This is a genomic window from Williamsia sp. D3, assembly GCF_000506245.1.
GTDB classification, from domain to species: domain Bacteria; phylum Actinomycetota; class Actinomycetes; order Mycobacteriales; family Mycobacteriaceae; genus Williamsia; species Williamsia muralis.
On sequence record NZ_AYTE01000031.1, the window covers coordinates 1 to 115,343 of the forward strand.

Annotated in this window: 103 protein-coding genes, 5 tRNA genes and 5 pseudogenes (1 of these 113 running past the window's edge); 30 read left to right on the top strand and 83 right to left on the bottom strand. The window is 64.7% G+C overall.

The window, feature by feature from the left end; genetic code table 11:
• Positions 1-765: 765 nt before the first annotated feature.
• Both W823_RS48125 and W823_RS48130 read left to right on the top strand, forming a co-directional pair.
• Positions 766-1,965, top strand: a complete 1,200-nt coding sequence (locus tag W823_RS48125; RefSeq protein ID WP_235189605.1) for a condensation domain-containing protein — start codon at positions 766-768, stop codon at positions 1,963-1,965.
• Positions 1,962-3,746: an MFS transporter gene (locus W823_RS48130; protein ID WP_369792640.1), complete on the top strand. Its 1,785-nt coding sequence runs from the start codon at positions 1,962-1,964 to the stop codon at positions 3,744-3,746. Before W823_RS48125 ends, W823_RS48130 begins: the two co-directional genes overlap by 4 nt.
• Here the strand turns inward: W823_RS48130 and W823_RS48135 are convergent.
• A complete protein-coding gene (locus W823_RS48135) occupies positions 3,724-4,713 on the bottom strand; it encodes an alpha/beta hydrolase (protein WP_369792651.1) in 990 nt (329 codons plus the stop codon). The genes W823_RS48130 and W823_RS48135 overlap by 23 nt on opposite strands.
• A 504-nt stretch (positions 4,714-5,217) precedes the next feature.
• Here W823_RS48135 and W823_RS48140 point away from each other — a divergent pair.
• Together W823_RS48140 and W823_RS48145 are read left to right on the top strand one after the other, a co-directional pair.
• Positions 5,218-6,642, top strand: a complete 1,425-nt coding sequence (locus W823_RS48140; RefSeq protein ID WP_023960291.1) for a condensation domain-containing protein — start codon at positions 5,218-5,220, stop codon at positions 6,640-6,642.
• Positions 6,643-6,644: 2 nt separating this feature from the next.
• On the top strand, positions 6,645-8,351 hold the full coding sequence (locus W823_RS48145; protein ID WP_023960293.1) for a DHA2 family efflux MFS transporter permease subunit: 1,707 nt from the start codon (positions 6,645-6,647) through the stop codon (positions 8,349-8,351).
• Here the strand turns inward: W823_RS48145 and W823_RS48150 are convergent.
• The 15 genes from W823_RS48150 to W823_RS48220 form a co-directional block, all read right to left on the bottom strand.
• A complete protein-coding gene (locus W823_RS48150; protein WP_023960295.1) occupies positions 8,348-8,671 on the bottom strand; it encodes a DUF2469 domain-containing protein in 324 nt (107 codons plus the stop codon). The two genes, W823_RS48145 and W823_RS48150, sit on opposite strands and share 4 nt — an antisense overlap.
• A 9-nt stretch (positions 8,672-8,680) precedes the next feature.
• A complete protein-coding gene (locus W823_RS48155) occupies positions 8,681-9,355 on the bottom strand; it encodes a ribonuclease HII (RefSeq protein WP_023960297.1) in 675 nt (224 codons plus the stop codon).
• A gap of 7 nt (positions 9,356-9,362) precedes the next feature.
• Complete coding sequence (gene lepB / locus W823_RS48160; protein WP_023960299.1) at positions 9,363-10,247, bottom strand: signal peptidase I; 885 nt, start codon at positions 10,245-10,247, stop codon at positions 9,363-9,365.
• A 17-nt stretch (positions 10,248-10,264) separates the two neighbouring features.
• Entirely contained in the window at positions 10,265-10,606 is a 342-nt protein-coding gene (rplS, locus tag W823_RS48165) for a 50S ribosomal protein L19 (protein ID WP_023960301.1), read from the bottom strand.
• Between the two features lie 65 nt (positions 10,607-10,671).
• Positions 10,672-11,649 (bottom strand): hypothetical protein, encoded by a 978-nt coding sequence (locus W823_RS48170; RefSeq protein ID WP_023960303.1) that lies wholly within the window; start codon positions 11,647-11,649, stop codon positions 10,672-10,674.
• Between the two features lie 9 nt (positions 11,650-11,658).
• Positions 11,659-12,093 (bottom strand): hypothetical protein, encoded by a 435-nt coding sequence (locus W823_RS48175; protein ID WP_023960305.1) that lies wholly within the window; start codon positions 12,091-12,093, stop codon positions 11,659-11,661.
• Entirely contained in the window at positions 12,090-12,335 is a 246-nt protein-coding gene (locus tag W823_RS48180) for a hypothetical protein (RefSeq protein WP_023960307.1), read from the bottom strand. Before W823_RS48180 ends, W823_RS48175 begins: the two co-directional genes overlap by 4 nt.
• Positions 12,322-13,107 carry a hypothetical protein gene (locus tag W823_RS48185; RefSeq protein WP_023960309.1) on the bottom strand — a complete coding sequence of 262 codons (786 nt, stop codon included), beginning with the start codon at positions 13,105-13,107 and terminating at the stop codon, positions 12,322-12,324. Before W823_RS48185 ends, W823_RS48180 begins: the two co-directional genes overlap by 14 nt.
• On the bottom strand, positions 13,101-13,427 hold the full coding sequence (locus W823_RS48190) for a hypothetical protein (protein ID WP_023960311.1): 327 nt from the start codon (positions 13,425-13,427) through the stop codon (positions 13,101-13,103). The genes W823_RS48185 and W823_RS48190 overlap by 7 nt, the downstream gene beginning before the upstream one ends.
• Before the next feature lie 43 nt (positions 13,428-13,470).
• Positions 13,471-13,821, bottom strand: coding sequence for a YbaB/EbfC family nucleoid-associated protein (locus W823_RS48195; RefSeq protein WP_023960313.1), 351 nt, complete (start codon positions 13,819-13,821; stop codon positions 13,471-13,473).
• 77 nt (positions 13,822-13,898) lie between these two features.
• On the bottom strand, positions 13,899-14,585 hold the full coding sequence (trmD, locus tag W823_RS48200) for a tRNA (guanosine(37)-N1)-methyltransferase TrmD (protein ID WP_031332796.1): 687 nt from the start codon (positions 14,583-14,585) through the stop codon (positions 13,899-13,901).
• A 20-nt stretch (positions 14,586-14,605) separates the two neighbouring features.
• Positions 14,606-15,130 (bottom strand): ribosome maturation factor RimM, encoded by a 525-nt coding sequence (rimM, locus tag W823_RS48205; RefSeq protein ID WP_031332797.1) that lies wholly within the window; start codon positions 15,128-15,130, stop codon positions 14,606-14,608.
• A gap of 25 nt (positions 15,131-15,155) precedes the next feature.
• Positions 15,156-15,398: an RNA-binding protein gene (locus tag W823_RS48210; protein ID WP_020107279.1), complete on the bottom strand. Its 243-nt coding sequence runs from the start codon at positions 15,396-15,398 to the stop codon at positions 15,156-15,158.
• A complete protein-coding gene (gene rpsP, locus W823_RS48215) occupies positions 15,395-15,871 on the bottom strand; it encodes a 30S ribosomal protein S16 (protein ID WP_023960319.1) in 477 nt (158 codons plus the stop codon). Before rpsP ends, W823_RS48210 begins: the two co-directional genes overlap by 4 nt.
• 188 nt (positions 15,872-16,059) lie before the next feature.
• Positions 16,060-17,019: an NAD(P)/FAD-dependent oxidoreductase gene (locus W823_RS48220; protein ID WP_023960321.1), complete on the bottom strand. Its 960-nt coding sequence runs from the start codon at positions 17,017-17,019 to the stop codon at positions 16,060-16,062.
• A 73-nt stretch (positions 17,020-17,092) separates the two neighbouring features.
• Between W823_RS48220 and W823_RS48225 the strand changes: the two genes are divergently transcribed.
• Positions 17,093-17,668, top strand: a complete 576-nt coding sequence (locus W823_RS48225; protein ID WP_023960322.1) for a helix-turn-helix domain-containing protein — start codon at positions 17,093-17,095, stop codon at positions 17,666-17,668.
• Positions 17,669-17,688: 20 nt separating this feature from the next.
• Here the strand turns inward: W823_RS48225 and W823_RS48230 are convergent, their stop codons facing one another.
• From W823_RS48230 to ftsY, 6 genes and pseudogenes are all read right to left on the bottom strand, one after another.
• Positions 17,689-18,765 carry an amidohydrolase family protein gene (locus W823_RS48230; protein WP_023960324.1) on the bottom strand — a complete coding sequence of 359 codons (1,077 nt, stop codon included), beginning with the start codon at positions 18,763-18,765 and terminating at the stop codon, positions 17,689-17,691.
• Between the two features lie 14 nt (positions 18,766-18,779).
• Positions 18,780-20,361 (bottom strand): annotated as a pseudogene (gene ffh / locus W823_RS48235) (signal recognition particle protein).
• 4 nt (positions 20,362-20,365) lie between these two features.
• A complete protein-coding gene (locus tag W823_RS48240; RefSeq protein ID WP_023960326.1) occupies positions 20,366-22,903 on the bottom strand; it encodes a [protein-PII] uridylyltransferase in 2,538 nt (845 codons plus the stop codon).
• Between the two features lie 6 nt (positions 22,904-22,909).
• A complete protein-coding gene (locus W823_RS48245; RefSeq protein ID WP_023960328.1) occupies positions 22,910-23,248 on the bottom strand; it encodes a P-II family nitrogen regulator in 339 nt (112 codons plus the stop codon).
• Positions 23,249-23,253: 5 nt separating this feature from the next.
• Positions 23,254-24,636 (bottom strand): ammonium transporter, encoded by a 1,383-nt coding sequence (locus W823_RS48250; RefSeq protein WP_023960330.1) that lies wholly within the window; start codon positions 24,634-24,636, stop codon positions 23,254-23,256.
• Positions 24,637-24,900: 264 nt separating this feature from the next.
• Complete coding sequence (gene ftsY / locus W823_RS48255) at positions 24,901-26,421, bottom strand: signal recognition particle-docking protein FtsY (protein WP_031332801.1); 1,521 nt, start codon at positions 26,419-26,421, stop codon at positions 24,901-24,903.
• Positions 26,422-26,669: 248 nt separating this feature from the next.
• On the opposite strand from ftsY, the gene egtB reads away from it, so the two are divergent.
• Complete coding sequence (gene egtB / locus W823_RS48260) at positions 26,670-27,905, top strand: ergothioneine biosynthesis protein EgtB (RefSeq protein ID WP_023960334.1); 1,236 nt, start codon at positions 26,670-26,672, stop codon at positions 27,903-27,905.
• Positions 27,902-28,881: pseudogene (egtD, locus tag W823_RS48265) on the top strand (L-histidine N(alpha)-methyltransferase). The gene egtB and the pseudogene egtD overlap by 4 nt, the downstream one beginning before the upstream one ends.
• 18 nt (positions 28,882-28,899) lie before the next feature.
• On the opposite strand, the gene smc reads toward egtD, so the two are convergent.
• The 16 genes from smc to rsmD form a co-directional block, all read right to left on the bottom strand.
• Positions 28,900-32,517 carry a chromosome segregation protein SMC gene (gene smc / locus W823_RS48270; RefSeq protein WP_023960336.1) on the bottom strand — a complete coding sequence of 1,206 codons (3,618 nt, stop codon included), beginning with the start codon at positions 32,515-32,517 and terminating at the stop codon, positions 28,900-28,902.
• Positions 32,518-32,576: 59 nt separating this feature from the next.
• Complete coding sequence (locus tag W823_RS48275; protein WP_023960338.1) at positions 32,577-32,879, bottom strand: acylphosphatase; 303 nt, start codon at positions 32,877-32,879, stop codon at positions 32,577-32,579.
• 3 nt (positions 32,880-32,882) lie between these two features.
• Positions 32,883-33,326, bottom strand: a complete 444-nt coding sequence (locus tag W823_RS48280; RefSeq protein ID WP_031332803.1) for an OsmC family protein — start codon at positions 33,324-33,326, stop codon at positions 32,883-32,885.
• A 55-nt stretch (positions 33,327-33,381) separates the two neighbouring features.
• The gene (locus W823_RS48285) at positions 33,382-34,074 is read right to left on the bottom strand and encodes a response regulator (protein ID WP_023960342.1); all 693 of its coding nucleotides are present in this window, start codon (positions 34,072-34,074) and stop codon (positions 33,382-33,384) included.
• Positions 34,071-36,602: a DUF4118 domain-containing protein gene (locus W823_RS48290; RefSeq protein ID WP_031332804.1), complete on the bottom strand. Its 2,532-nt coding sequence runs from the start codon at positions 36,600-36,602 to the stop codon at positions 34,071-34,073. The genes W823_RS48285 and W823_RS48290 overlap by 4 nt, the downstream gene beginning before the upstream one ends.
• Before the next feature lie 6 nt (positions 36,603-36,608).
• Complete coding sequence (locus W823_RS48295; protein WP_023960349.1) at positions 36,609-37,235, bottom strand: potassium-transporting ATPase subunit C; 627 nt, start codon at positions 37,233-37,235, stop codon at positions 36,609-36,611.
• 5 nt (positions 37,236-37,240) lie between these two features.
• Positions 37,241-39,349 carry a potassium-transporting ATPase subunit KdpB gene (gene kdpB, locus W823_RS48300; RefSeq protein WP_023960351.1) on the bottom strand — a complete coding sequence of 703 codons (2,109 nt, stop codon included), beginning with the start codon at positions 39,347-39,349 and terminating at the stop codon, positions 37,241-37,243.
• On the bottom strand, positions 39,346-41,073 hold the full coding sequence (gene kdpA, locus W823_RS48305; RefSeq protein ID WP_031332806.1) for a potassium-transporting ATPase subunit KdpA: 1,728 nt from the start codon (positions 41,071-41,073) through the stop codon (positions 39,346-39,348). The genes kdpB and kdpA overlap by 4 nt, the downstream gene beginning before the upstream one ends.
• A gap of 3 nt (positions 41,074-41,076) precedes the next feature.
• Positions 41,077-41,175 (bottom strand): potassium-transporting ATPase subunit F, encoded by a 99-nt coding sequence (locus tag W823_RS57400; RefSeq protein ID WP_023960355.1) that lies wholly within the window; start codon positions 41,173-41,175, stop codon positions 41,077-41,079.
• Positions 41,176-41,450: 275 nt separating this feature from the next.
• Positions 41,451-42,095 carry a nitroreductase family protein gene (locus W823_RS48310; protein WP_023960357.1) on the bottom strand — a complete coding sequence of 215 codons (645 nt, stop codon included), beginning with the start codon at positions 42,093-42,095 and terminating at the stop codon, positions 41,451-41,453.
• Positions 42,096-42,123: 28 nt separating this feature from the next.
• Positions 42,124-43,011, bottom strand: coding sequence for a bifunctional DNA-formamidopyrimidine glycosylase/DNA-(apurinic or apyrimidinic site) lyase (gene mutM, locus W823_RS48315; RefSeq protein ID WP_023960359.1), 888 nt, complete (start codon positions 43,009-43,011; stop codon positions 42,124-42,126).
• Positions 43,004-43,738 carry a ribonuclease III gene (gene rnc / locus W823_RS48320; RefSeq protein ID WP_023960362.1) on the bottom strand — a complete coding sequence of 245 codons (735 nt, stop codon included), beginning with the start codon at positions 43,736-43,738 and terminating at the stop codon, positions 43,004-43,006. Before rnc ends, mutM begins: the two co-directional genes overlap by 8 nt.
• A complete protein-coding gene (locus W823_RS48325) occupies positions 43,735-44,226 on the bottom strand; it encodes a DUF177 domain-containing protein (RefSeq protein ID WP_033335028.1) in 492 nt (163 codons plus the stop codon). Before W823_RS48325 ends, rnc begins: the two co-directional genes overlap by 4 nt.
• Before the next feature lie 174 nt (positions 44,227-44,400).
• A complete protein-coding gene (locus W823_RS48330; protein ID WP_023960366.1) occupies positions 44,401-45,174 on the bottom strand; it encodes a DivIVA domain-containing protein in 774 nt (257 codons plus the stop codon).
• Positions 45,175-45,363: 189 nt separating this feature from the next.
• Complete coding sequence (gene coaD / locus W823_RS48335; RefSeq protein WP_023960367.1) at positions 45,364-45,843, bottom strand: pantetheine-phosphate adenylyltransferase; 480 nt, start codon at positions 45,841-45,843, stop codon at positions 45,364-45,366.
• A 33-nt stretch (positions 45,844-45,876) separates the two neighbouring features.
• Positions 45,877-46,437 carry a 16S rRNA (guanine(966)-N(2))-methyltransferase RsmD gene (gene rsmD / locus W823_RS48340; RefSeq protein ID WP_023960369.1) on the bottom strand — a complete coding sequence of 187 codons (561 nt, stop codon included), beginning with the start codon at positions 46,435-46,437 and terminating at the stop codon, positions 45,877-45,879.
• Positions 46,438-46,626: 189 nt separating this feature from the next.
• On the opposite strand from rsmD, the gene ectA reads away from it, so the two are divergent.
• From ectA to W823_RS48360, 4 genes are all read left to right on the top strand, one after another.
• Complete coding sequence (gene ectA / locus W823_RS48345) at positions 46,627-47,154, top strand: diaminobutyrate acetyltransferase (protein WP_030163700.1); 528 nt, start codon at positions 46,627-46,629, stop codon at positions 47,152-47,154.
• 159 nt (positions 47,155-47,313) lie between these two features.
• Positions 47,314-48,591, top strand: coding sequence for a diaminobutyrate--2-oxoglutarate transaminase (gene ectB, locus W823_RS48350; RefSeq protein ID WP_023960373.1), 1,278 nt, complete (start codon positions 47,314-47,316; stop codon positions 48,589-48,591).
• 45 nt (positions 48,592-48,636) lie between these two features.
• Entirely contained in the window at positions 48,637-49,035 is a 399-nt protein-coding gene (locus W823_RS48355; RefSeq protein ID WP_023960375.1) for an ectoine synthase, read from the top strand.
• Positions 49,036-49,228: 193 nt separating this feature from the next.
• Entirely contained in the window at positions 49,229-50,143 is a 915-nt protein-coding gene (locus W823_RS48360; protein ID WP_023960377.1) for a Sir2 family NAD-dependent protein deacetylase, read from the top strand.
• On the opposite strand, the pseudogene proB reads toward W823_RS48360, so the two are convergent.
• The 11 genes and pseudogenes from proB to W823_RS48415 all read right to left on the bottom strand — a co-directional run bounded on the left by proB (position 50,099) and on the right by W823_RS48415 (position 63,494).
• A pseudogene (gene proB / locus W823_RS48365) lies at positions 50,099-51,222 on the bottom strand (glutamate 5-kinase). The gene W823_RS48360 and the pseudogene proB sit on opposite strands and share 45 nt — an antisense overlap.
• Entirely contained in the window at positions 51,194-52,663 is a 1,470-nt protein-coding gene (gene obgE / locus W823_RS48370) for a GTPase ObgE (protein WP_030163716.1), read from the bottom strand. Before obgE ends, proB begins: the two are co-directional and overlap by 29 nt.
• A gap of 95 nt (positions 52,664-52,758) precedes the next feature.
• Positions 52,759-53,022, bottom strand: coding sequence for a 50S ribosomal protein L27 (gene rpmA, locus W823_RS48375; protein ID WP_023960381.1), 264 nt, complete (start codon positions 53,020-53,022; stop codon positions 52,759-52,761).
• 31 nt (positions 53,023-53,053) lie between these two features.
• The gene (rplU, locus tag W823_RS48380) at positions 53,054-53,365 is read right to left on the bottom strand and encodes a 50S ribosomal protein L21 (RefSeq protein WP_023960383.1); all 312 of its coding nucleotides are present in this window, start codon (positions 53,363-53,365) and stop codon (positions 53,054-53,056) included.
• A 173-nt stretch (positions 53,366-53,538) separates the two neighbouring features.
• Positions 53,539-56,997, bottom strand: coding sequence for an Rne/Rng family ribonuclease (locus W823_RS48385; RefSeq protein WP_023960385.1), 3,459 nt, complete (start codon positions 56,995-56,997; stop codon positions 53,539-53,541).
• Between the two features lie 343 nt (positions 56,998-57,340).
• Positions 57,341-57,754 carry a nucleoside-diphosphate kinase gene (ndk, locus tag W823_RS48390; protein WP_023960387.1) on the bottom strand — a complete coding sequence of 138 codons (414 nt, stop codon included), beginning with the start codon at positions 57,752-57,754 and terminating at the stop codon, positions 57,341-57,343.
• A gap of 35 nt (positions 57,755-57,789) precedes the next feature.
• The gene (locus tag W823_RS48395; RefSeq protein ID WP_023960389.1) at positions 57,790-58,176 is read right to left on the bottom strand and encodes a hypothetical protein; all 387 of its coding nucleotides are present in this window, start codon (positions 58,174-58,176) and stop codon (positions 57,790-57,792) included.
• A gap of 139 nt (positions 58,177-58,315) precedes the next feature.
• The gene (locus W823_RS48400; RefSeq protein ID WP_051406613.1) at positions 58,316-58,654 is read right to left on the bottom strand and encodes a DUF4233 domain-containing protein; all 339 of its coding nucleotides are present in this window, start codon (positions 58,652-58,654) and stop codon (positions 58,316-58,318) included.
• A gap of 73 nt (positions 58,655-58,727) precedes the next feature.
• The gene (locus W823_RS48405) at positions 58,728-60,140 is read right to left on the bottom strand and encodes a folylpolyglutamate synthase/dihydrofolate synthase family protein (protein WP_023960393.1); all 1,413 of its coding nucleotides are present in this window, start codon (positions 60,138-60,140) and stop codon (positions 58,728-58,730) included.
• The gene (locus W823_RS48410) at positions 60,137-62,812 is read right to left on the bottom strand and encodes a valine--tRNA ligase (RefSeq protein ID WP_023960395.1); all 2,676 of its coding nucleotides are present in this window, start codon (positions 62,810-62,812) and stop codon (positions 60,137-60,139) included. The genes W823_RS48405 and W823_RS48410 overlap by 4 nt, the downstream gene beginning before the upstream one ends.
• Before the next feature lie 52 nt (positions 62,813-62,864).
• Positions 62,865-63,494 (bottom strand): molybdenum cofactor guanylyltransferase, encoded by a 630-nt coding sequence (locus W823_RS48415; protein WP_031332812.1) that lies wholly within the window; start codon positions 63,492-63,494, stop codon positions 62,865-62,867.
• Between the two features lie 67 nt (positions 63,495-63,561).
• Between W823_RS48415 and fdhD the strand changes: the two genes are divergently transcribed.
• Positions 63,562-64,383 carry a formate dehydrogenase accessory sulfurtransferase FdhD gene (gene fdhD / locus W823_RS48420; RefSeq protein ID WP_023960399.1) on the top strand — a complete coding sequence of 274 codons (822 nt, stop codon included), beginning with the start codon at positions 63,562-63,564 and terminating at the stop codon, positions 64,381-64,383.
• A 9-nt stretch (positions 64,384-64,392) separates the two neighbouring features.
• Here fdhD and clpX read toward each other — a convergent pair whose 3' ends face one another.
• From clpX to W823_RS48445, 5 genes are all read right to left on the bottom strand, one after another.
• The gene (gene clpX, locus W823_RS48425; RefSeq protein WP_023960401.1) at positions 64,393-65,670 is read right to left on the bottom strand and encodes an ATP-dependent Clp protease ATP-binding subunit ClpX; all 1,278 of its coding nucleotides are present in this window, start codon (positions 65,668-65,670) and stop codon (positions 64,393-64,395) included.
• 204 nt (positions 65,671-65,874) lie between these two features.
• Positions 65,875-66,504 (bottom strand): ATP-dependent Clp protease proteolytic subunit, encoded by a 630-nt coding sequence (locus tag W823_RS48430; RefSeq protein WP_023960403.1) that lies wholly within the window; start codon positions 66,502-66,504, stop codon positions 65,875-65,877.
• A gap of 73 nt (positions 66,505-66,577) precedes the next feature.
• A complete protein-coding gene (locus W823_RS48435; protein WP_023960405.1) occupies positions 66,578-67,186 on the bottom strand; it encodes an ATP-dependent Clp protease proteolytic subunit in 609 nt (202 codons plus the stop codon).
• Positions 67,187-67,347: 161 nt separating this feature from the next.
• Positions 67,348-68,712, bottom strand: coding sequence for a trigger factor (tig, locus tag W823_RS48440; RefSeq protein WP_023960407.1), 1,365 nt, complete (start codon positions 68,710-68,712; stop codon positions 67,348-67,350).
• Between the two features lie 31 nt (positions 68,713-68,743).
• Positions 68,744-68,817, bottom strand: a tRNA-Pro gene (locus W823_RS48445).
• 180 nt (positions 68,818-68,997) lie between these two features.
• On the opposite strand from W823_RS48445, the gene W823_RS48450 reads away from it, so the two are divergent.
• Both W823_RS48450 and W823_RS48455 read left to right on the top strand, forming a co-directional pair.
• A tRNA-Gly gene (locus tag W823_RS48450) sits at positions 68,998-69,071 on the top strand.
• Positions 69,072-69,401: 330 nt separating this feature from the next.
• Positions 69,402-70,006 (top strand): annotated as a pseudogene (locus W823_RS48455) (L,D-transpeptidase).
• 66 nt (positions 70,007-70,072) lie between these two features.
• Here W823_RS48455 and sthA read toward each other — a convergent pair.
• From sthA to W823_RS48475, 4 genes are all read right to left on the bottom strand, one after another.
• Positions 70,073-71,509 carry a Si-specific NAD(P)(+) transhydrogenase gene (gene sthA / locus W823_RS48460; RefSeq protein WP_023960409.1) on the bottom strand — a complete coding sequence of 479 codons (1,437 nt, stop codon included), beginning with the start codon at positions 71,507-71,509 and terminating at the stop codon, positions 70,073-70,075.
• 105 nt (positions 71,510-71,614) lie between these two features.
• Complete coding sequence (locus W823_RS48465; RefSeq protein ID WP_023960411.1) at positions 71,615-72,463, bottom strand: PE-PPE domain-containing protein; 849 nt, start codon at positions 72,461-72,463, stop codon at positions 71,615-71,617.
• Positions 72,464-72,527: 64 nt separating this feature from the next.
• Positions 72,528-73,325: an Fpg/Nei family DNA glycosylase gene (locus tag W823_RS48470; RefSeq protein ID WP_023960413.1), complete on the bottom strand. Its 798-nt coding sequence runs from the start codon at positions 73,323-73,325 to the stop codon at positions 72,528-72,530.
• Positions 73,326-73,340: 15 nt separating this feature from the next.
• A complete protein-coding gene (locus W823_RS48475) occupies positions 73,341-73,814 on the bottom strand; it encodes a ribose-5-phosphate isomerase (RefSeq protein ID WP_030163741.1) in 474 nt (157 codons plus the stop codon).
• Positions 73,815-73,902: 88 nt separating this feature from the next.
• Between W823_RS48475 and W823_RS0130025 the strand changes: the two genes are divergently transcribed.
• Positions 73,903-74,949: a M48 family metallopeptidase gene (locus W823_RS0130025; RefSeq protein ID WP_081729846.1), complete on the top strand. Its 1,047-nt coding sequence runs from the start codon at positions 73,903-73,905 to the stop codon at positions 74,947-74,949.
• Here W823_RS0130025 and W823_RS48480 read toward each other — a convergent pair.
• Positions 74,937-75,548, bottom strand: coding sequence for a DsbA family protein (locus tag W823_RS48480; protein ID WP_023960419.1), 612 nt, complete (start codon positions 75,546-75,548; stop codon positions 74,937-74,939). The genes W823_RS0130025 and W823_RS48480 overlap by 13 nt on opposite strands.
• Positions 75,549-75,718: 170 nt before the next feature.
• On the opposite strand from W823_RS48480, the gene pepN reads away from it, so the two are divergent.
• A complete protein-coding gene (gene pepN, locus W823_RS48485) occupies positions 75,719-78,286 on the top strand; it encodes an aminopeptidase N (RefSeq protein ID WP_023960421.1) in 2,568 nt (855 codons plus the stop codon).
• A 96-nt stretch (positions 78,287-78,382) separates the two neighbouring features.
• Here the strand turns inward: pepN and W823_RS48490 are convergent, their stop codons facing one another.
• The 3 genes from W823_RS48490 to W823_RS48500 all read right to left on the bottom strand — a co-directional run bounded on the left by W823_RS48490 (position 78,383) and on the right by W823_RS48500 (position 79,859).
• Entirely contained in the window at positions 78,383-78,856 is a 474-nt protein-coding gene (locus W823_RS48490) for a DUF5130 family protein (protein ID WP_030163749.1), read from the bottom strand.
• The gene (locus W823_RS48495; RefSeq protein ID WP_023960425.1) at positions 78,843-79,094 is read right to left on the bottom strand and encodes a hypothetical protein; all 252 of its coding nucleotides are present in this window, start codon (positions 79,092-79,094) and stop codon (positions 78,843-78,845) included. The genes W823_RS48490 and W823_RS48495 overlap by 14 nt, the downstream gene beginning before the upstream one ends.
• A 93-nt stretch (positions 79,095-79,187) precedes the next feature.
• Positions 79,188-79,859, bottom strand: a complete 672-nt coding sequence (locus W823_RS48500) for an HNH endonuclease (RefSeq protein ID WP_031332817.1) — start codon at positions 79,857-79,859, stop codon at positions 79,188-79,190.
• A gap of 154 nt (positions 79,860-80,013) precedes the next feature.
• Between W823_RS48500 and W823_RS48505 the strand changes: the two genes are divergently transcribed.
• Both W823_RS48505 and W823_RS48510 read left to right on the top strand, forming a co-directional pair.
• A complete protein-coding gene (locus W823_RS48505) occupies positions 80,014-80,466 on the top strand; it encodes a globin (protein WP_023960429.1) in 453 nt (150 codons plus the stop codon).
• Between the two features lie 57 nt (positions 80,467-80,523).
• Positions 80,524-82,179 (top strand): glycoside hydrolase family 13 protein, encoded by a 1,656-nt coding sequence (locus W823_RS48510; RefSeq protein WP_152538131.1) that lies wholly within the window; start codon positions 80,524-80,526, stop codon positions 82,177-82,179.
• 15 nt (positions 82,180-82,194) lie between these two features.
• Here W823_RS48510 and W823_RS48515 read toward each other — a convergent pair whose 3' ends face one another.
• The 5 genes from W823_RS48515 to W823_RS48535 all read right to left on the bottom strand — a co-directional run bounded on the left by W823_RS48515 (position 82,195) and on the right by W823_RS48535 (position 92,320).
• On the bottom strand, positions 82,195-82,887 hold the full coding sequence (locus W823_RS48515) for a hypothetical protein (RefSeq protein ID WP_023960432.1): 693 nt from the start codon (positions 82,885-82,887) through the stop codon (positions 82,195-82,197).
• Positions 82,887-87,725 (bottom strand): NAD-glutamate dehydrogenase, encoded by a 4,839-nt coding sequence (locus W823_RS48520; protein WP_023960434.1) that lies wholly within the window; start codon positions 87,723-87,725, stop codon positions 82,887-82,889. The genes W823_RS48515 and W823_RS48520 overlap by 1 nt, the downstream gene beginning before the upstream one ends.
• Positions 87,726-87,777: 52 nt before the next feature.
• Entirely contained in the window at positions 87,778-89,451 is a 1,674-nt protein-coding gene (gene ettA, locus W823_RS48525; RefSeq protein WP_030163760.1) for an energy-dependent translational throttle protein EttA, read from the bottom strand.
• Between the two features lie 157 nt (positions 89,452-89,608).
• A complete protein-coding gene (locus tag W823_RS48530; protein WP_031332823.1) occupies positions 89,609-90,052 on the bottom strand; it encodes a single-stranded DNA-binding protein in 444 nt (147 codons plus the stop codon).
• 141 nt (positions 90,053-90,193) lie between these two features.
• Positions 90,194-92,320, bottom strand: a complete 2,127-nt coding sequence (locus tag W823_RS48535; protein ID WP_023960440.1) for a cytochrome c oxidase assembly protein — start codon at positions 92,318-92,320, stop codon at positions 90,194-90,196.
• Positions 92,321-92,409: 89 nt separating this feature from the next.
• Here W823_RS48535 and W823_RS48540 point away from each other — a divergent pair.
• A tRNA-Arg gene (locus W823_RS48540) sits at positions 92,410-92,483 on the top strand.
• A gap of 600 nt (positions 92,484-93,083) precedes the next feature.
• Here the strand turns inward: W823_RS48540 and W823_RS0130030 are convergent.
• The 12 genes from W823_RS0130030 to W823_RS48570 all read right to left on the bottom strand — a co-directional run bounded on the left by W823_RS0130030 (position 93,084) and on the right by W823_RS48570 (position 103,182).
• Positions 93,084-94,316 carry a phage major capsid protein gene (locus W823_RS0130030; protein ID WP_023960442.1) on the bottom strand — a complete coding sequence of 411 codons (1,233 nt, stop codon included), beginning with the start codon at positions 94,314-94,316 and terminating at the stop codon, positions 93,084-93,086.
• 264 nt (positions 94,317-94,580) lie between these two features.
• Positions 94,581-95,153, bottom strand: a complete 573-nt coding sequence (locus W823_RS0130035; RefSeq protein WP_081729847.1) for an HK97 family phage prohead protease — start codon at positions 95,151-95,153, stop codon at positions 94,581-94,583.
• Positions 95,154-95,156: 3 nt separating this feature from the next.
• Positions 95,157-95,291 carry a hypothetical protein gene (locus W823_RS59345; RefSeq protein ID WP_255326263.1) on the bottom strand — a complete coding sequence of 45 codons (135 nt, stop codon included), beginning with the start codon at positions 95,289-95,291 and terminating at the stop codon, positions 95,157-95,159.
• 270 nt (positions 95,292-95,561) lie between these two features.
• Complete coding sequence (locus tag W823_RS58185) at positions 95,562-95,711, bottom strand: hypothetical protein (RefSeq protein WP_023960451.1); 150 nt, start codon at positions 95,709-95,711, stop codon at positions 95,562-95,564.
• Between the two features lie 5 nt (positions 95,712-95,716).
• Positions 95,717-96,244, bottom strand: coding sequence for a P27 family phage terminase small subunit (locus tag W823_RS56755; protein WP_023960455.1), 528 nt, complete (start codon positions 96,242-96,244; stop codon positions 95,717-95,719).
• A gap of 780 nt (positions 96,245-97,024) precedes the next feature.
• Entirely contained in the window at positions 97,025-97,276 is a 252-nt protein-coding gene (locus tag W823_RS48550) for a hypothetical protein (protein WP_023960457.1), read from the bottom strand.
• A gap of 4 nt (positions 97,277-97,280) precedes the next feature.
• Positions 97,281-97,541 carry a hypothetical protein gene (locus W823_RS48555; RefSeq protein WP_023960459.1) on the bottom strand — a complete coding sequence of 87 codons (261 nt, stop codon included), beginning with the start codon at positions 97,539-97,541 and terminating at the stop codon, positions 97,281-97,283.
• On the bottom strand, positions 97,534-97,914 hold the full coding sequence (locus tag W823_RS59690) for a WhiB family transcriptional regulator (protein WP_369792652.1): 381 nt from the start codon (positions 97,912-97,914) through the stop codon (positions 97,534-97,536). The genes W823_RS48555 and W823_RS59690 overlap by 8 nt, the downstream gene beginning before the upstream one ends.
• Before the next feature lie 304 nt (positions 97,915-98,218).
• Positions 98,219-99,619, bottom strand: a complete 1,401-nt coding sequence (locus W823_RS48560) for an AAA family ATPase (RefSeq protein ID WP_023960461.1) — start codon at positions 99,617-99,619, stop codon at positions 98,219-98,221.
• A gap of 548 nt (positions 99,620-100,167) precedes the next feature.
• A complete protein-coding gene (locus W823_RS57405; protein WP_081729848.1) occupies positions 100,168-100,329 on the bottom strand; it encodes a helix-turn-helix domain-containing protein in 162 nt (53 codons plus the stop codon).
• A 235-nt stretch (positions 100,330-100,564) separates the two neighbouring features.
• On the bottom strand, positions 100,565-101,764 hold the full coding sequence (locus tag W823_RS48565; protein WP_235189608.1) for a site-specific integrase: 1,200 nt from the start codon (positions 101,762-101,764) through the stop codon (positions 100,565-100,567).
• Positions 101,765-101,817: 53 nt separating this feature from the next.
• A complete protein-coding gene (locus tag W823_RS48570; protein ID WP_023960467.1) occupies positions 101,818-103,182 on the bottom strand; it encodes a phenylacetate--CoA ligase family protein in 1,365 nt (454 codons plus the stop codon).
• Between the two features lie 101 nt (positions 103,183-103,283).
• On the opposite strand from W823_RS48570, the gene W823_RS48575 reads away from it, so the two are divergent.
• From W823_RS48575 to W823_RS48605, 7 genes are all read left to right on the top strand, one after another.
• The gene (locus W823_RS48575) at positions 103,284-103,682 is read left to right on the top strand and encodes a DUF6188 family protein (RefSeq protein ID WP_023960469.1); all 399 of its coding nucleotides are present in this window, start codon (positions 103,284-103,286) and stop codon (positions 103,680-103,682) included.
• Between the two features lie 95 nt (positions 103,683-103,777).
• Complete coding sequence (locus W823_RS48580) at positions 103,778-104,335, top strand: PadR family transcriptional regulator (protein WP_030163788.1); 558 nt, start codon at positions 103,778-103,780, stop codon at positions 104,333-104,335.
• 41 nt (positions 104,336-104,376) lie between these two features.
• Entirely contained in the window at positions 104,377-106,422 is a 2,046-nt protein-coding gene (locus tag W823_RS48585; protein WP_023960473.1) for an NADPH-dependent 2,4-dienoyl-CoA reductase, read from the top strand.
• Between the two features lie 24 nt (positions 106,423-106,446).
• Complete coding sequence (locus tag W823_RS48590) at positions 106,447-106,953, top strand: nitroreductase family deazaflavin-dependent oxidoreductase (protein ID WP_023960475.1); 507 nt, start codon at positions 106,447-106,449, stop codon at positions 106,951-106,953.
• Between the two features lie 27 nt (positions 106,954-106,980).
• Positions 106,981-107,784 carry a mycolate reductase gene (gene cmrA, locus W823_RS48595; protein WP_023960477.1) on the top strand — a complete coding sequence of 268 codons (804 nt, stop codon included), beginning with the start codon at positions 106,981-106,983 and terminating at the stop codon, positions 107,782-107,784.
• A gap of 63 nt (positions 107,785-107,847) precedes the next feature.
• Positions 107,848-108,447: an oligoribonuclease gene (gene orn, locus W823_RS48600; protein ID WP_023960479.1), complete on the top strand. Its 600-nt coding sequence runs from the start codon at positions 107,848-107,850 to the stop codon at positions 108,445-108,447.
• Between the two features lie 85 nt (positions 108,448-108,532).
• A tRNA-His gene (locus W823_RS48605) sits at positions 108,533-108,608 on the top strand.
• 463 nt (positions 108,609-109,071) lie between these two features.
• Here the strand turns inward: W823_RS48605 and W823_RS48610 are convergent.
• Complete coding sequence (locus tag W823_RS48610) at positions 109,072-110,250, bottom strand: Ig-like domain-containing protein (RefSeq protein WP_023960481.1); 1,179 nt, start codon at positions 110,248-110,250, stop codon at positions 109,072-109,074.
• A gap of 235 nt (positions 110,251-110,485) precedes the next feature.
• Here W823_RS48610 and W823_RS48615 point away from each other — a divergent pair.
• Together W823_RS48615 and W823_RS48620 are read left to right on the top strand one after the other, a co-directional pair.
• Positions 110,486-110,558, top strand: a tRNA-Lys gene (locus tag W823_RS48615).
• 148 nt (positions 110,559-110,706) lie between these two features.
• Complete coding sequence (locus tag W823_RS48620; protein ID WP_023960483.1) at positions 110,707-112,116, top strand: chloride channel protein; 1,410 nt, start codon at positions 110,707-110,709, stop codon at positions 112,114-112,116.
• Between the two features lie 22 nt (positions 112,117-112,138).
• Here the strand turns inward: W823_RS48620 and W823_RS48625 are convergent, their stop codons facing one another.
• Positions 112,139-112,360, bottom strand: coding sequence for a DUF3618 domain-containing protein (locus W823_RS48625; RefSeq protein WP_099385042.1), 222 nt, complete (start codon positions 112,358-112,360; stop codon positions 112,139-112,141).
• A gap of 144 nt (positions 112,361-112,504) precedes the next feature.
• On the opposite strand from W823_RS48625, the gene bcp reads away from it, so the two are divergent.
• Together bcp and W823_RS48635 are read left to right on the top strand one after the other, a co-directional pair.
• Positions 112,505-112,978: a thioredoxin-dependent thiol peroxidase gene (gene bcp, locus W823_RS48630; RefSeq protein WP_023960487.1), complete on the top strand. Its 474-nt coding sequence runs from the start codon at positions 112,505-112,507 to the stop codon at positions 112,976-112,978.
• 18 nt (positions 112,979-112,996) lie between these two features.
• Positions 112,997-113,695, top strand: a complete 699-nt coding sequence (locus W823_RS48635; RefSeq protein ID WP_081729851.1) for a TetR/AcrR family transcriptional regulator — start codon at positions 112,997-112,999, stop codon at positions 113,693-113,695.
• A gap of 16 nt (positions 113,696-113,711) precedes the next feature.
• On the opposite strand, the gene W823_RS48640 is transcribed toward W823_RS48635, so the two are convergent.
• Positions 113,712-114,122 (bottom strand): holo-ACP synthase, encoded by a 411-nt coding sequence (locus W823_RS48640; RefSeq protein WP_023960491.1) that lies wholly within the window; start codon positions 114,120-114,122, stop codon positions 113,712-113,714.
• A pseudogene (locus W823_RS48645) lies at positions 114,119-115,343 on the bottom strand (fatty acid synthase subunit beta domain-containing protein) (it continues 7,996 nt past the right edge of the window). Before W823_RS48645 ends, W823_RS48640 begins: the two are co-directional and overlap by 4 nt.

Here is a 115,343-nt window from a genome sequence, read left to right on the forward strand (position 1 = left end):
GGCGTCCTCTCCCAACTGACCCACCTCACGCCGCGAACGACGCACACCCCCACCTGACTGATCCATACCGAGAACATCCCAAACCGGCACCCACCCACAGACCCCACAACACGCCGACCACCACCACCCTGTGCACAAACCACACACTGTGGACAAACCATGAATGGAATCGGCAATTACGCATCGCAAATAACCGACCGAATGGCAGCGGGACCCGACATTCCCAACGGGTTCAATTGCGAACAGATCCGCACTTTTGGAAAATGCATTCGCATGAAAAGGATCGTTCACACGCAATCGTTTCTGCGCATTCCGGTTGCCCGACCACCAGGGAATCTGTACCGTCATCGACGAGAGCCGCGTCGTTGTTGGGCACTCAGAGCACAATGACATCGAATTGTCTTCGGGGGCGTAGACATTACGGACAATACGACGCCTCGGGCCAAAAACGCAGCACTACAGTCGGCAAGATTTGTCGGCGCCTTTTGATTGCCTCCGCGTTTTCGGCCCAGGACGTCCAGGAGATGACATGGTCAATTTCGGTCTCATCGATGATTGGAAGCCACCCACTGGCAGAGTGACCATTTGGTCGGCGTCACTGGCATCGATCACACAGGCACAGCAGGCGCCCATCCACCCCACGCCACCCTCCCACCAACAGGAAGAGTATCTGCGCACTGCAGCTCGTCGGCAGACTCGCAGATCAGGTCGTCGCGGCTGTATGTCGGCACCTTCGATCAAGATCACACGCTTGATCACGCCGCCATGACCACCGCCGTCAACGCTTTTCTCCGACGGCACGACACTCACCTCAGTTGGTTCTCCATCGAACCCGATGACTCCGTCGCCCGTAGGGTCATCGATCCCACGACAATCGATTTCATCCCGCATCACCACGATGTCATCGGGGACCCTGACGAGATAAGGGAACTGGTACAACGTGAGACGCCGGGCCCATTCGAGTGGGATTGCTTCACATTCGGCACCATCGAACACGACTGCGGGTTCACCATGTATGCCGCCATCGACCACCTGCACTCCGACCCGATTTCACAGGCGATTTCACTTGTCGACGCCATTGCGCTCTATGACAATGTGCGACTCGGCCGCGACAACGATCTCGCTCCGCCCGGCAGCTACATCGATTACTGCCATCGGGAACGAACAGCATCGGCTCAGCTGTCGCTGGACTCCCCGCCTGTGCAGCGATGGATCGAACTCGTCCAGGCCAATGGTGGCCGCCTCCCGACCTTTCCGCTGGACCTCGGCCGGGAAAGTACAGAAAACGCGCGGAGCGCACACCTGACGGTCCCATTGTTCGACGAACAGGACGCGAAGACACTGGTCCGGATCTGCCGGGACAGCCGCGCAGGGTTCATCGCGGCGATACTCACCGTCGCCGGCCTCGCTGCGCACGAGTTCACAGGCGATCGTCGTTATCTGGCGATCACGCCCAAGAGCACACGGACGACTCCCGCGGAGTTCAGCGCGGTCGGCTGGTTCACCAGTTTGATTCCCGTGCCGATCGACATCGAAAAGTCGTCGACGTTCAAAACCCTGGTTCGCCAAGCACAGGTTGCCTACCTGGCCGGACGCAAACTGTCCGACGTCTCGTTCCACCGAGTGCTCGAACTCGTCTGCGATGAACCCGACCTCGGCATCAGGACCGAACCCGGATGGTCGGTGTCGATGGTCTCGATCATGGACGCACGTCGACTACCGGGCGTCTCCGAGTTCGAGTCCATCAACGCGAGGTTCTACGGTAATCGCGGTACATCGGACGAGGTGTACACGTGGGTCAATCGGTTCGCCGATGAGACATCCATGAGCCTGCTGTTCCCTGACACCGCGCAGGCCCGGGCATCGGTGGACATCTATGTGGACCGGGTACGGCAGATCTTCAAGACGATCATCTCCGAGGGCGACTACGCACCCAGCCCAGGTGTTCGTCAGGTGACAGGTTGAGACCACGAGCTCCGCTTCCTGCTCCCGTCAACACTCCTTGTTGCACGAAGGATCCACAGGGGGCATCTTCGCGGAGAGCATCGTGGCCTGCTCTGGCCTGTTGTCTCATCGCAGTGTCCATGCAGATGGTCGACATGACGATCGTGAACATTGCCCTGCCTAGTCTCGGGTCCGGACTCCACGCCTCGTCTGGCGAGCAATTGCTTGTACTCAGCGCGTACACACTGACTTTCGCGTGCTTTCTTCTGACCGCTTCTCGCCTGGGCGAACGGTGGGGCCGTCGACGACTGTTCATCGGCGCTCTCGCAGGGTTCACGGTGGTATCCGTGCTGTGCGGGACCGCAACCGGCGCAACAGAACTCATCGTGTTGAGAGCTGTTCAGGGCGCTTGCGCGGCACTGGCATCGGCCCAGACCATCGCAATCATCTCGGCCTCGTTCCCCAAGTCCCGGCATCCAGCGGTGTTCGGCATCTATGGCGCGACGGCCGGAGTCGCCGCCATGCTCGGACCGACGCTCGGGGGCCTCCTGATCTCAGCAGACGTGTGGGGTCTTGGCTGGCGCATGATCTTCCTCGTCAACCTCCCCCTCGGCCTGATCGCCTGCCTCGTCGGCCATCGATGCCTTCCGGCCCTTCATGCCACCACCCGTCCGGGCCTCGATCTCCCGGGAGTCGCGCTGTCGACGACCGGATTGTTCCTGCTCGTTCTCCCACTGGCCATGGGGCGCGAGAGGGGTTGGCCGACCTGGCATTTGTGGATGCTGGTGGGGTCGGTGGTGGTGCTGTGCCTCTTCATCGTTCACCAGCACCGCCTCGGCAGACGGGGCGGCTATCCCCTGCTGGACCTCCAGCTGTTCACCAGTGCGTCGTTCGCCGTCGGATCGGTCCTATCGCTGCTGTTCTTCGGTGTGTTCGCCGCATTCTTCTTCACCGTCTCGGTGACCGCACAATTCGGCCTCGGATTCTCACCGTTGCGGACCGGCCTGCTCACCCTCCCTTTTGCGGTCGGCGCCGCGGTCGGTTCGGTTGTCTCGGCGCTGCTCGTCAGAAGGATCGGGGCACTGACGCTGACGACGGGAGCCGTCTTGTTCAGCGGGTCACTCGTCTACACGGCCGTGATCATCGACCCCGCCACCGGTATCGAGGTGTCGTCGATCATCCTCCCGTTGGCCGTCGGCGGCGTGGCGATGGGACTGTTTGTCGCGCCGTTGCAGGCGACGATGCTCTCGGACACCTCAGAGCGGACTCTCGGCTCCGCCTCGGGGACCATCCCCACCGTCCAGCAGATCGGAGCATCCGTGGGGATGGCGGTGATCAGCCTGCTTTTCTTCGCAGCGGTTACCGCGCAATCGGAACAGGCTGTGCAGGAGGCGCAGACCAGTCTGTCGCACAGTCTCGGCACGTCCGAGGTTGCTCCACTCGCGCGGCCGTTTGTCGTTCGCGAGTTCGGTCGCTGCGCCACCGCCCAGTTGGGTTCAGCACACCCGGACACACCCGGACCGGGGTGTCCCGGTACAGGCGATGCCATCAAGCCGTCCGGCGGCGAGACTCGTTCCGCGGTCGCAGCCCAAGCCGAACCGGACGTCAGCGCAGCGGCCCGCCAGGCCGCCTCGCACACCTTCCTGGCGGCCTTCACGGCCGTCCTGTGGACCCTGGCGGCGATCTCGACGGCACTCGCCGGTCTGACCCTTGCTCTGCGCAACCACGGACGACGTCAGATCAACCGTCAGCCGGCCGCACAGTCAGTCCCGAAGCCGGCTATCGGGTCAGGGCCGCGTTGATCATCGGCCAGGACTTGTGAAGATCGTCCTGCCAGTAACCCCAGCTGTGGGTACCGGTTGATCGCAGATCGACTGTGGCGGGAATCCCCAACTGCTGCAATCGGTCACGCATCTTGAGTGTGCATCGGTTGGTAGCCGTCTCGATGACCGCGCCGACCGCGATCTGCTCGGCGAGCTTGGATCCGTTTCCGTTGATGCCGGGCCCGTCGATCACGTCGTACTGGCCGGGCAGACCCGTACCGTTCGAGATGTAGATGGCTTTGCCGCGCAACTGCTCGGCATTCACATACGGGTCGTTGCGAACCCACTCGGGATCGGTCGGTGGGCCCCACATGTTCACCGTGTTCCCGCCGCCACGGATCTCGACAGTCAGTCGGACGTAGGCCTGGCCTTCGGGGTCGCTGGTCATTGCGCAACCGCTGTACGATCCGACGGCACGGTACAGATCAGGGGACTTCAGGGCCAGCTGGAACACCGACGTCCCGGCCATCGAGATACCCGCGATCGCGTTGCGCCCGTTGCCGTTCAGGAGCGCATCCATCAGCGGCGGTAGCTCCTGGGTCAGATAGGTGGCCCACTTCTGGCGACCGAGTTTCGGGTCGTCATTGCGCCAGTCCGCGAAGTAACTCGCCGCCCCGCCCATCGGTACCACCACATTCACGTTGCGGCCCTTGAAGAAGGATGCGATGTCGGTCTGATCGAACCAGCTGCTTCCACCGTCGCCACCAGCTGCTCCGTTGAGCAGGTACATCGTGGGCGCAGGACTCGACCGGTCCTGTGCCGGCAGCACCTTGACCATCAGGTCCGCCCCCATCGCGGCCGACCTCACGGTCACGTCCACGACCCCGTCGACCTGTTCGACCGTGTTCACCACCCGAGAACCGTCGGCCGAGGTCGTGTCGCCGACAATTGGTTGGCCGTCAGGTTCGGCAATTGCCGATCCCGAGCCGAATACTGTCAGGACCAATACGGTCGCCACAAATGTGACAACAGCGGTTTCTACATTTCGATTTGCGAGACGAGGTGTATCACCGATGTGCCACTTCACGAGAATCCTCTCTGGTGCGGCACACAGGGTTCACCCGACAGTTGGCACGTCAGAACCCATGGCGCCGCCACGACTTTGGCACATCCAACCACGGCGCCACTGCGCCACGGGACGCAGACGGTACAACCCGCCTAAAACTTAAGGAAGATTTTTTGTTGTGTTAGATCTTTATTTCTCAACAGCTGTTGTCATCCGCTAATCTTCGCTGTAGTTTCACGGGTGCACGACAACGCGACAAAGGGTCGGGCCGAGGCGTCTTTCAGACGTCGTAGCGCGGATGTCGAACAATTACTTGAAATGCATTTGGCATTTTGTGTTGCGAATTGCCGCACACAGAAAGCCGCCTGCTCGCAGTCAGTGCAGCGTTTCACCATTCGCCCCGGCCACCAGTGCGCTTTTGCGCTACTTCGACAGGAGCTGAACATGGTCAATTTCGGTCTGATCAACGAGTGGGAACCAGCCACGGGCCGGCTCACGAGCTGGGTTGCGTCCCCGGCCGCGCTGGATGAGGCGAAGGGCGCTCCGGTGCATCCCACCCCGGCCTCACATCAGCAAGAAGAGTATCTTCTGACCGCCGCCCGGAACGAGACAGTCGGCTTCCGGTTCTCCCGATTGTGCCTGGTGGCGTTCGACTTTCAGACTCCGCTCGACGTCGATGCCATGACCCGGACGATCAACACGTTCCTCCGGCGCCACGACACCTTCCACAGCTGGTTCTCATGCGAAACCGACGGATCGATCGTTCGGCATGTGGTGGACCCCAGCATCATCGAGTTCCGACCCACCCCACACGGCGAGTTCGACTCCCCCGACGCAATTCGCGCGCACGTCGAGACCGAGACTCCCGGACCGTTCAACTGGGATTGCTTCACATTCGGCACCATCGAACACGAGACCGGCTTCACTTTGTACGCGGCTTTCGACCACTTGGTGACCGACGGCATCTCGTCCGCACTCACCGTTGTCGAACTCCTGCAGCTGTATTCGAGTGAGAGCCAGGGAACACCGAGCGGCTTGGCCGAGGTCGGCAGTTATGTCGAATATTGCGCCAGAGAACGCGCGGGCTCCGCTTCGTTGACGTTGGAGTCGCCTCACGTCCAGCGCTGGATCGATCTGGTCCACTCGAACGCGGGCCGGCTCCCGACCTTCCCTCTCGACCTGGGCGTCGCCAGTGCCGGCTATGCGCGCACCGCCCACCTGTCGACGACGTTGTTCAGCGAAGCCGACGCCGAGAAGTTCGCGACGGTGTGCCGTGACCAGGGCGCCGCATTCACCCCCGGAGTGCTCGCAGTTGCCGCTCTGGCCAGCTATGAGTTCACCGGAGCGGGGAACTACTTCGGCCTGACCCCCAAGAGCACACGGTCTACCCCCGCCGAGTTCAGCTCGATCGGCTGGTTCACCAGTCTCATCCCCGTGCCGGTCACCGTGGACGAATCCTCGACCTTCACGTCCATCGTCGGAGCCGCTCAGGCCTCGTACGACTCGGGCAAAGAGCTGACCGACGTCTCGTTCCACCGCGTGCTGCAACTTGCCGGACCAGACCACGGGGTCAATGTCGACCCTGGATGGTCGGTGCCGATGGTCTCGTACATCGACGTCCGAAAGCTGCCGGGCGTCGATCTGTTCGACGCCATCAACACCGGGCTGTTCGGTAACCGGGGAAGCTCGGAAGAAGTCTTCCTCTGGATCAACCGCTTCAACGACGCGACGACGATCAGTCTTCTCTTCCCGGACACCGATGAGGCACACGCTTCGATCAAGTTGTACGTCGACCGGCTGTCGGAGATCTTCACCACCATTGCTGCGCACGGCGACTACAGCCCGTCGGTGGCGGCCCTGGCGACATAGCAGTGTCTCTACCGGAATCTGTTGCGCTACAGCCACAACAGGCCGAGATCGCCCCGCGGCAGGCCTGGCTGGCATTTGCAGCCTGCCTGATCGCGGTGTTCATGCAGATGGTGGACACCACCATCGTCAACATCGCGCTGCCGAGTCTGGCCACCGACCTGGACGCGTCCTATTCGGCGCAGCTCCTCGTCGCCACGGTGTACACGCTTGCGTTCGCCTGCACCCTGATGACGAGTTCGCGTCTGGGTGAGATGTTCGGCAGGCGCCGGGTGTTCCTGATTGCACTCGCCGGCTTCACCGTGACGTCGGTACTGTGCGGAACCGCCACCGGGGCAACCGAGTTGATTGCGCTACGTGGCGCACAAGGCGTCAGCGCCGCGGCGGCGTCGGCACAGACGATCGCGATCATCTCCGTGTTGTTCCCGCGGGTCAAACACGGCGTGGTGTTCGGGATGTACGGCGCCACCGCGGGGGTGGCAGCGATGCTGGGCCCCATGCTCGGGGGCGGTCTCATCGCCGCCGACATCTTCGACCTGGGCTGGCGAACTATTTTCCTCGTCAACCTGCCGCTAGGAATGATCGCCTGCGTCCTCGCCTTTCGCTATCTGCCGGACGTCAAACCCGGCGAACGGGAGCCGCTGGACGTGACGGGGATGGTGCTCTCGAGCGCGGGACTCTTCCTGCTCATCTATCCCTTGGCGCTCGGGCGCGAGAAAGACTGGCCGATATGGCTTCTCGTGATGCTTGTCGTCTCGATCGTGCTCCTGACGGCATTCGTGTTCTACGAGCGCCGACTCCAGCGCCGCGGTGGCAGCCCCCTGCTGCGACTCGATCTGTTCCACAACCGGAACTTCACGGTCGGCGCCGTGTTGTCGCTGGCGTTCTTCAGCGTCTTCGCCGCGTTCTTTTTCACCGTGTCCATCGCAGCCCAATTCGGTCTCGGCTACTCGGCGCTACGAACAGGCGTATTGACCTTCCCTTTCGCGGTCGGTGCCGCCGTGGGTTCGTTGATCTCCCCCATCTTGGTCGGCCGCATCGGTGCCCGCACCCTGGCGCTGGGAATGGTCGCGTTCGCAGTGTGTCTCGGCTGGACCGCCATGATCATCGATCCTGCGAGTGGCTCACTGGACATCGCGGTGCTCGTGACGCCACTGCTGATCGGCGGTGTGGGCACCGGTATGTTCGTCGCGCCACTGCAGGCGACCATCTTGTCCGGGACCACCGAATCCAATGTGGGCTCGGCATCCGGTTCCATTCCCACCATCCAGCAGATAGGGTGCTCGATCGGGCTAGCCGTGATCAGCATCGCGTTCTTCAATCAAGTTGCCGCACAGTCGCAGTCGGCGGTGGATCAGGCCGCCTCCTCCCTGTCGCGGGGCTTGGAGACCACCTCGGTGGCTCCCCCGTTCCGGCCAGTGGTGGTCGATGAGTTCTCTCGGTGCGCGAATCTGCAGCTGTCGTCGGCACATCCGGAACAGACCCCGCCTGGGTGCGGTGCAACCGACACTCAGAAGCCGGCGACACCGGGCGACGTGCGAGCAACGGTGGCCGCTGCTGCCGCACCAGAACTCAAGACCGCCGCACGGGAAGCCGCCGCGCATTCATTTCTCGCTGCACTGTCGATCATCTTGTGGGCGATCGCGGCAACCGCTCTTGCCCTCGCGATGATCAGCCTCCTGCTGCGACGAACCGAAGACGTACCCCGCTAGTCGCCGAGCACACCGTCCTCTGGCAGACGCAGATCCTGCTTTTCCAATTCCTCGATGTTGACGTCCTTGAACGTGATCACCCGTACCTGTTTCACGAACCGAGCGGGGCGGTACATGTCCCAGACCCAGGCGTCACTCATCCGGACCTCGAAGTAGACCTCGCCGTCCGCATTTCGGGGCACCATCTCGACCGCGTTGGCCAGATAGAACCGACGTTCTGTCTCGACCACGTAGGTGAATTGACCGACGATGTCCTTGTACTCGCGGTACAGGGACAGTTCCATCTCGGTTTCGTACTTCTCGAGATCTTCGGCGCTCATTCCCTCAGCCTAACGTCCTGCGGTCTCGCCCACGCGCACCCGTAGCCGCACATTGCGATACGACATCCTGTGTTGTGGGGACGGGCCGAGCTCGTCGAGACACTGCATGTGCATCTCGGTGCTGTAGCCCTTGTGGACGGCGAACCCATATCCGGGCAACGACGTGTCCATGTCGACCATGATCCTGTCCCTGGTGACCTTCGCGATGATGCTGGCGGCGGCGATACACGCGGCTGCGCCGTCGCCTCCGATCACCGGCAGGGAGGGCGCGGTGAGCCCTGGAACCCGGAAACCATCCGACAGCACATAGCCCGGTTGGACACCGAGCCCGGCGACGGCTCGCCGCATTCCCTCGATGTTGACGACATGGATACCCAGCCGGTCGACTTCGTCTGCGTCGATGACCACTGCACTCCAGGCAACAGCGTGCCGGGTCACGGACTTGTACAACTTGTCGCGGGTCTTCGCCGTCAGCTTCTTCGAGTCATCGAGATCGGCGAGAGAGATCAGCTGCGTCGGCTTGAGGATGCACGCAGCGACCACCAGTGGTCCGGCACACGCTCCACGCCCTGCCTCGTCCACGCCGGCGACGGGCCCGAGCCCGCTGCGGTACAGCGCTGCTTCAAGGGTGCGCAAGCCGGCGGCTCGCCGTATCACCACACGAGGTGGCCAGGTGGTCGCCACCGGTTGCCTACTTCTGGGGGTCGACGGAGTCGACACCGCCGATGCGCGAGAACGGGTAGATGATGTAGCGGACTTTGCCGCGTATGTCGTCGACGGGCACCATGCCACGCAATTCGTCGTCCTGGTGGTACCGGGAGTCGGCCGAATTACCGCGGTTGTCGCCCATCACCCAGACGAACCCCTCGGGTACGTCGATCGGGCCGAAGTCTGCGCCGAAGCACGAATTGAGCTGACCCGTATCGTCTTTGAGGTCGCCGGGACGCATCTGAGCGTTCTCTTCCTGAAGCTCCAGATCGATGTACGGCTCGTCGAGGGGCTGACCGTTCACCTTGACGCCGGTGCGATCTGCGTTGCGGCACTCCACCCGCTGACCGCCCGTGGCAATGATCCGCTTGACGAGGTTGTTCTCGTCCGGCGGGGCGAACCCGAACCACGACATGGCGTTCTGGGCGCCGCGGATGACCGTGTTGGACGACCGCGGCGATTTCCAGCCCTGGTCCCACGATGACGTGGGTGCTTTGAAGACCACGACGTCGCCGGCCTTTGGGTCGCTCCACCGGTACACCAACTTGTCGATGACGATCCGGTCGTTGGTGCATCCGGTGCAGCCGTGCAGCGTGTTCTCCATCGATTCGGACGGGATCACGTACTGCCGGCCGATGAACGTCTGGAGAACCCACGTCAGCGCGAGCACACAGATCAGGATGATCGCGGTCTCGCGTAGCAGCGACGCCTTCTTCTTCGGTTCGACATCGGCGGTGCCGTCGATCCGGCGCCACGGACGTGCTTGCCGATCGGGGTCGGCCGCACGGTCCAGGTCTGCGTGCCGACTGTCGTACGGCTCGTCGCTGTAAGGGTCTGAACCCTCAGGATTGCGGGGGGTGTTTACCACGCCGCAAGCCTAGTAGGTCAGCGCTTTTCTTTGATCTTGGCTGCCTTGCCGCGCAGGTCGCGCAGGTAGTACAGCTTCGCCCGGCGGACATCGCCGCGGGTGACGACCTCGAGCTTGGCAATGTTCGGGCTGTGCACGGGGAAGGTGCGCTCCACACCGACACCGAACGACACCTTGCGAACGGTGAAGGTCTCACGGATGCCGCCGCCCTGACGACGGATCACGACGCCCTTGAACACCTGGACACGTTCTTTGGAGCCCTCGATGACCTTGACGTGGACGTTGAGGGTGTCTCCGGCGCGGAAGTCGGGGATGTCGTCGCGCAGGGACTTGTTGTCCAAGAAATCCAGAGTGTTCATGATGTCGGTTCCAATCTTGCTGTCGGCGTGAGTAGAGGAACCTGGCGGCTTTCGTCCTGGACAATTCAGGTGTGCGGCTCGACCGGTTCGTGCTCCGATTCGTGTGGTCTCCGCGACGAATCAGCCGACTCGGGCGGACCCGGCGTCTGACCGTCAAACGGCAACTGGTCAATTGTGCCAGAACCACCCCCGACGGACGAAATCGCGGCGGCGAGTACCAGCTCCCCTGATTCTCCCGGGGCGGGTGCCGCGTGCACGGTGGCGTCCAGTTCCGCCTCGGCGCCGGACTTCGCGTGCGCAACGTCGGGTTTGCCTGCCATGAGGTCCTGAAGAAAGATCTTCGCGCGGATCAAGGGCCTGCGCACCCGCCGCTCACGTTTCACGGCGGCGTTCATCTTCTTCGGACGTTTGGTGTAACGCCAACGAGCCCACGGCGACGTCGGGCGTGCGAGTCGAATCGACGCCACCAGAAGAAGGGGGAAGATGAACAATCCGATCAGCCCGGTCCAGATCTTGCCCTTGAGCAGCACGACCCCTGCCAGCAGGAGCACAAACGCGGAATAGGCGACGGCCACCACGATCGACACCACGTCCGCAGTGTCCACACCCGCCCAGTCGAGCGGGTGGAACCCGAGGAGAACCAGCCCCATCACCGCGACTGCCACGAAGACCGCGTCTATCGACGCGCGGCCCTCTTCGGCCCAGTAGACATCCCGCAGATAGAAGATGAGCGCGAATTCGTCGAGCACCAGCGCCGCACCGACACCGAACAGCGCGGCAAAGATGGACAGGGTGGTCTGGGACCCGTTGATGGCGAGCGCGATCAACCCGAGCCCCGACAGCATCGTCAGCACGGTCCCGAAGACGACGTGATGGATGTGCATGCCACCGGGGGTGACGTTGCTGAACCACCAGCTGACCTCGGCGCGGATCAGTCGGACGCTGATCCGGATTCCGAGAAACCCGAGGATGAAGCCGATGTACGCCATGAAGAGCGGTAATCGGCCGTTGTCGATGATCGATTCTTGGAACCAATGGCCCATCCGCTGAGATTAGTCGCCGACGTGGTCGCGCAGGAGGTTTGCGACCAAAGACGTCGACCCCATCGCTGCGGCCGCCTCACACACCACTTCGCGGAGCCCTTCGCGGCCCGTGCCCGCGGTTCCGAACTCCACTGCTGCCAGCGCTCGCGCTCGTGCGAACTCTGTCCGGTACTCGGCTGACCGGCCTGCATGAGACGCTGCAAAAGCTGCCGCATCGAACCGCCCTCGAAGGGATGCGATGGCCAGCTTCTGTGCCGGGCTCAGCGGTCTGCCGTTTCTCCAGCAGCTCAGCGCTTCGGTGACCGGACCCTCGGTACGTACCGACGCAGCGTCGAGGGCCATCACCGCAGCGAGTAGGCCGGTTCGGCTGATGTGCCGGGGGTTCACCCGATCCACGAGTCCGGCAACCCCCGACGGCAGGACATCGATGCGGTGAGCATTCATTGTCCGTCCCCCTGCCCGGTGCCCTCGTCGCCCGATGATGAGGTGACGCCGGCATCTGCGAGCAGTGACCGGACCTCGGGAGTGGGGGGTGTGGTGGCGCAGACCGCCAACGGGACGAGATCCCGGGCGGCGAGATAGTCGACGATCACCAGTTCAGGGGACCTGCCGTCACCGACAACAACCTCGTTCGGTTCGGGCACCGTCCCCGGTCGAAGGTAGCCACCGGGTTCACTGGTACCCACTACGATGATGCGGCGTCCGTCGTGGTCTTGCCCGAGTCCCACGGCGATACGGATCCATGGCGCCACCTCGGGTGGCTGTATTGACGACAGATGCGCTGCCCGGGTCTGCAACATCGAGACGTCTGCGGCCGAGACATCCGTGGCAGAGGGCCGGTCGCCGCCGCGCGTCTTCCCGGCTGCCGCGGCCATTGCCGAGCCTGCCCCCATCAGCGCCCGGCATCATCGGTGCGCCGGCGGCGTTGCCGGCTGTCTGGCCATGTTCGCTGTCACGCTGCTCAGCGGCGTGGACCGCAGCGTTGTCAGCGAGTTCGCGACTACCGGATTCGAAATCGCCGGCGACGGCGGCCAGCACGGTGGCAGCGGCGTGTTCGGCGCCCATGGCCGCGGTGATGTCTCCCGTCGTCACATCCACCACCCGCGCCGCCTGCAGGTCTCGATCCGCCATCGCCGCGGCCACGGTGAGTCGCTCGTGGGTCAGTGCCACCAAGTCAGAGAATCGGGCTGCGAGGTCTGATTCGGCGCCGACCAGATGCGCTGCCGTGGCCGCGTGGTCCGCGAGGGCGGTCGCCTTCGCCGCCAGGGCGCTGCCCGTCAGGCCGTCCGTTGCGCCGGCGACCTGTGCGGTAGCCACCACGATGGCGTGCTGTAGGTCGAGAAGCCGTTGCGCCACAACACGATACCGTTCAACCGACCGACCGATCATGTCTGGGTCGATCGCCGGCCAGGCATCGCGCAGGAGCCGTTCGACCTGCTCACCCGGCGTGGTCAGCACCGCTCGGTTCCAGATCCAGGAAGGGGCACGCCGAGATCGGCGGACTGCAGGTCGGTGCATGCGCGGCCGATGTCGTCGACATGGTCCGCCAGGGACATTCGGAGCTGATCCAGAACCGATGCGGTCGCGCGTGAGAGGTGCGCTGCGCCGACCATGAAGATGGCGCCACCGACGTGGGACGAGCAGCATGCCTTCAGCTCGGCGTCGACGACAGCAACTTCTTCGCGGATCGAGTCGATCTCGCCGATCAGCGAAGCGAACTCATCAGCCCCCGCACGCGCCGCTGCGTCGTCGAGCCGAAACGATCCGTTTCCGTACATTGGCCTGCTCCCCCGCTGCCGCATCCCTCAACCCAGGTCGCCGTCAGTAAAGATCCGAATACCCTGGGCCTTGGTGTTGGACGAGTTCCCCGGCCAACCGGTTCCTGCGTTCGGAGAGCTCGTCGTCAGCGCGCCGCACCAGGAGAGCAATCTCATCGGCGAGCTGGCCAGCGCGGTAACGTCGCATCGCCAGAGGGTCGATCGACAGGCCGGTGAGTAATCCCCGCGCGTTGATCACCACCGTGATGAGGCGGTCCTTCGATGTCGCCTCGACGGTAGTCCCGCGCATCTCCTCGGCCAGCACACGCAGACGGTCGCGCTGCTCATCCACCTCGATCAGCACAGCCGCCAACGCGCTGTTGCCGATATCCACCTGCCCGGGCTCGATCCCCATCAACGTCCCCCCTCGCGTCGCAGATGTTAACCCGAGTCGGGTGGCCGACGCTCGATCGGTGGCAGCGCGGTGCGGTCCTACTCCTCAGGAGGTAGGAGGTCGGGTCGACGCTCCCTTGTGCGGGCGAGGGATTGTTCGCGGCGCCACTGTTGCTGTTTGGCGTGGTCACCGCCGCGGAGGACCTCGGGTACCTCGAGCCCGCGCCACACCGGCGGCCTGGTGTAACTGGGCCCTTCCAGGAGGCCGTCGGAGAACGAGTCCTGCTGATGCGAGGACGCGTTTCCCAGTACGCCGTCGATCAGGCGAACGGTGGCCTCCACCATCGCGATGACAGCCACCTCACCCCCGATGAGGACGAAGTCGCCGATCGAGACCTCCTGCACACGAACGCGTCTGGCGGCATCGTCGATCACCCGCTGATCTATCCCCTCATACCGGCCACAGGCGAAGACGATGTGCTTCTCGCGGCTCCACGCCTGCGCGGTTGCCTGGGTGAAAGGGATGCCTGCGGGAGTGGGCACCACGAGAAGCGCGTCGTCTGGACACACTTCGTCGAGACAGGGCCCCCACACCGTGGGCTTCATGACCATTCCAGGCCCGCCCCCATAGGGGGAATCGTCGACGGCGCGGTGCACGTCGTGCGTCCAGTCGCGCAGATCGTAGGTGTCGAGCGCGACGATCCCCTTGTCGATCGCCTTGCCCAGCAATGCCATTCGCATCGGCTCGAGATAGTCGGGGAAGATCGAGACCACCCCGATACGGATGGCAGGCCCCGCCTCGTCGGTCATTCCGGATCCAGCAGACCGTCGGGTGGGTCGATTTCGATCAGGCTCCGGCTCACCGTCGGCACGATTGCGGTGACAAACGGGATCAGGACCTCGCGGCCTTCGTCAGTGGTCACCGACAACAGGTCACCGGCAGGCAGATGCACCACATCGGCCACCACACCGACGTCGTCGCCATCGACGGTGCGCACCGGAACCCCTTGCAGTTCATGGTCATAGAACTCGTCCGGATCGTCGCCGGACGACACCTCGTCGGCGTCGATCAAGAACAGCAGTCCGCGTAGCGCCATGGCGGAGTCGCGGTCCCCGACCTCGGCAACAGACAGCAACAGCCGCCCGGAGTGGTTCCGGGCGGCTGTCACCGTATAGCTGTTCTCGACGAAGGTGTTCTTACCGGTGGACAGACGGCCTCGCAGCTTCTGCCCGATGGCAAAACGCTCTTCCGGAGCGTCGGTGCGGACGTCGACCACCAGTTCACCGCGCACGCCGTGCGTTTTGGTGACGCGGCCGATTACCAGGTCCATCGTCGTCGCTTTGTCGGTGCCTGCGTCAGCGGTCGGTGTCGACGATGTCGACACGAACGCCCCGACCACCGATTCCGGTGACCAGAGTGCGCAGTGCAGTGGCCGTGCGGCCATTGCGGCCGATGACCTTACCGAGGTCCTCGGGGTTCACGTGAACCTCGACAAAACGTCCTCGCCGTCCGGTGACCAGTTCGACGCGGACGTCGTCAGGGTTGGCAACGATGCCGCGAACGAGGTGTTCGACGGCGTCGGCGACGACAACACTCACTTGTCAGCGGCCTCGGCTGGAGCCTCGTCGGCAGCGGCTGCCTCTGCCTTGGGGGCGTCGGCCTTCGAGGAATCGTCGGCCTTCTTTGCGGCCTTCTTTTTCGGTGTGGTGGCCTCAGCGGACGGTCCGTTGTCAGCGGCGGCGAGTGCGGCGTTGAACAGGTCCTGCTTGCTGGGCTTGGGCTCGGCAACACGCAGCGTGCCCTCGGCGCCCGGCAGTCCCTTGTGCTTCTGCCAGTCACCGGTGATCTTCAGCAGTGCTGCAACGGGCTCGGTCGGCTGTGCGCCGACTCCCAGCCAGTACTGCGCACGCTCGGAGTCGACCTCGATCAGGCTCGGCTCTTCCTTCGGGTGGTAACGACCGATGGTCTCGATCGCCCGGCCGTTGCGACGGGTGCGGGCGTCGGCGACGACGATGCGGTACTGGGGATTGCGGATCTTGCCGAGGCGGGTGAGCTTGATCTTGACAGACACGAGTTACTTCCTTCTGTGGTCACAGTGCAATTCGGCGACGCCCCACCGTTGGGGAGCCCGGTTTTGCTGTTCGGTGGTGTGACCGCCGGTCGGTGTCTAGCCGGGTCCGGCGAACCAGCGTCCCATTCTGCCAGAGGGATGGCCCCGAGAAGAAATCCGTCGGGAACACGACACCGACGATGGGTCTTTCAGCCCGCAGCCGTGACGGCGGCGCGTGCGTCCTCGGTGACCAGTTCCATGTTGATCGCGGACGCCGCAACCGCACCGTCGGCTGCTGCACCACCGACCTGAGCCATCAGGTTCGCCACGTTGCCGGCGACGTACACCCCGGGGACGTTGGTCAGACCGGTCTCGTCCGCCTCGATGTACTGCCCAGCTCCCTTGGGGTGGTCGGTCGGTGTCAGACCCAGGTCGACGAGGAAGTCGGCCCGGGCGACGAACCGGGGCATCACCACGATGACCTCCCGCTCCCAGACCGTCCCGTCCACCATCCGAACCCCGGTCAACCGCCCGTCGGACGACTCGACTGCCGCAACTCCGCCCTCGACGACGCGGACACCCCTGGCCGCGAGCTGTGCCGATTCTTCATCGGTGGGTCGTACGGAGTCGTTGACGAACAAGATGACGTCGGCGCTCCATTGCCGGAACAACAATGCTTGATGCGCGGCCTGCTCGGTGACCGCCAGAATGCCGATCGCCTGGTCACGAACCTCCCAGCCGTGGCAGTAGGGGCAGTGCAGTACACCCCTCCCCCATTGCTCGGACACACCGGGGATGTCGGGCAGTTCGTCGGTGAGGCCCGTGGTGACCAGCACCCGACGGGCTCGTACCTCTCGACCGTCGTCCAGTGCGATCACGAAGCCGTGGTCGACGTCTCCCCTGACTGTCTTCGCCTCCGCATCCGCCACGTGCGCGCCGTAGCTCCGCACCTCTTGTCGCGCGATCGCCACGTACTCCACCGGCGAGATTCCGTCGCGGGTCAGCAACCCGTGCACTCCGGCGGCGGGAGCGTTCCTGGGTTGGCCGGAGTCGAGGACCAGAACCGACCGCCGGGAGCGACTCAGCACCAGCGCAGCACTCAATCCGGCTGCTCCGCCGCCCACGACGACTACCTCGTATTCGTCGACAAGCTGCTCTCCGGTACTCATTCCACGTGACTACCCCGAACTGCTCGGCAATAACCCTTGCCGAATCGGCAAACGAGGACGACGATGTCGAGGCATGGAAGACGAACTCCAACAAGCCCTCACGACGGTCGGCCCACGATTGCGAGCACTGCGCAAGGAACGTGACATCACCCTCGCCGATCTGTCCGAGGCCACCGGCATCTCGGAGAGCACCCTCTCACGGCTCGAATCCGGAGGCCGTAAGCCCACACTCGAATTGCTGCTCCCGCTGGCCAAGGTGCACGGCATTCCGCTGGACGAACTCGTCGGGGCGCCGGCGACCGGTGATCCCCGGATTCATCTGCGTCCGATCAAACGGCATGGTCGCACCTTCATTCCGCTGACCCGGCGGGCCGGCGGTATCCAGGCCTTCAAACAGATCATCCCGCCCGCGCACGGCCCCCAGGTTCCCACTCCGCAAACGCATGAGGGTTACGAGTGGCTCTATGTACTGTCCGGTCGGGTCCGGCTGATCCTCGGAGAGCAGGACCTCGAGCTGAAGGCCGGTGAAGCGGCCGAATTCGACACCCACGTTCCGCACTGGATGGGAGCCGCTGGGACCGAGGCCGCCGAGATGCTGTGCCTCTTCGGCACACAAGGCGAGCGAGCGCACGTCCGCGCCACGTCGTGACACGCTCACGAACCCTGAGATCAGACCACGTGCCCACCGCAGACGATGGCGGCGGGCGCACGCAGCGCGGCGAGATCTTCGAGCGGATCCGCTTCTAGCACAAGGACATCTGCGCGATCACCATCGGCGAGTGCGCCTGCATCGAGCCAGGTGCGCGCCGCCGAGCACGCGGCGTCGACGGCCTGCGCCGGGCTCAAACCCACTGTCGACAGAGCCACGATCTCGTCGACGATGCGGCCGTGCTCGACGAACCCGCCCGCATCGGTGCCGGCGTACACGGCAACCCCGGCCTCGATGGCCTTGGCGAAGGTCGCCGGGGCGTCGGCATACAGCTTTCGCATGTGCTTCTGATAGGCGGGGAAACGATCTGCCCCGTCGGCGATCGACGGGAAGTTCTCCACCTGGATCATGGTCGGCACCAAGGCGATGTTGCGTTCGGCCATGCGTGCGATGAGGTCGTCGTCGAGTCCTGTGCCGTGCTCGATGCAGTCGATCCCGGCATCGATCAGACCGTGCAACGCCTGTGCGCCGAAGACGTGGGCGGTGACCTTCGCGCCGAGGTCGTGAGCAACCGAGACGGCTTCGAGAAGCACGTCATCGGGCCATAGCGGCGCGAGGTCGCCGAGGTCCCGGTCGATCCAGTCGCCGACGAGTTTGACCCACCCATCGCCCGCGCGGGCCTGACGCGCAACCTCCGCCGGCAGGTCTGTCACGTCGTCGAGGTCGACGCCGTAGTCGCGCAGATACCGTTTCGGTCGCGCGATGTGTTTCCCGGCGCGGATGAATCGGGGGCAGGTCGGGTCGTCATCGAGTGGATGGGTGTCGAGCGGCGAGCCGACCTCCCGGATCAGCGTTGCTCCCGCCCGCACATCCTGGTGCGCAAAGGACCGGGCCTGGTCGATGGTGACGCCGAGACCGGGCGCGATCCCCACGTGGTTGTGCGCGTCCACCAGTCCCGGCATGATCCAGCCACCATCGGTGATCGTGGTGGCCCCGGCGACCGGAGACCTCGTGATCACCCCGCCATTTACCCAGAACTCGACGGGCTCACCGGAGCCGACGCTACGTCCACGAAAATGCAACCGCGGCAACGACATCGCGACCGCTACCGCTACTTCTTCTTCGGCCGCTGGAACTGGCTGACGTCGATCCCCTCGAGTCCGGGCGGCAACTGATCAAGACCGGCGGGCATGTTCGACAGGTCCGGGAACCCGGCCGGCATACCCGGCATGCCACCCATCCCGGGCATACCGCCGCGCACCTTGGGAGGCGTCGGGCCCCGTCCGCCCTTCTTGCCTTTCTTGCCCTTCTTCCGGTTGACCTTCCGGTTCCCGCCGGGCATCCCGCCCATCCGGCCCGCCATCTGCGACATCATCTTTCGTGCATCGAAGAAACGGTCGACCAGTTGGTTCACGTCACTGACGGTGACACCCGAACCGTTTGCGATCCGGGCACGCCGGGACCCGTTGATGATCTTGGGGTTCTCGCGCTCGGCGGGCGTCATGCCCCGGATAATGGCCTGCACCTTGTCGAGCTGTTTGTCATCGACCTGCGACAGCACATCTTTCATCTGACCGGCACCGGGCAGCATGCCCAGCAGGTTGCCGATCGGCCCCATCTTCCGGATCATCAGCATCTGCTCGAGGAAGTCCTCGAGGGTGAGCTCGCCCTGAGTGATCTTGGTGGCCGCGGCCTCGGCCTGCTGCGCGTCCCAGTGCTCTTCGGCCTGTTCGATGAGACTGAGCACGTCGCCCATACCCAGGATCCGGCTCGACATGCGGTCGGGATGGAAGACGTCGAAGTCTTCGAGTTTCTCGCCGGACGAGGCGAACATGATGGGACGACCGGTCATCTCCCGGACCGACAGCGCGGCACCGCCGCGCGCATCACCGTCGAGTTTGGTCAACACCACGCCCGTGAAGTCGACACCTTCGGCAAACGCCTCTGCGGTCGCCACCGCGTCCTGACCGATCATCGCGTCGAGGACGAAGAGCACCTCGTCGGGCTGTACGGCGTCCCGGATTCCCTTGGCCTGACGCATCAACTCTTCGTCGATGCCGAGCCGGCCTGCGGTGTCGACGATCACGATGTCGTGAAGCTTGGTCTTGGCCTCGGCGACACCCGCGCGGGCCACCTCGACCGGCTCGGTCAACGAGTCGCCCGAAGAGACGCCCAGCTCGCCGGTGCCGCCGACACTGGTGCCGGGGTGTGGCGCGAACACCGGTACCCCGGCCCGCTCACCGACGACCTGCAGCTGGGTGACAGCGCCGGGACGCTGGAGGTCACACGCCACGAGCATGGGCGTGTGCCCTTGCTTCTTGAGCCAGGACGCCAGTTTGCCCGCGAGCGTCGTCTTACCGGCACCCTGCAGACCTGCGAGCATGATCACCGTCGGCGGCGTCTTGGCGAACCTGATCCGGCGGGTCTCGCCGCCGAGGATGGTCACGAGTTCCTCGTTGACGATCTTGACGACCTGCTGGGCCGGGGTTCAGGGCACCAGAGACCTCGGCGCCCTTCGCCCGTTCCTTGATGCGGCTGATGAATCCGCGGACCACCGGGAGGGAGACGTCTGCTTCGAGCAGGGCGAGACGGATCTCGCGACAAGTACGGTCGATGTCCGCGTCGGACAGCTTGCCCTTGCCGCGCAGATCGGTCAGTACATCGGCCAACCGGCCGGAGAGGGAGTCGAACATCCCCCTAGCCTATCGGCACCCCGGATTTACCGGAGTCCTCCTCTGGTTCGCGTGGCGGCGCCGGCGGCGGTACCACCGCCAGGATCGCCGCCTCGAGTCGATCCCGAGTGGAGGATCCGTCGCCCGGCAGACGTATGCAGAACGAATCGACCACCGAACCGCCGAGGGTGGCGACCTTGGCCCAGGTGATGTTCGCACCGTGGTGTTCGAGCACGGCACTCACCCGCGCCAGCAGACCGAGCCGGTCACTGGCCCTCAGCTCCAGGATCAGGCTGTTGTCGTCGTATCCGTCGAACCAGAGCACCTTCGGAGGGGCCTGGGCGAAGAGCGCGGGCACGGCCGGAACGGACGCGTCCTCGGACCCGCCCACCTGCTCGGGCGGGGTCGGCACGGGTGTCTCACGCTCACGCACATCGAGCCGGGCGATCACGTCGATGCCACCGTCGACCGCCTGGATGAGTTGCTGTCGGAGCAGACCGACCTCGGGAGGCTCACCGAACAGCGGTGACACCAGGAAGGTGTTGACGGCACTGCCCGCATGGGTCTGTACCGAGGCACTGAGCAGACGCAGACCCCGCAACGCCAGCACGCCGGACATCCGCGACAGCAATCCCGGCTGCTCCGGTGCGATCATCGTGACCGAGAACGTGTGCGGATTGTCGGTGGACACGAGTTCGACACTGACACCGCCGGCCTCGGCGAGCTCGGTCAACTCGGCGGTGAGCGGTTCGGGAACCGGCAGCTCACCTCGGTCGAGCAGGCGCAGGCATCGGCGCACGAGTTCCCCGATGAGTGAGGACTTCCAGTCACCCCAGACGCCGGGTCCGGTGGCCAGCGAATCGGCCTCGGCGAGGGCGGCGAGCAATTCCAGCAGCACCTTCGACCCGCCGAGGGTGTCGACCACCCCCTGCACCGTCGCCGGGTCATCAAGATCTCGACGGGTGGCCACCTCCGGTAGCAGCAGGTGATACCGGACCATCTTCGACAGGATCATGACGTCGTCGGGCCACAGGCCGATACGGTTTCCCACCTGGTTCGCCAACTCGGCGCCGACAACGCTGTGGTCGGCGCCGCGCCCCTTGCCGAGGTCGTGGATGAGCGCGCCGAGGACAAGAAGGTCAGGCCGCGACACCCGCGTCGTCATGGAACCCGCGTTGGCGGCGGTCTCGACGAGATGCCGATCCACGGTCCAGGTGTGGATGGGGTCGCGAGGCGGGAGATCTCGCACTGCTCCCCATTCGGGGATCAGCCTGCCCCACAGGCCGGTTCGGTCGAGCGCTTCGATGGGAGCGATCATGTGCGGCCCCGTGCCGAGCAGGACGAGCAGGTCCGAGAGGGCATCGGCGGGCCACGGTTCACGCAGCTCGGGCGCGAAATCGGCAAGCCGGGCGAGCGTGGACGCAGCCATCGGCAGCCCGGTCCGGGCGGATGCTGCGGCAACCCGCAAGATCAGGCCCGGGTCCTTGCTGGGCAGGGCACTGCGCGCGAGGACCACCTCGCCGTTGTGCTCGACCACCCCCTCGTCCAGCGGACGACGGATCGGAGATCGGCGGAGTTTCGAAAGCCCTTTGCGCGGAAGCGAGTTGGACGATGTCCGTAAACCGACGTCCACGGCGTAACTGATGGTGCGCGCGCTGTCGCTGATGGTTCGGGCGAGATCGAACCGGTCCCCGATGCGCAGTGCGGCGCCGATCTCGTCGGCATCTTGGGCCCGGAGCTGTTCACGGGGTCGCCCGGTGATCCGGTGGAGTTCGGTTCGTACGTCCAGCAATCGGGTGTACGCCTGTCGCAGCCCTCCACCTGGTGAGTCCGGGCGCAACGTCGCCATACCGTCGGTGAGCTGGGCGATCGCCAGCGCGTCGAGCATGTGTACATCACGTAGACCGCCGCGACCGTACTTGAGGTCGGGCTCGGCGCGGTGCGCGATGTCGCCACTACGCCGCCACCGTTCTCGTGCCTGGTCGACCAGCGCAGGAAATCGCGAGCGGATGTCGGTGCGCCACTGCTGCCGCACTCCGCCGATCAGCAGCTTCGACAGCTCCTCGTCGCCGGCGATGTGCCGGGCCTCCAGCAGGCCCAGCGCCGCGGTCATGTCACTCGCAGCCACCTGGAGTGCCTGCGGGACGGTGCGCACACTGTGGTCGAGCTTGATGTGGGCGTCCCAGAGCGGATACCAGATCTGATCCGCGGTCTCGGCGACCAGCGCCGGATCCATCTCGTCGTGGAGCAGGATCAGATCCAGATCCGAGTGCGGAAGTAGCTCTTGTCTGCCGAGGCCCCCGACCGCGACGATGGCGAAGCCGCTACCCGGTTTGATCCCGATCTCGGCCGCCTTCGTGGCGAGCCAGAAGTCGTGCAGGTCCACCAGGACCCGGCGTAAAGCCGGGGCGTCGACGCGCTTGTGCCCGTCCACCCGGCTGAGCAGTTGCTTGCGGGCCGTGACCAGATCGGTCGCCGCAGCAGGTGTCAGATGAGACGGCTGCGGTCCTGCACCCGAGGGATCCTCGGAGGCAGGACCGCGACCGCCACGTACGAATGGCACTGTGTCTTACAGCGCGTCGCCGCCGCGTTCTCCGGTACGAACCCGGACAACCGCTTCCACCGGCGACACCCACACCTTGCCGTCACCGATCTTGCCGGTTCGGGCCGCTTCCACGATCACGTCGACCACCTTGTCCACGGCGGCGTCGTCGACGACGACCTCCACGCGGACCTTGGGGACGAAGTCCACCGAGTACTCCGCACCGCGGTACACCTCGGTGTGGCCTTTCTGACGTCCATAACCCTGGACTTCGCTGACCGTCATTCCTACGACACCGGCTTGTTCCAGTCCCGCCTTGACGTCTTCAAGCGTGAATGGCTTCACGATTGCGGTAATGAGCTTCACTTAGATCATCCCTCCTTGGCCGTTGCGGCCACTGGAACGCTGTGACCAAATTGCGTGCTGGACCCGCCCAGTGATGCAAAATCGTACGCGGATTCAGCATGTTCGGATTCGTCGGCACCCTCGGACTCGGCTTCGGGGTCGAGTTTGAGACCGATGGTGAACTTCAAGATGAGCGCGATGATCGCGGTGACAACTGCCGAGTACGCAAGCACTGCGAGCGCACCGACGACCTGGCGCCAGAGCTGGTCGACGCCGCCGCCGAAGAACAGACCGTCCACACCGGAGTAGGTGTCGGCGACTGCGACGAACCCGATCAGGATGGTGCCGACAAGGCCACCGACGAGGTGGACACCGACGACGTCGAGCGAGTCGTCGTAGCCGAGCTTGTACTTGAGACCGACGGCCAGCGCACAGAGGATGCCTGCGACCGCGCCGATGATCAAGGCGCCCCAGGTGTTCACGGCGCTACAGGCCGGGGTGATGGCAACGAGGCCGGCAACGATGCCCGACGCCGCGCCGAGTGTGGTGGCGTGACCGTCACGGATCCGCTCCACGAGCAACCAGCAGAGCATTGCCGCTGCCGTGGCGATGGTCGTGGTCAAGAAGGTGCTCGCCGCAGTTCCGTTGGCGGACACCGCCGAACCGGCGTTGAATCCGTACCAGCCGAACCAGAGCAGGCCGGCGCCGAGCATCACGAACGGGAGGTTGTGCGGGCGCATCGGGGTACCGGGCCAGCCTTGACGCCTGCCGAGGATGACCGCGAGAACCAGGCCGGCGATACCGGCGTTGATGTGGACCGCGGTGCCACCGGCGAAGTCGATCACCTTGAGCTTGTTGGCAATCCAGCCACCGGTCTCACCGGTGTAGCCGTCGAACGCGAACACCCAGTGAGCCACCGGGAAGTACACGAAGGTCGACCACAGCGCGGTGAAAGCGGCCCAAGCACTGAACTTCATGCGGTCGGCGACCGCGCCGGAGACCAAGGCCACGGTGAGGATGGCGAACATCAGCTGGAAGGCGACAAACAGTGCGAGCGGGATCGTGCCGAACATCGGGATGGTGACGGCATCGGCGGCTTCGGTGCCAGTGGCCGGGTCGGCCAGAACTTCGGCGGACGCATTGCCACTGATGACGCCGTCGAGTCCGAAGTACTGCGTCGGGTCACCGATGAAGTTGCCCTTGTCCTCTCCGAATGCGACCGAGAAGCCGTACAACGACCAGAGCACCGTGACGATGCCCATCGAGATCACGCTCATCATGAGCATGTTGAGAACGCTCTTCGCACGGACCATGCCACCGTAGAAGAACGCCAAACCAGGCGTCATCAGCAATACGAGCGCGGAGCTCGCCAACATCCATGCCGTATCACCTGTATCCGGCAAATCCATAACGGGATAATCCGCCACCTTCAGTCCTCCTCGAGCTGTTCCCGCCGCGGCATTCTTGCCGCACCGTTGACCTGTCGAGAAGGTTGCTTGCTCCATGTTTCCGTGGTGGCGATAGCACGTTGCCGCTGTGTTAACGGAGCTGGGAGCCGTGTTTCGTCCAGATGTCGTCGCAGGTGGCTCTCCGAACGATGCGACCGAAATCTACGCAAATCGGAGAAGTCGGCAACCTGTGTCGACGTCTACGAAGCGGGAACCGTTCGGCGATCAGCCCAGCAGGGCGTCCACGAACGCTTCTGGCTCGAACGGCGCGAGATCATCTGCGCCCTCCCCGAGTCCGACGAGCTTGACCGGCACACCCAGTTCACGCTGTACGTGGAAGACGATGCCACCCTTGGCGGTGCCGTCCAGCTTCGTGAGGACCACGCCGGTGATGGACACGACGTCGGCGAACACCTTTGCCTGGGCCAGACCGTTCTGACCTGTGGTGGCGTCGAGGACCAGCAGGACCTCGTCGACCGCGGCCTTCTTCTCCACGACCCGTTTGACCTTGCCGAGCTCATCCATCAAGCCGGTCTTGGTGTGCAGTCGGCCGGCAGTGTCGATCATGACCACGTCGACGCCTTCGGCAACGCCCTTGGCGACGGCATCAAACGCCACCGCAGCTGGATCCGCTCCCTCTTTACCTCTGACGACCTCGGCGCCGACTCGCTCGGCCCAGGTCTGCAGCTGGTCGGCTGCGGCGGCGCGGAACGTATCCGCCGCCCCCAGCAGCACTCGGCGGCCATCCGCGACGAGGACACGCGCGAGTTTGCCGGTTGTGGTGGTCTTACCGGTGCCGTTGACGCCGACGACCAGCAGCACCGACGGGGTGCCCGCGTGGGGAAGCGCACGGATGGACCGGTCGAGGTCGGGCTCGATCTGTCCGATCAGCACTCGGCGGAGCAACGCACGGACCTCGGCCGCGTTGTTGACGGGGTTGGCGGCCAGCGCAGTTCTGAGCTGCTCGACGACGGCCATGGTCACCGACGTCCCGATGTCCGCGAGAAGCAGCGTGTCCTCGATCTCCTCCCAGGAGTCCTCGTCGAGATCACCTGCACCGAGCAGGCCCAGCATGCTCTTGCCGAACGCGTTCTGTGACCGTGAGAGCCGGCCCCGCAGATGACCCAGCCGACCGGCGGTGGGGGCGATGTCATCGAGCACCCGGCCCGGTGGAGCGGGTTCGACGGTCGTGTCCGGGATCGGCTCCGCGGGCGCGAGCGGCTCGCGCAGAGGCGTTTCGACTACCGAATCCTCGACGATGGCCGGCTCCACGACCTCCGGTTCGACGATCGCCGGGTCGACGATGTCGGGCTCGATGACGGTTGGTTCCGCGGCCCCAACCTCTGTCGCGGGCTGTTCATCGACGGCCGGCGACTGTGGTTCGTCGACCTTCGGCTCGGGAAGAGGGACGTTGGTGTAACCCCGCTTGGGCGCGTCACGGGGAATCGCTGCATCGTCGCCGACACCGGGCTGACCGTCGGTGTCGGTTCGCTCGATGGTCGGCGTGTCACCGGCCTTCGGCGGTTCGGCCAGCGCGGTCGCTCCGCCCTGCGTGAAGGAGAAACCTCCCCCGGCCTTGTACCCACCGGACTTGTCGACCTGCCGCGACCCGTCCGACGGGGTGCGATCGGCACTGTCGCGCAGCGAGATTCGCCGTCGCCGAGACAGCACCAAACCGGTCGCCACCAGGGCGAGCAGCAGCACGACTACGACAACGACGATCGCGATAACGGCGGTGGTGTTCACGCGCTCAGTCTGCCAGGCCACCGCGCCGAGTGGTTCGACCAGCACCCCCCAATGCGGGCCACGTTGTCTCACATCCCCTCTGCCACAGAACCCGGCTCCACTCCGCATCGTCTCTGCCCAAGAGTCGAGCTCCGCTCCGCTTCGTCTCTGGGCGAAATTGCGACGGCCACGACACGGTCACCGCGTACCGTGATTGTCAGACACTTCCTCCATACTCATTGCGCCCTGACCCTTCCCAGGAGACGAACATGAGCATCACGGTCGACCAATCCGCCCTCACCTCCCACTTTCTCGACGTCAGAGGCCTCACCGATGCGTTGACCGATCCGTTGTCCCCGGAAGACCAGGTACCGCAGTCGATGACCGACGCGAGCCCGGCGAAATGGCATCGGGCGCACGTCACCTGGTTCTTCGAAGAGTTCATCCTGCGAACCGACCCGGACTACACGGTGTACGACGAGACGTTCCGATATCTGTTCAACAGCTACTACGAGGCCGTCGGAGCGCGGCACCCTCGCCCGCACCGAGGTCTCGTGACCCGCCCCGGTGTGGAGGAAGTGACCAGATACCGGGAGTACGTCGACGCCGCGGTGGTGTCGGCGATGAGGGATGGCCGACTCGATGAGGAAGCCCTCCGCCTGGTGGAACTCGGCTGCAACCACGAACAGCAGCATCAAGAACTTCTGCTGATGGACATCAAGCATCTGTTCTCGACCCATCCGTTTGCGCCGCAATACGTCGAGCGGGCACCCGACGGGCAGCCTGCTGAAGCAACTGCCCTGCAGTGGCGTTCGGTGTCCGGGGGTCTCACCGACATCGGCGCCTCGGGATCCGGCTTCTCCTACGACAACGAAGGTCCACGACACACCGTGTTCCTCCAGGACTTCCAGATCGCCAACCGGCTTGTCACCAACGCCGAATGGCGCGAGTTCATGGCCGACGACGGTTACCGGCGTTCGGAGCTGTGGCTGTCGGACGGATGGGCCAACGTCCAGGCCACCGGACAGAACGCGCCCGGTTACTGGAGTCTCGACGACGGCACGTGGACCACGTTCACATTGTCGGGGCGTAGGCCGGTGGTCGATGCCGAACCGGTTCTGCACGTCTCCTTCTACGAGGCAGACGCGTTTGCGCGGTGGGCCGGAGCACGCCTGCCCACCGAGTTCGAGTGGGAGGCAGCCGCGTTGACGCTCGCTCCTCCGCAGGGCTCGCTGTTGGACCCCGGTCGGTGTCATCCGCGCGCCGCAGGCGCCACGATGATCGGCGACGTCTGGGAATGGACAGCAAGCGCGTATCTCCCCTACCCCGGTTTCGTTCCGGCGAACGGGGCCGTCGGCGAATACAACGGTAAGTTCATGAGCGACCAGCACGTGCTGCGCGGAGCAAGCGCTGTGACACCCGTGGGCCATCAGCGAGCCACCTACCGTAACTTCTTCCCCGCCGCGTCTCGGTGGGCCTTCAGCGGACTGCGATTGGCGAGATGACAGTGTCCGAGTCACGCGAGGCCATCAATCCGCGGCTTGTCGAAGATGCCGTAGCCGGCCTGTGGCAGCAGCCACCAGTGCTGCCGGCGCGCTGGTTGTACGACAAACGGGGCAGCGAGCTGTTCGACGAGATCACTCGCCTACCCGAGTACTACCCGACGCGCCGAGAAACCGAGATCCTCGATCGGCATCGATCGGAGATCGTCTCGACAACCGGCGCCCGCACGATGATCGAACTGGGGTCGGGAACGTCCGAGAAGACGCGGCTACTCCTGCAGTCATTCGCCGGTGCGCATGACGCCGCGTCTCCCGACGACGGTTTCACCTACGTACCCCTTGATGTCAGCGTCGAGATGCTCACGTCGTCGGCACAGCAGATCGCCGCCGAGTTCCCCTCCATCTCGGTGCAGCCACTGCACGGCGACTTCAACGACCCCGACCTGACACTGTCCACGTACCCCGGGCCGCGAATGGCCATCTTCCTCGGCGGGACCATCGGCAATCTGGACGAGACCCAACGGGCGAGCTTCTTCGGTCGGATCGCGCGGTCCCTGAAATCCGGCGACTACTTCCTCCTGGGCGCCGACCTCATCAAGGACACCGGTCGCTCATCGCCGCCTACAACGACCGGGCCGGGGTGACCGCCGACTTCAATCGCAATGTCATCGAGGTGTTGCGCACCGGGTTGGACGCCCAGGGGCTGTACGTGGACGACTTCGAGCACATCGCCCGATGGAATCCCCCCGAACATCGCATCGAGATGTGGTTGCGTGCCCGTCGGAAGGTCGTCGCCCATTTCGGCGCCATCGAACGAACGTGGGAGTTACCGGCAGGGGCCGAGATCCTCACCGAGATCAGCACCAAGTTCGACCTCGATGTGCTGCACCAGGAAATGGCGCGCCAAGGGCTCGAGCACACTCACACCTGGACCGACCATGCGGGCGACTTCTCGGTGGTGCTGGCCAGGGTCGGGTGAACCCGGCCCAACCGGACATCAGCCGGCCGGGGCACCCACATCTTGCCCACGCATGCGTTGCGAGATCACCGTGGTGATGCCGTCTCCCTGCATGCTCACGCCATAGAGGGCATCGGCGACTTCCATCGTGGGCTTCTGGTGCGTGATCACGATGAGCTGCGACTTCTCGCGTAGTTGCTCGAACAACGTGATCAGCCGGCGCAGATTCGTGTCGTCCAATGCGGCTTCGACTTCGTCCATCACGTAGAAGGGCGACGGTCGGGCGCGGAAGATCGCCACCAGCATCGCCACCGCCGTCAGTGACTTCTCCCCACCTGACAGCAAAGACAGACGCTTCACCTTCTTGCCCGGTGGACGTGCCTCCACCTCGATTCCGGTGGTCAGCATGTTGGACGGATCGGTCAGCACGAGTCGCCCGTCGCCGCCGGGGAACAGGGTTTTGAAGACTTCGACGAACTCCCGCTCGACATCGGCGTAGGCCTCGCTGAACACCTGCAAGATGCGGTTGTCGACGTCCTGCACCACATCGAGCAGGTCCTGGCGGGCCTTCTTGACGTCCTCGAGTTGGGTCGAGAGGAAGTTGTAGCGCTCTTCGAGCGCAGCGAACTCTTCGAGTGCCAGCGGGTTGACCTTGCCCAGTGTGTTCAGGTCACGCTGCGCTTTTTTGGCACGGGCCTGCTGGGTGGCGCGGTCGTACGGGAGGGGGGCGGGGGCCACGACGATCTCTCCGCGTTCCTTGGCCTGTTCGTACTCGGCGATCTCGAGATCGGTCGGCGGCAGGGCGACATCGGGACCGTACTCGGCGACCAGGTCGTCGGGACTGATGGCGAAGTCGGACATGATCTGCTCTTCGAGCTGTTCGATTCGCATCGACACCTGGGCCTTGGCCACCTCGTCGCGGTGCACCGCGTCCCGCAGTGCGGCCAGCTGGGTCCCGACCTCTGCCGCAGCCTTTTTGGCGACATCAAGAGCCTGCGTTCGCGACGCTCGCTCGGCTTCCAGCCGGTCGCGATGGGACTGAGCTTGCGCCACGGCGATGTCGAGCCGCGCGGCGATCAGTTTTCCCTGTTCGAGAACCACCTCGGCCACGTCGGCGGCATGGCGCCGGGCACGGTTCTGGCGTTCGGCCCTCGCCCGCGCCTCCCGTTCGGCGCGGGCGGCGCGGCGCAGCGAATCCGCTTTGCCTCGCACCGACGACAGTCGCTCCTCGGCACTGCGCAGTGCCAGTCGAGCTTCCATCTCCACCGAGCGGGCCGCCGCGACCGCAGCCGCAGTGGTGTCGCGGTCGCTGTCAGGAAGGTCGTCCCCCTCGTCGCCGACAGCACTATCGTCGCGCGCGAGCCTCAGCCTCTCCTCCGACTCGGCGAGTGTGGCCATGGCCTCGGCTCGGCCCTGTTCTGCCTTGGCACGCTGACCGACGAGGCGGGTCGTCTCTTCCTGGGCTGCCCGCGCGGTCTGACCGAGCCTGGCGAGTTGCTCGTAGACCGCACCGAGCTGGGCATCGGATTCATGCAGAGCTGCCAACGCCTGTTCAGCCGTTTCACGACGGTCGGTCTGCTGCGTCAGGGCGCCGGCCAGTGCCGCCACCAGTTCCTCGCTGCGCCGCTGGGCGCCTTGGAGTTCGGCGGCGGCAGAATCGATCGCCGACTGCACCTCGATGGTCGACGGTCGATCGCCGGTGCCGCCACTGCGCCAGCCGGCGCCGATGAGGTCGCCGTCGGCGGTGACCACCCGGAGTGAACCGAGATGTGGCACAGCGGGTTTGGCGGCATCGAGCACGAGTTCAGCGGTGTCGATGGTGTCGGCGATGACGGTGTATCCGAGGAGCAGTTCCAGTGCGCCGCGCAGTTCGGCGGGTGCCGAGACCACATCGAGCGCCCAAGTGGCACCTGGCGGCAGCGATCCGGTCCCCCGGCCTGCCGGCTCCAGCCCGCCGATGAGCACCGCGGCTCGGCCACCTTCGTTCTCTCGCAACGCTGACAACGCGGTGCGGGCGGCCGGCAGATCGGCGGTCGCTACCGCGTCGGCGGCCGGACCCATCGCCGCGGCAACCGCAGCTTCGTAGCCGTCGGCGACTTTGAGGAGCGACGACATGGGGCCCAGTAGCGACCCGCCTCGGTTCTCCAGCAGCCAGGCTCCGCCGTCCTTGCGTTCGAGTCCCACAGCGAGGGCATCGATGCGCGCCTTGAGCGAGGTGACCTGCTGTTCTGCTGCCCGCTCTGCGGCCTGTAGTTCTGCCACCCGCTCGTTGGCCTGGTTCAGCGCGGCGACGCTGCGCTCATGATGTTCGTCGAGCCCGAGTTCGGATGCGTCGAGTTCGGCGATGGTGGCCTGGGTGGCCTCGAACTCCTGTTGTGCCGCTTCAGCTCTGGCGGCCGCGTTGTCGATGGCAGCACCGAGGCGTGTGGTCTCGGCATCGATCGACTCGACCTTCGTGCGCAGATTGTCGACCTGGCCCTCCAGCCGGGCCAGCCCTTCGCGTCGGTCGGCGACTGCCCGTACCGCGGCGAGGTGGGCCTGCGTCGCAGCGGCCGCGGCCTGCTCCCGGTCGGTGAGAGTCTCTTTGGCCTCGTCGAGCACCAGTGCCGCGTCGTCGACCGCGTCGGCCAGTGCCGTCTCTTCTTCCGCTGCGACAGCTGCCTGGCGCTCGAGTTCATCGGGGTCGCGACCGGAGTCGGCCTGCACGGGTTCACTGAGGTACCGGCTGCGCTCGTCGGCGATCCGGCACGTGGCGCCGACGCGTTCGGTCAACGCCGACAAGGCAAACCACGCCTGACCGGCCTCGTTCGCCGCGGGCACGATCTGAGCGAGGTGTTCCTCGTTCTCACTCACCTGAGCGTTCAGTTCATCGAGTTGGTGCGCGTACTCGTCCTGCTGACGGCGCAGTTCGGCTTCGCTGGTGCTCTGCTCGGCTAGTTCGGAGCGACGGGTCACGAGATCGTCTGCCGCAAGCCGCAATTGGGCGTCACGCAGGTCTGCCTGAACTGTCTGGGCACGGCGGGCGACCTCGGCCTGGCGACCGAGCGGCTTGAGTTGGCGGCGCAATTCCGCGGTCAGGTCACCGAGCCGTGCCAGGTTGGCCTGCATCGCGTCGAGCTTGCGGACGGCCTTTTCCTTGCGTTTGCGGTGTTTGAGAACGCCGGCAGCTTCTTCGATGAACGCCCGGCGTTCCTCCGGTCGCGACTCCAGGATCGCGGCGAGGCGTCCCTGCCCCACGATCACGTGCATCTCGCGACCGATGCCTGAGTCGCTGAGGAGCTCCTGCACGTCCATCAGACGGCACGAACTGCCATTGATCTCGTACTCACCGGCCCCGTCGCGGAACATCCGGCGGGTCACCGACACCTCGGAGTAGTCGATGGGCAGTGCACCATCGGAGTTGTCGATGGTGAGGGTCACCTCGGCCCGCCCGAGTGGGGCGCGACCGGAGGTGCCGGCGAAGATGACGTCCTCCATCTTGCCACCGCGCAGCGCCTTCGCTCCCTGCTCCCCCATCACCCACGTGAGCGCGTCGACGACGTTCGACTTGCCCGAACCGTTGGGACCGACCACGCAGGTGATCCCCGGTTCGAAACGCAGAGTGGTTGCCGACGCAAAGGACTTGAAGCCCTTCAGGGTCAGGCTCTTGAGGTGCACAGCGCTTCAGCGTACCCAGTACCCGGCGACAACTGGACCAGGCCCGACTGCGAGCCGGCTCACCGTTCGACGAATCCGGACAACCCACCTCGCGGCGCGCTCCGATCCACCACGACGGTGTCGATGCGACCAGGACTGTGACCTGCCTCGATGAGGTCGATCAACTGCCCACAGGCAGCCTCCGGGCCTTCGGCGACGATGAGCACGCGGCCGTCGGCGTGATTGGTCGCCGAACCCACCAGCCCCAGTTCGAGAGCCCGGGCCCGGGTCCACCAACGAAATCCGACACCCTGGACGTGCCCGTGCACCCACGCGGTGAGCCTGATGGTGTCGGCGGTGTCGCCGGGCGAATCGGAAGCCATCGGCTACTCCGTATCGATGCGCAGATCGACCTCGGTGCCGGCCTTGAGGGTGCGCCCCACGGTGCACACCGCATCGACCGCGCGTTGCACCACAACAAGAAGTCGCTCCGCGGCCTCGGGTTCAAGTTCGGACAGGTCCACTTCGAGAACCTCCTCGAGGCGGGGATACACCTCGTTGTCACGATCGGCGTCCCCGGAAACGCGAACGGTCGCGTCGTAGTCGTCGCCGAGGCGACGGGACAGCGGCTTGTCCGAGCTCATCCCCGTGCACGCGGCCAGAGCTACCTTGAGCAATTCGCCGGGGGTGAAGACGCCATCGACATCGGCGGAGCCGATCAGGACCTCGGCCCCGCGACTGCTGCGCCCTGTGTAGCGCCGCGTTCCGGTGCGCTCCACCCACAACTCGGTGGTCTGCTGGTCCGTGGTGACTGGTTCGGTGACGGTCATGTACGAATTAAACACGGAGCGCCCGCGTGCAATTCCGCCCACCGATCAGGCCCGGTCAGCGGACGAAGCGGTAACCCATCCCCGCTTCGGTGAGCAGGTGGCGAGGACGGGTGGGATCAGGCTCGAGTTTTCTTCTCAGCCCCGCCAGATACACCCGCAGGTAGTGCGTCTGGCCTCGGTACGCCGGGCCCCACACCTCGTTGAGGATCTCGGGCTGCCCGACGAGTTTTCCTTCGTTGCGCACCAGCATTTCCAGGATCCCCCACTCGGTCGGGGTCAGGTGCACGGCTTGCCCTGCGCGGGTCACCTGCTTGGTACGCAGGTTCACCGTGAACGATGCCGCTTCCACCACAGGGTGCTCGGCTTCTCGCACCGGTGACGTACCTCGGCGCACCGCGGCCCGAAGCCTGGCCAGGAACTCCTCCATCCCAAAAGGTTTGGTCACGTAATCGTCGGCGCCGGCGTCCAATGCCTGCACCTTCTCCGAGGAATCGCTACGCGCCGACAGCACGATGACCGGGACATCGGTCCATCCGCGTAGGCCGGCGAGCACCTCGAAACCGTCGATGTCCGGTAGGCCCAGATCGAGGATCACCACCTGCGGATTGGTCTGTGCCGCAGCGGTCAACGCACCCGTACCGCTTGCGGCTGTGGTCACGTCGAACCCTCGCGCCTTGAGATTGATGCGCAGTGCGCGCAATATCTGCGGCTCGTCGTCGACCACGAGCACCCGGATCTTGTCACTCATGACCGCACCTGTCCGGGCGGTCCGGTCTGCAGACCGATCACCATCGTGAGACCCCCACCGGGGGTTTCGACTGCTTCTATCGTCCCGTCCATGGCCTGGACGAATCCCTGTGCAACCGAGAGCCCCAGTCCGACTCCACCCCCGGTGTTCCGGTCGCCGAGGCGCCCGAACGCGGTGAACATCTTCTCCCTGTCGTGCGCAGCCACCCCCGGCCCGTGGTCGATCACAGAGATCTCGCACCGCGCCGGATCATCTCCCGTCAGCGCAGCCTTGATGGACACGGGAGCTCTGGGCCCACTGTGGCGTAAGGCGTTGTCCATAACGTTCACGAGTACCCGTTCGAGCAGTCCCGGATCGGCGTGGGCCGCGAGTTCGTTGTCGCTGAACGTGATCCGCTCGGCGCCCACCCGATCCGACCGCGCGATACCGGCAATCGCACGTTCGACGGCCTCGGTCACGTACACCGTCCGCATGTCGGGGCTGACCACACCTGCTGCCAGTCGTGAGGAATCGAGGAGGTTGTCGACCACGTCGGTGAGCTGGTCGGTCGACTCCTCGATGGTGGCCAACAGCTCCGCTGTGTCGTCCGCGCTGAACGCCACGTCGGTGCTCCGGAGACTCGACACCGACGCCTTCACCGCGGCGAGCGGTGTGCGCAGGTCGTGGCTGACCGCCGACAGGAGCGCACGCCGGAGCTGGTCGGTGGCCGAGAGAGCCTTGGCTGCAGCCGCTTCAGTGGCCAGCGCGCGTTGTCTGATCACACCCGCCGCCTGGATGGCGACCGCAGCGAGTACTCGTCGGTCCCCACCACCGAGGGTGGCGCCTCGTAGGAGCAAGGCGAACTCTTCCCCGGGCACAGCGCAGACGGTATCGGCGTCGTCGGGGTGCGCCGGCGGGTCGGCTCCCACGGCGGCCTCCACCACACCTGGCCCGCGGCCATCTGTTCGGACCACACTGACGGCCCGCTGGTCGTAGGTCTCGCGGACGCGTTCGAGGAGTCCGTCTGGCTCTTCACCGCTGAGCACCGCACCGGCGAAGGTGGCGAGCAACTCCGCCTCGCGGCCTGCGCGGCGGGCTTGGGCACGCCGGACGGTGGACGAATCGACAAGAGCGGCAACGGCAACCGCGATCACCAACATGACGACGATGGTGATGAGGTTGTCCGTCTCGTTGATCGTGAAGCTGTATCGCGGTGTCGTGAACAGGAAGTTCAGCAGCAAGCCGCAGACGATGGCCGACAGCGCTGCCGGGCCGATGCCCCCCAGCATCGAGACCGCGAGCACCACCACGAAGAACAGCGCCGAATCACTCGCCAGTCCCAACCACCGGTCGAGCAGCGCGAGCACCCCGGCGGCCATCGCCGGAACCACCACGGCGGCGACCCAGCTCAGCGGGTGGTGGAAGCGGGACTGGCGGATGTCGAGCCGGTTTCGAGTGCCTGCCACCTCATGGGTCACCATGTGCACGTCGATCTTGCCCGACTCGCGGACGACAGTGTTGCCGACGCCCTCGTCGAGCAAGCGCTGCCACCGGGATCTGCGAGAGGTACCCAAGACCAGCTGGGTTGCGTTGACACCGCGGGCGAACTCGAGCAGCGTCTCCGGTACATCGTCTCCGACAACGGTGTGCACCTGCGCGCCGAATCCCTTGGCCAGGTCGGTCAGCCCGGCCAGGTCAACCGATGCCGGATCGGCGAGGCCGTCGCCGCGCACCACGTGCACGACGAGCAGTTCGGCACTGGACCGCGACGCGATCCGACTGGCCCGGCGAAGCAGGGTCGCCGATTCGGGGCCGCCCGTGATGGCCACCACGACCCGCTCGCGGGCCTCCCAGGTGTCGGTGATCGCGTGCGCCGACCGGTACGCGGCCAGCGAGTCGTCGACCTGGTCGGCCAGCCACAGCAACGCGAGTTCACGCAGAGCCGTCAGGTTCCCCTGGCGGAAGTAGCTGGCCAGCGCACCGCCGGCACGATCGCTGGGGTACACCTTGCCGGCCGAAAGTCGTTGTCGCAGAGCCTGTGGCGAGATGTCCACCAGTTCGATCTGGTCGGCGCCGCGAACCACGTCGTCGGGTACGGTCTCGCGCTGGACGACGCCGGTGATCTGTGCGACCACGTCGTTCAGACTCTCCAGATGCTGGATGTTGATGGTGGAGAGCACGTCGATCCCCGCATCGCGCAGAGCCTCGATGTCCTGCCATCGTTTGCGGTTCACCGACCCCGGCGCGTTGGTGTGGGCGAGCTCGTCGACAAGCACCACCTGGGGCCTGCGCTGAAGGACCGCGGACAGATCCATCTCGGACAACGTGGTCTGGCGGTATTCGTACTCCGCGCGCGCGACCACCTCGAGACCGTCGACCATCGCTTCTGTTGCGGTCCGGCCGTGCGATTCGACAACTGCCACAACCACATCGACGCCCTCGTCCGCGAGCGTGTGCGCCTGCGCCAGCATCTCGTACGTCTTGCCCACGCCGGGGGCGCATCCCAGGAACACCTCCAGGGTTCCTCTACGAGTGGTGGACGCCATCATTCGACCCTAGCCGCAGTTGGGTGCGGTCAGCCCCAGCGCGAGGTTGACCTCCAGCACGTTGACCCGCGGTTCCCCGAGGACACCGAGCTGCCTGCCCTCGGTGTGACTGTCGATCACCTCGCGCACTTGTTCGGGGGGCATTCCGTGCACGCGCGCCAGGCGGGGCACCTGGATATCGGCATAGGCCGGGCTGATGTGCGGGTCCAGGCTCGAACCGGAGCCGGTCACCGCGTCGACCGGCACCTGATCGGGACGCACGTCCTCGCGTTCGGCGATGATCGCTCGCCGTGACTCGATCCACCCCGCCAATGTGACGCTGGACGGCCCCTGGTTGCTCGCCGCAGACGCAGCAGGGTCGCCCGGGGCCATGGGATCATCGGCCGCCCCCAGCACCCGCGCATGCAGGTAACCGTCGGGCCGGCCGGGTTCGGCCTGCGGATCGATCCCGATCAGGGCGGAGCCGACCCGGCAGCCGGCGCTGTCGGTCACCACCGACCCCTCGGCGCTCGACCGGTCGATACGCGAGACTCCCCACACCACTGCCGGGTACACCACGCCGAGTATCACCGTCATCATCACCAGTACAGCCACTGCAACCACGCCCTGTCTGATCCATGTCGTACCGAGCTTCATGACAACTACCCCATTCCCGGGAGAAAACGGACGACCAGGTCGACTAGCCAGATGCCGACGAACGGTGTGATGACACCGCCGAGCCCGTAGACCAGCAGATTGCGGCCCAACAATGAGGAGGCCGACGATGGCCGGTACCGAACCCCCTTGAGCGAGAGTGGGATCAGCGCGACGATGATCAGCGCATTGAAGATCACGGCGGATGTGATGGCCGACTGGGCCGAGTGCAATCCCATCACGTTGAGGGTGTCGAGCTGCGGGTAGATGCCACTGAACATTGCGGGCAGGATCGCAAAATACTTGGCGAGATCATTGGCCAGCGAGAACGTGGTCAACGCGCCGCGGGTGATCAGCAACTGCTTGCCGATGGCCACGACGTCGATCAGCTTGGTGGGATCGGAGTCCAGATCCACCATGTTGCCTGCCTCCTTCGCCGCAGACGTCCCGGTGTTCATGGCAAGACCGACATCCGCCTGGGCAAGTGCCGGTGCGTCATTCGTGCCATCACCGGTCATCGCGACCAGTCGGCCACCCGCCTGCTCGCGACGGATCAGTGCGAGTTTGTCTTCCGGGGTCGCCTCGGCCACGAAATCGTCCACACCCGCCTCGTCGGCGATGGCCCGTGCGGTCAACGGGTTGTCACCGGTGACCATGACCGTCCGTATCCCCATCGCCCGGAGTTGCTCGAAGCGCTGGGCCATACCGGGTTTGACGACATCCGACAGAGCGATGACACCGATGACGCGGGCGGGTTGATCGTCTGCGGTGGTTCCGACCACCAGCGGGGTTCCTCCCGCCGATGCGATCTCCTCGACCCCGCGGGTCACCTCGGCCGGTACGGTGCCGCCGTTCTCACCGACCCAGGCGAGGAGTGAATCCGCAGCCCCTTTCCGGATGCTCCGTAGACCCGACGCCTCCGGCACATCGACCCCGGACATCCGGGTGTGCGCGGTGAACGGGACCACCACACGATCGTGCCGGGTCTCGGCGTCGATCGACATCGGGTCGATGCCGAAGTCGTCGCGGCAGAGATCGACGATGCTGCGTCCCTCGGGGGTGTCGTCGGACAGGCTGGATCGGCAGGCCTCTCGCGCCATCTCCTCGTCGCTGATCCCGGGTGCCGGGATCAGCGCGGTGGCCCGGCGGTTGCCGAACGTGATGGTCCCGGTCTTGTCCATCAACAAGGTGTCGATGTCGCCGGCGGCCTCGACGGCGCGGCCCGACATCGCGAGCACATTGCGCTGCACCAACCGGTCCATGCCCGCGATGCCGATGGACGAGAGCAATGCACCGATGGTTGTCGGGATCAGGCACACCAGCAGGGCGATGAGTTTGATCGGGTCCGGAGACTGGCCTGCGTACTGCTGCATCGGCCCGGCTGCCACCACGGCGAGCAAGAAGATGATGGTCAGACTCGACAGCAGGATGTCGAGCGCGATCTCGTTCGGGGTCTTCTTACGCTCGGCACCCTCGACCAGGGCGATCATCCGGTCGACGAAGGACTCCCCCGGCGACGTCGTGATCTGCACGACGATCCGATCCGACAGCACGACGGTGCCACCGGTCACGGCGCAGCGATCACCTCCGGATTCCCTTACCACAGGCGCTGATTCGCCGGTGATGGCCGACTCGTCGACGGTGGCGATACCCTCCACGACGTCGCCGTCACCGGCGATCACCTCGCCTGCAGTCACCAGGATCCGGTCGCCGATGACCAGTGAGCCCCCTGAGATCTCGGTGATCGCTCCGTCGGGCCCGATTCGCCGAGCCATGGTGTCCTGTTTCACCTTTCGCAGGCTCGCCGCCTGCGCCCGGCCGCGTCCCTCGGCAACCGCCTCTGCCAGGCCCGCGAACAGCACCGTGAACCACAGCCAGAAGACCACGCCGAAAGCGAACCAGGACGGCTGCCACACCGCCAGAACAGTGGTGATGATCGCGCCGAGATACACGACGAACATCACCGGATTACGCGCTTGGTCCTTGGGATTCAACTTTCGGATGGCTTGTGGCACCGCGCTGATCAGCTGGCGTGCATCGAACGCTCCGCTGCCGACCAGATCGGCCGTGGTGGTGGATACCGTCTCCGGCACGGGTTCATCAAGGATCGTGCTCATGCCAATGCCTCTGCGATCGGTCCCAGCGCCATCGCTGGGAAGAATGTGAGTCCGGCAACGAGAAGTACCGTGCCGGTGAGTAATCCGCCGAACAGCAGCCCGTGGGTGGGCAGCGTCGCCACCCGATCCCGAGTCCGAACCGCCACTGCGCCCCCGGAAGAGGACTCGGGTGCCGCAGGTCGTCGTTGAGCCGCGAGGCGGCCGGCGAGTGCAAGCACAAAGATCATCGGGAGGAAGCGGCCGAGCAGCATGGCCAGCCCCAAGGAGGTCTGGAACCAGTCGCTGGTGACCGTGAGACCACCGAAGGCGCTGCCATTGTTGTTCGCAGCTGAGGCGTAGGCGTACAGCACCTCGGAGAAGCCGTGCACCGAACCCGGGGTGCCGGGGTCACCTGCATTGCCCTGAAAAGTGCTGGTGGACTCGAGGATCACGGTGATGGACGTTCCGACGAGCACCAGAGCGGGCATCACCAGCACGTACAACGCAGCCATGGTGATCTCGCCCTGGCCGATCTTCTTCCCCAGGAACTCCGGACCGCGGCCCACCAGTAGGCCACCGACGAACACCGCGATGATGGCCAGGATCAGCATGCCGTAGAGCCCGGAGCCGACACCGCCCGGAGCGACCTCGCCGAGCAACATGTTCCAGATCAGTGCGCCGCCACCGGCAGCCGAAAAGCTGTCATGTGCCGAATCGACGGCGCCGGTCGAGGTTCCTGTGGTGGAGACGGCGAACAATGCCGAGCCGGCCACGCCGAACCGCTGCTCCTTGCCTTCCATCATCGCGCCGGCCGCCTGGGCTGCAACGCCGTTGGTCTTCGACTCGAAGAACCACACGAGTGCGAGCATGGATGCCCAGATGACGGACATGACACCCAGGATGGTCACACCCTGCCTGCGGTCGCCGACGAGAGTCGAGTAGGTGCGGGTGAGGCACACGGGGATGATCAGCAACGCGATCACCTCGGCGACATTGCTCAGGGGTGTCGGATTGGAGAACGGATGGGCGGAGTTGGCCGTGAGCGTTCCGCCGCCGTTGGTGCCCAGCATCTTGATGGCTTCCTGGGACGCGAAGGGGCCGATCACGCTGTGGCCGTTCGAGCCGTCCAGGCCCACGAAGTCGAAGCCGCTCCGCAGCGACTGGACCGCTCCCTGGGTCAGCAACACAAGCGCCATCAGCCCGGCCAACGGCAACAAGATCCGTAGTGTGCCGCGCACCAGATCAACCCAGAAGTTGCCCAGTTTGCCGCCGCCCGCGGCGACGATGCCGCGTATCAGCGCGATGGCGACCGCCAGCCCGACTGCGGCCGACAGGAAGTTCTGGACGGCCAGACCGATCATCTGCGTCAGATTGCCCATCACCACTTCAGGCGAATACGACTGCCAGTTGGTGTTGGCGACAAACGAGATGGCTGTGTTGAAGGCCATCGCCGGGCTGACACCCGGACGGCCGTCTCCGAACGGCAGGATCCCCTGGACCCGTTGCAGGACATAGAGGAACACAACGCTGATGAACGAGAAGGCAAGCACGGCGACCGCATAGCCGACCCAGGTCTGCTGACGTGCCGAGTCGATCCGCGCCAGTCGGTAGATGAGTCGTTCAGGAGCGAGGTCGCGGCTGCTCCGGAACACCCGTGCCATGTAGTCACCGAGCGGCACGTACGAGGCGGCCAAGATGAGGATGACGATGCCCACCTGGGCAACTGCGGCCATTGTGGAGTCCACGGGTCAAAACCTCTCGGGACATACGAGAGCGACAGCCAGGTACAGCACCACGGCGATGGCGACGACCACGAGCACCACATTGGTCACGCCCTCGGCGGTCATCGGTCACCTCGCGCCGCGACCACCCGCACCACGACGAGGCACAACGCAAAACTCCCGAAAACCGCTGCCATGAAGGCAAGATCTGCCACGTTCCACTCCTGCACACGTGCCGGACTACTTCGACGAGTCCGGCTGGTGGTGCAAGCATGTATCCGTCGCCCGATCAGATCGACGGCGTTAACGGTCTTTCGACGCTGCGACCTGCGGTCTTCACGAGTTTTTTACGGCGTCCCGGTTCCGGGCGAACGTTCTTCGCCATGGCCCGGACCGCCGGCTCACCACCGGTCGAAGTGGATCACGTTGTCGAGCGGTTCTCGCGGCGCCGGCTTGAAGGTCTCACCCGTGTAGTACGCCGTCGGGATCAATGCCGCCTGATGAAATCCCGCTGGCACGCCCAGCAGGTCGGCCACCTCGGCCTCACGTTGCAGATGCAGTGTGGTCCAGGCTGTTCCGAGGCCGCGAGCGCGCGCCGCCAGGCAGTAGCTCCACGCGGCGGGCAGCACGGAGCCCCACAATCCGGCCTGATTGTCCGGCGGCAAGGTCTTGCCCGCCTTGATGCACGGGATGACAAGAACGGGCACCTCGCCCATGTGCTCACCCAGCCACGCCACGCTGCCGCCGACGCGCTGCTGAACCGGAGCCCGGTTCGGGTCGTCGGCGAACAGGGCAGCGGCCGAATGACGCGAGTTCAGGTACTCCTCGGTCAACTCGCCGTAAATCCGGCCGATTGCCGCGCGCAGTTCCGGGTCGGTGATCACCAGCCACTGCCAAGCCTGGCGGTTGGAAGCCGAGGGCGCCTGCAGTGCGATCTCCAGACACTCGCGGACGAGTTCGATGGGCACCGGCCGCGTCAGGTCCAGGCGTTTACGTACCGTTCGGGTGGTGGTGAGCAATTCATCGGGTGTCAGATCCAGGGTCATGCCCCGATGATGCCCTAGCCGTCACGGTCTAGATGCGTGGGCGCACCTGGCAGCGTGGGCAACTGAACGAGCTGCGGTTCATGAACGCCTCGCGCCGCATCGTCGCGCCGCAACGACGACAGGCCTCCCCTTCACGGCCGTAGGCGTTCAGTGAGCGTTCGAAGTAGCCCGACTGTCCGTTGACGTTGACGTACAAGGCGTCGAATGACGTCCCACCTTGATCGAGTGCTCGCTCCATCACGTCTTTGGCGTTGTCGAGCACCGACCGTAATGCTTTGGCGCTCAACTTGTCGGTGAGCCGCCTGCCGTGGATCTTGGTGAGCCACAATGCCTCGTCGGCATAGATGTTGCCCACACCCGACACCACGGTCTGATCCAGCAGCGCACGTTTGACCTCGGTGTGCTTGGCCTTGAGCAGCCGGACAACGGCATCGGGGTCGTAGTCCGGGTCAAACGGATCGGGCGCAATGTGCGTGATCGACGCCGGCCCTGGCCCTCCGGTGGTCGAACGATGAGACGGCAGCTCGACCAGGTCGTCGACCATCCAGCCGCCGAATGTGCGTTGGTCGACAAACCGGAGTTCCTTGCCATCGTCGAGTGTCGCCCGGATTCGCAGGTGTTTCTCGTCCTCGGCACCGGCGGTCTGCACCAGCATCTGACCGCTCATTCCCAGGTGCACGACAAGAGCCAGTGCGTCGGCGCCACCGGCGGGGTCAGCTTGCAGCCACAGGTATTTGCCGCGACGACGCGCAGCCGTGACGGTCGCACCGGACAGCAGGCCGGTCAAGTCGAGTGGGCCGCCCAGATGCCGCCGGACCGCCCGTGGGTGCAGGACGTCAACGGAGACGATGCGCCTACCGACCACGTGGGCGAGCAGACCGCGCCGAACGACCTCCACCTCGGGCAGTTCAGGCATCGTCTCCGGATCCGGAGATCGCCTTCCAGGCCATCGACGCCGCGAGTTGCTCGGCTTCTTTCTTGGTCCGCCCGACTCCCGATCCCATCGGGTCGCCCGCGACAACCACCGTCGCGGTGAACTCCTTGCAATGATCCGGTCCGGTCGAGGTGATCTGGTAGGCAGGCACCCCCAGTCCCTTCTCGGCGGTCAGTTCCTGCAACGAGGTCTTCCAGTCGAGTCCGGCGCCCAGGGCGGCAGACCGGTTCAGTGCCGGCTCGAAAAGCTTCAGGACGGTCGCGCGAGCGGTTTCGAGACCGTGCTCGAGATGGACCGCGCCGATCAGCGCCTCCATGCCGTCGGCCAGGATGCTGGCCTTGTTCCGGCCACCGGTCATCTCTTCGCCCCGGCCCAGACGTAGGTGAGCTCCCAACCCGCCGGGTCCGAGTCCACGCGCGACATCGGCTAGGGCGTGCATGTTCACCACACTCGCCCGGATCTTGGCCAACTCGCCTTCGGGGCGATCGGGATGGGTGCGGTACAGCTGCTCGGTGATCACCACCCCCAACACCGAATCACCGAGGAACTCCAGCCGTTCGTTGGTCGGCAGGCGACCGTGTTCGTACGCGTAAGAACGATGGGTCAGAGCCAGGGTGAGCATCTCATCAGACAGGGAGATATCCAGTGCGGCAAGAAGATCGGCGTGATCGGAGTGCACTTGCGCGGCACCACGGTCGGTTTCGGTCACTTCTTCGACTCGGGTTCCTCGGCGAACTTCGCGGCAAGACCAGCCCACCGCGGATCGATCTTGTCGTGGTGATGACCGGGGTCCGCAACGGCAAGGCGTACACCGCATTCGGGACACAGCCCGGGGCAATCAGGTGAGCACAGCGGCGCATTGGGGAGGTCGAGCGCCACCGCGTCGACGATGGCCTGCTCGAGATCGATGGTGTCATCGACGATGCGATGGACCTCGTCGGCGTCCGTGGTCTCGTCGGTCACGCTGTCCGGATAGGCGAACAGTTCGGTCAGATAGACGCTCGACGTTCCCGCGATGGGCTCGAGGCAGCGAACACATTGCCCCTCGGTCTCACCACTGACGCACCCGGTGACCAGAACACCCTCGGACACGGCTTCGAGCCGCAAGTCGAGGTCGATGTCACTGCCGGCCGGGATGGCGATCATGTCCAGGCCGATGCGAGGGGCAGAGGTGATGGCACGATGCACCTCCTGCATCGAACCGGCACGTCGTCCGAGACTGCGAATGTCCAGACTGAACGGGCCGGTGGCGGGGCGATCGTGGCGGGTTGAATTACTCTCACGCTGCGACACAGGGAACCACGATACGCCCCTGATCACCGCATGCGACAATCCTGACGCCGCGCCGCGCCGCCGATCAAGACGCGGTGGTCAGACCGCCATTCCGGTGCCGAAATCCCCACGGTGGACATGCTCGGCGTAGTCGTGCACCCCTGCGCCCGTCCGAAGCTGTTGCCGACCACGATTGACCGAGCGGATCGTCCCGGTGAGGAGTTCCTCGAACTCGGCCAATTTGTTGTCCACGTAGATGTCGCATTCGCCGCGCAGACGATCGGACTCGACGTGTGCCGCGTCGATGACCCGCTCGGACTCGGCACGGGCAGCCTGGACCACCTCGGTCTCGGAGACTAGCCGTTGCTGCTCGGCGATGCCCTCTGCCACCGAGCGCTCGTAGTTCGCGTTGCCCGAGGCGATCATGCGTTCGGCCTCGGCGTGCGCACGCCCGGTCACGGACTCGTATTCACGATGGGCTGCCGAGGCCACCCGTTCGGCCTCCGCGGTGGCGTCCGCCAGCAGTTGTCCCGAGTGCGACTGGGCCTCGGCAACCATGCGGTCGGCCTGCGCCTTCGCCTCCGACAGGAGGCGATCGGCCTCTGCACGCGAATGCGCCAGCAACGAATCGGACTCCGCGGTGGCCTCACCGACGAGGGTGTCGGCGCGCATGCGCGCGTCGCCGATCAGCTTGTCGCGCTGATCGAGGACGTCCTGCGCGTCGTCGAGGTCGCCGGGGATGGCGTCCTTGACGTCGTCGAGCAATTCGAGCACGTCGCCTCTGGGGACCACGCAACCCGCAGTCATCGGCACACTGCGCGCTTCTTCGACGATGGCGCCCAATTCGTCCAGCGCTTCGAATACCCGGTACACAGCTACCTCACTCCTCGTCGCGACATCGGCCGGTGACCTACTAGGTCCCCACCCGCGTGCAAACAGTGGTTGGTGTTAATTCTGTGACTATTGTGCCCACTGGTACGCCTGAGACTCGTCAACCTACGGGGCGTGTCGTGGTACCAAACCAGGATCTGACCCGCTCGGCGGCCTGCCCGGACCGACCGGTCAACGAGCGGAGAGTTTGGCGAGCAGTTGTTCGTGGACCACCGGCGGCAGGAACTCGGTGACCGGTCCACCGAGAGTGGCGACTTCCTTCACCAGCGAGCTCGAGACATGGGCCAGACGCGGGTCGGTCAGCATGAAAATGGTCTCTGCCCCGGTGAGATCCCGGTTCATCTGCGCCATCGGCAGCTCGTATTCGAAATCCACGGCGCCGCGCAGGCCCTTCACGATCGTGTTCATCCCCTGCGAACGCACATAGTCCACGAGCAATCCCTGCCAGCTGTCGACCCGAACGTTGGGCAGATGAGAGGTGGTCTCCTGCAGGAGCGCGATGCGTTCGGGGATCGTGAAAAGACCACTCTTCTTCGGATTGACCATCACGGTGATCACCAGCTCATCGAACCGGGCGGCAGCCCGCTCGAAGACGAACAGATGACCTGAGGTCACCGGGTCGAATGAACCCGGACAAACAGCTCCCGACATGGGAGTCAAGTTATCAGCCTGCGGGCAGTCGACTCACCCATGAGGCGGGCGGTACAGGGCAACCTCGACCCGGGTTTCCCCATACCGGCGGATGATGACGTCATCGAACTCGGACGGCCACCGGGTGTCGGCCGCGCGAGCAGCGCGCTCCAGCACGACCAGTCCCCCGTCGGAGACCGCCCCGTCCGCGAGCTGCCGAACCAGGTGCGCAACCTCATCGTCGGGCAGATCGTAGGGCGGATCGGCGAGCACGAGGTCGTAGGCACCGCCGCTGCGCTCGAGATGTTCAGCCGCTCGGCGGCGGATCACCCGCCCGCCCGACAACCCCGACGCCCTGACATTCGCCTCGATGATCTTCACCGCTTTGGCGTCGGCCTCCACGAACATCACCGATTCGGCCCCCCGCGACAACGCCTCGAGCCCCAGCGCGCCGCTTCCGGCGAACAGATCGAGCACGATCAGCCCGGTGAAGTCGATACGGGCCGCCAAGATGTTGAACATCGATTCCCGCACCCGGTCGGTGGTCGGCCGGGTGCCGGCGGCGGGCACCGACAGTCGGCGACCGCGGGCCGAGCCGGCGATGATGCGGGTCATGCGTCCATTGTTTCGGGTGTCCGGCCCGGCCCCGGAACCCGGGTCGGGCGGCCCAACTACTTGCAGCCTGCAAGTTTTTGTGAGCCACCTCACAAACCGGGGTTGAACAGGGCTTATACCGGCGCTTTTGCGGTCAATTTCGACAACCGGGTGACTTTCGTGTGACACGTTGTTAACTTCAAATTCGATATGAGCCCAACTCAGATCAGCGCTACCCTAACCGCCGCGCCGGACGCGGTGGCATTTCGTTCGCCAAAGGTTTCCGACGGAGTCCGGCTCTGGGAAATCGCCCGTGACTCGCAAGTTCTCGATCTCAACTCGAGTTACGCCTACCTGCTGTGGTGCAAGGATTACGCCGAGACATCGGTGGTCGCCGAAGTGGACGGACGCGTCGTCGGCTTTGTCACCGGTTACCTTCGCCCCGAACTCCCCGATGTGGTGATGGTGTGGCAGGTCGCTGTCGACGCCGACCAACGGGGACTCGGGCTGGCTGGAAAAATGCTGTCCCAGTTGATGGATCGACTGGAGCCGCGTGGCATCACCACCCTGCACACAACGATCAGTCCGGACAACGAGGCGTCGGTGGCCCTGTTCACCGCCCTGGCCGAACGTCGTGGCATGAGCATCACCAAGGAGAACTTCTTCTCCCCCGCCGACTTCCCGGACGACCACGAACCAGAAGATCTGTACGCCGTCGCACCGCGACGCCCGAGATGATCTGTCGCGGTTAGGAACACCGCATCCGACCACCGCTACCCGTGGTCACTTCACGGCAGAGCCGGGACCGACCCGGCCGCCACATCGTCACCAGTTGGAATACAGCTGTATTTTTCGCACCCTACTGTGCTTCAGGCACACCCGGAGGACACGACAGACATGACTGCATCCATCCAAGAAACGTTTTCCAGCAACATTTTCGAGACCCGCGAGTCCGAGGTTCGTAGCTACAGTCGCGGCTGGCCGGCAATCTTCACCAAGGCCAAGGGCGCATGGCTCACCGACCGCGACGGCAAGCAATACCTCGACTTCTTCGCCGGCGCCGGTGCATTGAACTACGGGCACAACAACCCGATCCTCAAGTCGGCCCTGCTCGACTACATCGAGAACGACGGCATCACTCACGGTCTGGACATGTCCACCGTCGCGAAAGGCGAGTTCCTGCAGGCATTCCAGGACAAGATCCTGCTGCCGCGCGGACTCGACTACAAGGTCCAGTTCCCCGGACCCACCGGTGCCAACACCGTCGAAAGCGCTCTGAAGCTTGCCCGCAAGGTGACCGGTCGTACATCGATCATCAACTTCACCAACGCATTTCACGGTATGACCCTGGGAGCACTCTCGGTCACCGGCAACTCGATGAAGCGCGCCGGCGCAGGTATTCCCCTGGTGCACGCCACTCCGATGCCGTTCGACAACTACTTCGACGGTGTCGTGGAGGATTTCAGCTGGTTCGAGCGCGTTCTCGACGACTCGGGTAGCGGTCTCAACCGTCCGGCAGCCGTGATCGTCGAGACCGTCCAGGGCGAAGGCGGCGTCAACGTGGCCCGGCCGGAATGGCTCAGGGCCCTCGCCGAACTCTGCAAGCGGCGCGAGATCCTCTTGATCGTCGACGACGTCCAGATGGGCTGTGGCCGGACCGGACCGTTCTTCTCGTTCGAGATCGCCGACATCGAGCCCGACATCGTCACGATGTCGAAGTCGATCAGCGGCTACGGAATGCCCATGGCACTGACACTGTTCAAACCGCACCTCGACGTGTGGGCACCGGGCGAGCACAACGGCACCTTCCGCGGCAACAACCCCGCCTTCGTCACCGCCAAGAAAGCGATCGACACCTACTGGTCGGACGACAAGTTCGAGAACGAGGTCATCGCCAAGGGTGAGCGGATCCGCGACTCGTTCATCTCGCTGTGCAGCGCGCACCAGGGCATCACGACCCGCGGTCGGGGCATGGTCCAGGGACTGGTGTTCGACGACGCCGAAAAGGCAGGCAAGGTGTGCGCACTCGCGTACGACCGTGGGCTGCTCGTCGAGACCTCCGGCCCGTCAGACCAGGTCGTCAAGTTGCTGCCGCCGCTGACCATCACCATCGAAGAGCTCGATCAGGGGCTGGCGATCCTCGGCCAGGCCACGGCCGAGGTGCTCAGCGCCTGAGCCAGCCCGACTCGACGAAAACCCAAGCGCGCGAAAGGACTACACGTGATCGTACGTACCACCAAGGAAATCACCGGCACCGAACGTGATGTCGAGGCGGAGAACGGCAACTGGCGTTCCAAGCGCATCGTCCTCGGCGGCGACAAAGTGGGGTTCTCCTTCCACGAGACGACCATCAAGGCAGGTTCGGTCAACGAGTTCCACTACGCCAACCATGTCGAAGCGGTATGGCTTGTGGAAGGCGCGGGGACCCTCACCGATCGCGAGACCGGCGAGGTGTACCCGCTCGGGCCGGGCACGATGTATCTCCTCAACGGGCACGAACGGCATACGGTCACCGCTGACACCGAGCTGCGCATGCTCTGTGTGTTCAATCCGCCGGTGGTCGGAACCGAAACGCACGACGAGAACGGCGTCTACCCGCTGGTGACCGTCGGCACCTGACCGGTTCGCCGGATGGCGGGCCCTGAACCCGGGCTTCGCTGGGTAGCGTTGTGCTGGCGCTTGTGCGATTGCGTCAGATGCCCGGGCCCTCCGACCGTCACCCGAGGCGAACCAGCAAGAAACTCGGCACCCCGACGGGGGTGCCGAGTTCTCGTCGCCGGGGAGCCGTCGCGGTCGGGGTATTCTGGACGAGGTGCGAACCCGCCCCATTCGCTGGACACCGGCCCAGCCCACCGCACCGGACCCCGATCTGCCCCATCGGATCGACGAGCTGGCACAGCTCCTCGACGGACGTCGTGTGCTCGCGCTGACCGGCGCCGGGATGTCGACCGATTCAGGGATACCGGACTACCGCAGCCCCGGAACTCCCCCACGGACGCCGATGACGATCGAGATGTTCTTGAGCTCGAGCGACTTCCGCCGTCACTACTGGGCACGTAATCACCTCGGCTGGCGTCACATGGACGCAGCGGTTCCCAACGCGGGCCACCGCGCCCTCGCCGCCTTGGAACGCCGGGGCACGGTGAGCGGTGTGATCACGCAGAACGTCGACATGCTCCATCTCAAGGCCGGCAACCGCGCTGTGCTCGAACTCCACGGCAGCTACGGGCGTGTTCGTTGCCTTGATTGCGAACACCGGGTCTCCCGGCACCGGCTTGCCGAACTCCTGGAGCCGGCAAACGCCGAGTTCGTCAGCAGGATTCGTGGCCGCGGCGCCATCGAGGTGGCCCCCGACGCCGATGTGGTTGTGGAGGACACCACCGACTTCGCGATGCTCGACTGTCCGGACTGCGGCGGAATACTCAAACCAGACATCGTCTACTTCGGCGAAAGCGTGCCGAAAACAGTTGTGCAGCAAGGCTATTCGATGGTCGATGATGCCGATGCGGTACTTGTCCTGGGGTCATCCCTGACGGTGATGAGTGGGCTGAGATTTGTTCGGCACGCCAGGCGTACCGGCAAACCGATCGCCATCGTCAACCGGGGACACACTCGCGGCGACGAGTGCGCGACCATGAAGATCGACGGTTCGTGCTCGGAGGTGCTGACCGGGTGGCTGGAGTCAGACCGCGACGAGATCGTCGGCGTGAACCACCGGCCGTCGTAGATCAGGGGGCAGATCGGCCTTCGACTTGCCCACCATCTGGGCCACCTCGGTGGCGTCGTACGCCACGACCCCCCTGGCCATCGTGTGGCCGGACTTATCCGTCAGATCGACCACGTCGCCACCGTAGAACCGGCCCGACACCGCGGTGATACCGGCCGACAGCAGTGAACGGCGCGCGGTGGCAACGGCCTGCACCGCCCCGTCATCGAGCACCAGACGTCCACTGGCTTCTGCGGCGTGCCGCACCCAGAACCTGCGCGCCGAAAGTCGTTGCGGTCGAGGCGCAAACGCAGTACCGACCGAGGCATCGGTCAGCGCTGCGGCGACATCGGCCGCCGCTGCCAGCAGCACCGGCAACCCGGCATCCGCGGCGAGGCGGGCAGCCGACAACTTCGATGCCATGCCACCGGTCCCCAAGGCGCCACCGGTGCCGGCGATCACACCGTCGAGGTCCTCGGGGCCGTCGACTCAGAGATCATGGAGGCGTTGCCCTTGCGGGGATCCCCGTCGTAGAGACCGTCGACATCGGACAGAAGGACCAGCGCATCAGCGCCCGCCAGGTGCGCGACCAGAGCCGCCAGCCGATCGTTGTCGCCGAAGCGGATCTCGTTGGTTGCCACGGTGTCGTTCTCGTTGACGATCGCGACCGCGCCGAGAGACCGCAATCGATCGAGGGTGCGCTGCGCATTGGCGTGGTGTGCACGCAGCGAGATGTCATGGGCCGTCAGCAGAACTTGCCCGACGGTGCGACCGTATCGGGCGAACGACGTGTTCCACGCGTGCGCGAGGGCCAGCTGACCGACGCTGGCCGCTGCCTGCTTGGTGGCCAGATCCTTCGGCCGGCTCTTGAGACCCAACGGCGCGATACCCGCTCCGATTGCGCCGGACGACACCACGATGACATCCGAGCCGGCCTGCATCCGCGCTTCGATCGCATCGGCGAGGGCATCGAGACGGCCTGTGTCCAGGCCGGTCGCCAACTCGGTCAGAGCCGAGGAGCCGATCTTGACCACAACGCTGCGAGCTCCCGAAATCTGTTGCCGGGTAACACTAGCCACGTTCGTCCGGATCCTCGGCATCCACATCGAGGCCGCGCCGCAGCCGTCGTGCGATCTTGCGCTCGGAGGCACCGACACGCTCCGGGCGATCCAGACGGATATCGGTACCGCGACCGCTCATGGGGAAGTCCTCCGCGACAGGCGTCTGCGGTTCCCACTCGAAGGACACGTCTCCGATGGTGACCGGGCAGCCGGGCTCGGCGCCCTGCTTGACCAGTTCCGCCTCGACACCGAGCCGGTTGAGTCGGTCGGCGAGATATCCGACGGCTTCGTCGTTCTCGAACTGCGTCTGCTTGATCCAGCGCTCCGGCCGCGTACCACGCACGATGAAACCACCGGGCTGATCGGGATCGGCGATCACCGAGAAACCGTTGTCGTCGGTGGGGATCGGGCGGATCACCGGGCGCCTGGCAACCGGTTTCGGATGGTCGATGCGGTACTGGCGCACCATGTCGGCCAGTGCGTAGGTGAGTTCCTTGAGGCCCTTGTGGGAGACGGCAGAGATCGCGTACACCGGCCAGCCACGTTCTTGCAGTTCAGGAGTGACCATCTCGGCGAGTTCGGCCGCATCGGGCACGTCGGTCTTGTTCAGGATGACCACGCGAGGCCGGTCGGCGAGATGCCCGAGACCGGTATCTGCCTGCAGAGCGGGCTGATACGCGGCCAACTCGGCCTCCAGCGCGTCGATGTCCGACACCGGGTCTCGACCGGGCTCGAGAGTGGCGCAATCGACCACGTGCGCAAGCACCGCACAGCGTTCGAGGTGACGGAGGAACTCCAACCCCAGCCCGCGGCCGGCAGACGCTCCCGGAATCAGCCCAGGAACGTCCGCGACGGTGAAGACATCTGAACCACTGTTCACCACACCAAGATTCGGCTGAAGCGTGGTGAAAGGGTAATCGGCGATCTTCGGCTTGGCCGCCGAGAGCACCGAGACGAGAGACGATTTGCCTGCGGACGGGAAACCAACGAGGCCGACGTCGGCGACGGATTTGAGTTCGAGGACGAGTTCGCGGACCTCGCCTTCCTCCCCCAGCAGAGCGAAGCCAGGCGCCTTACGCGCCTTGGACGCCAGCGAGGCGTTACCGAGACCACCTCGTCCACCGGACGCCGCAGCGAAAGTGGTTCCCGCACCGACCATGTCGGCCAGGAGCCGACCGTCGCGGTCGAGCACCATGGTGCCGTCAGGGACAGGAAGAACCAGTGGTTCCCCGTTTGCGCCGTCACGGTTGGCACCCGCACCGGGCCGGCCGTTACCGGCCTTCGCGTGCGGATGGAAGTGGAAGTCGAGCAGGGTGTGAACCTGCGGGTCGACCACGAGGGTGACATCGCCACCGTTGCCACCGTTGCCGCCGTCGGGTCCGCCGAGGGGTTTGAACTTCTCGCGGTGCACCGATGAGCAGCCATGACCACCGTTGCCCGCCGTTGCGTGAATCGTCACGCGGTCAACAAATCTGGACATGGAACCACCTGTGAGAGAGTTTGGAATTTTCTAAGGGGCGGGCGGGATCTGGTGATCCTGCCCGCCCCTTAGGAGCTGGATTGCATTGCGCCGGATCAGGCCTGCGCAGGCTCCGGAACGATGTTCACGGTCTTGCGGCCACGCTTGCTGCCGAACTCCACAGCACCGGGAGCCAGGGCGAACAGCGTGTCGTCGCCGCCACGTCCGACATTCACGCCGGGGTGAAAGTGCGTGCCGCGCTGGCGGACCAGGATCTCACCGGCGCTCACCTGCTGGCCGCCGAAGCGCTTCACACCGAGTCGCTGAGCATTCGAGTCGCGCCCGTTGCGCGAGCTGGATGCACCCTTCTTATGTGCCATGACAGTTCTCCTGAAAAGTGTGGGGGCGTGCTTACTTGATGCCGGTGACCTTGAGGACCGTCAACTTCTGACGGTGACCCTGACGCTTGTGGTAGCCGGTCTTGTTCTTGAACTTGTGGATGCGGATCTTCGGACCCTTGACGTGCTCGACGACCTCACCGGTCACCGAGATCTTCGCCAACTTGTCGGCGTCCGTGGTCAGATCGGCACCGTCGACGACAAGCGTCACGGGAAGTGAGACGGTCGCGCCGAGTTCACTGTCGATCTTCTCGACCTTCACCAGATCGCCTTCAGCGACCTTGTACTGCTTACCGCCGGTCTTGACGATCGCGTACGTTGCCATCGGAGAGCTACCTCTTACTGTCTGTCGTGTGTTGTTCGGGCTCTTGCCCGTTGCCGATCCGGCCGGGCGCCGTCTTTCCGAGCACAGCGCAATCCGTCCGCCGAATGGCGACTGATCCAGGTTACGGGAGTGTGGCGGGCCGGGTCAAACTGACCCGGTACGACCCGCAATCCTCACTCCTCCACCGGCGGACCTGCAGGTCGTCCGGCTGCGCGCCGTCGCGGCGTGCGCCGTACCGCCACAGCCGGCTCGGTGGACGTGGAGGTCCCGACCGGCCCCGACGTGGTCACCGGTGAGGCGATGACCTCGGCGATGACAGCGGGATCGGTCGCCGTGGTGGGAGCCGCCGGCTTGCGCCGCACTGCGCGTCGCCGTTTTGGCGGGGCACTCTGCGGCGTTTGTCCGGATTCGTCAGCGGTGCTCTGCTGCGGGTCACCGGCCGCCTGGGTTGCCGGGCTGTGTGCCGTTTCGTCCACGGGGCTCGCGGTCTCGGATGTGCCCGACTTCTCGGGCTTCTGGGATTCCTCGGGCTTCTGCGATTTCTCGGACTTCGCGGACTTCTTGGGGGCAGCCGACGCCGACCGGTCTGCGTCCGATGACGTGATGGCCGGAGCGGGGTCACCGTGAACCTTCGCCGACCCTGCAGCCGTGTCCTCGACGGCCGCAGACGCGGACATCGTGGACGTGGTCTCCTCGGTGCCGGCCGCGGTGCGGGCAGCAGCGATGCCGGACTGCTCCGAACCCGTCTCCGTGACCTCGAAATCGGTCTCCGTTTCGGGTGTCTCGGAATCGGGCGTGTGGCTGGCCATCGCCCGGAACATCGGGTGCTCGGCGGGACTGTGGGCAGCCGGTTTGCTCTCGACAGCTGCAGGCTGATCCGCTTTGCCACCACGACGGTTGCGCCGCGCCCTCTTGGTGTTGTCGCCGCGGCCTGCCTGATCGTCGCCGGACGAGATCTCGACCGGGTTGGCGTGCACGACGATGCCGCGCCCGTTACAGCAGGTGCAGGTGGTCGAGAATGCTTCGAGCAAACCGGTTCCGAGGCGCTTTCGCGTCATCTGCACCAAGCCGAGCGACGTCACCTCCGACACCTGATGGCGGGTGCGATCGCGGCCCAATGCCTCGGTGAGCCTGCGCAGGACCAGGTCTCGGTTCGACTCGAGGACCATGTCGATGAAGTCGACGATGATCATGCCGCCGATGTCGCGCAACCTCATCTGCCGGACGATCTCTTCGGCAGCCTCGAGGTTGTTGCGGGTCACCGTCTCTTCGAGGTTTCCGCCCGAGCCGGTGAACTTGCCTGTGTTCACGTCGACGACGGTCATCGCCTCGGTGTGCTCGATGATCAGCGTTCCACCGGAGGGCAACCACACCTTGCGGTCCAATGCCTTTGCCAACTGCTCGTCGATCCGGTGCACGTCGAACACGTCAGGCGCATCGGCGTGGGCCTTCTCGAAGCGCTCAGTGCGGTCGAGCAGGTCGGGTGCAACGCCTCGGACGTAGTTCTCCACCTGGTTCCAGGCACCGTTGCCCTCGACGATGAGCTTCTTGAAGTCTTCGTTGAAGAGGTCACGGACCACCTTCACGAGAAGGTCCGGCTCTTCGTACAACGTCTGCGGCGCACCGGATTTCGAGCTACCGGCCGCCGAGGTGGCCGCGTTGATGGTTTCCCACTGCTGTTGCAGACGTTCGATGTCGGCCGTCAGCTCTTCGGCCGAGACACCTTCGGACGCGGTGCGGATGATCACACCGGCGTCGTCGGGAACGATCTTGCCGAGGATCTGCTTGAGGCGTTTACGCTCGGTGTCGGGGAGCTTGCGGCTGATCCCGGTGGAACCGCCGCCCGGCACGTACACCAGGTACCGGCCGGCCAGGGAGATCTGCGTGGTCAAACGGGCACCCTTGTGCCCAACCGGGTCCTTGCTGACCTGGACCAGAACCTGGTCACCGGGACGCAGGGCCTGTTCGATCTTGCGTGAACCGCCATCGAGACCGGCTGCGTCCCAGTTCACCTCACCGGCGTAGAGGACGCCGTTGCGTCCCCGTCCGATGTCGACGAAGGCAGCTTCCATGCCGGGCAGGACGTTCTGCACCCGACCGAGGTAGATGTTGCCCACCATCGACGAGGAGTTGGACGTGGTCACGAAGTGCTCGACCAGTACGCCGTCTTCCAGCACCGCAACCTGCGTGTAATCGCGAGTCTGCTGGTTCGAGGAATCGGCGTTGCCGTCGGAGTGCGTGTCCCCATGAGTGACGGTTGCGGCCACACCCGAGCGTTCGCGCACAACCATCACCCGGTCGACCGCTTCGCGGCGGGCCAGGAATTCCGACTCACTCAGGATGGGTGGACGACGCCGTCCCGCGTCGCGGCCATCGCGGCGTCGCTGGCGCTTGGCCTCGAGACGGGTGGACCCGGAGATGCCCTGCACCTCATCGCGGCCGCGCGACTTGTTCCGTGGCTCGCGTTCGTGCACCACCGTGTTGGGCGGGTCGTCGGCAGGCAGCGGTTCGTCGCCCTCTCCGCCTTTGCGGCGGCGCCTGCGACGACGCCGGCGATTTGCCGAGGTGCCGTCGCCCGAGTCGTCCTGATCGTCGGAGTCCGAGGAGTCCGGCTGGTCGGAGTCGTCGTCATCGCCACTGGCCGTCTCGTCGGCGGGGGCGTCGGACGCCGAGCCGTCTGGGCCCTGCTCGTTGTCGCCTTCGGAGTCGGGCCGGGCTTTCTTCGGCCTACTCCGCTTTCGCCTGTTCCCCGATTTCGTCTCGGGCTTGGCGGCTTCGTCGTCGGTGTCGGAGGCGTCGTCAGCGTCTGCCGAGGCGCCGTCCTGGGTCTCTCGCGCCGGCTCTCCGGCCGAATCGGTGGCGTCCGTGTCCGAATCGTCGTCGCCGAAGTCACCGCCAGCCTGGTCACCGCGTCCACGACCGCGACCACGACGACCGCGACGCCGTTTCCGCGAACCCGATTCGCTCTCGTCGTCCGAATCGTCGGTATCGGTGTCGGCGTCCGCGTCGAACGAGTCCTTGGTGCTCTGCGGGATGGGAGCTGATTGTTCTGCCGACAGGAAGAGCGGCGATCCTGCCCCTGCCCCGGCAGAGGCCGTCGGCGTGTGCCGAGGCTGCTCCTCTTCCACCGCGGAGAAGAGACTGGGAATCGACCTCTCGCGTGGTGCTGACTCCGGCGCCTTGTCAGCGGGCTCGGCCTCGGCCGGCGCGTCCTCACTGGGTGCAGTTGCCGCCGCAGCGACCTCGGCATCCTCGGGTGGGGAGACATCCTCTGGTGCCGGCTCGGCGACAGGCGCAGCCGATACCTCCGCCGAGGGCTCGGTCTCGACCGGCACGTCGGCCGGCTGGGGGTCGGCCGGCGGGGCGTCGACATCGGCGGTGATCGCATCGTCGCCCTCCACCGTCTCGTCGGCGGGCGGCGGATTGATCCGGTCGCGTACCGCGATGGCAGTGCTGCGCACGATGCTCGACTGTGGGCTGCGAGCCGCGATGCCCAGCTCGGCGAGGTGCGCGAGCACCTCGCGGCTGCTGAGGCCAAGAATCCTGGCCAGCGCGTGCACTCGTAGTTTGTGCGGGAATTCTTGCGCCGAACCTGTGCTGTTCAGTTCGTCCGGCGACTGCGTGTCGGCCACGTATTCTCCTCAAGCCCCCGGGCGCGGATAAACGCGGCCACGCGAGGGCTGTGCTATTTACCCGGACTGCGCCGGGATTGTAGGTCTCGCTTCGCCCTATGTCGGCGGGGATGACCCCGCGTTCACCGGCGATGCCTGGCGTGATGACTGACTGATGTCGAGCGCCACGATGTCCACACCACGCCATGTGAAAACCACATGAGTGGGGACCGAGCACCCGAGCTGATCATCTGGCAGTCGACGCCCGCGAGGGCTCGACAACCTCTGTCAGTATCCCACACAACTGTGGTCCGGCGGTCCAGACCTCCGACATCGCCGGCACAGAGGCCGACAGCGAGTCCGATCAGCCGAGGTCAGGGAACCAGAGATTGATTTCGCGTTCGGCCGAATCGGGCGAGTCCGACCCGTGGACAAGATTGAACTGGGTGCTGAGCGCATAGTCCCCGCGGATCGTCCCGGGTACGGCCTTCTCCACCGGATCGGTTCCGCCGGCGATCTGCCGAAAGGCAGCCACGGCGCGCGGGCCCTCGAGCACTGCCGCGACCAGAGGGCCCGACGTGATGAATTCGAGCAGCGACGGATAGAAGGGCTTGCCCTCGTGCTCCGCGTAGTGTCCCGCAGCGACGTCGTCGCTGACGGTCTTGAGTTCCAGAGCCACCAGGGTCAAGCCCTTGCGCTCGATGCGGCCGATGATGTCGCCGACCAGGCCGCGCTTCACACCGTCGGGCTTGATGAGTACCAGAGTCCGTTCAGTCACCCGGTCAGCCTAGCCCGCCGGTCGAGGGCACCGCCCTACGGCTGGCAGTACGCGCCGTCAACTCCGAAGAACCCGTAGCTGAACACGCCACCCGTGGTGGGCGCCGGATCGATGACGACCTGGATACAGCCGCCCGGCGACGCAAGCGCCTCTTGTACCGCGACGTCGAAACGCGCGGCCAGTGCCAGGTTCGCCGGCTTGTACTCGGCGGGCACCGGGAGCGACGCCACGAACTCCGGCAGGTCCATATCCGCGGCCCGCTGAGTCAGAGCATGGGTCGCGGTGTAACTGAACTGACTGCCACCCACCGGCATGGGTGGGCCCGCGACAGCCGATGCCGAGCCCGCACCGAGTGCAGTCCCCGCGACGATGCAGGCGGCGCCGGCTGCGAGTACGGCAGGAACGGATGCGAGACGAGACATAAAAGATGGGCCTTTCGACGGTTACGTGTGTGTGCGATCTTGTCAGCGTCGATGGCTCCACGGAACCCGAAATGCGAGTTTTCAGGTCACGTTCCGGCAACAACAAAAATCGTTACCGGACAACACGATTTGACCTGCGTCAGTCGGTGATCGGCTCTTGCCCGTTCAGCAAGCCGCGTTCCATTCGGAGACGAACGTCCCGCTTGATGTAGGCGATGTACAACCACACCAGCAGGAACACCACACCGACGGCCCCGATGGACCAGTGGACGATCCACCCGGCCACGGTGATCACTTGCAGCGCAAGGTCATACGGAAGCGCCCAGCTTCTGCCCTGCAGTCCCGAACCCAGGATGAGAGCGAGCGTCAGCACACCGAGATACACAGCCGACCACGCCGTCAGTCCACCGCCGACCCGGACGACGATCGGAAATGCCAGCATCACCACTATTGCTTCCAGGATGAGCGTTCCGGCCATCACACCCCGTAAACCACGCCACGGATCGACCGTCGGCGGCGTGAATCGCGCTGATGGGTCAGGGTTTTGAGGCTCATGCCGGATCCTTGCCGAAGAGGGTGCGAGCAGCGCCCGCCGTCACCACCGAGCCGGTGATCACCACGCCGGTTCCCGACATGCCCTCGGCCTCGTCGAGGTTCTCCTCGGCCAGTTCGATGGCGGTCTCGACCGCATCGGGCAGGAAGCCGCGAACCTGAACCCGATCCTCGCCGAAGATCGTGATGGCCACGTCGGCCAGTTGTTCCGGGTCCATCGCCCGCGGGGATCCGTTGTGGGTGAGCACGATGGCGTCGAACACCGGCTCGAACGCGGCGAGTAATCCTGCGACATCCTTGTCCGCCATCACGCTGATGACGCCGATCAGCCGCCGGAAGTCGAATTCTTCGTCCAATGCGGCCGCGAGCGCAGCGGCACCGTGCGGGTTGTGCGCCGCGTCGAGGAAGACAGTCGGCGCCGAACGCACCCGTTCCAACCGTCCGGGACTGGTGACTGCGGCAAAGCCGGCGCGCACCGCCTCGATGTCGAGTTGCCGGTCCGCACCGGCGCCGAAGAAGGCCTCGACCGCCGCGAGTGCGAGCGCCGCGTTCGACGCCTGATGGGCTCCGTGCAGCGGCAGGAACAGTTCGGAGTATTCGCCGCCGAGGCCCTGCAGTGTGAGCATCTGTCCGCCCACCGCGGTCCGGCGTTCGAGGACTGCGAACTCCGAGCCCTCACGGGCCACGAAGTTGTCGGCCTCGACCGCGGCGCGCAGAAGAACGTCGGCCACCTCGGGCTGCTGGACGGCGAGCACTGTCACCGGGTCGGTCGGCACCAGTGCATCCGGGGCCTTCTTGATGATCCCGGCCTTCTCCCCCGCGATGGCCGTGAGGGTGTCACCCAGATAGTCGCTGTGGTCCATCGCGATCGGGGTGATCACGGCCACCGAAGCGTTGATCACGTTGGTGGCATCCCATCTGCCGCCCATGCCTGTCTCGACCACCGCGACATCCACCGGCGCCTCGGCGAAGGCTGTGTAGGCCATCGCGGTGAGGACCTCGAACTTGCTCATCCGTGGGCCGTCGGCCGCGAGCGACCGATCGTCGATCATGTCGATGTAGGGCTCGAGTTCTCGGTAGGTGTCCACGTAGACACGCGGTGAGATCGGCTCCCCATCGATGGAGATGCGTTCGGTGGCCAACTGCAGGTGCGGACTGGTGATGCGGCCGGTACGCCGATGGAGAGCGGTGAGCAGCGCGTCGATCATCCTAGTGACCGAGGTCTTCCCGTTCGTTCCGGCCACGTGGATCGCCGGATAGCCGTGTTGCGGCGACCCGAGCAGATCCATCAGAGCGGAGATCCTGGCCAAGCTCGGTTCGATCTTCGTCTCGGGCCAGCGGGTGTCGAGCTGCGCCTCCACCTCACCGAGTTCGGCGAGGTCCTCCGCGGTCGGTATCTGGGGGCCCGTCACGACCGCGAATCCAGTTCCGCCAGTTTGGCCTTGATGCGGACGATCTCTTCTTCGGCCACCTGCGCCCGGGTCTGGATCTTCGCCTTCACGTGGTCGGGCGCCTTGGCCATGAACTGCTCGTTGGCCAGCTTCGCAGTGGTGGTGGCCAGCTCCTTCTCCGCTGCGGCCAACTCCTTCTGCAGACGACGCTTCTCCGCAGCCACATCGATCGTGCCGGAGGTGTCGATCTGCACCGTGACCGTCGTCGCCCGCAGGCGCACCTCGATGGTCGCGGTAGCCGCGAAGCCCGGCTCCGCTCTGCTCAGTCGTGCCAATGAGTCGATGTAGTCGCGCTGTGCGACGAGGTCTGCGGCTTCGAGTCCGATCAGCTCGGCCGCGACTCGCTGCGACGGCTTGAGTCCCTGGTCGCTACGGAACCGGCGGATCTCGGTGATCAGTCGCTGGGTGTCCTCGATGCGGTGGTGTGCGTCGCGATCGACCGGTTCACCTGATGCGGTGGGCCAGTCGGCGATGACCACGGATTCGCCGCCGGTCAAGGTCTGCCACAGGACCTCGGTGACGAACGGCATCACCGGATGCAACATTCGCAGCAGAGAGTCGAGCACGGTTCCGAGAACGATCTTTGTTGTGGCCGAGACGGTTTCGTCTTCGCGAGCGAATTGCACCTTGGCCAGTTCGAGGTACCAGTCGCACACCTCGTCCCAGGCGAAATGGTACAGCGCCTCACAGGCCTTGGAGAACTCGTAGCCCTCGAAACCCGCGTCCGCCTCGGCATGCACCTCGTCGAGCCGCCCGAGAATCCACCGATCAACATCGGTCAGATCTGCACGCGGCGGCAGCTCCCCGACCTTCGCCCCGTTCATCAACGCGAACTTGGTGGCGTTGAACAACTTGGTGGCGAAGTTGCGCGAGGACTGCGCGAGATCGTCGCCGACGGACAGGTCGCCGCCGGGGTTCGCACCTCGCGCGAGTGTGAACCGCAGTGCATCGGCACCGTATCGGTTCACCCAGTCCAGCGGGTCGATCCCGTTGCCCTTGGACTTCGACATCTTGCTGCCGTGCTCATCGCGAACGAGGCCGTGCAAGAAGACGTTCCGGAACGGGACCGGAGCGTCCGCGCCGATCTGCTCGCCGATGGTCCCGGCGACGTACGTACCGAACATCATCATCCGGGCGACCCAGAAGAACAGGATGTCGTACCCGGTGACCAGCACGGACGTGGGATAGAACTTGGCCAGCTCGGCGCTCTCCTCGGGCCACCCCATGGTGGAGAAGGGCCACAGTCCGGACGAGAACCATGTGTCGAGGACGTCGTTGTCCTGCACGTACCCTTCCGGCGCCGACTGCCCTGGGCCCACGCACACCATGTCGCCGTCCGGGCCGTACCAGACCGGGATCCGATGCCCCCACCACAGCTGGCGCGAGATGCACCAGTCGTGCATGTCATCGACCCATGCGAACCAGCGCGGTTCGAGCGAAGCAGGGTGGATCACCGTGTCGCCGTTGCGTACCGCGTCGCCGGCTGCCTTGGCCAGCGAATCCACCCGCACCCACCACTGCATGCTCAGACGCGGCTCGATCGGTTCACCGCTTCGTTCGGAGTGACCGACGCTGTGCAGATAAGGGCGCACCTCCTTGACGATGCGACCCTGTTCGGCCAGCACCTCACGGACCCTGACCCGTGCCTCGGCGCGATCGAGGCCGTCGAATTGCGTTCCGGTACCCGCGACTCGACCCGACTCGTCCATCATCGTCGGCATCGGCAGGTTGTGTCGCGCTCCGAGTGCGAAGTCGTTCGGGTCATGCGCGGGCGTGATCTTGACTGCGCCACTTCCGAATTCGGGATCGACATAGTCGTCCGCGACAACCGGGATGCGGCGATCGACAAATGGGTGGTCCAGTTCGGTGCCGACCAGGTGTTTGTAACGCTCGTCGTCCGGATGCACCGCGATCGCGGTGTCACCGAGCATGGTCTCCATTCGCGTGGTCGCAACGACGATGTGGGGCTCGTTGTCGTCGAGGGAGCCGTACCTGAAGCTGACGAGCTCGCCTTCGACGTCGGAGTACTTCACCTCGATGTCGCTGATCGCGGTCTGCAACACGGGCGACCAGTTCACGAGTCGCTCGGCGCGGTAGATCAAACCCTCATCGAACATCTTCTTGAACACGGTCTGCACGGCCCGGGACAGTCCGTCGTCCATGGTGAAACGTTCACGACTCCAGTCGACGCCGTCGCCGAGACTGCGCATCTGGGCACCGATCGCGCCGCCGGATTCTGCCTTCCACTTCCACACCCGGTCGATGAACTCGTCACGCCCGATGTCGTTCTTGTCGATGCCCTGCGCTGTCAGCTGACGCTCGACCAGGGTCTGCGTCGCGATACCGGCATGGTCCATACCCGGGAGCCAGAGCACCTCGTACCCCTGCATCCGCCGACGACGGCACATGGCGTCCATCAGGACGTGGTCGAGGGCGTGTCCCATGTGCAGCGAACCCGTCACGTTCGGTGGCGGCAGGACGATGGAGAACGGCGGCTTGTCGCTGGACGGGTCCGCGGTGAAGTATCCGGCCTCTACCCAGTTCCGGTACAGCCGTCCCTCGTGTACGCCGGGGTCCCAGGTCTTGGGCAGGGCTTCGGGAGTGCTGTCGGAGTGCTGGGACGATTCGGTCACCGGCCAATTCTAGGCAGTCGGTGGTGAAGAGACGAAAGTGCAGGTCTCCTGCTCAGGGAACACGCAATCGGTGCAGGTCTTCGGGGGCGTTGACGTTGGTCAACCATGTCGGATCGCTCAGCGTCACCCGGTTGGTTCGCAGAGCGTCCACTGCGGCCAGCATCCGACGTTCGCCACCCTGCACCAACTCGTCCAGCGTGGCCGCCGCACGGGTGCGGTACACCCCGGCCAGTGGGTGAGCCCGCTGCGAGTCGACGGCGATGGCGGCATCATCGGCGTCGGTGAGCCCGCGCAGCAGTTCATCGACCATCTCAGCGGTGACAAGGGGCATGTCCGTGGCGCAGACGAAGACGATGTCGCGGCCACGTTCGGCGGCTGCGGCCAATCCGGTGGCGAGACCACCGAGCGGGCCGGCGCCTTCGGCCTCACCGGTCACCCATGTGACGTCCGCGGAGCTGCTGTCAGCGGTGCCGTCGACACCATCGTGGCCGGCCCGCAAGCCCTGATAGGCGGGCGATCCCTCCGGGGCCAGCACCAGAACCGGGTCGCATCGCTCCCCCACGATCCGGGTGATCCGGCCGAGCATCGATTCGCCGTTCCATTCCAGTGCCGCTTTGTCGCTGCCCATCCGCTTGGATGCGCCACCGGCCAGGACAACTGCGCCTACTCGCTCATGCTCCATGGAGACAGTTAACGCGAGCACGGGGGCGCGTGGGCGAAAACGGGAGCACAGGGTGATGATGGTTGTCATGGGACGAGTGACCAGTCGTACGCGGGTCCGCCGGATCCGGCCGGGCAACACCGATTCGCGGGCCGACTCGCTCGCGGTCGAGGAACCCCTCGAGATTCGTGTTGGCGGAGAAGCGCTCTCGGTCACGATGCGCACACCTGGGTCCGACATCGATCTCACACACGGCTTCCTGATGACCGAGGGACTCATCGACGGCGCGGACGACATCAGCGCCATCCGGTATTGCGACGGCGTCGACGACCAGGGCCGCAACACCTACAACGTGCTCGACGTCAGCCTGCGCGGTGACCGGCCGCTACCCGCGGGCTCGACACGAAATTTCTACACCACCTCATCATGCGGTGTGTGCGGAAAGGCATCCCTCGACGCTGTTCGACTGGCATCCAACTACCGACTGGAAGACGATCCCTCGACCGTGGACGTCGACACGCTCTTCACCATGCCAGAGCAGCTGAGGTCGCTGCAGAAGACGTTCGACGCGACCGGCGGAGTACACGGAGCCGCGCTGTTCACCACCGATGGCGAACTTCTCGCAGTTCGCGAAGACGTAGGTCGCCACAACGCCGTCGACAAGGTGATCGGATGGGCTGTGACACAACGATTGCTGCCACTGCGGGCAACGGTGCTGATGGTGTCCGGCCGCGCGTCTTTCGAGCTCGCGCAGAAAGCCGTCATGGCCGGGGTACCGATACTCGCGGCGGTGTCCGCGCCATCGTCACTGGCGGTGGATCTGGGCAACGACAACGACCTGACGATCGTCGGATTCCTCCGCGGAGAATCGATGAACGTGTACTCGGCCGGTCACCGAGTTCTCGAATAGCCCAGCGGCTCAGGCGCTCTTGTCGCGCCGTTCGTCGCGCCGCGGCTTGCGGGGAACGATGGTGGGAAGAACGTTGTCGCGCACGGTTTCTCCCGTGACAACCACCTTCGCGACATCATCGCGGCTCGGGATGTCGTACATCACCGGGAGCAGGACCTCTTCCATGATGGCCCGAAGACCACGAGCACCGGTGCCACGGTGGATCGCCTGATCCGCGATGGCCTCGAGCGCTTCCTCGGTGAACTCGAGTTCCACGCCGTCCATGTCGAAGAGTCGCGCGTACTGCTTGACGAGCGCGTTCTTCGGCTGCGACAGGATGCTGACGAGGGATTCCTTGTCGAGGTTGGTCACCGATGCGATCACCGGCAGTCGGCCGATGAACTCGGGGATCAGGCCGAACTTGATCAGATCCTCGGGCATGACCTCGGCGAAGTGGTCAGCACTGTCGTCGTCGTTCTTGGCGACCTCCGTGCCGAATCCGATGCCGCGCTTACCGATTCGATCCGACACGATCTTGTCGAGTCCGGCGAATGCGCCGGCCACGATGAAGAGCACGTTTGTGGTGTCGATCTGGATGAACTCTTGATGGGGGTGCTTGCGGCCGCCCTGCGGAGGTACCGAGGCCTGCGTGCCCTCGAGGATCTTGAGCAATGCCTGCTGCACGCCTTCACCCGAGACGTCCCGCGTGATCGACGGGTTCTCGCTCTTGCGGGCGATCTTGTCGACCTCATCGATGTAGATGATGCCGGTCTCGGCCCGCTTGACGTCGTAGTCGGCCGCCTGGATGAGCTTGAGCAGGATGTTCTCGACATCCTCGCCCACGTAGCCGGCCTCGGTGAGCGCCGTGGCGTCGGCGATGGCGAACGGAACGTTCAGCATCTTCGCCAGGGTCTGCGCGAGGTAGGTCTTTCCACAGCCCGTCGGACCGAGCATCAGGATATTCGACTTCGCGAGCTCCACGGGCTCCATGCCGCGCGAGTCCTTGCGGTCGCCGGCCTGGATGCGCTTGTAGTGGTTGTAGACCGCGACGGCCAGGGTGCGCTTGGCGGTGTCCTGACCGATGACGTAGTTCTCCAGGAAATCCCGGATCTCCATGGGCTTGGGGAGTTCGTCGAGTTTGACATCGCTGGTCTCGGCCAGCTCTTCCTCGATGATCTCGTTGCACAGGTCGATGCACTCATCGCAGATGTACACACCGGGTCCAGCGATCAGCTTCTTGACCTGTTTTTGGCTCTTTCCGCAGAAAGAACATTTCAGCAGATCGCCACCATCTCCGATACGTGCCATCTGTTGCTGTACCTACTTCCCTTACCCTGATGCTCCAAAGACGTGAAGTCCGGTGGTCCGCCCCAGCCCATGCGGAGCACAGTAACCACGACCGTACCCGTACGTCGGCGGAACTTCGACCGATAAAGCCAAATGTCGCGGGCCTTTTTTGCCTGCCCACGACCGCTCTTGCCCGCCGCCGAGGACGGCGGGCCGAGCGCGGCGTTACTTCTTTCCTGACTTCTTCCGGTACTCGAAGACCTCGTCGATGATCCCGTACTCTTTGGCCGCTTGCGCGGTCAGGATGTTGTCGCGGTCGGTGTCCTTACGGATCTTGTCCGCCGGCTGCCCGGTGTGTTCGGCGAGGATGTCGTCGAGCCGCTTACGGATCCGCTCGATCTCGGCCGCCTGGATCTCGAGGTCGGACACCTGGCCCTGGTATGCACCGCCGGTGCGGGGCTGGTGGATCAGAACGGTGGCGTTGGGCAGCGCCGCACGCTTACCCGGTGTTCCGGCGGCCAGGACGATGGCCGCGGCCGATGCCGCCTCGCCGAGGCAGACGGTCGCGATGTCGCAGTGCACGTACTGCATGGTGTCGTAGATGGCCAGCATCGCCGGCACGCTGCCGCCGGGCGAATTGACGTACATGATGATGTCGCGGTCAGGGTCCTGCGACTCGAGCACCAGCAGCTGGGCCATGATGTCGTTGGCAACCGTCTCGTCGATCGGCGTGCCTAAGAACACGATTCGCTCTTCGAAGAGCTTGGCGTAGGGGTTGTACTCGCGAGCGCCGTTCGGCGTGTGCTCGATGAACGAGGGCAGGATGTACCGCGACTGGGGTGAAAGATTGTTCATGGTTCTCATTACTTTCCGATGAGGTTGCGACGGGCCGGAGACGAAGCGGAGCGGAGCTCGACCATGGAAGTGGTCAGGCGCGCGTGATCACGTGATCGACCAGCCCGTATTCCTTGGCCTGCTCGGCGGTGAACCACTTGTCGCGATCGGCGTCTGCTTCGATCTGTTCCAGTGTCTGACCGGAGAACTCGGCGTTGAGCTTGTTCATCTCTTTCTTGGTGAGCGCGAACTGCTCGGCCTGGATCGCGATGTCCGCCGCTGTTCCGCCGATTCCGGCCGACGGCTGGTGCATCATGATCCGCGCATGCGGGAGAGCGTGACGCTTACCCTTGGTGCCCGCGGCGAGCAGGAACTGGCCCATCGAGGCCGCCATACCCATCGCGTAGGTGGAGATGTCACACGGGGCGAGCTGCATGGTGTCGAAGATCGCCATGCCTGCAGTCACCGATCCGCCCGGCGAGTTGATGTACAGGTTGATGTCCTTGGTCGGATCCTCGGCCGAGAGCAGCAGGATCTGCGCGCACAAACGGTTGGCGATATCGTCGTCGACCTGGGTGCCCAGGAAGATGATGCGCTCACGGAGCAGACGCTCGAACACCGAGTCGGTCAGATTCAGTCCGGCCACACCTGAACTCGCGGTTGCTCCGGAGAGCGCGGGCGTGTGGATCTTCGGCTCAGTCACGGTACCTACCTTCGACGTCCCGGAAAGACTTCCGGGGTTTTCGTTCAACGGACTCACAGTCATTTGATTGCTGTCTTCGACCCTAACGAATAGGGACGACGCCGATGGCCCGGCGTCGCCCCTATTCGCTGACAGCAGAAATTGTGCTGGCGTTTTACCAGCTACGACTCATCGGATGCCGACGTGTCGGCGTCCTCGTCGGACGTCGGCACACCGAAGAACTCTTCGGTGTCGACGGTCTCGCCCTCGGTGTCCTTGACGGCCACCAGGTGCACGATCGACGACAGCGCCTTGCTCCGGCGGACCTCGGCGTACACCGCGCCCACCTGATTGGCCTGCTGCAGCTGCTGCGCGAACTCCGCCGGCTGCATGCCGTAGCGCTGCGCCTGGAACATGATCTGCTGCATCAGCTCGTCCTGGCCGACCTCGGTGTCCTGCTGGTCGGCGATGGCGTCGAGCAACAGCTGGGTCTTGACCGACTTCTCGGCCGCCTCGCGTGTCTCGGCCTCGAACTTCTCGCGGGTGGTGCCCTGCGCCTCGAGCAGTTGCTCGAACGCCGCCTCGTCATGTCCGAGGCTGTGCACCACCTGGTGAACCTGTCCGTCGACCTCGGCGGTGACGACTGCCTCCGGAAGGGGGATCTCGACCGACTCTGTCAGTTTGGCGACGAGCGCCTCGCTGATCGCGTTGGCCTGTTCCATCTTCTTCGACCGTGCGACACGCTCACGCAGATCCGCCTTCAGCTCGTCCACGGTGTCGAACTCGCTCGCCAACTGGGCGAACTCGTCGTCGACCTCCGGCAGCTCGCGTTCCTTGACGGTGAGGACCTTGACGGTGACCTCGGCCTGATCGCCGCTGTGCTCACCGGCGACCAGAGTGCTGGTGAACGTCTTCTCTTCGCCGGCCTTCAGACCGATGAGGGCCTCGTCGAGTCCGTCGATGAGCTCACCGGAGCCCACCTCGTGCGACAGACCGCTCGTGGCTGCCTCTTCGACCTCTTTGCCGTCGATCGTGGCGGAGAGGTCGATCGACACGAAGTCGCCGTCGGCGACGGGCCGGTCCACACCGGTGAGGGTGCCGAAACGAGCGCGCAGGGACTGCAACTGCTCATCCACAGCCTCGTCGTCGACCTTGACCGGTTCGACCTCGACCTCGAGGGTCGAGTAGTCGGGCAGATCGATGTCCGGGCGCACGTCGACCTCGGCGGTGAACGTGATGCTCTCGCCGTACGCGAGTTCGGAGAGGTCGATCTCGGGCTGACCGATTGCCTTGATCTCCGTCTCGGCGACGGCCTCGCTGTACTTGCCCGGGATCGCCTCGTTGACGACCTGGGCGAGCACTGCGTCGCGGCCGACTCGGGCCTCGATCAGTTTGGCCGGGGCCTTGCCGGGCCGGAATCCGGGGATCCGGATGTCGCGGGCCAGCGTCTTGTAGGTGCGGGCGAAATCCGGTTCGAGTTCCGCGAACGGGACCTCGACGTTGAGTTTGACCCGCGTCGGGCTGATCTGCTCGACGGTGCTCTTCACTTGACTCCCTTGTCTTGCCTTCTCACGTGAGTCGGGATGACAGGATTCGAACCTGCGACCCTCCGCTCCCAAAGCGGATGCGCTACCAAGCTGCGCCACATCCCGTGTAGGTCCGTCCGCAGGGGTCTGTCACCGCCTGCGGAACCGAACGCAAATACTACGTGCCGTGTTGGTCTCCACCTAAACCGGTGATGGCGGCGAGGCGATTTTCGATCCGCGGGCCGGAGGCGGTACAGTCCTTTTCGCAGACGACGACGGTGGCGATCCCGCCGAAATCGTGTGCACGCGGGTGTAGCTCAATGGTAGAGCCCTAGTCTTCCAAACTAGCTACGCGGGTTCGATTCCCGTCACCCGCTCCACCCTCAGAAGCCCTGGTCAGCACGTTGCTGACGAGGGCTTCTGTCGTTCGAGCGCCAGGTTTGGCGAAAGCCGCCGCCGCCGCGTGGTCGAGTGCCCGCGTGAATATAAGTGAGGCACGCCACATTCACTTGTGCCACACCGGTAGACACGCGCCACAACTAGGCCTTTTGCGTTTGGCTGGCCGTCCTACGCGTGCAACTATTAATCCGCGCTTTCGGGGAGCGTATAAGCCTGTCGCCGAAGTTAGGGTCCAACTAGTGTCGACCAGTAAGTTCGCCTCCGGGCGCAGCGTCATCCGCCTCCTGACCGCCGTTGTCGGCGTGATCGTCATGGCGCTGATGATTCCGGCCACCGCAATCGCGCAGCCGGCTCCGACCATTCCGGGCCTACCCGGCGTGCCGCTGCCGACCATTCCGGGCATCTACACTCCCGCTCCGCAGCCGCCCGCGCCGGAACCGATCCCGGAACCCGCGCCCGCGCCGCCCGCAGAGCCTGCTCCCCCGGTCGCCACCCAGACCGGTTGGGTTGCCCTCGCCGACGACGCCACGCACGAACTCACCGTCTGGCACGACGGCAAGGTCGTACGCAGGATGCCGATCTCTATGGGTAAGAACGAGAACCCGACGCCGAACGGCACTTACTACACCAAGGAGAAGTACCGGGACATGTACATGGACTCGTCCACGTACGGCGTTCCGGTCGACTCCCCCAACGGCTACCGCACCTACGTCGAGTGGGCGATCCGCATGTCGTGGGACGGCATCTTCATCCACGCGCGCCATGGTCGGTCGCTCAGCAGGGCAACACCAACGTGAGCCACGGCTGCATCAACCTGAGCCCGGAGAATGCGCAGTTCGTGTACGAGAACTTCCCCGAGGGCACCCCGATCGTGGTGCAGGGCACCATCGGCGGGCAGTACGTCCCCGGCAGCTAGACCTTTCTGATTCCGACAAAACCGGCGCGAGAACATTCTCGGCGCCGGTTTTGTTGTGCCGGCTGTTTACTCCGCGCCCAGCTCGTACCCGTTGCCGACGCCCGTGACACGCGCGATGGCCCGCATCTTGTTCACCGCATCCAGAGCGGCAACCTTGTACCCCTCGGCGAGGGTCGGGTAGTTGAAGACCGCGTCGACGAGGTAGTCGATGGTGCCACCGCAACCCATGACCGTCTGGCCGATGTGGACCAATTCGGCTGCGTTGGAACCGAATACGTGCACCCCCAAAATGCTTCGGTCCTGGGCATCGACGAGGAGCTTCAACATCCCGTACGCGTCGCCCATGATGGTCCCGCGTGCGAGTTCGCGGTATCGGGCGACGCCCACCTCGAACGGAACGTTCGCCGCGGTCAGTTGGTCTTCGGTCTTGCCGACGTAACTGATCTCGGGGATCGAGTAGATGCCGATCGGATGCTTCGATGAATCGGTCTCGCCGACCGGCTCCCCGAACGCGTCGTACGCTGCGCGCCGCCCCTGTTCCATCGCGGTCGCGGCAAGTGCCGGGAAGCCGATCACATCTCCCACTGCGTATATGTGGCTCACCGTTGTCCGGAAGCTGCCGTCGACCGTCAATCGGCCACGTTTGTCGGCCTCGAGACCCGCTGCGGCCACGTTGAGTTCGTCGGTGACACCTTGACGCCCCGCCGAGTAGAGCACCGTGTCGGACGGGATCTTCTTGCCCGACTGCAGAACGGTCACACTGCCCGATTTGTGCTTTTCGACCATCTGCACGGTTTCGCCGAAACGGAATGTGACGCCGCGGTCACGCATCTGATACTGCAAGGCCTCGACCACCTCACGGTCACAGAAGTCCAGCATGCTCGAACGCTGCTCCACCACGGTGACCTTGGTGCCCAGCGCGGCGAACATCGAAGCGTATTCGATGCCGATGACCCCTGCGCCCACCACCACCATGGATGTCGGAACCCGGTCCATCCCGAGTATCTGGTCGGAGTCGACGATGGTCACGCCGTCGAACTCGACCGTGTCGGGACGCGCGGGACGGGTACCGACTGCGATCACGGCGTGGTCGAACGTCACGTTCTTGTGGTCGCCGTCGCCGGTGGTGATCTCGATCTCGTTCGGGCCGACGAAGGCCGCGCTACCGAGCAACAATGCAACCCTGTTGCGCGACAACTGATTCTGGATGACGTCGATTTCCTTACCGACGACGTGGGCGGTGCGGGCCGACAGATCGCCCACGGTGATGTCGGTCTTCAGCCGATACGACTGGCCGTACAGTTCACGCTGGTTCAGGCCGGTGAGGTAGAGGACGGCTTCGCGCAACGTCTTCGACGGGATGGTGCCGGTGTTGATGCACACCCCACCCACCATGTTGCGCCGTTCGATCACCGCCGCACGTTTACCGAGTTTGGCGGCGGCAATGGCAGCCTTCTGCCCAGCCGGGCCGGAGCCGATGACAACAAGGTCGTAATGGTCCACGTGACTTCTCCCAGCGTTGATACGTCGGGATCAGTGTCACCCACCTCGGACCCCTGCACATTTCAGACGAGTGAATTGTTATGGCGGAGGATCCCCGGGTGGCAGTCAGGCGACGTCGTGACGAACGGTGTCCGGCAAGAATGTGGCCTGGACCTGAAGCCAACGACTCAGCATCTCGCACCCGGTGAGCCCGTCGGGATCGAACGGCTCGAACCCGTAGGCGATGTGGCGTCCACCTCGCCGATTGGCGATGACCAGCCTCCCGAGACGCACCCGCGTCGGAAGATAACCGGCCAACTCGATTGCCAGCACACGCAGTCGCCGGAGGTCCCGCCGCCACTGACGAGGATGCAGCGATGTCCTCGCCGCGTTCTGAAAACTGTTGCTGCGCAGTATGTGCCACAACCCGGCGAACCAGCCCCGCACATCTCTCGTCGAGAACGTAGCGGTCAGATCGGCAAGGTCGCGCAGTATCGAGTCGTCGCTTGCGTTGCAGATCACGTCACCCGGATGACCGATCCAGAGCGCCGGCAGCCCCTTGGGCAGGTCCGGTCCGTGACCGGCCAAACCGAAGCCATCGCAGCCCGCGACCACGCCCGGCGGCTGATACGGATCGGCGACAAAACCGACAGCGGCCACATCTGCGTGTGTGGTCGCCAGCAACTGTCGGATGACCACCGCCCCCTGCGAGTAGCCGATCAGCATCACCGGCCCGGCCGCCCGTGCCATTTCGGCGCGTAAGTTGTCGACACCGGCAGCAACACTGTCCCGATAACTGATCCCGTTGCGTCGCGGCACGGGTCCGTAACTGGCCGGGTATCGGACCCACCGGCAGTCGAACCGCTCATCGAGTCGATCTGTCACCTGGGCCAGCATTCCGGACACCGCCGTACGAGGGTCCTTCCGATGGGTCTCGCCCGTACCCCCGACCGCCAGGATCGTCACAGTGGTCATCGCCCCATCGTGCCGGGTCAACCTGAGGCCTTGCTGTGTCGACACCAATTCGGGTCCGCGACGCTCAGTCGGCTTGGCAGACCGGGCACCAGTAGACCTTGCGTGCGGCCATGTCGGTCATCAGGATCGGCGTGCCACAGATGCGGCAGGGTTCACCGGTACGGCGGTACACGTACGTCCGGGGTCGGCCGGGACCGTACGACGGTGCGCCGTGATCGTCTTCGGGCCGGATGACGTGGATCTTGCCTCGCCGGACTCCTACAGTCATCAAGGTCACCAGGTCCGCCCATACCGCATCCCATTCGTCGCGGGACACATCGTTGCCAGCGCGGAACGGGTTGATCGATGCACGGAACAGCACTTCGGCCCGGTAGACGTTCCCCACACCGGCCAGCACTTTTTGATCCATCAGCAGTGCACCAATTGGCTTGCGTGACTTCGCTACTGCGCTCCATGCCTGTTCCGGGTCCGCATCTTTGCGCAGAGGGTCCGGTCCGAGCCGAGACGTCAGCGCAGCGAGATCGGCCGGCGTGAAAAGTTCGCAGGCGGTGGGCCCGCGAAGGTCGGTTCCGTACTCGTCGGTCTCCATCCGCATCCGGACCTGGCCGACCGGCGGCGGCAACGGAGAGGGACCGTCGGAGAACGACCCGTACAGACCGAGATGGATATGCACCAGTTCTCCACCGGCGTACCGGTGGACCAGGTGCTTGCCCCAAGCCTCCGCCCGGGAGAACACCTGGCCGTCGAGTCGGGCTGCTGCTGCGGCGAACCTGCCTTGTGGGCTGGTGACAGTGACCGTCTGCCTGGCGAACTTCCGCTGGTGCACTCGCGCCAGACGGTGGAGCGTATGCCCTTCCGGCACGGCCCGCCCCTGCAGTCAGTCGGCAGGCAGGGCCGGTGGGGTGCCGGTGCGCTCGTATTCGGAGAGGATGTCGATCCGTCGCTGATGGCGTTCTTCGCCGGACCACTCCGTGGTGACGAAAGCATCCACGATCGCCAAGGCCTCTTCTTTGCTGTGCATGCGGCCGCCGATGCCGATCAGCTGAGCGTTGTTGTGCTGCCGCGCCAGCTGGGCGGTCTCCACGCTCCAGGCCAGCGCACATCGGGCACCGGGAACCTTGTTCGCCGCGATCTGCTCGCCGTTGCCACTGCCGCCGAGGACGATGCCGAGGCTCCCCTCGTCTGCGACGGTGCGACGGGCGGCCTCCACGCAGAATGCCGGGTAGTCGTCCACGGCGTCGTATTCGTGCGCCCCGCAGTCGATCACCTCGTGCCCACCGGACGTGAGGTGTTCAGAGATCTGGCCTTTGAGTTCGAAGCCGGCATGGTCGCCACCTAGATACACGCGCATGGCGAACAGTCTGTCAGAGTCCACCACCGGATCTGTGCCCGACCACAGATCGTTCACGGTCACCATTGCATGAGCCGCATTCCCCTAGATTGGTCTCGTGTATCCACCGCAGTTTCCGGCGCCGCCGCAGCCCGTCACCCACTGGCTGGCGCCCGCGCCATACGCCGGTCAGCCGCGGCGCCATCCGTGGGAGATCCCGATGCTGGTCCTCATCCTCGTCATCGGTGCGGGCGCATACGTGATCGGTGTCGTGCTCGTGGCCAGCGGTTCGCTCGACACCTGGTTCATCCTGATCCTCGTCGCGCCGCTGTTGCTGTATCTGATCCGTGGCCTCACGTACGCGATGCCGCGCGTCAACGGAGTGAAGATGAGCCCCACCCAGTTCCCGGAGGGGTACCAGATGGTGGTCGAGGCCGCGCGGCGTTTCGGGCTCGAACACGTACCCGACGCCTACGTGGTCCTCGGCAACGGAACCATCAACGCCTACGCGTCCGGTCATGGTTTCCGGCGCTTCGTGGTGGTGTATTCAGATCTTTTCGAGATCGGCGGTCAGGCCCGCAGCCCCGAGTCGCTGCGCTTCATCATCGGCCACGAGGTCGGGCACATCGCCGCAGGCCACGTGTCGTACTGGCGTCAACTCGGGTCGATCGTGGGGATGAACATCCCGATTCTCGGGCAGGCCCTGTCGAGATCGATGGAGTACACGGCCGACAACCACGGGTACTACAACCAGCCGTCGGGTTCGCCAGGCGCAATCGGCGTGCTCGCCGCGGGCAAGTACATGTTGACCTCGGTGGACTTCGATGAGTTCGCCGATCGGGCGACCCACGAGAAAGGGTTCTTCACCTGGCTGACAAACCTGCGCTCCAGCCATCCCGTGCTGACCTGGCGCGCCGCCGCCCTGCGTAACCGGACCGCGCCCGGCCGGATGTTCTTTCGTCCGAAGCATCTCGTCCGGGGCATCGGCAGCGGACATGTGCAGATGCTGCCACCGCCCGGGCCTCACCCGCTTGTGGTGCAAGGTCCCCCTGGATATCCCCCATTCCACACACCGGCGGGGCCGTCGGCCGGCCTCCCGAAGGACGACATCGACCAACAGCCCCGCCAGGAGGGACCTGCGCCTCAGTCGAACTGAGGGTCTTCGTTCCTGCTGCGCTTGAGTTCGAAGAAGTGCGGGTAGCTCGAGAGCGCCACCGCACCGTCCCACACCCTGCCCGCATCTTCCCCACGTGGGATCCGCGAGAGTACGGGGCCGAAGAAGGCGACATCGTTGATGTGGATCGTCGGTGTTCCCACGTCGTCTCCCACCTTGTCCATGCCGGCGTGATGACTCTTACGGATCGCGTCGTCGAAGGTGGTCTCGTCGGCGGCCGCCGCCAATTCCGCGGGAAGGCCCACCTCGGCCAGCGATTCGGCGAACACCGAGTCAAAGTCTTTGTTGCCCTTGTTGTGGATGAGTGTGCCCATGGCGGTGTACAGCGGCGCCAGGATCTCGTCGCCGCGCTCGGCCTGCGCCGCGGCGATCACCCGCACGGGGCGCCACGCTTGTTTGAGCCCCTCGCGGTACTCATCGGGAATGTCCTTGCCCTCGTTCAGCACCGCCAGACTCATGATGTGGAAACTGGTCTCGATGGTGCGAACCTTCTCCACCTCGAGGATCCAGCGCGAGGTGATCCAGCACCAGGGGCACAACGGGTCGAACCAGAAGTCAACACGATCAGTCGAGTCGGTCATGCGCAGATCACTCCTTCATCAGGGGACAGTCGGTTCGTCAGCAGATTAACCACCTGCAGGTGACAACAACCGGTGTCCGCTCGCATTCCCGCCACGTGGTCGCGCGTCCCCACACGGACAGGCCATACGGTGGGTGAGTACACAGATGGCAATCGGAAAGGCGAGGCAACGTGGCGGCACCAAACTTGACCCGTGATCTTGCGAGCGAGCGCTCGGCGAACATCTCGGTCTCCAACTACGCGATCGACCTCGACCTCACGGACGGATCGGGCAAACCGGGCGAGAAGACGTTCCGTTCATCGGTCTCCATCGCATTCTCGGCCGAACCCGGGTCGTCGTCATTTGTCGACCTCATCGCCGAGAAGGTGCACAGTGCCACCCTGAACGGGGAGTCGGTGGACCTGTCGGCCTACACCGAAGAGGACGGGATCGCGCTTCCCCAACTGGCGGAACAGAACACACTCGAAGTCGTCGCCGACTGTGTCTATTCACACACCGGTGAGGGTTTGCACCGATTCGTCGACCCCACCGACAACTCCGTATACCTCTACTCACAGTTCGAGACGGCCGACGCCAAACGCATGTTCGCGTGCTTCGATCAGCCTGACATGAAGTCGACGTTCGACGTGACGGTGACCGCGCCCGCGGACTGGAAGGTGATCTCCAACGGCGCGGGAACCGAGACAGCGCCCGGCAAGCACACTTTCGCCACGACGCCCCTGCTGAGCACATACCTGGTGGCTCTCATCGCGGGTCCCTACGCGCAGTGGACCGACTCGTACACCGATGAGCACGGCACCATCGACCTCGGGATCTTCTGCCGATCGTCGCTGGCCGAGTTCATGGATTCCGAGCGACTGTTCAGCGAGACCAAACAAGGATTCGAGTTCTATCACAAGAACTTCGGCATTCCTTATGCGTTCGGCAAGTACGACCAGCTCTTCGTTCCCGAGTTCAATGCGGGCGCGATGGAGAATGCGGGCGCGGTCACGTTCCTCGAGGACTATGTCTTTCGTTCGAAGGTCACGAAATATCTGTACGAGCGGCGCGCCGAGACCGTGCTGCACGAGATGGCCCACATGTGGTTCGGCGATCTCGTCACCATGCAGTGGTGGGATGACCTGTGGCTCAACGAATCGTTCGCGACATTCGCTTCGGTGCTGTGCCAGTCCGAGGCCACCGAATACAAGAACGCCTGGACCACGTTCGCCAACGTCGAGAAGTCGTGGGCGTATCGACAGGATCAGTTGCCGTCGACACACCCGGTGGCAGCCGACATCCCCGACATCGCCGCCGTCGAGGTGAACTTCGACGGAATCACCTACGCCAAAGGCGCTTCGGTACTCAAGCAGCTTGTCGCTTACGTCGGCCTCGACCACTTCCTCGCCGGTCTCCGCGACTACTTCCAGGCTCACAAGTTCGGGAACGCGACGTTCGGCGATCTTCTCGGGGCACTCGAGAAGTCTTCTGGCCGTGACCTTTCCGACTGGGGATCGCAGTGGTTGAAGACCACCGGCATCAACGTGATGCGGCCCGACTTCGACCTCGACGATGCCGGCGCATTCACCCGCTTCGAGATCATCCAGGATGGCGCCGCGCCGGGCGCCGGCGAGACCCGCACGCACCGACTGGCCGTCGGCATCTACGACGACGTCGACGGAAAGCTGGTCCGGACCAAGCGAGTGGAACTCGATGTCGAGGGTGGCCGCACGGCGGTCGCCGACCTCATCGGCGTTGATCGCGGCCGGCTCATCCTGCTCAACGACGACGACCTCACGTACTGCTCGGTGCGGCTGGATCCCGACTCCCTGGCGACGGCGACCAGCCGATTGGGTGACATCAGTGAATCGATGCCGCGCACGCTTGTCTGGTCGGCAGCGTGGGAGATGACTCGCCAGGCGGAGATGCGAGCACGCGAGTTCGTGGCCCTGGTCCAGGAGGGTATCGGCTCGGAGACCGAAATCGGTGTGGTGCAACGAGTCCTGTTGCAGGCGCAGACCGCGATCGACGCCTACGCGGACCCGCACTGGGCGAAGTCGGAAGGCTGGCCAGGTTTCAGCGCGCGGCTGCTGGAACTCGCGCGCGCTGCCGAACCGGGCTCGGACCATCAATTGGCCTTCGTCAACACGCTGCTCTCGGGCGTCCTGGGGCCCGGACAGGCGGAGATCGTGCAGGCGCTCCTCGACTCGGACCCCGCGGATCAAGGCCTACCCGGTCTCACCGTCGACACCGACCTGCGCTGGTCGATCGTGAACGCCCTGGCGACCGCCGGTGCCATCGACACCGATCCGTCGACGACACCTGTCATCGATGCAGAACTCGAACGAGACAACACCTCGGCCGGCGGCCGGCAGGCTGCCAAGGCCCGGGCAGCCCGTCCCCTCGCCGAGGCAAAGGCCGACGCCTGGTCCAAGGCGGTCGAGGACGACACCCTCTCGAACACTCTGGGTCGGTCCGTGATCGCCGGCTTCGTGCGTCCGGGGCAGGGCGAGTTGCTTGCGCCGTACACCCAGAAGTACTTCGAGGCGGTCCCGCAGGTGTGGCAGCGACGCTCCAGTGAGGTAGCCCAGACGGTGGTTGTCGGTCTGTACCCGAACTGGGCCGCCGACGAGAACGGGTTGGCACTGGCCGACGAGCTGCTGTCCGCCGACCATCCCCCGGCCCTGCGTCGACTGATCTCCGAAGGCCGTGACACCGTGGCCCGGGCCCTGCGCGCACGGGAGTTCGACAAGAGCTGAGACGGCCACACAGGCCAGGGATCACGGTCATACAGGCCAGACATGACAAGGGCGGGGCAACCACAGTGGTTGCCCCGCCCTTGTGTAGGTATCAGATCAGCGGATGGTGACCGCCGAAGCGATGACTCGGACCGCCGAGATCAATCCGTCGACGAGATCGCCCGCGCGGATACCCGCGATCGCGGCGGTCACGCCCAGCTGAGCAACCCGGTCGTTGAGACGCGGAGCGACTTCCCGGCCGGAGATGACCACAACATCCTTGGTATTCGGCGAGACCGCGATCAACGCTGCGTGTTCGGGTTCGGGCACGCTCGGCAGCACCGCGGACGCGCCTGCGAATGCGTCGGGTCCGAGGTCACCGATGTAGATCGAGAAGCGGATGCCCGTCCGATCCGTGGCGTCCGACAGTGCATCGTCGAGCGCAACCAGTTCGTCACGCCGAAACGGCGGCGTGGCCGGTGCGGCGCCGGGGAACCGGGCAGCGGAGACGCGCCCGCTACCGGTCACCGTGGCACCCATGGGGAGGGTGTCAGGGTCGATGTTCGCCCTTACGATTTCACCACTTGCCACTTGCCGAGCCTCCGATCAGATCGTCATGTCCATGCCCGTGGTAGCCGGGCGCAACCGGTGTGACGTCGGTGGCGCTGAACAGCAGCGGTTCGTGCTCCCACTTCTGGTCGATCGTGTAGGGCTGCACCTTCGGGTACTTGACACCAAAAGTGAGGGTCATCGCACCGACCACCAGCACAACCGAGATAATAGTGAGGATGACGACCGGTAAACCGATCGCCACAATCAGGTCTTCCACCAGATCCGCCCTTCAGCAGTCGTCTTTCATCTGAGAACTTAGCGGACGCCGCTCCCGGACGCCTCGCCGAGGTCGCAGTGGCGCGTCGGACTCTTACGCAGCACCCGAGTCGAGGTACCGCGACCACGCGGGGTCGAAGTCCTTGACGGTGGCGAGAAGACGCCAGTGGCGCCCCTTGGGTGCGCTCAGAGTTGCCTTGAGGGTCCAACCGAGTTCGCCGAGCAGCCGATCCGCCTTCTTGTGGTTACAGGAGGCGCAGCACGCGACGCAGTTGTCCCACGTGTGGGTACCCCCGCGGCTCCGGGGGACGACGTGGTCGATCGTGTCCGCCTTAGCGCCGCAATAGCCGCAGCGGGATCGATCGCGCTGCATCAATGCCGCTCTGGTCATCGGGACCACCGCCCGGTACGGCACCCGCACGTAATTGCGGAGCCGGATCACAGACGGCACCGCGAGCGCCATTTCTGCCGAATGAATGAGAGGGCCGGCACCATCCTCGTGGATGACGTCGGCCCGTTCGCGCAGCACCAGGACTATCGCCCTGCGTATCGAGATCGCCGCGAGGGGTTCGTAGGTGGCATTGAGAAGGAGTACCCGGTGTTTTCCCCACCGTGTGTTCATCCGCGCAGGCGGCCCGCCGATGGCGTCCACCGAGGTGCCGCGAGACCCCGGCGTCAAGGTGGTCACCGACGAGTTACCGGGGTGATGGGGCACGCGTTCAGACCCCGCGTGGACCTTTTCCCGCTGCGACTTCGTACGCGACATCTAACCTCCCGGCCAACCAACCGACCTCGATGGGAACGATTCAGTTCAACACGGATATGGCAGAAATGCACGACAATAAGACCAGCTGCAGCTGGTCTTTTGCGTGAACTCTGCGTATCGCGGGATATGCGCGTGTGGGCCCGGCTCTGGAACAATGGTTCCCGTGACTGATTCATCGCAGACGGACCCGGCCGGCGACGCCGGTTCCACGCAGACGGAGCCGGTCCGCACGTTCTACGACGCGGTGGGCGGCGAGCAGACGTTCGTCGACCTCGTGGCGCGCTTCTATCGGGAAGTGGCGGCCGACGAGATCCTCCGGCCCCTGTACCCCGAGGAAGACCTGGGCCCGGCAGAACGCCGAATGCGCATGTTCCTCATCCAGTACTGGGGCGGGCCCCGCATCTACTCCGACGAGCGCGGGCATCCCCGGCTGCGGATGCGACACAACCCGTTCCGCGTCGGCCCCCTCGAACGGGACGCCTGGCTCAGATGCATGCACACAGCCATCGCCTCCATCGATTCCAGCCGGCTCGACCCGCCTCACCGGCGGGCGCTCACCGAATACATGGAGATGGCGGCTCAATCCATGGTGAATACACCTATCTGACCTGGCTCGCGGAGCGGCCCCGTGATCGCAGGCAAACAACGATCGTGAGGCAAGATGATGCGGGTGAGTGACGAGAAGAACGATCTTTCCGCCGCTGAAACCGGTGCGCCACACCAGGTTCAGCAGCATGTGCAGTCGGACTATCCACTGTGGTGGCAGAACGCGGTTTTCTACCAGATCTATCCGCGCTCGTTCTCGGACAACAACGGAGACGGCGTCGGCGATCTGGCCGGTGTCATCGACAAGCTCGGCTACCTCGAACTGCTGGGCATCGACGCCATCTGGCTGAGCCCCGTCATGAAGTCACCGATGGCCGACCACGGCTACGACGTGTCCGACCCGCGCGATGTCGACCCGCTGTTCGGCGGTCTCGAAGCCCTCGACCTGCTCATCGCCGAGGCACACGGGCGGGGCATCAAGATCACGATGGATCTGGTGCCCAATCACACCAGCGACCAGCACGCTTGGTTCGTCGAAGCCCTCTCCGCCGAGCCCGGGAGCCCGGCGCGCGAACGCTACATCTTCCGCGACGGCAAGGGAGAGAACGGCGACGAGCCGCCCAACAACTGGCCCAGCGTTTTCGGCGGCCCGGCATGGACACGCACCACCGGACGCGACGGCGAGCCCGGACAGTGGTACCTGCATCTGTTCGCACCCGAACAACCCGACTTGAACTGGGACAACCCAGAGGTGTTCGCCGATCTCGAACGCACGCTGCGGTTCTGGCTCGACCGTGGAGTGGACGGATTCCGGATCGATGTGGCACACGGCATGGCCAAACCCGACGGCCTCCCGGACATGGACCACGAGGCTTTCGGCCTGCTCACCAACGACGACGACGATCCGCGGTTCAACAACGACGGTGTGCACGACATCCACCGCCGGATCCGCGAAGTGCTCGACGACTACCCCGACGCGATGACCGTCGGCGAGATCTGGGTGAAGGACAACACCCGATTCGCCGAATACGTACGACCTGACGAGCTCCACCTCGGCTTCAACTTCCGCCTGGCAAAGGTGGGTTTCGATTCCGAGGAGATCCGCGAAGCCATCGAACATTCCCTCGAAGCCGTTGCAACAGTGTCGGGCACACCCACCTGGACGTTGTCGAACCACGATGTGGAGCGCGAGGTCACCAGGTACGCCGACGACACCGATCCACGCGCCGGGCTCGACCGCGCACGCGCGATGATCCTCGTCGAACTGGCCTTGCCGGGTGCGGCATTCATCTACAACGGCGCCGAACTCGGATTGCCGAATGCCGAGCTGCCGGACGAGGCACTACAGGATCCGGTGTGGGAACGCTCAGGCCATACCGAGCGTGGTCGAGACGGCTGCCGAATTCCCCTGCCCTGGGAAGGCGAAACACCCCCCTTCGCGTTCTCCGGCAACACCAAGACCTGGTTGCCGATCCCGCCGGAGTGGTCGACCCTCACCGTCGAGTCGCAACTCGAAGATCTGGAGTCGACGCTGTCGCTCTATCGGCTGGCGATCGAACTGCGTAAGACCCGTCCGGAGTTCGCCGGAGAAAGCATCGAATGGTATGGCGCGCCTCCCGGATGCCTGGCGTTTCGCCGGTCGCTCGGCAAGCTGGTGTGTGCTCTCAACGCTGGGCCGGACCCGATCGGACTACCACCCGGAGAACTACTGCTCAGCAGCAGCCCCCTGGTCGACGGGAAGCTCCCAGCGAACGCCGCGGCGTGGCTGGTCTGAGCAAACCCGCCGGGTTCAGTTGACCTGGAGCGAAAACGCCATCGTGCGCCGCTGATAGACCGACCCGAATCGGGCATCGAGTCGTGCCCACACCGGGGTGCAACGCACTCGCACGACTTCGTCGGCGTCGATGAGTTCGAGGTCCGACGTCTCGGTGACGTCGTGGTTGTCGGACTGCCGCACGAAACCCATTGCCGTCAGCGCAAAGATCGACCGCATCGACACATTGACGACCTCCTCTGTCGTCTCCCCTGTCACGTCGAGCACCCGCTGGTCGAGCAGTGAGGTCGGCGGTCCGTGGCCGCTGCCTTGGGTGCGGGCCACCTCCGCCCCGGTACGCGACAGCTGGATCAGTACCCGGGCCGGAACGTCATCGACGTGGACGAATCCGTCGACGGCGGGCAGGGCACCGCGCCAAGCACTGTCGAGAGGGAATCCGGTGTCGACCGACGCGGTCTCCGGATTGTCCGCCTCCCGCCTCAGCGCGGTGCGCAATTCGGTTGCGCCGCAGACCACGTCGTCACCCTCGATGGATCCCGCGACCACCCGGGTGGCCAACACATCGAAGCCGGTGTTCACCCAGATTCCCAGCAGGCCATCGGGACGCTTCTTGATGCGGAGAACAGCGACATCGTCAGCGCGCAGAGCCCGGACGGCGAACACGGCCAGATCGGTGCGGTCGCGGGCCGCCAGTGTCAACGTCGCCATCAGCGGATCGAACTCCTGAGTTGACGAGCCGCCACCGACAGCGTCGCGAGATCGAGTTCGCCCAATTCGGCGATGTCGGACAGGGTCGTCCGCACGCGGGCGAGGCGCGAGGAGTTGCTGAGTTCCCAGTCGGCGATCTTTTCCGCAGGTGACTCGTCGGGCTCGGCCGAATCCAGGATCACCAGACAGAGCGATCGCAGCGTGCTGTGCAGGTCGTCCCGCAACGCCAGCCGGGCCAGGGAGTGCCAGCGGTCTTTGCGGTCCAGGTCGGACACCGCGGTCAACAGATCCTCGACGCCGAGATGATCCATCACCTCGAAGTACAACTCCCCCACCTCGGCAGGCTCTCGGTCCGATATCTCGGCCGCGTCGATGATGTCGAGAAGGCAGAACCGGTGCAGGCTGACGGCGACGGCCTCGGCGATCTCGGCGGGCACACCGTCGTCGCGCAAGCGCTGGGCGCGACGCTCGACCCCCTCGGCGGAACTGCCACGAAGCCAACCCGGCAACTGGGGCGACAGTTCGGCGACAAGTGCGGCGTAGCGCGTCACCTCGGCTGCCATCGCAAGAGGTTGCGGCCGACCGGCGATCATCCAGCGCGACGCGCGGAAGAGCAGCCGTCGCGCGTAGGTGATCATGGCGTCGGTGGTCGGGACAGAACAGGGCGCCGACGCGATGTCCTGCCACAACCCGTGCAAACCGAATATCTGCGTGACCGCCTGAAATGAGCGCACCACGTCGAGCGACGTGGATCCGCTCCCCTCACACAGACGGAACACATGGGTGATTCCCGCGTTGTCCACGAGGTCGTTCACCACCGCCGTCGTGACGATCTCGCGACGCAGCGGGTGGGTGGCAATCCCTTCGGCGAACCGCTCTCGCAGCGGCACAGGGAAGTACGTCATCAGACGCGGTGAGAAGACGTCATTGTCCGGCAGGTCACCGTCGAGCATGTCGGACTTGAGCGCCAACTTCACGTGCGCCATCAACGTCGCCAGCTCCGGCGACGTCAGACCATGACGCCCGGTGGACTCACCGCGCTTGATCAACTCGGCCGGGCGAGGGAGGGCCTCGAGCTTCAGGTTGACCCCACGGCTGGCGAGCTCCTTGAGCAACCTCACGTAGACCTCGGCCGACTCGGCCGCCTGCGATCGACTGGTCCCCAGCTCGGCGTTCTGTGACACGTTGTCGGCCAGCACGAGGTCGCCGACTTCTTCGGTCATGGACTCCAGCAACGGGTTTCGATCCTCAGCAGCCAATTCACCGGCCGACACCTGGGAGTCGAGCAGGATCTTGATGTTCACCTCGTGATCAGAGCAATCGACGCCGGCCGAATTGTCCATCGCATCGGTGTTGATGCGTCCACCGCTCAGATCGAACTCGATACGGCCCAGTTCGGTGACTCCGAGGTTGCCGCCCTCGCCGACGACCTTGACGCGCAGCTCGTTCCCGTCCACGCGGATCGCGTCGTTCGCCTTGTCGCCCACCGCTTCATGCGACTGGGTGCTGGCCTTCACATACGTTCCGATGCCGCCGTTCCACAGCAGATCGGCGGGAGCGAGCAAGATGGCGCGGATCAGTTCCGGGGGCGAGAGCGTCGAGACGTCTTCGGGCACTCCCAGGGCCCTCGCGATCTGAGGGCTGATATCGATGGACTTGCGGTCGCGCGACCACACGCCGCCACCTTCGCTGATCAACTCGGTGTTGTAATCGGCCCACGACGAACGCGGCAGTTCGAACAACCGCTGCCGTTCGGCGAACGACTTCGCCGCATCGGGGTCGGGATCGATGAAGATGTGACGGTGGTCGAACGCCGCGGTCAATCGAATGTGCCCTGACAGCAACATGCCGTTACCGAAGACATCGCCGCTCATATCGCCGATGCCCACCACCGTGAAGTCCTCGGTCTGGGTGTCGACGCCCATCTCTCGGAAGTGACGTTTGACCGCCTCCCAGGCGCCTCTGGCCGTGATGCCCATCGCCTTGTGGTCATATCCGGCCGAACCGCCGGAGGCGAACGCGTCCCCGAGCCAGAAACCGTATTGCCCCGCAACATCGTTGGCGATGTCGGAGAACGTGGCGGTGCCCTTGTCCGCGGCCACCACCAGGTAGGGATCGTCATCGTCGCGGCGTACCACCCGGGTTGGCGCGGTGACGTCCCCCGATTTCTGGTCGATGTTGTCGGTGAGGTCGAGCAGTCCTGAGATGAAGTGGCGGTAGCACTCCACTCCTTCTGCACGGTAGGCGTCCCGATCCGCGGTGGGGTCGCCCGTCGGTAACGGCGGCCGCTTGACCACGAATCCGCCTTTGGAACCAACCGGCACGATGACCGCGTTCTTCACTGCCTGCGCTTTGACCAACCCGAGGATCTCGGTCCGGAAGTCCTCACGCCGATCCGACCAACGCAATCCGCCGCGAGCCACCGACCCGAATCTCAGGTGGACGCCCTCCACCCGGGGAGAGTAGACGTAGATCTCATACAGCGGACGTGGTTCCGGCGTCTGCGGAATGTCTCTGGGACGCAACTTGAAAGCGAGGACATTCCGCGTAGAACCATGTTCAGCGGCGACGTAGTAATTGGTACGCACGGTCGCCGAGATCACCGAGATGTAGGCACTGATGATGCGATCGACGTCGAGGCTGATGATCGACCCGACGTCGGCCGACAGACTGTCGAGCACCTCTGACCGCCGGTCATCGTCAGCTGTGTCGGGATCGAACGACGCCGCGAACAACTCGACGAGCGCCTTGGTGATCGCGGGGTGTGCGCCCAGAACCGACGCCACGTGGTTGTTGCTGTAAGACGAACCGCACTGACGCAGATATTTGGAGTAGGCACGCAACACTGCCGCTTCACGCCAGGTCAGGCCGCAGCGGAACACGAGTTCGTTGAAGTCGTCCACCTCGGCATCGCCGCGCCAGATCTGTGCGAATGCGTCGGTGAACCGATGTTCGACGTCGTCGGTGGTCTGTTCGTCGACCGCCATACCCTCGGCGAGCGAGAGACTGAACTCGTAGATGTGGCACGTCTGGCCATCAGGGCGTCGTAGTTCATACGGCCGTTCGTCGAGAACGTTGACGCCGAGGCTGTGCAGCACTGGCAACACCTCGGTCAGAGTCGCCGACCGGCCGCACAGATAGATGGCAAACCGCCAATGTTGTTGCGCCGGGCTCTTTTCCGTGGATTCAGCGCCTTCGTCGGCCGGACGATGCAGCCTCACCTCGAACGCGCCGTCGTCGAGGCCCTGCACCACATCGATATCGGTATAGGCCTCCGACGGGGCCCGGATGTCCTTGTAACTGTCAGGAAGGGTTGCGGCGTAGAACGCGACCGCCTCCGGGCCGGCGACTCCGGAGCTGTTGGCCGCCACCTGCCTCAGCCGTTCATCCCAGCCTCGCGCAGCTGCGATGAGTCTGTCCTGGATGGCCACCTGACCCGGTGATCCGACGGCCAAATCCCCGAGCTCGGCGCACGCGGGCGAGGAGATGCGCATCGCCACATGCAGAAGAGCCAAGGGCGATTCGCTGACCCTTGCCGTGTATTCCAGTGCGTCGCCGCCCAACTCACTCAGCAGCTCGTTCTGCAATGTCTCCCGTAGCCGCGTGGTGTAACGGTCTCTCGGCAGATAGACCAGGGCAGAGACAATCTCGCCCGCCGGGTCGAGACGCAGGAACACCCGGAGCTGGCGGTTGGGGACCGCCTCGAGCACTTCGGTGAGTGTTCGGGCGAGCTCGCCGGCCTGCAGGGAGAACAGCTCTGACCGCGGGAACGTCTGCAGGAGTTCGAGCATCGCCATACCGGTGTACGACTCGGCCTCGACCTCGGCGGCCGCCAACACCTCGCCCACCTTGGTGTCCAGTACGGGGATGTCGAAGATGTTCTCGTGCAATGCGGTGGGCGTGAACCTGCCCACGAAGACGTGCTCGCCGACACGGTGGCCGTTGTCGTCGTAGTCGTCGATCTGGATCAAGCTCGGGAAGTTGGATCGCTGGATGCGCGTCGGGAGGTACAGCTGCTGAACGGTGACTGCACCTGCCCCCTGGGTCGCCTTGTGCTCGACCTCCGCGGTGCGCCATACGCCGAGGCCCGAGGATCGGAGCGGCGTGCGATCGGTCCCCGCCCCGTCGCAATGCAGGTAACCGAACGGGGTGAAGTTGTTCTCCGCCAACCACCGCAACAGACGCGCGAAATCTTCTCCCGCAACCCGGTCTAGCCCGTCGGGAAGGGTTGTCGTCAGATAGGACGAGTACGTGTCGGCCAGCCCGGTCAGCAGATCGAGCATCGGCGCGCGGTCGTCGTGCACATCGGCGATGCGGGCGATCACGGTGTCGAGTTCGGTTCTCACCACATCGATGTCGATGGGCGACACCCGTGGAACGGCATCGACATGGATCCACGATTCGACCTGCTGACCGGTTCGGACCGTGTCGCTGGGCTTGTCGGAATCGACTATCTCTCGCAGCTCGCCGCGGTCATCGCGGACGACGAGCATGATCGGATGGTCGATGCGGACCACCATCAGTCCTGAGGCCTCGAGTGCTGCGACCACCGATTCGACCAGCAACGGCATGTCATCGGTGACCATCGACACCGACACCGCGCTGCCGTCGAACGCGACGTCGGTGACCGCAACGCCGTCCGCCCGCGTGTAGGCGATGGTCACGTGGGCGCTGAGCTGGGACCGTTGCTCCGGCCCCAGCTCATCCCACGTGGTCTCGTCGAAACTGCCCGGCCCGTGGAAATAGGGGGCCACAGCCGGCGGCAGAAGCTCTTTGATCGCTTCCGGGAAATCGTCGCCCCGCGAATCCGCCAGGTCCGTTTTCGTTGATCCGGTCATGAGCCGTCACTCTCGGAGTTCTGCGGATACCGCGGTGGGCGATGAAACAACTCTAGTCGCGCGTCAACTTTCGGTGGGTGACCGAATGCGGCCGGGCCGCGTCTGCGCCGAGGCGCTCGATCTTGTTCGCCTCGTAGGCCTCGAAGTTGCCTTCGAACCAGAACCACTTGCCTTCTTCGACGTTGCCTTCCCACGCCAGGATGTGGGTACAGGTGCGGTCGAGGAACCACCGGTCGTGCGAGATGACCACTGCACAACCCGGGAACAGCTCGAGTGCGTTTTCCAGCGAACCGAGCGTCTCCACGTCGAGGTCGTTCGTCGGCTCGTCGAGCAGGATCAGGTTGCCGCCCTCTTTGAGAGTCAGGGCCAGGTTCAGACGGTTGCGCTCACCACCGGAGAGCACTTCTGCCTTCTTCTGCTGATCAGGACCCTTGAAGCCGAATGCACTGACGTAGGCGCGCGAGGGCATCTCGTTCTGGCCGACCGTGATGAAATCCTGTCCTTCGGACACGACCTCCCACACGTTCTTCTTCGGGTCGATGTTCGAGCGGTTCTGGTCGACGTAGCTCAGTTTGACCGTCTCGCCGACCTTGACGATGCCGGAATCGGGTTCTTCGAGTCCGACGATCGTCTTGAACAGAGTTGTCTTACCGACACCGTTGGGGCCGATGACGCCGACGATTCCGTTGCGCGGCAGCGTGAACGACAGGTCCTTGATCAGCACGCGGCCGTCGAAGCCCTTGTCGAGGTTCTTGACCTCGACCACCACGTCACCGAGGCGCGGCGGGGTCGGGATCTGGATCTCTTCGAAGTCGAGCTTGCGCATCTTGTCGGCCTCGGCAGCCATCTCTTCGTAACGGCCGAGACGGGCCTTGTTCTTGGTCTGGCGCGCCTTGGAGCCCGACCGCACCCAGGCGAGTTCCTCCTTGAGGCGGCGTTGGAGCTTCTGGTCCTTTTTGCCTTGGACCTCGAGACGCTCGGCCTTCTTCTCCAGGTAGGTGGAGTAGTTGCCCTCGTAGGGGTGCAGCTTGCCGCGGTCGACCTCGCAGATCCACTGCGCGACGTGATCGAGGAAGTACCGGTCGTGGGTGACGGCCAACACGGCGCCGTGGTACGCCGCCAGGTACTGCTCGAGCCAGAGCACACTCTCTGCGTCGAGGTGGTTGGTTGGCTCGTCGAGGAGCAGCAGGTCGGGTTTTTGCAGCAGCAGCTTGCACAGCGCGACGCGGCGACGCTCACCACCGGACAGATGGGTGACCGGCTCGTCGGCCGGCGGGCACCGCAGTGCGTCCATCGCCTGCTCGAGCTGGGAGTCGAGGTCCCACGCATCGCCGTGGTCGAGCGCCTCCTGCAGCTTGCCCATCTCTTCCATGAGCTCGTCGGAGTAGTCGGTGGCCATGAGCTCGGCGATCTCGTTGAAGCGGTCGAGCTGCTCCTTGATCAGGCCCATGCCTTCTTCGACGTTCTGCCGAACCGTCTTCTCTTCGTTGAGCTTGGGCTCCTGCATGAGGATGCCGACGGTCGCATTGGGATCGAGGAACGCCTCGCCATTGGACGGTTGATCGATGCCCGCCATGATCTTCAGGATCGACGACTTGCCGGCGCCGTTGGGCCCGACCACACCGATCTTGGCGCCTGGGTAGAAGGACATGGTGACGTCATCGAGAATCACCTTGTCGCCGTGCGCTTTACGCACCTTCTTCATTGTGTAGATAAATTCTGGCACGCTCTGGCCTCTCTCACTGTGCTCGCAGGTGTCCACCGCGGTTTCTCGCCGGTCGGCCGCCGAAAAGGCCGTCCGCAACATCACCAGCGTAGTGGGTCGGTGATCTCCGGTCGGTCGCGGCGACCCTTCTCGGCGTACTGCGCGGCACCGAGGCAGCTCAAGCCGCAGCCGCCTCGCCCGAATCGCCTGTTGTCGGCGCGGTCACCCCGGTCTGGGGCGCGTCGGTGGATCTCGTCACCCTTGACGATCCCTCGTACGCGACCCGGCAGCGGGTCAGATCGAGCCCGACCGCCGTTGCGGTCATTTCCAGGTCTGACCGCCGTTCGCCGTTTTCCGACACGTATTCATTTGTCTTGAGCTGACCGTGGGCGATGATCGGCCGGCCTTTGGCGACCACCTGCGCGACCCCGTCGATGAGTCGGCGCCAGCAACTGACCGTCAGATACAACGCGGGCCCGTCCACCCATTCGCCACTTCGTTTGTCAACGCGTCTGGGGTTGCACACCATCCGGAACGACAGCACATCTTCGCCGGCCGCGGTCTGTCGGCGACGTGGGTTCGTGATCGCAGTCCCGATCACGGTGGTGTAGGTCTCGTACATGTTCTCCCCCTCATGATGTGCGCCGAAGAACGGCGCGGATCTCTGTGGGTTCAGCATGTGCCATCGAGCGGACACGTCAGTGGGTCTCGAGCACCTACCTGTGGACCATTTCAGTGCTGTGGACAACCGGCGCGAGAATCGTCACTTACGGGCGCCAGGACCTGTCTCGCTCGCGTCCACGTCGACAACCTCGTCGCCGCCCGCTTCGATGTCATGGTCGTCCCCTGCCGCGGTTGTCGCCGTCGCCCCGGCCTGCCCCGGCCCACCTGGCCGACCGGCCAGCTGGGCGAGCATCGCGTTGTAGCTCGCCAACTCCGAATCGTGGTCGCGATCTTCCTGGCGGTCGAACCGAGTGGCCTGCCGTTGGTCCTGCCGGCTCCATTGCACCAGCAGCGCCAACATCACCAGCACCAGCGGTATCTCGCCGGCCGCCCACGCGATGCCCCCACCGAGCCGCTGGTCACTCAGCAGATCGGGGTTCCACGGCAGCAGAAGGCTGTTGTAGTACGACCGCGCGATGACGTTGTCGGTGCTCATCAGCGCGACACCGAAGAAGGCGTGGAACGGGAGCGACCCGAAGACCATGGCGAGTTTTGCCACCGGTGACAGGGTCCTCGGCGACGGGTCGATGCCGATGACCACCCAATAGAAGAGGTAGCCACTGACCAGAAAGTGCAAATTCATGGCCACGTGCGCCGCGTGATACTCGGCCAGCATCTCGAACAGGCCGCCGAGATACAGCACGTAGTAGCTGCCGACGAACAGCACCGACGCGACCAGTGGGTGGGTGAGGAAGCGCGAGTACGGGCTGTGCAGGACGGCGAGAATCCACTCGCGTGGCCCAGGAGGAGCAGTCCTGCCTGCAGGCGGTATGGCTCGCAACGCCAATGTCACCGGGCCGCCGAGAACCAACAGCACCGGCACCAGCATCGACAACATCATGTGCGCCACCATGTGGACGCTGAACAGCGCCGGCGCATATTTTCCGAGGCCCGACGACGTGGCGAAGAGGAATGCCGCGCACCCCAGCATCCAGGCGATTGTGCGACCGATCGGCCACGCGTCGCCACGTTTGCGCAGCCGGTACACCCCTCGCAGGTACACAACCGCCATGACGATGGCGAGCGTGCCGAACAGCAGATCGAAGCGCCAGTCGACGAACATCCGCCCGATGGTCGGGGCTTCATCCAGTCGGTAGCCCAGGATCAATTCGGTGGCCGGCATATCGGCCGGGTTGACGTTGGCCGGTGGCGGCGTGCGGGACAGTCCGACCGCGAGGCCGAAGGTCGCCGCAAAGACGAACAACTCGGCCAGGGCGAACCGGATCAAGGGTGTCCGGTTCTCCGTCGCCGACAATGTCGAGATCGTGTGGCGTCGGTGCCAGGCCCCGAAGCCGCCGAGTACAACCAGTGCGACGGTCTTCGCCACAACGAGTTGGCCGTATGTCTCGGTGAACAACTGGTCGAGGTGCACTCGGATCAACGCATTGATCACTCCGCTGGCACCGACGACAACAAAACACCAGAACGCGATGCGCGAGTATCGCCGGACTGCCAGGGCCGTGTGACGACCGCCTCCGCGCGCATAGACGAGGACCGCGAAGAGTCCACCCATCCACAGACAGGCACCCACGATGTGCAGGATGAGACTGTTGGTGGCGTAATCGTGGCTGCCGCCGGTTGACGAGTGCCCGGCAAGGGCGGTGGGCATGAGTGTCAGCAGAGCCAGCGGCAATGCGATCAGCGTCCAGGTCCAGCGCAGGGCGATGCGGGCTACGACGGCGCAAATCAACGCGAAGATCGCGGTCCACAGCCAGGAACGGGCATCCGCGATCTGGTCGAGGGCGGTGATCAAACGGTCGATGGACATCGTTTCCGACAGCGGGAAACCCGAGGTGTCCGACACTGTGAGCGGGATCATCAGCAACGCCGCGATCGCCCACACCAGGGCTCCGACCGCGGCGAATCGGATGGCCCGGTAGCCGCCGACGTCCAGTACCCCGTCCGATTGTGGGGGGACGAAGAACGCCGCGAACAGCGTGCCGCCCACAGCCACGACGGCGCCGACCTCCCCGATCGTCTGGACGGTGGGCAGTCCGTACCGGGTCAGCGCACCGGGATCACCGACGCCGGCCAGATCGAGCACAACGCTCGCCGAGATGGCCGTGACCGCGATGGCCACAGCCGCCGCGACCCAGGACAGAACCCAGCCGATGCTCGCCGCCCCGCTGCGGCGGATGTCGATCGAATCGGCTGTAGTCGTACTCATCCCACCAGGGTAGGCACCACACGGGTGTGAGCTGCGTCCGCCCGCGATTGCACCGGCCGATATACTCGCCTGCGCCGACAAGTCGGCACGCCTCCGTAGCTCAGGTGGATAGAGCAAGAGCCTTCTAATCTCTAGGTCGCAGGTTCGAGTCCTGCCGGGGGCACCGAGAAAATAGGGTTTGAGCTGGACAAACAGTCCATGCTGTAATGGACGGTCCCTAAACGGTCCCCTAGCGGCGGTTCCTACACGATGCGGTCGGCGTCGTCGTCCCGACCTTGTTCGCGCAAAAAACTCGCGAGCCTTGTGGTCTTCGTAGTCCCACGCCTCGCGTTCGCGCTTCTGGCGGTCTATGTATCGGCGATTCTGCTCGGATTGCCACGCGGCAGGATCCTCGGCACGTCTCGCCATTTCGCGAGAGCAACGTTTACAGGCGTCAGGGTCATTGTCTGTGAAATCGACCGGCAGCATGACGCGCATGCGACGTCCGCACGCGGCCGTCTCCAGTTCCCAGCGGTCAAGGATATGCGCCTCACGCGCCGTTCGAGGGTGACCCCCGATTACCGCATGGACCTCGCCCGGCTCAGCAGGTACCACACGGTCGATCTCATGGTCGACCGGGTCTCGCACCTCGTCGTAATGATCGAATGCTGCACATGCGTCGGCGTATCTCATGGCACGAGACCCTATCGCCCGGCACCGACGCGCATTGGACGTACGAGGCCCCCGCCGGAATCGGCAGGGGCCTCGGTTGGACCCGTTCGGGTTACGCGGCCGGGTCGAGGTCGAGTTTGACGATGCCTTGCGGCTGGTAGATGTCGAGACCGAATCGGCCCTCGGTGCGGGCACGCACCTGGTTCCGGCTGAAATCGTCGGCCACACCGCTCGACCACTGCGTGCGCACCTGGCCGTCACCGACGACCGCCAGGGCCGCCAGATCGAACAACAGACCCGTTTTCGCCGGCACCGAGATCGACACCGCGATACGCAAACCCCACAACCGCTGCGCCGGCCGGTCGACCGGTAGCGCGCTACCGAGGTCGAAGTCACCCGAGGTGCGACGACTCAGCTCGAGAGCTTCCCAATCGGACGGGTGCAGGATGATGCCCCCGCCGGTGTAACCGAGCGTCTCGAGGGCCGTGATGCCCTTGCGCACGGTCACCGTGGCATCGGTGGCGAACGGTTGCACCTGTAGGCCCGATTGATTGAGCAGACCGCGCAGGTTCGGCGTGGTGCCGTCCCCGTTGATCACCTGGTTTTCTACGGCCCGCTCGAGGCCGTATTGCATCTCGGTCTGAACGAACCCCTGCAAACTCCGGTTGTCCGACAGCCAATATTCCGGGGTCGGTTCGCTCACGTGCGCGATGACCTCGAGCTTGCCGTCGACCGAAACGAGGCCGTATTCGCTCGTGGGTTTGAGCTGACCAACCGCAACCGGCGCGGCGTTGTTCACCCGCTTGTTCTGGCGCAGGTAGCCATACTGCGGCGGCCGGGTGCGGAACGGCAGGATGGCCAGTGCCGAGTTCGACACCTTGCCCTGTTCGTACAGGGTCGAGTCCAGGGGCACCCCGGTGATCTCATCACCACTCGAGGCGATGGCTTTCTGGCCGGTGGGATCGGCCATCTTGGCCGAGATGTTGATCGTGGCCGCCTTGGCGCGAAAGTCCAGGCGGGCGTCATCCTCGGCGCACCCGCAATCGTCGCCAGGACCGCCGTAGGGGCCGCCGGCCGCGCCGGCAACGGGCACCATGGTGCCGAACTTGGCCATCACGGCCGCGGATTCCTTGATTTTCGCTGACTTGGCCTCGAGGGTGTCGACGGCCTTGGCCGCGGCCTTGAGCGCGTCCTGTTCGTCGTCGGACAGTTCGCGATCTTCGGTCTGTGCCACCGCGAGCAGGTCACCACCGAGGGTGAGTAGGCGGGCCTTGGCCTCGTTGACATCACCCTGTGTGCCGGCCTCGGCCTTGGCCGCCAGGTCGGTCAGTTCCTTGATCTTCATTGCGGATCGGTCCCCTTTCGTGGGACTCACTGCGCGCACCGAGACGTGGTGCGGACAAACGAATATGTGAGCCTCACGACGGGGCGGTCTCGGCGGGCGGGGTGGTGTTCCGCTGGCCCGTGCCGACGATCACGACGTTGGCGAGGGTGGCCCGACTGGCGAGCGATTAAACACCGCCGGCCCGGTCAGCGCCACACACCTACCGTACAACACGAGAGCCATTGGTATGCAACACCTCTCGTGTCCCGAGGGGTAGCGCTCCCCCTAGACCGGCGCCGCTACCGGCCCGAACTTGGCCGCCGTGAAATACGCCTCCCACGCCTTTACTGACGGCCCGGTGGGTTCGGACTTGACCGCCAGTACCGCGGTCTCACGGTTGGCGCCTACGGGCACGAGGGACACCTCGTGTACGTGCAATTCATCGAGCGACTTGTACGAACCGAGCCGCGGATCACCCTTGACCGGTCGGGTGCGGATCTCGTCATAGGCGAATGAGAGCTGGCTGAGCCGGCGGCCCTTGACCAACCGGTACACCTGTGCGCCGGTGTCGGTCTCGAGGTCGAGCTTGCCGTGCACCTTGAGCCCGCGGTCATCTTCCACCATCGACACCACCCCGCCCACATTCATGTGCGGATTCTTGGCGTCGTGGCCGTACAGGATCGGCAGGGTGTTGCCCGATTTCTCCCACGCCTCGATGGACTTGCGGAACGCGCCGCGTTGCACGACGTCGCCGGCCGAGTCGACGTTGCCGAACACCGACGCGTAGGCGATGAACTCACCCTCACCGAGGCCATCGTCGGCCCCGGCCTTGATCTTGCCGACAGTCGATTCCCTTATGTCTCAGTGCCATATCGCCTCGTTCCAGTGTGCCGCCGCTATCGGGTCGGTCGTGTGGGCCACCTGCACGTCGGGGTCCGACGCGTCGTAAATCGGATAGGTCCGCGCGCTTGGCTGTGTCGGCTCGTCGTCGTCCATCGCTGGTGTCCTCTCGGTCGGCCGAGTAAGGCTTGCCGGTCGCATCTTTGTAATAGGACCGGCACAACGCCGGCGCGAACGTGACTTTGTCCCCGAGCGCGAGTTCACACCGGGCGATGGCGCCCGGGGCGTGCCAATCGATTTTGATGGCGCCCTCACCGTGCACCCAGTACCGGCGCAGCTCGGCCCCGCCATCACGCGCGGGCGTGTCATCGCCGTCGTCACTGTCGGCCTTGGCGAAGCGCCAGGCCCAATAGTCCAGGGCGGTGGTCATCGGAGCACGTCTCTGTGGCGTTGAGCGGCCCTCTCGCGCCGTCTGGCCTCGGCGGCGTCGTAGACGAAGCTGCCATCGCGGTGGCGGGCATCGGCCGACAATCGGAGCTGCGCGGGGTCTCGCCAGTCTGTGATGGTTTCTGCCATTGCACTCACCCCGCGAACGGGTTGCCGGTGCGGGTGACCGGATCCCACATGGTGTTTGGGTCGGCGGTATTGCCGGCGATGGCGGTTTGCCAGGCCGCCGCCTCGGCTTGCGGCGACAGACCGAGATGGTTGACGTAGCTCCGCAGCTCGGCCGACAGGCGCAAGAACGTGCGCACCTCGGGCGACTCTTCGCGCTTGGTGGTCTTGCCCCCGCCATTGTCCCGCCGCGTCACAGTCTGCGTAATCCCCTGCACTGCAAGTGCTTTGAGTGACGATTGCACCAGCGCGTACAGCTCGACGTACGCGTGCAACACGGCCAGATCCTCGGGTTTGAGCACCTTGAGTTCGGTGAGCGACCCCGCGACAATGCGGTCCCACTCGACCGACGCCGCCGTACTGAGATCCGCGGGTTTGGGCGGGGCCTCCCGTTCCGCCGGCGCCGCCGGGGTGATCGGCCGACCGCCGGAATCACGACCAACCTCACGGCCGCCGAGCACCCGCAGGTTCGGCGGCGTCCGCACTCCGCGTGGCATGTGTTCCCCTTCCGTGGTGGCCGGCCGCGCAGGTCGGGGAACGAACCGCGCGGCCGATCACCCCCATGGTACAACGACTGGTACATACCGCTGGCCGAAGCGGGACGGTTGGCCCCGCCGGGAATTCACTACAGCAAAGTGCCGTCCCAGCGGCGCTATCCCCCAGCGCCCACACAGGGCGATATTGGCGCTCAGTTGCCCCGTACCGCGCGATCAGGCCCGACCACCTCACCGATGGTCCCGAGGGCCGATATCGCAGCTCAGGGACGTGGCGCCTCCCTGGCGCTCAACGCCACCACGAGGGCCTCAGAGCCCTCACGGCGCGCCACCGCGGGCGTCACCAAGCCAGTGCCACAGGGCCGAGTACAGGGCCAGCAATCGCCGCTCTGCGGGCGTCTGAACTGCGCGTTTGTCACACTGTGGGCCGGAGTTGAGGCCGTAATTGCCGGCGGAGAGAGGGGGGTGAAATCCATTGGGACACTTGATGATTCCCACTTCGGCGCCGTTTGTGCAGGTCAGACCGGTTTACTATATTGAATCTTCGGAAATTGGGTGATCGTGAATCGGGCCGCCCCGGTCGGGGTTGCGACCCACGCCACCACATCGTGACGTGGCACCGACCGAGGCCACCCTCGAGATTACTTATCGGGTCGCGGAACCGTCTGCATCGTCGGACGGACACGGCCAGGGAATGTCTCGGAACTCGGGTAGGTAGCCGGCCCCGGCCTCGTGACCGCCGGCACCTTGACCAGCTTGGGCACCGTCGGCATCCTCGGCTTCTCACTCATCGTCATCACCTCTCGTGTCGTTCATCAGCTCCGTGTCAGCGATCATCTGTCGTAGCCCCGACACCGTGGCCCCGTCGTACTTATCTCCCATGAGGGTGAGCACCAGGGCCGCCAACGAGTCCGTTAGCGTCTCGTAGTCGTCACCGATCTCGGCGCGCACCGCCTCGAGCTGGGTGCGGTCGCCGGTGTCGAGCACGTTGGCCCACCCGATGCAGTACCGCAGTGCGCGCACTCGGTTGTCCACGCGGCTATCCACGATGTGCCCCGTCATCCTCGGCCAGGCGTGCCAACTCGACCCGCAATGATGCTCTGAGCACGTCGGGGTCGATAGGTTGTTGAGTGATCACGCGTTGCGCAAGGTCGGCGGCCACCGCAGCGATCATTGTCACCTCTGTCAGCTCATCGGCGACGGCCTCGAGTAACGCGCGGTCACCGGTATCAATCACGTCAAGGAAGGCGAGCACGAGCCGGATGGCAATTGCTTGCGAACTGGGTTGTTGATCATGCATGGTTTCGGTCTCCTATCTGGTGGTGTCTTTGTGTGGCTCTGTGTCGGCGTGAACGCACGGCGGCGGGTGATGTACCGATGCGGCGACCACCGGCGGTGTCGGCAGCTACAGACGTGTCTATGGCGGATCTGGGCCGCAGCACAGTCGATGCCGTCACCCCTGCCACTCGCGTGTTGCTCGACCACTCCCAACAGGCCGCACGAACCGGGCACGTCTGGCACACCTCGAGGGCCTGGCCGAAACGCTCGGGGGTCGGATCCTCATCGAACAGTTCAGACCGGCCAGTGCACGAGGCCCCCGCCAGATCCGTCGTCTCACGGAAGATGCGCGCCAGTAAGGCCACGGCCCCGTCGTATTCGTCTTGCCTCGTCATCGGTGACCCCTGCCCGTGGACGGTCTCGACCACGTGGTCAGTCGATAGCTGCCAGGCCGCCAGTCCCTAAAGGGCCTGGCAACCTGGCAACCTGGAAGTTGCCAGGTTGCCAACAGGTTAGTTGGCGACTTGGCAGCCTGGCGGCTTAGGGCCATAAGTGCTGGCAGGGGCCTATATCGAGGCTGCCAAGGGCAAAGCCGAGTCAGCCCGAAATTAAGTCGCCAACCGACCCTGGCGGCTACGGGTCGTAAATGGGGGTACCTGGCAGCCTCAATAACCTCACCCGTCACACCCGTAACTACCCTCACGGCGCCACCTCGGACGCGATTTCGAGGGCCTTGGTACTACCCCGCACCTTGACGTGACGGAGCTGGCCCCGACCAAGTAGCCGGCCGATTGCGTCATCGACCTCACTCCGACTGAACGTCACCTCGGTGCCGTCGATGCTGGCCGTGGCCGTCTGACGGTCGTAGTGCGATTTACCGCGCCGCGGCTCGGCGGTCACGTGCTCGAGCACCCACCGCTCTACCGCGGCCCCACGTTCGCCCTTGGTGGGCATCACGGTGGCGCGCATGGGGTCGACCGGTATCGGCACCAACGTGGTCGGCCAAATCCCGTTCGGGGTCACCGGCACCGACTTGAACGCAAACACCCGGTCAGTCCCGTGTTGACGGTGTTTTTGCTTGGTGTCGGTCATTACAACCTCGTCGGTGGTCTCACCAGTGAGCACGAACACCGAGTCGACGCCGCCCTCCCAGGCGGTCGCACCTCGAGCGGCATTGGCCGCCGCATCGGTCGTGCCCTTGGGCGGGTGGTGCAGAGCCATCACGGCGGCACCGGTGCGATCCCGTAGGTTCTCGGCCTTGGCCAGCGCCACGGCGGCGTCGGAGTTGCTGTTCTCATCGAGGCCGGCCATCGCTCGAGCGAGTGTGTCAACGACCACGAGATCGGGGCCGTACTCGATGGCCAGCTCGGTCAAGTCATCCCACGCGGCACTCATAAACGGCACCGAGCCGTCAATCACGAGACACCGTTCATCGAGTTGCCGCTCGGCCACGTTGTGCGCGCTGGCCCACCCCTCGAGCCGGATTCCCATGGCCAACTCGCCACCCTCGCCGCACACGTACAGAACACGGCCACGAGACGGACGGGTGGGCCGGTTGCACCACGAGATCCCGAACGCCACCGATAGCGCCATGTCGAGGGCTAGGAACGTTTTTCCGACGTTGCGCAACCCGACCATGAGAGACACACCCCCGCCATCGAGCACCCCCTCGATCAACGCCGGTGGCGGTGTGGCGCGCATGAGTTCACTCGGCGTACGTGCTCGGTCGCGCACTGACCGAACACCCGCCTCGTCGGCTTTCATTCGGGTTGCGGCCTCCCGAGCACGGTCGGCGCCGAGCACCCGCGGCAGTTGCCGTTCGTACTCCCGTTGCACGGCCACCTCGAGAGCATCGGCCGCCAGCTCGGCCGACCGCGCCGCCCATTCCTCACGCTCACGGTCGGCCACCGCCGACCACGACAACCGGTCGGGCACACCGGTCATAGCTGCGATCCACCGCGGCACCTCGCCAGGCGTCTCACTGAGCGCAATCTCTTCCTCGATGAGTTCGCGCACGTTGTACGGCGTGCTCGAGTAGTCGATCCCCGCCGGTATCTCATCGACGTTGCCGGCCCACGTGGACCAATCAAATGCGGTCACCGCTGCCCACCTCGTCGGCGTAGGGCACGGCGCGCGGTCCGATTGTGCTGACGCACGTACGGGCACGCCGGCGCGTGCTCGATGTGCCACACCGCCACCTGTTCAGTCGGGTGCGAGACCCGTAACGAGGCATCGCACGACGGGCACGGCGGCGACGGCACCGCACCCGGCACCAACAGTTCGGCAAGGCCGGTCATCGCGCCACCGCCTTGGCACACTTGCACTTGCGGACATAGAGCCACGTGGACGGGTCCGCGAACGCCTCGATCACGAGGTCGGCCTCACGGCACCGCTGGCACCGTGGCAACGCGTGCCAACGGCCTCGAGTTTGATAATCTGAAAACACGACAGAACCTCGTTCACTTATCGAGTAATTATGTTGTGTTTCCTTGGCGGGGAACGAACTTGAGGCGGGCTCGACACTTCGGTGTCGGGCCCGTTTTGGTTGACGGACAGGGGTTCTCATCTGATCACCCACGTAACAATCTGAACGGTGCACATCAAGACATAGACGGCGCACGCGGACCACCATTGGCGGGCGGTGGTGATCACCGGGGCCCTGGCTGAATCGGGGTCATCACGGATTCGAGATCGCCTCGGCGCACACGGATTTGATGGTCACCAACGCGCACCGCCGGGAGTTTGCCGGTGGAGATCCACCGGCGAACGGTGATGACGGACATCCCGAGTTCGTCGGCTACCTCGGCCATAGACAAAAGTTGTTTCACTGGATTGGTCACTTTCGCAAAACGAGGGACAGGGACTAGCTAGCGGTTCCGTGGCGTTTCGTTTGCGTGACCGGAGCCGAGCGGCTCCACCTCGAGTGAGGATGCGGGGGCGTCAGCCCGCGTGCTGATTACTGTTTACTGCTTCCGGTGGCTCATGTCAACTAACGACAGATCGGGCATATTACTGTGCCCCTTGATATTTCGGGCACAATAAGGCTCAATCCCCAGTCGCTAACCGACTCATGCGCGCGGCGATTTCGGCGTCGCGGCCCGCGGCAACATGCTGGTACTTGAGCGCCATCGACGGCGTCGTGTGGCCGATGCGGTGCATAAGTTCGGCCACGGTGGCGCCCGACTGCGCCGCGAGAACGGCCCCGGCATGGCGCAGATCGTGCACCCGAAGTTCTGGTTTTCCGATCTTCGCCCGCGCGGGATTGAACACCTTGCGGTAGTCCCACTCACCAACGTGCTCACCGTCCGCGGTCGAGAACAGCAACGCGTCGTTATGGCGGCCTGTATGCCTCGACAGGTGAGTTTTGAGCGCCGGCCGGATATGTGGCGGTACGACGACCGTTCGCACCCCTGCCGTCGTCTTGGGCGTGTCAACGCGGAACTCACCATCTCGATACGTGACCGCCCTCGATACCGCAATGGTCCCGGCTTCGAGGTCCACGTCACCGCGGCGCAGCTCGAACAACTCACCTCGACGCAAACCGCACCATCCCATCAACAGCACCGACGTGCGCCAGCGGGCCGGCATCGCCGCCGCCAGTGCAGCAAGTTCCTTGGCGTCGAGCACGATGGGTTCGCGCGACCGCTTAGCGTGCATCGCCTTCTCAATGCGGCAGGGGTTGGCGTCGATAATCTCGTCCACTACCGCGGTGCGCATCACGGCGTGCAGCAATTGGTAGGCATGCGACTTGCGGGTGGCCCCGGTCGCCAATCCGGCGTGCCACGTACGAACGGCGGCGGGGGTGAGCTTGGTGAGTTCGACAGCACCAAGTACCGGCTCAATGTGCAGTCGCAACAGATCGTTGTACAGGGCCCGCGTACGTGGCTTCACGTCGCGCTGATCAATCCATTGCCGCGCGTAGGCGCCCAAGGTGGTGCCCCGGGCGGCTTCGGCGGTCGGTGGCCGCCACGTCCCTAGGTCGATCTTGCGACGTTCCGCCGAGATCCACCCCTCGGCGTCCAGTTTCGCGGCGTAGGTGGTGGGTGCCGCGTAGCGCACACCATCGGTGGCGATATAGCTGGCGCGCCATCGCCCCGAGGGCAGCTTCTTGATCGTGCCGAATGATCTCCGTGCCGCCATATCGTTCCCTAACCGTTCCCTACCGATGAGTGCCAACGATAGATCACGATAGGTCACGACCGATATAAGTGCAGCTAAGACGTTATCGGCGCAGGATGTGGGCACTGGCTAAACAGGTTCGAGTCCTGCCGGGGGCACCGAGATCTGATGTCGTATGTTCACTGCGACACCACTCGCAGATATTTGCCCCCCGGGCTCTGCCGCGGCAATTCTCCGGTGTCGAAGACCGTCACTTCCGGAACGCCCCGCTCGACGAAGAATGTCGTCAGTCCGGCCACCATCTCCGCAGCGACCACCGCACGGTCATCACCTGCGACCGGGCGAACACGCACTCCGACCCTGGTCGCAGACTCCCGCACGAATTGGTACTGGGCCCAGCGGGTCACGGCACCGAGCGCACCGCCGATCTCCGAGGGAGCGAACTCCCTCACCCCGCCCGACGATTCGACATGGAGGAACTCGGCGACGCGGCCGGACACCCGAAACGCCGGAAGGCGGTTGCCGCACTCACAGGCATCCGATTTCATGGTGATGCTGTCGCCCAGCTGGTACCGGATGATCGGTTGCACCCGACGGAACAGGGTCGTCAGCAACACCGAGTGTGATGCGACGCCGGGGGCCGTGGGTCTCCCGTCTCGGTCGATCGGTTCGAGAACAACCCAGTCGGCGTTCAGGTGTTGCCAGCCCAGGCCGCATTCGCGTGCGATGAACATGCATTCGTTGGCCCCGTAACTGTTGACCACCGGCGCCTGCCAGGCATCACGAAGTCGCTTCGCCATCTCTGGGGTCATCCCCTCGGCAATCGGGCGCACGATGACCGGCCTGATGTGCAATCGTCGTCGAGCCTGTTCTTCGGCGAGAAGCAGCAACGTGCTCGAATAACCGCTCAGCACAGCGGGATCGAAGGCGTTGAGCTGGTCGACGAGCTCACCGATGGGGGTGTCCACCGGAAGCAATCTCGCCAACTGCCTTTCTCCGGCCTGGACCTGCTGACGGGCGAGCAGAGCCCGCGCCATGTGGTGACCGCTCGTCGCCGCGATCACGGCGGTGCGGCGGCCACGTCGGAGGAACCGCGCGGTCTCGACCACAGACATCCTGCGTTCCCGCGTGCCCAGTGCCCGCGTGACACGAAATGCGAACTCCTCGGTGACGAAATAGCCGACATGCCCGGTGGTGCCCGACGTGGTCGTCACGAGGTAGTCGCCGAGGAACGCCGAACCTGCCGAGGCCTGGTCGCCGACAAACTTCTGTACGCCATCCAGAGTCACCCGCGGATCGGTCACCCATTCGTCGAAGGAGTCCATCAGCTCGGTTTTCGACGTGATCGGCAAGTCCGTGATGGTCGCGCCGGACCAGGGAAGATCCCGGTAGAGTCGGCCGAAATACGGTGAGTGTTGCCGGACGTGTGCGACGAGCTCGTCGAGTCGTCGCCGTTGTCTTTCGTCGATCCCATCGGGTGCTCCACGCACCGCATTGCGTATGTCGCGTTGCAATGCCTTCAGATCGTCATCCAGCTCAGTCACGAATCGACACTGTCACGAGCGACTGCTGACCGGCGTTCTTCTTGCCTAACTCGCGTATGTGCGCGACAGTCGAGTGTGACGTACACCACTTGGAGGTAGCCGTGCACCTGTGGATACAAGGCCATCACGTCGAACGACTCACATTCGACGACAACTTGACGTTCTTCTTCGACGGTCACTGCGAGCTGGTGTTGTGGTCGCCTTTCTCACTGACCTCACCACCCATCGGAGGACGAGGGATCGACCACGACGACATCGATCCGGCCAACGTGATCCCCGAGCAACGTCCCTTGTTCACCATGCTGGGCAGCAGATGCTCGGTGGCCGAATGCACTGACAACGGGGACCTGCACATGGAGTTCGGCGACGGCAGCAGCATCGACGTTCCGGCAGACCCGGGAGGGCCGTCGTGGGAGCTGTTCGCGAAACGGCAGGGGTACGCAACGTGCGAGCGGTCCGGTGAAATCCGCGTGATCGAGCACCATCACGCCGCCCACTGAACGGCAGGCAGCGCCTGTTTCACAGTTCAGACCTAGTAGAAACTGGCATATGAACACTGTTGCATAGCGCGCAGTTGCACAGGTATGGTGCTGACGTGGCACTCGAACACGCGATCATGACCTCGCTTGCCGAGCGTCCGGGCACCGGTTACGAAATCGGGCAACAGTTCACCCGGTCCATCGGCCATTTCTGGTCGGCCACACATCAGCAGATCTATCGGACGCTCAAAAAGCTGCACACCGACGGTCTGGTGAGCTTCGAATCCGTTGCGCAAGACGGCCGACCGGACAAAAAGGTCTACACGCTGTCAGCCAAAGGGCGTGTGGCGCTGAGGGAGTGGGTCAGCTCCCCCACCGAACCTCAGCAGCTACGCGACGAACTGGGCGTCAAGATCAGGGCCGCCGAGTTCGGCAACCTACCCGGACTCATCGCAGAACTGAAGCGCCATCGCGACCTGCACGAAGGCAGGCTGAGGCTCTACCAGGAATTCGAGAAGAACGACTACCCCGACCCCGACGCCCTCAACTTCCGCAAGCTCAAGCAATACCTGGTCTTGCGCGGCGGAGTGCGTATCGAGATCGGGTTCATCGAGTGGTGTGACGAAGTGATCGGCGCGTTGAGCGCTCAGCTCGACGAACCACCCAGCAACTGAAAGCGTCGCGGCCAGCCCCCGTGACAAGAAAGGTTCCACCCATGACCAACCCGTACCCAAAGCTGTTCGAGCCGTTGACCATCAACAAGGTCGAACTCAAGAACCGCGTCATCATGGGCTCCATGCACACCGGTTTGGAGGATCGCCTCTGGGACGTCGACAAGCTCGCCGCCTACTACGCCGAACGAGCCAAAGGCGGTGCGGCACTGATCATCACCGGAGGAATCGCACCGACCCGTGCGGGCCTGCTGTCGCCGTTCGCGGGCAAACTCACCAACAAGCTCGACGTGATCCGCCACCGACGCCTCACCAGTGCGGTGCACAAAGAGGGCGGCAAAATCGCGATGCAGGTGCTGTACGCCGGCCGGTACGGGTACACACCGTTGAAGTTCAGTGTCAGCTGGGAAAAGTCGCCGGTGCACCCGTTTCAGCCGATCAAGATGAACGATGCCCTCATCAAACATGCGATCTGGTCGTACGGGCGCTGCGCGAAGCTTGCTCGCGAAGCAGGTTACGACGGTATCGAGATCATGGGCGGCGAGGGTTACCTGCTCAACACCTTCCTGTGCAAGCGCACCAATGACCGCACCGACAAATGGGGCGGTAGCACCGAGAACCGCCAGCGCATCGTCGTGGAGATCGTCAAAGAGATCCGTAAACGAGTTGGCCCCGACTTCATGGTGATCATGCGCCAGTCCATTGCCGATCTCGTCAAAGACGGCCAGACGTGGGACGAGATCGCCTTGCTGGCACGCAAACTCGAAGAGCACGGTGTCGACGCGATCAACACCGACATCGGGTGGCACGAAGCGCAGGTACCCACCATCGTGACGTCCGTTCCCCGCGGTGCATTTGTCAGCTACACCGAGCGCCTGCGCGAAGAGGTGTCGATTCCGCTCATCGCATCCAATCGCATCAACACCCCCGAACTCGGCGAGCAGATCCTCGAGGGTGGACGAGTCGATGCCATCTCGATGGCGCGTCCTCTACTGGCCGACCCCGAGTTCGCCAACAAGGCGGAGGCCGGGCGGGCCGCCGAGATCAACACGTGCATCGCCTGCAATCAGGCGTGCCTCGACCACGCGTTCGTCGGCAAGAAGGTGTCATGTCTGGTCAATCCCCGCGCAGGACGCGAGACAACGCTGACGCTCGGCACCACCCGTAAGTCCAAGCGCGTCGCCGTGGTGGGTGCTGGACCGGCCGGACTCTCGGCGGCAGTCTCCGCCGCACAGCGGGGGCACGAGGTGCACCTGTACGAGGCGGGAGAGCACATCGGCGGCCAATTCTCGATCGCAGCACGGATTCCCGGGAAAGAAGAGTTCTCCGAGACCATCCGATACTTCACAGCTCAGCTCGAGGCGACCGGTGTGCACGTCCACCTGAACACCTGGGTCAGCGCTGAAGAACTGATCGACGAGAAGTTCGACGATGTGGTCGTGGCGACCGGCGTCACTCCGCGCATGCCCGACATCCCCGGTATCGACCACCCCAAGGTGATGTCGTACGCGGAGGCTGTGCTCGGCCACAAGACAATCGGAAAGACCGTTGCTGTCATCGGCGCCGGCGGTATCGGCTTCGACCTCACCGAATTCCTCACCGTCGACGACTCCCCCACCCTGAACGTCAAGGAATGGGCAGAAGAGTGGGGCATCACCGACGACCTGGGCGTGCCGGGGTTTGTCGGCAAACCGCGTCCCACCCCTGCTGCCCGCACGGTGTACCTCGTGCAGCGCAAATCGGGACGGCAAGGTAAATCGCTGGGCAAGACCTCAGGCTGGGTGCACCGTGCCACTGTCAAGATGAAAGGCGTCGAGCAGATCTCCGGCGCCAATTACGACAAGATCGACGATGCAGGTCTGCACCTGAGTTTCGCTCCGAAAGAGGAAGGCGGCGAGCGCACCACGCGTGTGCTCGGCGTCGAGACCGTGGTGGTGTGTGCCGGTCAGGAGTCGGTGCGCGAGCTCGTCGACCCGCTGACCGTCGCGGGTGTGAGCACCCACGTCATCGGCGGCGCCGATGTGGCCGCTGAACTCGACGCGAAACGGGCGATCCGCCAGGGCACCGAGGTCGCCGCAAGTATCGTCTGAAGCCAAACCACGAGGGGTGAAGCCGTGACCGCACCATTTCCCGACAGGCGTTGGGGCTCGAGTAGCTCGCCGCTGAACCGGGTCATGTTCGCGGTGGCGGCCACCTCACCCGGAACGTGGTTGGCACGCAAGATGATTCCGCTGGACCGGCGACTTCTGATCCGTAGCAGAGGACGGTTCACCATCGCCGGTCCGGTCGGGGCCCCCACCATGTTGCTGACGACCATCGGCGCGAAGAGCGGGCAACACCGGGTATCGCCCCTTCTCTACTACCGCGAGGACCCCGACCTTTACGTGGTCGGGTCCAACTTCGGACAGGCTCACCATCCCGCCTGGACGGCGAACCTCCTCGCGAACCCCGCGGCGTCGGTGAACATCGACGGAACCGAGATCGCGGCGACTGCCACGCTTGTCGAGGGCAGCGAGAAGGAACGCCTCTATCGCGAGTTCGAAAAAGTGGCGCGCAATTACGCGATCTATCGCAGCAAGACCTCGCGAGACATCCGCATGTTCCGGCTGTCGGCCATCTGAAGGCATCCTCCCGATACGATCGGCGCCATGCCTATCCCCCATCCGACACCGTCAGCCAGGGCAGTCGTCACCGGCGCATCGTCGGGTATCGGCGCAGCACTCGCGACCGAGCTCGCCCGACGCGGGCACTCCCTGATCTTGGTTGCCCGCCGCGAGGAAATCCTCACCGCGACCGCGACCGAGTTGCGCGCGACGTTCGGCGTCGAGGCGGAGGTGCGTGCCACCGACCTCTCTGATCCGACCGCGACCGACACCCTCTGCAACGAGCTCCGCGACCGTGAAATCTCCATCTTGTGCAACAACGCGGGCATCGCCACCTTCGGACCGTTGTCCGAGCTGGACCCAGAATACGAGCGGGCACAGGTGAGGCTCAATACCGTTGCGGTGCACGACCTCACACTCGCGGTTCTGCCGCAGATGGTGCAACGCAAAGCCGGCGGGATCCTCATGGTCGGTTCGGCGGCGGGCAACATGCCGATCCCGAACAACGCCACCTATGCGGCAACCAAGGCGTTTGTGAACACCCTCTCCGAATCGGTCCGGGGTGAGGTGGCAGACCAAGGTGTGCACGTGACTCTGCTGGCGCCGGGACCTGTGCGTACCCACACTCCGACGCCCGAAGAGGCAAGCATCGTCGATCGTGTGGTCCCCGACTTCATGTGGAACTCGAGCGAGTCAGTGGCGAAACTCAGCCTCGACGCCCTGGAGCGAAACAAGATGCGCGTGGTCCCCGGGGCGCTCTCCAAGGCGATGTCGGTTGCCGGTGGCTACACCCCCCGAAAGTTCACCGCACCGATCGTCGGCTCGTTCTATCGCAAGCTCGGCGACTAGGTTCGCCCCGGGCGGGCGCAGGTCAGGGCATGACGCCACGAACCGCTCAACTAGGGTTGTGGGGTGCAAGACAAACTTGTGTGGATCGACTGCGAGATGACCGGGCTGCAATTGCGCAGCGACAAGCTCATCGAGATCGCAGCCCTGATCACCGACAGCGAACTCAACATCATCGGTGACGGCGTCGACGTGGTCATCCACGCCGACGACGACGCCCTGGCGGCCATGCCTGCGGTGGTGAAGAAGATGCATGCAGCATCCGGACTCACCGAAGAAGTGCGTGCGTCCACCGTGACCATCGAGCAGGCGCAGAAGCAGGTCCTCGACTACCTGCGCAAGCACATCGACACCGCCGGCGCAGTCCCCCTTGCCGGCAACTCGATCGCCACCGACCGCGGCTTCATCGCCCGGGACATGCCCGAACTCGACGCGTACCTGCACTACCGGATGGTCGACGTCAGTTCGATCAAAGAGCTGTGCCGCCGGTGGTACCCGCGCATCTACTTCGGGCAGCCAGAGAAGGGCCTGGCACACCGTGCGTTGGCCGATATCCGGGAATCGATTCGGGAGCTCAAGTACTACCGGGCAACAGCGTTTGTCGCCCCTCCTGGGCCCGAATCGTCGGCCATCGAGGAAGTGACCAAAACGCTCGGTCCGGCCTGATGGCGACAGGCCGGGTAACCGATTGGAATTCCGGACCGGCGAGCCGCTAGAGTAAGTTCCTGGTTCCGCTAACGCGGAACCGATGGTGGGCGTAGTTCAGTTGGTAGAGCACCAGATTGTGATTCTGGCTGTCGCGGGTTCGAGTCCCGTCGTCCACCCCAACACGAGGGCCGGTGTGAGCGCTGACTGCGCAAGCACCGGCCTTTGTATTTCCAGTCGTTCTCGACCGCTGCCGACGTCGTACCGTCGGGCGGCCATATCTTCGCCGCGATATTGATCTTCCGCTCGCCTCGTCACTCAGACTGTCCACCAGGACAACTCGGTGGCGTGCGGCTGCCTCCGACCCTCGCTGACATCACAGCGCCACGGATACGGGCCCGGAGAAGGCCGAGAAGGCCGCGGGTCGGCCTCTCACGTACGAGTTGCCCTGAGGAGGACAGGGCTGGCGTCGTCCGGTCCGTGGTCCACATGGCCGTCACCGAGTGCGAGCCACCGCTTGGCCTGGGCCTGGCAGCTCCGACGACGCAGGCGCGCGGTAGGACTACCCTCGCGCGAAGCGATCACCAGGCGGGCTCACGCCTCGGAGTCGATCCAGCCGTCCCCATAACGGGGACGCGTTGAGCCTCAGGCGTTGCCCTGCTTCCACGTTTCCCACGGAATGTTCCAGTCACCGAGGCCGTCGGTACCCGACAGCTCGGGACCCACAGTGTTCTTCACGGTGATGACGTCGCCTCGCAACGAATTCTGAACCCACCACAGAGCATTCTCTGGGCTGACGTTCAGGCATCCGTGGCTCGTGTTCTCGCTGCCCTGCGCGTACACCGACCACGGCGCGGAGTGGATGTAGATTCCGCTCCACGACATCTGGGTGGCGTAGTCGACGTCCAGCCGGTAACCGGCTGGAGAATTGACGGGGACACCGTAGGTGGACGAATCCATCACGATGCGGTCGAGACGATCACCGATGATGTACGTGCCGTTGTCGGTGGGCGTGGAATCCTTGCCCATCGACGTCGGCATCGTCTTGATGACCTTGCCGTTCTCCGTGATGGTGATGGTCTTGGTGTTGTCATCGGCGGTGGCGATGAGCTCGCGACCGATCGTGAACTTGGTCTTCAGGTTTTCTTGGCCGAAGAGACCGTCACCCAGATCGATGCCGTACGTGTTGACCGCGACATCGACCTTGGTGCCGGGCTTCCAGAATTGCGCCGGGCGCCAACGTAATTCGGTGTCACTGAGCCAGTAGAAGCCACCCTCGGTAGGTGGGTCGGTACGGACCGTGATCGCGTCCTGCGCAGCCTTGCGGTTGGGGATCGCCTCATCGAATCGGATGGAGACCGGCATCCCTACGCCGACAGTCGAATTGTCCTCTGGCAGCAGATAGGCCTGGGTGAGGTTGTTGGGCGAACTCGTGGTGAACGAGGTGGTCGCCTTGGTGCTTCCACCGATGCCCTTGGCGTCAGCGGTCAGCGTGTAGGTCTTGTTGTAACCGAACGACCCGGGGGCCACGGTCCAGCTCTTCTTGTCAGGCGACAGCGTGCCCGGCACCGGTGCGCCCGCCGAGTTGGTGATCTGGACGTCGGTGAGACGCCCGTCGCTGGCGGTGACCTTCACGGGCGCACCGGGCGAGAACCCCACATCACCGTCGACCACCGGCTTGTCCGCGAAACCGGTGATCTTCACCGCCGGCTGCAGGAGATCGTCGAACGGTGTGGTGCTGACAACCTGATCGCTGTACTTGGGCGTCGGGGCATCGGAGGCACACGCCGACATCACCGCGGCGAGTGCGATCAGGAAAACCATGAAAACAGTGGACTTTCGAGCCCCTTGTCCTACCGAGGTCTGCGTGAACCCCATCACACTCCAAACATCCCCTCAAGCCCACGAGTGGGCACCAAACAACTGAGGAGAGTCTACGGGCAATATGTGACGGACAGGAAACGCGACGAGCGGTCAAAACCGACCGTTTCCGCCCCTGCGACCACGCGATTTTCGTTTTCCGCATGAGGCCTGCTAACGTTCCAAGTCGCAACAACGCGCGCCATTAGCTCAATTGGCAGAGCAGCTGACTCTTAATCAGCGGGTTCGGGGTTCGAGTCCCTGATGGCGCACTTCTCGGATTGACTGCACCACTTCAATTCCTGCTCGGGCCGCCACGGCCAAAGATCATTTGAACAATCGACAGCCACCTGGCCGGTCGCACGTCATCGATCGTCAACTGTCACACCTGGACACGCTCTTCCCATTACTGTCATCCCAATGACGCGAGGGGCTGCTGTCGTAGCGCTCGGCGCCAGAATCGGTAGCCGACTCGAACGCTCGAGCTATGCCGTCCGGTGGCTGGTCTTGGGCATCTCCATCGGTGTGGTCGCCGGACTCGGCGCGGTGGTCTTCTTCGAAATGCTCGAGCTGGCCGGCCGACTCCTCCTGGAGGGCCTCGGCGGCTACGAACCTCCCCAGGCCGGGCGCGACGGCGACACGGGCCACTCAGACGGTTTCAGCCGGCCCTGGGCGATCCCCCTCGTCGTCGCCGGCGGCGCGCTTGCTTCGGCAGTTCTCGTCGCACGGTTGGCACCGGAGGCAGAAGGACACGGCACCGATGCCGCAATAGAGGCCGTCCATTCCGGTCCGCGCAGCATCCGGATGCGGGCGGTGGGGGTGAAGATGGTCGCGAGCGCGTTGACCATCGGATCCGGCGGCTCTGCGGGCCGGGAAGGACCGGCAGCACAGATCTCCGCAGGATTCGGATCGTTGTTCACGCGATGGCTGAATCTGACCGACGACAACGGCCGAATCGCGGTAGCGATCGGGATCGGATCAGGCATCGGGGCAATCTTCGGAGCGCCTCTGGGTGGCGCGGTGCTGTCGGGAGCCATCCTGTACCGCAACGACTTCGAGTTCCGGACGCTCATCCCCGGGTTGATCTCGTCTGTCACCGCCTACAGCGTGTTCGGCTCGGTCGAGGGCTACGAGCCGCTGTTCGGATTCGTCGCCGACGACTACAGATTCGAGACACCCACGCAGCTCATCTGGTTCGCCGTGATCGGACTACTCGCGGGCGGCGTGGGGATTCTGTACAGCCGCTTCTTCTACGGCACAGTCAGCGTGTTCGCCCGCTTGCCCGGCAACCGGATCGTCAAACCCGCCGTCGGCGGTCTCCTGGTGGGCCTGCTCGCCCTGGCGATGCCCGAGATACTGGGCAGCGGGTACGGCTGGGTGCAGGAAGCGATGAGCGCGCAGACACTGGCCTCGATGCCGCTGTGGATCGTGCTGGCACTCCCCTTCGCCAAAATCCTCGCGACCTCGTTGTCGATCGGATCCGGCGGTGCCGGAGGCATCTTCGGTCCGGGCATGGTGATCGGCGCGTTCGTCGGCGCTGCGGTGTGGCGACTGATGGAGCCGTTCGCGCCCGGCGTCCCCGAGGCGCCGGCGGCGTTTGTCATCGTCGCGATGATGGCCTGCTTCGGCGCCATCGCCCGAGTGCCCGTAGCGGTGATGCTGATGGTGGCCGAGATGACCGGCGGCTACACCCTGCTCCCCGGCGGGATGGTCGCCGTGGGTATCGCCTACCTGCTGGTGTTGCGGAGCGGGGACTCGATCTATCGCGCTCAGCGCGAGGACCGGGAAGCGGCTTCGGTCGAGCGGTCGGGGTCCCGGCCGCTCGACTGAAGCTGATCAGTCAGTCAGATGCTCAGGAGACGATCTTCTTGATGACGATCGCGACCACGACGACTCCGACCGCGATCAACGTTCCCGCAACCGCCGGCTTCTGGAGGGTCACGAGCGCGGTGGCTTTGGCATCTTCGGCCAGCCGCTGGGGATTGGCGCGAGTCGCAAGGGCGTCCAGGGTCTCGGCGAGTTCGTCGCGGGCCCGTTCGATCTCGCGCTCGATGTCGTCGGTATCGCGTCCCACAAGGTCCTCCATCGGTGAAGTCCACTCCCCGCGCTCGTACGAAGGCGCGGAGCGGCCGGTCAGTTCTCGGACTCTACGGTAGTTCACAGTCCGGGTTGCCAGTGTTCCGCCACACGGATTGCGTCCTCGGCTAGCCTGAACCCGATGACTGAGAACACACGACTCGCAGTGGGCGACAAGGCCCCAGGCTTTTCCCTGCCAGACGCCGACGGGAACACTGTCTCGCTCGACGACTATCGGGGACGTCAGGTGATCGTCTATTTCTACCCCGCTGCCAGCACTCCGGGCTGCACCAAGCAGGCCTGCGACTTCCGTGACAACTTGGGCGAGCTGAACGACGCGGGTGTCGAGGTGATCGGCATTTCTCCGGACAAGCCCGCAAAACTGGCCAAGTTCCGCGACGCGGAGGAGCTGACGTTCCCGCTTCTGTCCGACCCGGATAAGGCAGTCCTCACGGCCTGGGGTGCGTTCGGTGAGAAGAAGATGTACGGCAAAACTGTCACCGGAGTGATCCGATCCACCTTTCTGGTGGATGCCGAGGGCAAAATCGCTGTGGCACAGTACAACGTGCGCGCCACAGGGCACGTGGCGAAACTTCGCCGCGACCTCTCGGTCTAGCCGAAGCGACCTGTGGCCATGGCCCAGCGGCAGTCCGGTACCGGCACCGGGGATTCCGGCGCCCTCAAGACCGGTGCCTCTCGGTTGCTCAGTTCCGAACCACTCGTTCCGCGCAAACGGCCCACACAGCAACGCAGCCAACTGCGGTTCGATGCGATGCTTGCCGCTGCGCGCGACCTGCTGATCGAGGTGGGCTTCGAGTCGCTGACGTGTGAGCACATCGCCCAGCGCGCCGACGTCCCGATCGGGACGCTGTATCAGTACTTCGCGAACAAGTACGTCGTGGTCTGCGAACTCGATCGAGAAGACGCTGCTGGGGTACAGAGCGAACTGGCCAGATTTGCCGCGGAAGTTCCGTCTCTGGACTGGCCTCGCCTACTAGAGAAGTTCATCGATCACCTGGCGCAACTGTGGCACGACGATCCGTCTCGACGCGCGGTGTGGCTCGCTGTGCAGTCGACGCCTGCCACTCGCGCCACCGCCACCGTGCACGAGCGTGCGCTGGCGGAATTGGTCGCGCGGATCATCGCCCCGCTGACCCCCGATCGCAGGCGCCGGGCGCTGATGTCCGAACTCCTGGTGCACACGGCGTACTCGCTGCTCAGCTTCTCGGTGCAAGAAGGGCAGAACCACTCCGCGACGGTCACCGAACTCAAGCGCATGCTGGGACGCTACATGCTCTTGGAAGATCCCGAGAACAACCGCAACGCACAGTGATTCACAGGCGCAAGAACTACTGAGTCTGCGACTGCGGAGCCTCTTCGATCACCGCGACCGCTCCCGCCATGTCGCCGTCGTGGGTCAGCGAGATGTGTACCGCCGTTCCTGCCAGATGGGTACCGATCTCACCGCCCAGTCGAATGGCCGGTCGGCCCCAGGCATCCGTGACGACCTCGATGTCGCCATGCCGAATCAGCGGGAGCAGGGGCGAGCGTGCGAAACGACTCACCGACCACGCCTTGATCACGGCTTCCTTCGCCGCCCACCGGGCAGCGAGATGCCTCGCCTCGTCCCCGGTGCCCGAGGCGGCATCACGCCGCTCCCCCACCGTGAACCGATCTGCGAATGTGGTGCCGGGCTGTTTCAACTGCTCGGCGAAGCCGGGGATCGACACGAGGTCGATCCCCACTCCGATGACCGTCATCCGCCGTAGGTTCCGTTCGCCGACAGACGAGCCTCCGTGTCGAGCAGCATTGCCGCTTCCTGATCGCCCTCGTAGGAGCTGTCGTCGAACCGGCGGTTCGGGGGCCGCTGGTAGGCGGGCTTGCCGCCGCACATGGCCTCGAGCAGACGCTGCTGGCCCAGCCGCGCACGTTCGGTTGCCGCAGCGCGGTAGCGCTCACGCTCAGCCGGATCAAGCGAGGCCACAAAGGCTTCCGGGTGCACCACGGCGATGAGGCCGGACACGTGCCCGAAGCCCAGGCTCGTCAAGAGGCCGGCCTTGAGGGCGAACCTCTCGCCGAATCGCAACGGTTCGGTCGGCCACACCAGATGCTTGTGCTCGGCCATCACCTCGTCGACGCAGTCGAGACTGCGGTTGGGAGGGATGACGCCGTCGCGCAACACCTGGCACAGACCGATCAGCTGGAAGGCTGCCGCGCCGCCCTTGGAGTGGCCCGTCAGCGACTTCTGCGACACCACGAACAACGGCGCACCGTCGCTACGACCGATCGCCTCGGCGAGCCTCTCATGGAGATTCGCCTCGTTGGGGTCGTTGGCCTTGGTGGACGTGTCGTGCTTGGACACCAGAGCCACGTCGTCAGGACTGACACCGAGCTGACGGAGCGACCGGGCGATACCTGAATCCTGGTGTCCGCGAGCGGCTCCGAGTGCACCGATGCCGGGGGCCGGGATGGACGTGTGTACGCCGTCACCGAAGCTCTGTGCCCATCCGACCACACCGAGAACCGGCAGACCCATCTCGGCAGCCACGTCACCGCGGGCCAGCAGAATCGTTCCGCCACCCTGCGACTCGACGAATCCGCCGCGACGACGGTCGTTGGCCCGGGAGAACCGGCGGGCATCAATGCCCTTGGCCTCCATCGTGGCCGTCTCGGCGGTGGCCGACATGTCGCCGAACCCGACGATGCCCTCGATACCGAGGTCGTCGAACCCACCGGCGACCGCGAACAACGCCTTGCCCAACTTGATCTTGTCAACACCTTCTTCGACCGACACCGCCGCTGTGGCGCAGGCGGCCACCGGGTGGATCATCGCGCCATAGCTACCGATGTACGACTGAACCACGTGCGCTGCAACAACATTCGGCAGTGCCTCCTGCAGGATGTCGTTCGCCTTGGCCTCACCGGTGAAGGTGTCGAGGTACAGCGATCGCATCGACGTCATGCCGCCCATGCCGGTGCCC

What these genes read in the sequence shown, in the direction of transcription:
- W823_RS48125 (WP_235189605.1), top strand. Translation starts at nt 766, where the DNA reads ATGACCACCGCCGTCAACGCTTTTCTCCGACGGCACGACACTCACCTC.
- W823_RS48140 (WP_023960291.1), top strand. Translation starts at nt 5,218, where the DNA reads ATGGTCAATTTCGGTCTGATCAACGAGTGGGAACCAGCCACGGGCCGG.
- W823_RS48150 (WP_023960295.1), bottom strand. Translation starts at nt 8,671, where the DNA reads ATGAGCGCCGAAGATCTCGAGAAGTACGAAACCGAGATGGAACTGTCC.
- rplS (WP_023960301.1), bottom strand. Translation starts at nt 10,606, where the DNA reads ATGAACACTCTGGATTTCTTGGACAACAAGTCCCTGCGCGACGACATC.
- W823_RS48170 (WP_023960303.1), bottom strand. Translation starts at nt 11,649, where the DNA reads ATGGGCCATTGGTTCCAAGAATCGATCATCGACAACGGCCGATTACCG.
- W823_RS48175 (WP_023960305.1), bottom strand. Translation starts at nt 12,093, where the DNA reads ATGAATGCTCACCGCATCGATGTCCTGCCGTCGGGGGTTGCCGGACTC.
- W823_RS48190 (WP_023960311.1), bottom strand. Translation starts at nt 13,427, where the DNA reads ATGTACGGAAACGGATCGTTTCGGCTCGACGACGCAGCGGCGCGTGCG.
- W823_RS48195 (WP_023960313.1), bottom strand. Translation starts at nt 13,821, where the DNA reads ATGGGGATCGAGCCCGGGCAGGTGGATATCGGCAACAGCGCGTTGGCG.
- rimM (WP_031332797.1), bottom strand. Translation starts at nt 15,130, where the DNA reads ATGGACCTGGTAATCGGCCGCGTCACCAAAACGCACGGCGTGCGCGGT.
- W823_RS48220 (WP_023960321.1), bottom strand. Translation starts at nt 17,019, where the DNA reads ATGAGTACCGGAGAGCAGCTTGTCGACGAATACGAGGTAGTCGTCGTG.
- W823_RS48225 (WP_023960322.1), top strand. Translation starts at nt 17,093, where the DNA reads ATGGAAGACGAACTCCAACAAGCCCTCACGACGGTCGGCCCACGATTG.
- W823_RS48230 (WP_023960324.1), bottom strand. Translation starts at nt 18,765, where the DNA reads ATGTCGTTGCCGCGGTTGCATTTTCGTGGACGTAGCGTCGGCTCCGGT.
- W823_RS48250 (WP_023960330.1), bottom strand. Translation starts at nt 24,636, where the DNA reads ATGGATTTGCCGGATACAGGTGATACGGCATGGATGTTGGCGAGCTCC.
- egtB (WP_023960334.1), top strand. Translation starts at nt 26,670, where the DNA reads ATGAGCATCACGGTCGACCAATCCGCCCTCACCTCCCACTTTCTCGAC.
- W823_RS48275 (WP_023960338.1), bottom strand. Translation starts at nt 32,879, where the DNA reads ATGGCTTCCGATTCGCCCGGCGACACCGCCGACACCATCAGGCTCACC.
- W823_RS48280 (WP_031332803.1), bottom strand. Translation starts at nt 33,326, where the DNA reads ATGACCGTCACCGAACCAGTCACCACGGACCAGCAGACCACCGAGTTG.
- W823_RS48285 (WP_023960342.1), bottom strand. Translation starts at nt 34,074, where the DNA reads ATGAGTGACAAGATCCGGGTGCTCGTGGTCGACGACGAGCCGCAGATA.
- W823_RS48290 (WP_031332804.1), bottom strand. Translation starts at nt 36,602, where the DNA reads ATGATGGCGTCCACCACTCGTAGAGGAACCCTGGAGGTGTTCCTGGGA.
- W823_RS48295 (WP_023960349.1), bottom strand. Translation starts at nt 37,235, where the DNA reads ATGAAGCTCGGTACGACATGGATCAGACAGGGCGTGGTTGCAGTGGCT.
- kdpB (WP_023960351.1), bottom strand. Translation starts at nt 39,349, where the DNA reads ATGAGCACGATCCTTGATGAACCCGTGCCGGAGACGGTATCCACCACC.
- W823_RS57400 (WP_023960355.1), bottom strand. Translation starts at nt 41,175, where the DNA reads ATGACCGCCGAGGGCGTGACCAATGTGGTGCTCGTGGTCGTCGCCATC.
- W823_RS48310 (WP_023960357.1), bottom strand. Translation starts at nt 42,095, where the DNA reads ATGACCCTGGATCTGACACCCGATGAATTGCTCACCACCACCCGAACG.
- mutM (WP_023960359.1), bottom strand. Translation starts at nt 43,011, where the DNA reads ATGCCTGAACTGCCCGAGGTGGAGGTCGTTCGGCGCGGTCTGCTCGCC.
- W823_RS48325 (WP_033335028.1), bottom strand. Translation starts at nt 44,226, where the DNA reads ATGCAGGAGGTGCATCGTGCCATCACCTCTGCCCCTCGCATCGGCCTG.
- coaD (WP_023960367.1), bottom strand. Translation starts at nt 45,843, where the DNA reads ATGTCGGGAGCTGTTTGTCCGGGTTCATTCGACCCGGTGACCTCAGGT.
- rsmD (WP_023960369.1), bottom strand. Translation starts at nt 46,437, where the DNA reads ATGACCCGCATCATCGCCGGCTCGGCCCGCGGTCGCCGACTGTCGGTG.
- ectA (WP_030163700.1), top strand. Translation starts at nt 46,627, where the DNA reads ATGAGCCCAACTCAGATCAGCGCTACCCTAACCGCCGCGCCGGACGCG.
- ectB (WP_023960373.1), top strand. Translation starts at nt 47,314, where the DNA reads ATGACTGCATCCATCCAAGAAACGTTTTCCAGCAACATTTTCGAGACC.
- obgE (WP_030163716.1), bottom strand. Translation starts at nt 52,663, where the DNA reads ATGTCCAGATTTGTTGACCGCGTGACGATTCACGCAACGGCGGGCAAC.
- rpmA (WP_023960381.1), bottom strand. Translation starts at nt 53,022, where the DNA reads ATGGCACATAAGAAGGGTGCATCCAGCTCGCGCAACGGGCGCGACTCG.
- rplU (WP_023960383.1), bottom strand. Translation starts at nt 53,365, where the DNA reads ATGGCAACGTACGCGATCGTCAAGACCGGCGGTAAGCAGTACAAGGTC.
- W823_RS48395 (WP_023960389.1), bottom strand. Translation starts at nt 58,176, where the DNA reads ATGTCTCGTCTCGCATCCGTTCCTGCCGTACTCGCAGCCGGCGCCGCC.
- W823_RS48400 (WP_051406613.1), bottom strand. Translation starts at nt 58,654, where the DNA reads ATGGCCGGAACGCTCATCCTGGAAGCAATAGTGGTGATGCTGGCATTT.
- W823_RS48415 (WP_031332812.1), bottom strand. Translation starts at nt 63,494, where the DNA reads ATGGAGCATGAGCGAGTAGGCGCAGTTGTCCTGGCCGGTGGCGCATCC.
- fdhD (WP_023960399.1), top strand. Translation starts at nt 63,562, where the DNA reads ATGGGACGAGTGACCAGTCGTACGCGGGTCCGCCGGATCCGGCCGGGC.
- clpX (WP_023960401.1), bottom strand. Translation starts at nt 65,670, where the DNA reads ATGGCACGTATCGGAGATGGTGGCGATCTGCTGAAATGTTCTTTCTGC.
- W823_RS48430 (WP_023960403.1), bottom strand. Translation starts at nt 66,504, where the DNA reads ATGAACAATCTTTCACCCCAGTCGCGGTACATCCTGCCCTCGTTCATC.
- W823_RS48465 (WP_023960411.1), bottom strand. Translation starts at nt 72,463, where the DNA reads ATGACCACTGTGACGATCCTGGCGGTCGGGGGTACGGGCGAGACCCAT.
- W823_RS48475 (WP_030163741.1), bottom strand. Translation starts at nt 73,814, where the DNA reads ATGCGCGTGTATCTAGGTGGCGACCATGCCGGCTTCGAACTCAAAGGC.
- W823_RS48480 (WP_023960419.1), bottom strand. Translation starts at nt 75,548, where the DNA reads ATGACCGACTCGACTGATCGTGTTGACTTCTGGTTCGACCCGTTGTGC.
- W823_RS48500 (WP_031332817.1), bottom strand. Translation starts at nt 79,859, where the DNA reads ATGTCGCGTACGAAGTCGCAGCGGGAAAAGGTCCACGCGGGGTCTGAA.
- W823_RS48505 (WP_023960429.1), top strand. Translation starts at nt 80,014, where the DNA reads ATGGTTCCCGTGACTGATTCATCGCAGACGGACCCGGCCGGCGACGCC.
- W823_RS48510 (WP_152538131.1), top strand. Translation starts at nt 80,524, where the DNA reads ATGCGGGTGAGTGACGAGAAGAACGATCTTTCCGCCGCTGAAACCGGT.
- W823_RS48515 (WP_023960432.1), bottom strand. Translation starts at nt 82,887, where the DNA reads ATGGCGACGTTGACACTGGCGGCCCGCGACCGCACCGATCTGGCCGTG.
- W823_RS48520 (WP_023960434.1), bottom strand. Translation starts at nt 87,725, where the DNA reads ATGACCGGATCAACGAAAACGGACCTGGCGGATTCGCGGGGCGACGAT.
- W823_RS48530 (WP_031332823.1), bottom strand. Translation starts at nt 90,052, where the DNA reads ATGTACGAGACCTACACCACCGTGATCGGGACTGCGATCACGAACCCA.
- W823_RS48535 (WP_023960440.1), bottom strand. Translation starts at nt 92,320, where the DNA reads ATGAGTACGACTACAGCCGATTCGATCGACATCCGCCGCAGCGGGGCG.
- W823_RS0130030 (WP_023960442.1), bottom strand. Translation starts at nt 94,316, where the DNA reads ATGAAGATCAAGGAACTGACCGACCTGGCGGCCAAGGCCGAGGCCGGC.
- W823_RS59345 (WP_255326263.1), bottom strand. Translation starts at nt 95,291, where the DNA reads ATGGACGACGACGAGCCGACACAGCCAAGCGCGCGGACCTATCCGATT.
- W823_RS58185 (WP_023960451.1), bottom strand. Translation starts at nt 95,711, where the DNA reads ATGGCAGAAACCATCACAGACTGGCGAGACCCCGCGCAGCTCCGATTG.
- W823_RS56755 (WP_023960455.1), bottom strand. Translation starts at nt 96,244, where the DNA reads ATGCCACGCGGAGTGCGGACGCCGCCGAACCTGCGGGTGCTCGGCGGC.
- W823_RS48555 (WP_023960459.1), bottom strand. Translation starts at nt 97,541, where the DNA reads ATGCATGATCAACAACCCAGTTCGCAAGCAATTGCCATCCGGCTCGTG.
- W823_RS59690 (WP_369792652.1), bottom strand. Translation starts at nt 97,914, where the DNA reads ATGACGAGGCAAGACGAATACGACGGGGCCGTGGCCTTACTGGCGCGC.
- W823_RS57405 (WP_081729848.1), bottom strand. Translation starts at nt 100,329, where the DNA reads ATGGCCGAGGTAGCCGACGAACTCGGGATGTCCGTCATCACCGTTCGC.
- W823_RS48585 (WP_023960473.1), top strand. Translation starts at nt 104,377, where the DNA reads ATGACCAACCCGTACCCAAAGCTGTTCGAGCCGTTGACCATCAACAAG.
- cmrA (WP_023960477.1), top strand. Translation starts at nt 106,981, where the DNA reads ATGCCTATCCCCCATCCGACACCGTCAGCCAGGGCAGTCGTCACCGGC.
- W823_RS48610 (WP_023960481.1), bottom strand. Translation starts at nt 110,250, where the DNA reads ATGGTTTTCCTGATCGCACTCGCCGCGGTGATGTCGGCGTGTGCCTCC.
- W823_RS48620 (WP_023960483.1), top strand. Translation starts at nt 110,707, where the DNA reads ATGACGCGAGGGGCTGCTGTCGTAGCGCTCGGCGCCAGAATCGGTAGC.
- bcp (WP_023960487.1), top strand. Translation starts at nt 112,505, where the DNA reads ATGACTGAGAACACACGACTCGCAGTGGGCGACAAGGCCCCAGGCTTT.
- W823_RS48635 (WP_081729851.1), top strand. Translation starts at nt 112,997, where the DNA reads ATGGCCCAGCGGCAGTCCGGTACCGGCACCGGGGATTCCGGCGCCCTC.
- W823_RS48640 (WP_023960491.1), bottom strand. Translation starts at nt 114,122, where the DNA reads ATGACGGTCATCGGAGTGGGGATCGACCTCGTGTCGATCCCCGGCTTC.